At 36.4% G+C, this 94,850-nt stretch carries 79 protein-coding genes, 5 tRNA genes and 2 pseudogenes; 43 read left to right on the top strand and 43 right to left on the bottom strand.

Annotated elements, in window-relative coordinates:
- Positions 1-1,581 (top strand): annotated as a pseudogene (locus ACGH6P_RS08915) (hypothetical protein); the annotation flags it as partial.
- A 351-nt stretch (positions 1,582-1,932) separates the two neighbouring features.
- Here ACGH6P_RS08915 and ACGH6P_RS08910 read toward each other — a convergent pair.
- Entirely contained in the window at positions 1,933-3,147 is a 1,215-nt protein-coding gene (locus ACGH6P_RS08910) for a pyridoxal phosphate-dependent aminotransferase (protein ID WP_411597301.1), read from the bottom strand.
- Positions 3,148-3,292: 145 nt separating this feature from the next.
- Between ACGH6P_RS08910 and ACGH6P_RS08905 the strand changes: the two genes are divergently transcribed.
- The 12 genes from ACGH6P_RS08905 to nusG all read left to right on the top strand — a co-directional run bounded on the left by ACGH6P_RS08905 (position 3,293) and on the right by nusG (position 12,674).
- Positions 3,293-3,562: an ACT domain-containing protein gene (locus ACGH6P_RS08905; protein ID WP_065558707.1), complete on the top strand. Its 270-nt coding sequence runs from the start codon at positions 3,293-3,295 to the stop codon at positions 3,560-3,562.
- 36 nt (positions 3,563-3,598) lie between these two features.
- Positions 3,599-4,954, top strand: coding sequence for a PFL family protein (locus ACGH6P_RS08900; RefSeq protein ID WP_267351228.1), 1,356 nt, complete (start codon positions 3,599-3,601; stop codon positions 4,952-4,954).
- Positions 4,955-5,177: 223 nt separating this feature from the next.
- The gene (locus ACGH6P_RS08895) at positions 5,178-5,753 is read left to right on the top strand and encodes a hypothetical protein (protein WP_411597300.1); all 576 of its coding nucleotides are present in this window, start codon (positions 5,178-5,180) and stop codon (positions 5,751-5,753) included.
- A 111-nt stretch (positions 5,754-5,864) separates the two neighbouring features.
- Positions 5,865-6,668 (top strand): tRNA cyclic N6-threonylcarbamoyladenosine(37) synthase TcdA, encoded by an 804-nt coding sequence (gene tcdA, locus ACGH6P_RS08890; RefSeq protein ID WP_411597298.1) that lies wholly within the window; start codon positions 5,865-5,867, stop codon positions 6,666-6,668.
- Positions 6,669-6,964: 296 nt separating this feature from the next.
- The gene (gene adhE / locus ACGH6P_RS08885; protein WP_267351223.1) at positions 6,965-9,664 is read left to right on the top strand and encodes a bifunctional acetaldehyde-CoA/alcohol dehydrogenase; all 2,700 of its coding nucleotides are present in this window, start codon (positions 6,965-6,967) and stop codon (positions 9,662-9,664) included.
- A gap of 153 nt (positions 9,665-9,817) precedes the next feature.
- A tRNA-Thr gene (locus tag ACGH6P_RS08880) sits at positions 9,818-9,893 on the top strand.
- 33 nt (positions 9,894-9,926) lie between these two features.
- Positions 9,927-10,011, top strand: a tRNA-Tyr gene (locus tag ACGH6P_RS08875).
- A 56-nt stretch (positions 10,012-10,067) separates the two neighbouring features.
- Positions 10,068-10,142 (top strand) — tRNA-Gly (locus ACGH6P_RS08870).
- A gap of 3 nt (positions 10,143-10,145) precedes the next feature.
- Positions 10,146-10,221: transfer RNA gene (locus ACGH6P_RS08865), tRNA-Thr, on the top strand.
- A 183-nt stretch (positions 10,222-10,404) separates the two neighbouring features.
- The gene (tuf, locus tag ACGH6P_RS08860) at positions 10,405-11,589 is read left to right on the top strand and encodes an elongation factor Tu (RefSeq protein WP_065558713.1); all 1,185 of its coding nucleotides are present in this window, start codon (positions 10,405-10,407) and stop codon (positions 11,587-11,589) included.
- 136 nt (positions 11,590-11,725) lie between these two features.
- Positions 11,726-12,127, top strand: a complete 402-nt coding sequence (gene secE / locus ACGH6P_RS08855; protein WP_065559723.1) for a preprotein translocase subunit SecE — start codon at positions 11,726-11,728, stop codon at positions 12,125-12,127.
- 1 nt (position 12,128) lies between these two features.
- A complete protein-coding gene (nusG, locus tag ACGH6P_RS08850) occupies positions 12,129-12,674 on the top strand; it encodes a transcription termination/antitermination protein NusG (RefSeq protein WP_411597297.1) in 546 nt (181 codons plus the stop codon).
- Positions 12,675-12,853: 179 nt separating this feature from the next.
- Here the strand turns inward: nusG and ACGH6P_RS08845 are convergent, their stop codons facing one another.
- The gene (locus tag ACGH6P_RS08845) at positions 12,854-14,776 is read right to left on the bottom strand and encodes an ABC transporter ATP-binding protein (RefSeq protein ID WP_411597296.1); all 1,923 of its coding nucleotides are present in this window, start codon (positions 14,774-14,776) and stop codon (positions 12,854-12,856) included.
- A gap of 294 nt (positions 14,777-15,070) precedes the next feature.
- Positions 15,071-17,083, bottom strand: a complete 2,013-nt coding sequence (locus tag ACGH6P_RS08840) for an OPT family oligopeptide transporter (protein ID WP_267360764.1) — start codon at positions 17,081-17,083, stop codon at positions 15,071-15,073.
- 228 nt (positions 17,084-17,311) lie between these two features.
- Here ACGH6P_RS08840 and mazG point away from each other — a divergent pair, with 228 nt between their 5' ends.
- Positions 17,312-18,109, top strand: a complete 798-nt coding sequence (gene mazG, locus ACGH6P_RS08835) for a nucleoside triphosphate pyrophosphohydrolase (protein WP_267360762.1) — start codon at positions 17,312-17,314, stop codon at positions 18,107-18,109.
- Positions 18,102-18,539 (top strand): hypothetical protein, encoded by a 438-nt coding sequence (locus ACGH6P_RS08830; protein WP_411597295.1) that lies wholly within the window; start codon positions 18,102-18,104, stop codon positions 18,537-18,539. The genes mazG and ACGH6P_RS08830 overlap by 8 nt, the downstream gene beginning before the upstream one ends.
- A gap of 235 nt (positions 18,540-18,774) precedes the next feature.
- Here ACGH6P_RS08830 and ACGH6P_RS08825 read toward each other — a convergent pair whose 3' ends face one another.
- Positions 18,775-20,187, bottom strand: coding sequence for an FAD-dependent oxidoreductase (locus tag ACGH6P_RS08825; RefSeq protein ID WP_411597294.1), 1,413 nt, complete (start codon positions 20,185-20,187; stop codon positions 18,775-18,777).
- 13 nt (positions 20,188-20,200) lie between these two features.
- Positions 20,201-24,658 carry a glutamate synthase large subunit gene (gene gltB, locus ACGH6P_RS08820; protein WP_411597293.1) on the bottom strand — a complete coding sequence of 1,486 codons (4,458 nt, stop codon included), beginning with the start codon at positions 24,656-24,658 and terminating at the stop codon, positions 20,201-20,203.
- Between the two features lie 323 nt (positions 24,659-24,981).
- On the opposite strand from gltB, the gene ACGH6P_RS08815 reads away from it, so the two are divergent.
- On the top strand, positions 24,982-25,431 hold the full coding sequence (locus ACGH6P_RS08815; protein WP_267352025.1) for a DUF2846 domain-containing protein: 450 nt from the start codon (positions 24,982-24,984) through the stop codon (positions 25,429-25,431).
- Between the two features lie 155 nt (positions 25,432-25,586).
- Positions 25,587-26,792: an NAD(P)/FAD-dependent oxidoreductase gene (locus tag ACGH6P_RS08810; RefSeq protein ID WP_267352023.1), complete on the top strand. Its 1,206-nt coding sequence runs from the start codon at positions 25,587-25,589 to the stop codon at positions 26,790-26,792.
- Here the strand turns inward: ACGH6P_RS08810 and ACGH6P_RS08805 are convergent.
- Positions 26,789-28,225, bottom strand: coding sequence for a sigma-54 interaction domain-containing protein (locus ACGH6P_RS08805; protein WP_411597303.1), 1,437 nt, complete (start codon positions 28,223-28,225; stop codon positions 26,789-26,791). The genes ACGH6P_RS08810 and ACGH6P_RS08805 overlap by 4 nt on opposite strands.
- A 258-nt stretch (positions 28,226-28,483) precedes the next feature.
- Here ACGH6P_RS08805 and lysA point away from each other — a divergent pair, with 258 nt between their 5' ends.
- From lysA to ACGH6P_RS08785, 4 genes are read left to right on the top strand one after another with little or no spacing between them, the layout of a single operon-like run.
- Positions 28,484-29,881 carry a diaminopimelate decarboxylase gene (gene lysA, locus ACGH6P_RS08800; protein WP_065559713.1) on the top strand — a complete coding sequence of 466 codons (1,398 nt, stop codon included), beginning with the start codon at positions 28,484-28,486 and terminating at the stop codon, positions 29,879-29,881.
- Between the two features lie 53 nt (positions 29,882-29,934).
- Positions 29,935-31,347 carry an APC family permease gene (locus ACGH6P_RS08795; RefSeq protein ID WP_065559712.1) on the top strand — a complete coding sequence of 471 codons (1,413 nt, stop codon included), beginning with the start codon at positions 29,935-29,937 and terminating at the stop codon, positions 31,345-31,347.
- An 18-nt stretch (positions 31,348-31,365) separates the two neighbouring features.
- Positions 31,366-32,472, top strand: a complete 1,107-nt coding sequence (locus ACGH6P_RS08790; protein WP_267352017.1) for an alanine/ornithine racemase family PLP-dependent enzyme — start codon at positions 31,366-31,368, stop codon at positions 32,470-32,472.
- Positions 32,473-32,525: 53 nt separating this feature from the next.
- Positions 32,526-33,935, top strand: a complete 1,410-nt coding sequence (locus ACGH6P_RS08785; protein ID WP_411597292.1) for an amino acid permease — start codon at positions 32,526-32,528, stop codon at positions 33,933-33,935.
- Positions 33,936-34,047: 112 nt separating this feature from the next.
- Here the strand turns inward: ACGH6P_RS08785 and ACGH6P_RS08780 are convergent, their stop codons facing one another.
- The 13 genes from ACGH6P_RS08780 to aas form a co-directional block, all read right to left on the bottom strand.
- Positions 34,048-34,656 (bottom strand): MarC family protein, encoded by a 609-nt coding sequence (locus tag ACGH6P_RS08780; RefSeq protein WP_267352013.1) that lies wholly within the window; start codon positions 34,654-34,656, stop codon positions 34,048-34,050.
- A gap of 154 nt (positions 34,657-34,810) precedes the next feature.
- Positions 34,811-35,161 (bottom strand): 50S ribosomal protein L19, encoded by a 351-nt coding sequence (gene rplS / locus ACGH6P_RS08775; RefSeq protein WP_034900792.1) that lies wholly within the window; start codon positions 35,159-35,161, stop codon positions 34,811-34,813.
- A 31-nt stretch (positions 35,162-35,192) separates the two neighbouring features.
- Positions 35,193-35,945 (bottom strand): tRNA (guanosine(37)-N1)-methyltransferase TrmD, encoded by a 753-nt coding sequence (gene trmD, locus ACGH6P_RS08770; RefSeq protein ID WP_411597291.1) that lies wholly within the window; start codon positions 35,943-35,945, stop codon positions 35,193-35,195.
- A gap of 16 nt (positions 35,946-35,961) precedes the next feature.
- Entirely contained in the window at positions 35,962-36,489 is a 528-nt protein-coding gene (gene rimM, locus ACGH6P_RS08765; RefSeq protein ID WP_220215871.1) for a ribosome maturation factor RimM, read from the bottom strand.
- A gap of 25 nt (positions 36,490-36,514) precedes the next feature.
- Positions 36,515-36,763 carry a 30S ribosomal protein S16 gene (gene rpsP / locus ACGH6P_RS08760; RefSeq protein WP_065559705.1) on the bottom strand — a complete coding sequence of 83 codons (249 nt, stop codon included), beginning with the start codon at positions 36,761-36,763 and terminating at the stop codon, positions 36,515-36,517.
- Between the two features lie 238 nt (positions 36,764-37,001).
- Entirely contained in the window at positions 37,002-37,376 is a 375-nt protein-coding gene (locus ACGH6P_RS08755; RefSeq protein ID WP_411597290.1) for a DUF956 family protein, read from the bottom strand.
- Positions 37,377-37,540: 164 nt separating this feature from the next.
- Positions 37,541-38,452 (bottom strand): PTS system mannose/fructose/sorbose family transporter subunit IID, encoded by a 912-nt coding sequence (locus ACGH6P_RS08750; protein ID WP_267380138.1) that lies wholly within the window; start codon positions 38,450-38,452, stop codon positions 37,541-37,543.
- Between the two features lie 17 nt (positions 38,453-38,469).
- Complete coding sequence (locus ACGH6P_RS08745) at positions 38,470-39,270, bottom strand: PTS mannose/fructose/sorbose transporter subunit IIC (RefSeq protein WP_065559702.1); 801 nt, start codon at positions 39,268-39,270, stop codon at positions 38,470-38,472.
- Positions 39,271-39,292: 22 nt separating this feature from the next.
- Entirely contained in the window at positions 39,293-40,267 is a 975-nt protein-coding gene (locus ACGH6P_RS08740; RefSeq protein ID WP_220215867.1) for a mannose/fructose/sorbose PTS transporter subunit IIA, read from the bottom strand.
- Between the two features lie 371 nt (positions 40,268-40,638).
- Positions 40,639-42,378 carry a carboxylesterase family protein gene (locus tag ACGH6P_RS08735; protein WP_411597289.1) on the bottom strand — a complete coding sequence of 580 codons (1,740 nt, stop codon included), beginning with the start codon at positions 42,376-42,378 and terminating at the stop codon, positions 40,639-40,641.
- A 286-nt stretch (positions 42,379-42,664) separates the two neighbouring features.
- Positions 42,665-43,570: an N-acetylmuramic acid 6-phosphate etherase gene (murQ, locus tag ACGH6P_RS08730; RefSeq protein ID WP_411597288.1), complete on the bottom strand. Its 906-nt coding sequence runs from the start codon at positions 43,568-43,570 to the stop codon at positions 42,665-42,667.
- On the bottom strand, positions 43,536-44,744 hold the full coding sequence (lplT, locus tag ACGH6P_RS08725; RefSeq protein ID WP_411597287.1) for a lysophospholipid transporter LplT: 1,209 nt from the start codon (positions 44,742-44,744) through the stop codon (positions 43,536-43,538). Before lplT ends, murQ begins: the two co-directional genes overlap by 35 nt.
- 14 nt (positions 44,745-44,758) lie before the next feature.
- Positions 44,759-46,900, bottom strand: coding sequence for a bifunctional acyl-ACP--phospholipid O-acyltransferase/long-chain-fatty-acid--ACP ligase (aas, locus tag ACGH6P_RS08720; protein ID WP_267351999.1), 2,142 nt, complete (start codon positions 46,898-46,900; stop codon positions 44,759-44,761).
- 199 nt (positions 46,901-47,099) lie between these two features.
- Between aas and ACGH6P_RS08715 the strand changes: the two genes are divergently transcribed.
- Positions 47,100-48,074, top strand: a complete 975-nt coding sequence (locus ACGH6P_RS08715; protein WP_267380133.1) for a hypothetical protein — start codon at positions 47,100-47,102, stop codon at positions 48,072-48,074.
- Between the two features lie 86 nt (positions 48,075-48,160).
- Here ACGH6P_RS08715 and gpsA read toward each other — a convergent pair whose 3' ends face one another.
- From gpsA to ACGH6P_RS08700, 3 genes are read right to left on the bottom strand one after another with little or no spacing between them, the layout of a single operon-like run.
- On the bottom strand, positions 48,161-49,177 hold the full coding sequence (gene gpsA / locus ACGH6P_RS08710) for an NAD(P)H-dependent glycerol-3-phosphate dehydrogenase (RefSeq protein ID WP_370632180.1): 1,017 nt from the start codon (positions 49,175-49,177) through the stop codon (positions 48,161-48,163).
- Between the two features lie 39 nt (positions 49,178-49,216).
- On the bottom strand, positions 49,217-49,699 hold the full coding sequence (gene secB / locus ACGH6P_RS08705; protein WP_220215860.1) for a protein-export chaperone SecB: 483 nt from the start codon (positions 49,697-49,699) through the stop codon (positions 49,217-49,219).
- A 25-nt stretch (positions 49,700-49,724) separates the two neighbouring features.
- The gene (locus ACGH6P_RS08700) at positions 49,725-50,165 is read right to left on the bottom strand and encodes a rhodanese-like domain-containing protein (protein ID WP_411597302.1); all 441 of its coding nucleotides are present in this window, start codon (positions 50,163-50,165) and stop codon (positions 49,725-49,727) included.
- 393 nt (positions 50,166-50,558) lie between these two features.
- Here ACGH6P_RS08700 and glnA point away from each other — a divergent pair, with 393 nt between their 5' ends.
- The 11 genes from glnA to fruA all read left to right on the top strand — a co-directional run bounded on the left by glnA (position 50,559) and on the right by fruA (position 63,789).
- Positions 50,559-51,968 carry a glutamate--ammonia ligase gene (gene glnA / locus ACGH6P_RS08695; RefSeq protein WP_267360734.1) on the top strand — a complete coding sequence of 470 codons (1,410 nt, stop codon included), beginning with the start codon at positions 50,559-50,561 and terminating at the stop codon, positions 51,966-51,968.
- Between the two features lie 71 nt (positions 51,969-52,039).
- Entirely contained in the window at positions 52,040-53,089 is a 1,050-nt protein-coding gene (gene glnL / locus ACGH6P_RS08690) for a nitrogen regulation protein NR(II) (protein ID WP_065559691.1), read from the top strand.
- An 11-nt stretch (positions 53,090-53,100) separates the two neighbouring features.
- Positions 53,101-54,567 (top strand): nitrogen regulation protein NR(I), encoded by a 1,467-nt coding sequence (glnG, locus tag ACGH6P_RS08685; protein ID WP_411597286.1) that lies wholly within the window; start codon positions 53,101-53,103, stop codon positions 54,565-54,567.
- Positions 54,568-54,746: 179 nt separating this feature from the next.
- Positions 54,747-55,718, top strand: a complete 972-nt coding sequence (locus ACGH6P_RS08680) for a siderophore ABC transporter substrate-binding protein (RefSeq protein WP_411597285.1) — start codon at positions 54,747-54,749, stop codon at positions 55,716-55,718.
- Positions 55,719-55,726: 8 nt separating this feature from the next.
- Positions 55,727-56,686 (top strand): ABC transporter permease, encoded by a 960-nt coding sequence (locus ACGH6P_RS08675; protein ID WP_220215855.1) that lies wholly within the window; start codon positions 55,727-55,729, stop codon positions 56,684-56,686.
- Positions 56,676-57,647, top strand: coding sequence for an iron chelate uptake ABC transporter family permease subunit (locus tag ACGH6P_RS08670; protein WP_411597284.1), 972 nt, complete (start codon positions 56,676-56,678; stop codon positions 57,645-57,647). The genes ACGH6P_RS08675 and ACGH6P_RS08670 overlap by 11 nt, the downstream gene beginning before the upstream one ends.
- Entirely contained in the window at positions 57,644-58,399 is a 756-nt protein-coding gene (locus ACGH6P_RS08665; RefSeq protein ID WP_411597283.1) for an ABC transporter ATP-binding protein, read from the top strand. The genes ACGH6P_RS08670 and ACGH6P_RS08665 overlap by 4 nt, the downstream gene beginning before the upstream one ends.
- A 128-nt stretch (positions 58,400-58,527) precedes the next feature.
- Positions 58,528-59,556, top strand: a complete 1,029-nt coding sequence (gene cra, locus ACGH6P_RS08660; protein ID WP_267380125.1) for a catabolite repressor/activator — start codon at positions 58,528-58,530, stop codon at positions 59,554-59,556.
- Between the two features lie 389 nt (positions 59,557-59,945).
- On the top strand, positions 59,946-61,148 hold the full coding sequence (fruB, locus tag ACGH6P_RS08655) for a fused PTS fructose transporter subunit IIA/HPr protein (RefSeq protein WP_411597282.1): 1,203 nt from the start codon (positions 59,946-59,948) through the stop codon (positions 61,146-61,148).
- On the top strand, positions 61,148-62,083 hold the full coding sequence (gene fruK, locus ACGH6P_RS08650; protein WP_267351979.1) for a 1-phosphofructokinase: 936 nt from the start codon (positions 61,148-61,150) through the stop codon (positions 62,081-62,083). The genes fruB and fruK overlap by 1 nt, the downstream gene beginning before the upstream one ends.
- Before the next feature lie 8 nt (positions 62,084-62,091).
- Positions 62,092-63,789, top strand: a complete 1,698-nt coding sequence (fruA, locus tag ACGH6P_RS08645) for a PTS fructose transporter subunit IIBC (RefSeq protein WP_411597281.1) — start codon at positions 62,092-62,094, stop codon at positions 63,787-63,789.
- A 51-nt stretch (positions 63,790-63,840) separates the two neighbouring features.
- Here fruA and ACGH6P_RS08640 read toward each other — a convergent pair whose 3' ends face one another.
- Positions 63,841-64,416: a TIGR00730 family Rossman fold protein gene (locus ACGH6P_RS08640; protein WP_294828282.1), complete on the bottom strand. Its 576-nt coding sequence runs from the start codon at positions 64,414-64,416 to the stop codon at positions 63,841-63,843.
- A 148-nt stretch (positions 64,417-64,564) separates the two neighbouring features.
- Here ACGH6P_RS08640 and ACGH6P_RS08635 point away from each other — a divergent pair.
- A tRNA-Asn gene (locus tag ACGH6P_RS08635) sits at positions 64,565-64,640 on the top strand.
- A 338-nt stretch (positions 64,641-64,978) separates the two neighbouring features.
- Here the strand turns inward: ACGH6P_RS08635 and ACGH6P_RS08630 are convergent.
- The 7 genes from ACGH6P_RS08630 to ACGH6P_RS08600 all read right to left on the bottom strand — a co-directional run bounded on the left by ACGH6P_RS08630 (position 64,979) and on the right by ACGH6P_RS08600 (position 73,170).
- Positions 64,979-65,986 carry a hypothetical protein gene (locus tag ACGH6P_RS08630; protein WP_411597280.1) on the bottom strand — a complete coding sequence of 336 codons (1,008 nt, stop codon included), beginning with the start codon at positions 65,984-65,986 and terminating at the stop codon, positions 64,979-64,981.
- Between the two features lie 369 nt (positions 65,987-66,355).
- Positions 66,356-66,946, bottom strand: coding sequence for a hypothetical protein (locus ACGH6P_RS08625; protein WP_267351973.1), 591 nt, complete (start codon positions 66,944-66,946; stop codon positions 66,356-66,358).
- Positions 66,947-67,021: 75 nt separating this feature from the next.
- Positions 67,022-67,696: a hypothetical protein gene (locus tag ACGH6P_RS08620; protein ID WP_411597279.1), complete on the bottom strand. Its 675-nt coding sequence runs from the start codon at positions 67,694-67,696 to the stop codon at positions 67,022-67,024.
- Positions 67,697-68,013: 317 nt separating this feature from the next.
- Positions 68,014-68,316: a hypothetical protein gene (locus tag ACGH6P_RS08615; RefSeq protein ID WP_411597278.1), complete on the bottom strand. Its 303-nt coding sequence runs from the start codon at positions 68,314-68,316 to the stop codon at positions 68,014-68,016.
- Between the two features lie 232 nt (positions 68,317-68,548).
- Positions 68,549-69,931: an MATE family efflux transporter gene (locus ACGH6P_RS08610; RefSeq protein ID WP_411597277.1), complete on the bottom strand. Its 1,383-nt coding sequence runs from the start codon at positions 69,929-69,931 to the stop codon at positions 68,549-68,551.
- Positions 69,932-70,171: 240 nt separating this feature from the next.
- Positions 70,172-71,098, bottom strand: coding sequence for a serine hydrolase domain-containing protein (locus tag ACGH6P_RS08605; protein ID WP_411597276.1), 927 nt, complete (start codon positions 71,096-71,098; stop codon positions 70,172-70,174).
- Between the two features lie 101 nt (positions 71,099-71,199).
- The gene (locus ACGH6P_RS08600) at positions 71,200-73,170 is read right to left on the bottom strand and encodes an excinuclease ABC subunit UvrA (RefSeq protein ID WP_411597275.1); all 1,971 of its coding nucleotides are present in this window, start codon (positions 73,168-73,170) and stop codon (positions 71,200-71,202) included.
- 797 nt (positions 73,171-73,967) lie between these two features.
- Here ACGH6P_RS08600 and ACGH6P_RS08595 point away from each other — a divergent pair.
- Positions 73,968-74,708: a carbonic anhydrase gene (locus ACGH6P_RS08595; protein WP_267360562.1), complete on the top strand. Its 741-nt coding sequence runs from the start codon at positions 73,968-73,970 to the stop codon at positions 74,706-74,708.
- A gap of 269 nt (positions 74,709-74,977) precedes the next feature.
- Here ACGH6P_RS08595 and ACGH6P_RS08590 read toward each other — a convergent pair whose 3' ends face one another.
- The 7 genes from ACGH6P_RS08590 to ACGH6P_RS08560 all read right to left on the bottom strand — a co-directional run bounded on the left by ACGH6P_RS08590 (position 74,978) and on the right by ACGH6P_RS08560 (position 81,267).
- Positions 74,978-75,814, bottom strand: coding sequence for a transporter substrate-binding domain-containing protein (locus ACGH6P_RS08590; RefSeq protein ID WP_411597274.1), 837 nt, complete (start codon positions 75,812-75,814; stop codon positions 74,978-74,980).
- 41 nt (positions 75,815-75,855) lie between these two features.
- The gene (locus ACGH6P_RS08585) at positions 75,856-76,281 is read right to left on the bottom strand and encodes a GNAT family N-acetyltransferase (RefSeq protein ID WP_411597273.1); all 426 of its coding nucleotides are present in this window, start codon (positions 76,279-76,281) and stop codon (positions 75,856-75,858) included.
- A gap of 18 nt (positions 76,282-76,299) precedes the next feature.
- A complete protein-coding gene (locus ACGH6P_RS08580; RefSeq protein ID WP_411597272.1) occupies positions 76,300-77,058 on the bottom strand; it encodes an amino acid ABC transporter ATP-binding protein in 759 nt (252 codons plus the stop codon).
- Positions 77,055-77,795 carry an amino acid ABC transporter permease gene (locus tag ACGH6P_RS08575; RefSeq protein WP_267351956.1) on the bottom strand — a complete coding sequence of 247 codons (741 nt, stop codon included), beginning with the start codon at positions 77,793-77,795 and terminating at the stop codon, positions 77,055-77,057. The genes ACGH6P_RS08580 and ACGH6P_RS08575 overlap by 4 nt, the downstream gene beginning before the upstream one ends.
- A 17-nt stretch (positions 77,796-77,812) precedes the next feature.
- Positions 77,813-78,784, bottom strand: coding sequence for a glutathione S-transferase family protein (locus tag ACGH6P_RS08570; RefSeq protein ID WP_411597271.1), 972 nt, complete (start codon positions 78,782-78,784; stop codon positions 77,813-77,815).
- A gap of 173 nt (positions 78,785-78,957) precedes the next feature.
- Complete coding sequence (locus ACGH6P_RS08565) at positions 78,958-79,659, bottom strand: response regulator (protein WP_411597269.1); 702 nt, start codon at positions 79,657-79,659, stop codon at positions 78,958-78,960.
- A gap of 18 nt (positions 79,660-79,677) precedes the next feature.
- Positions 79,678-81,267: an ATP-binding protein gene (locus ACGH6P_RS08560; RefSeq protein WP_411597268.1), complete on the bottom strand. Its 1,590-nt coding sequence runs from the start codon at positions 81,265-81,267 to the stop codon at positions 79,678-79,680.
- A gap of 279 nt (positions 81,268-81,546) precedes the next feature.
- Between ACGH6P_RS08560 and ACGH6P_RS08555 the strand changes: the two are divergent.
- The 7 genes and pseudogenes from ACGH6P_RS08555 to citX all read left to right on the top strand — a co-directional run.
- Positions 81,547-82,839, top strand: a pseudogene (locus ACGH6P_RS08555) (2-hydroxycarboxylate transporter family protein); the annotation flags it as partial.
- Positions 82,840-82,933: 94 nt separating this feature from the next.
- Complete coding sequence (locus ACGH6P_RS08550) at positions 82,934-83,776, top strand: fumarylacetoacetate hydrolase family protein (protein ID WP_267360551.1); 843 nt, start codon at positions 82,934-82,936, stop codon at positions 83,774-83,776.
- 8 nt (positions 83,777-83,784) lie between these two features.
- Complete coding sequence (citC, locus tag ACGH6P_RS08545) at positions 83,785-84,840, top strand: [citrate (pro-3S)-lyase] ligase (protein WP_220215745.1); 1,056 nt, start codon at positions 83,785-83,787, stop codon at positions 84,838-84,840.
- On the top strand, positions 84,841-85,131 hold the full coding sequence (gene citD, locus ACGH6P_RS08540; protein ID WP_065559668.1) for a citrate lyase acyl carrier protein: 291 nt from the start codon (positions 84,841-84,843) through the stop codon (positions 85,129-85,131).
- Positions 85,128-86,015, top strand: coding sequence for a citrate (pro-3S)-lyase subunit beta (citE, locus tag ACGH6P_RS08535; protein ID WP_411597266.1), 888 nt, complete (start codon positions 85,128-85,130; stop codon positions 86,013-86,015). Before citD ends, citE begins: the two co-directional genes overlap by 4 nt.
- A gap of 12 nt (positions 86,016-86,027) precedes the next feature.
- Entirely contained in the window at positions 86,028-87,557 is a 1,530-nt protein-coding gene (citF, locus tag ACGH6P_RS08530; protein ID WP_267351946.1) for a citrate lyase subunit alpha, read from the top strand.
- Between the two features lie 70 nt (positions 87,558-87,627).
- Positions 87,628-88,164 (top strand): citrate lyase holo-[acyl-carrier protein] synthase, encoded by a 537-nt coding sequence (gene citX / locus ACGH6P_RS08525; RefSeq protein WP_411597264.1) that lies wholly within the window; start codon positions 87,628-87,630, stop codon positions 88,162-88,164.
- Positions 88,165-88,271: 107 nt separating this feature from the next.
- Here citX and metB read toward each other — a convergent pair whose 3' ends face one another.
- Positions 88,272-89,456 carry a cystathionine gamma-synthase gene (gene metB / locus ACGH6P_RS08520; RefSeq protein ID WP_411597263.1) on the bottom strand — a complete coding sequence of 395 codons (1,185 nt, stop codon included), beginning with the start codon at positions 89,454-89,456 and terminating at the stop codon, positions 88,272-88,274.
- A 174-nt stretch (positions 89,457-89,630) separates the two neighbouring features.
- On the opposite strand from metB, the gene metJ reads away from it, so the two are divergent.
- Positions 89,631-89,948 (top strand): met regulon transcriptional regulator MetJ, encoded by a 318-nt coding sequence (gene metJ, locus ACGH6P_RS08515; RefSeq protein WP_065559663.1) that lies wholly within the window; start codon positions 89,631-89,633, stop codon positions 89,946-89,948.
- A 106-nt stretch (positions 89,949-90,054) separates the two neighbouring features.
- On the opposite strand, the gene rpmE is transcribed toward metJ, so the two are convergent.
- The 5 genes from rpmE to ACGH6P_RS08490 form a co-directional block, all read right to left on the bottom strand.
- On the bottom strand, positions 90,055-90,270 hold the full coding sequence (rpmE, locus tag ACGH6P_RS08510; protein ID WP_065559662.1) for a 50S ribosomal protein L31: 216 nt from the start codon (positions 90,268-90,270) through the stop codon (positions 90,055-90,057).
- Positions 90,271-90,413: 143 nt separating this feature from the next.
- The gene (gene degS / locus ACGH6P_RS08505) at positions 90,414-91,466 is read right to left on the bottom strand and encodes an outer membrane-stress sensor serine endopeptidase DegS (protein WP_267351941.1); all 1,053 of its coding nucleotides are present in this window, start codon (positions 91,464-91,466) and stop codon (positions 90,414-90,416) included.
- A 112-nt stretch (positions 91,467-91,578) separates the two neighbouring features.
- A complete protein-coding gene (locus tag ACGH6P_RS08500) occupies positions 91,579-92,952 on the bottom strand; it encodes a Do family serine endopeptidase (RefSeq protein WP_324101220.1) in 1,374 nt (457 codons plus the stop codon).
- Positions 92,953-93,024: 72 nt separating this feature from the next.
- The gene (locus tag ACGH6P_RS08495; RefSeq protein WP_065559659.1) at positions 93,025-93,426 is read right to left on the bottom strand and encodes a ZapG family protein; all 402 of its coding nucleotides are present in this window, start codon (positions 93,424-93,426) and stop codon (positions 93,025-93,027) included.
- A gap of 61 nt (positions 93,427-93,487) precedes the next feature.
- Complete coding sequence (locus ACGH6P_RS08490) at positions 93,488-93,949, bottom strand: DUF721 domain-containing protein (RefSeq protein WP_267360544.1); 462 nt, start codon at positions 93,947-93,949, stop codon at positions 93,488-93,490.
- Positions 93,950-94,850 lie beyond the last annotated feature (901 nt).

The raw sequence follows: 94,850 nt of genomic DNA, 5'->3' as shown, positions 1-94,850 counted from the left end.
TTTGCGTGGAAAGGTAGCACCAGTATTAAAGGTAAAATTTACTTAGACAGTGATGATAACGGAGTGTACAACGCCTCCACGGACAGCAGTGTTAATGCGGACTTGACGGTGAAATTCAGTAATATCAACAATCCGGCATTACAGATAACACAAACAATTGCAGCCGGTGAGACAGTTTATGAACTAGGCGGTATTATTCCGGGCAAATGGCAAATTGAAGTGGAAGGGGTACCGAGCACGTTACGAGCAAGCTTTGACCCGGATGATGCGCACCATGACAGCAAAGGTTACTTAACCTTACCGAAGACAGTCAATCAGGCAATCATTGATATCACGGGTAACCTAACCGATCAGGACTTTGGTTATATCCATGGTGGTATTATTGAGGGTAAACTGGTAGAAGATCGTGAAGGTAAAGGTCTGGTCAGTCTGTCAGAATTAACCGGATTATCGGGTGCAGAGGTTTATCTGTTAGACAATAATCAGAAACATATGATGAACAAAGATGGTAAACCACTGTCGTTTATGACACGCAGTGATGGTAAATTTATATTCCGTAATCTGGTGATAGATCCGAATGCGGTTGATGATTCAAAATATAGTATCCGTTTACTGTTTGGTGAATATCACGACGGTGTGGTTGGCTCAGATAATAGCAATGCATTATATGAAAAAGTGCCATATTTTGAACAATATACTGATAGTAATGGTAAAGTGGTCAAACATGACTTAATTGATATTGCTACACCGCCAGCATCGATTGTTTATAATGGCACAGGTGGTATGCAAACAGTGCCGATTAAGTTAAATGATGGCAGTATCACCTTTAGTGCAACAAGTAACGATATTATATTGGGTTATCGAGTACATAATGCGGATGTAACCGTAATAAAAACGGCACTGAAGGATAATGTCGTGGTGGGTGATATTGTCCCTTATACCATCAAGGTGATTAACAATTCGTCACACAAATCACGTATTAAAGTAAAAGATATTTTACCGTCAGGATTTAAGTTCGTGAAAGGTTCATCGCGTTTAAATGGCAAAAAAGTGGCGGATCCCAAAGGCACTAAAGCGGTGATGTATGATTCACTGGATTTAACGGCGAACAGTGAAGTGGTGATCAGCTATATGTTAGTTGTCGGCTCGGGCGTTACCCAAGGCGAGTATACCAATACGGCGATGGCACTAAACGCCTTGACGGGTAAAGTGTCGTCGAATATAGCGGAAGCGACGGTAACGGTGACAGCCGATCCACTGTTTGACAATGCGTTAATCTTCGGAAAAGTGTTTATCGACCGAAACGGTAATGGCATACAGGATGAAGGTGAAGATGGTCTGGGCGGCGTGAAATTAGTGACCACCCGTGGCGAAATTATCACAACCGATACGCATGGACGTTACCATATAGTTGGTGTATCGGGAGGCCGTTGGGAACGAGGTGCAAACTTCGTTATCAAACTAGACCCACGAAGCTTACCGAAGGAATACAAAGTAAACGGACGTAATCCAAAAGTGGTAAGAGTATCACCGGGGTTACCAAGTAAAGTTGATTTTGGTGTTACGGAGGTAAATCAGTAATTCCCATTAAACATAAAGATAGACAAGTAGGTCTGTTTATTCCTATCCTTTCAGCTCTTTCCCCCGTTTATCGGGGGTTTTTTATATTAAGCATCCTAAATTATTATTTTATATAAATAGATTTTAGTGTTGGAGCACTGAAAATGAGTAGAGTTGTAGAAATATAATTAAAATTGAATGCCGGTTAATAAATTAACATTGTCATATTAATTAGTTAGCATAAATAGAGCAGTATTGATGAATTTAAGCATAACACTGAAAGTGTTTATTATCTTCGTTGAATGAAATCAAAAAATTTTACGAAGCATTGCAGATAGAAAACTCCCAACTGAAATTGGGAGTTGATTCGTTTTATTGTTGATAATTTGATAAAAATTTGGCAAAACGTTCGATAGCGTCTTGTAATTCACCTGTATGTGGAAGCGCAACAATTCTGACATGATCGGGTTTATGCCAGTTGAAACCACTGCCTTGTACTAAAAGAACTTTTTCTTGCAATAGAAAATCTAAAACCAATTTCTGATCATTGTGAATATTAAATTTTTGCTGATCAAGTTTAGGAAATAAGTACAATGCGCCTTGTGGTTTAGTACAACTTACCCCTGGGATATCATTTAACATGCGCCATGCAAGCATACATTGATCATATAAACGACCACCAGGAACAATAAATTCATTAATACTTTGATAACCGCCAAGCGCACCTTGAATGGCATGTTGCAATGGGACATTGGCGCATAATCGCATTGACGCCAACATATTTAGTCCCTCAATATATCCTTTTACATGTTGTTTAGGACCACAAAGTGCCATCCATCCTTGCCTAAAACCTGCAACACGATAAGTTTTAGATAGTCCGCTCATGGTTACGACAAATAGATCGGGCGCTAAAGCGGCTATTGAATGATGAACAGCATCATCATATAAAATTTTGTCGTAAATTTCGTCAGCAAAAATAATAAGGTTGTTTTGACGCGCAATTTCGGCAATATCAAGTAGAAGCTGTTTACTATAGACGGCACCGGTTGGATTATTAGGATTAATGATCACAATTCCTTTGGTTTTAGGGGTGATCTTTCGTTTAATATCCTCTAAATCGGGTGACCAATTAGCATCTTCATCGCAAAGGTAATGAACAGCACTACCACCAGATAAACTAATTGCAGCTGTCCATAATGGATAATCTGGCATAGGAACTAAGATTTCATCACCGCTATTGAGCAATGCTTGCATCGATTGTACGATAAGTTCAGAAACACCATTGCCGATAAAAATGTCTTCGACATCTAAACTGGTTATTCCTCTGGCTTGATAGTGTTGCATAATAGCTTTACGTGCAGAGTAAAGTCCTTTTGAATCGGAATATCCTTGTGAAGAAGGCAAATTACGGATGACATCAACTAATAATTCATCAGGTGCGGCAAAACCAAAAGGGGCAGGATTTCCAATATTGAGTTTAAGTATAGTTTGACCTTCTTCTTCAAGACGCTTTGCGTGCTCAAGAATTGGTCCACGGATGTCGTAACAGACATGATCCAATTTATTTGATTTTTGGAAATTTTTCATAATGTTGCCCTTTTTAATTATTTTAGTGTTTTTTTATTTTTAACAAAAAAAACAATCTACTCCTATTTCGATAATTTTTGAAGATGTTATTATAATCAACCAAGTAAATATCTTTTGATTGTCCAAAATTTGTGCGGAGTATGTGATGAAAACCATTTTAACTGTCATAGGAAAAGACCAGACCGGAATTATTGCTGGTATAAGTCAAAAATTATATGAATTGAATATTAATATTTTAGATGTATCTCAAACTATCATGGGTGAATATTTCACGATGATTATGTTACTCGATTTATCCAAAATCGATGTTTCATTTGATGATGTTAAAAATACTTTAACGCAAACAGGCGAAAATCTTAAAGTTAAAGTAAATATTCAACGCGAAGAGATATTTGATGCAATGCATCGTCTTTAAATTTTATTCAATAATTTTTACTGAAGGATAGTACTAATGGAAACCAAACAGATCCTCGAAACGATTAAAATGATTGAGGAAGAAAAGCTTGATATTCGCACAATAACCATGGGTATTTCTTTGCTTGATTGTATTGATAGCGATGGTGAAAAAGCCCGTCAAAAAATCTATGACAAAATTACTAAATTAGCCAAAAATTTAGTAAAAGTTGGTGATCAAATTACGTCTGAATTTGGTATTCCAATTATTAATAAACGTATCTCTGTTACACCAATATCCTTAATTGCAGGCGCAAGTAATGATAGTGATTATGTCGCGTTCGCAAAAACACTTGATCAAGCTGCTAAAGCGGTGGGGGTGAACTTTATTGGTGGATTTTCGGCGTTAGTGCAGAAAGGTTACCATAAAGGTGATGAAATTTTGATTAAATCCATCCCACAAGCTCTTGCCCAAACAGAACGTGTTTGTTCATCGGTTAATGTAGGTTCTACACAAACCGGTATCAACATGGATGCCGTAAAACAGATGGGGCATATTATTAAAGAGGCGGCCGCATTAACGGCGAATAATAGCAGTATGGCTTGTGCAAAATTAGTTGTGTTTGCTAATGCTGTTGAGGATAATCCGTTTATGGCTGGGGCTTTTCATGGTGTAGGCGAAGCAGATTGTGTCATTAATGTGGGTGTCAGTGGACCAGGTGTGGTTAAGCGAGCGCTCGAAAAAGTAAAAGGTCAACCTTTTGATGTGGTTGCGGAAACAATCAAAAAAACGGCTTTTAAAATTACGCGTATGGGACAACTTGTTGGTAAAGAGGCTTCGGAGCGTTTAGGCGTTAAATTTGGTATTGTTGATTTATCTTTAGCGCCAACGCCTGCAATAGGTGATTCAGTTGCCCATATTTTAGAAGAAATGGGACTGGAAGTGGTTGGAACCCATGGTACAACGGCTGCGTTGGCGATGCTTAATGATGCTGTCAAAAAAGGTGGGGTCATGGCATGTGGTCATGTGGGTGGTTTAAGTGGGGCATTTATTCCTGTGTCAGAAGATGCTGGGATGATTGATGCGGTAAATAAGGGGGCACTCAATTTAGAAAAATTAGAAGCAATGACCTGTGTTTGTTCGGTCGGGCTTGATATGATTGCTATTCCGGGTGATACACCAGCTGAAACAATATCTGCTATTATTGCAGATGAAGCAGCAATCGGCGTCATCAATCATAAGACCACTGCCGTTCGCATCATTCCTGCGGTTGATTTAACAGTGGGTGATAATATTGAATTTGGTGGGTTATTGGGTCATGCGCCTGTGATGCCAGTAAATAAATATAGCTCATTTGATTTTATTAATCGTGGTGGACGTATTCCTGCTCCGATTCACTCCTTCAAAAACTAAGCGATTATTTTGTGATGCCTTGTATATCAAAAAAGACAAGGTATCACATGACTTTCTGTCTATTGATTTCTACCTGATAATCCAAAATGTAATTTTTTTGTCCTTCATTTTACGGTTATCCCTATAATGAGCAATCACACGGATACTATTTGGTAATGAATGAATTAGTCTCATTTTTCTTACTTATCTAAAATTAATTGATAAAAAATAAAAGGAAACAAAAATGAAAAAAGTTATAGTCAGTTTTATCTCAATATTATTGTTAGGTTGTGGGACTTTAGAAAGTAATTATCAACCTGGCAACTATGGTCCAATGTTAACGGTAATTAATCAAAAATTACCCGCTTATGATTTACCTAAAAAATTAGATTTCCACAATAAAACCTATTATATATATAATCAAAGTCGCGATAGTGGTTCAGGTAATCCTAATGATAAGCGTGCAATTATGTACATGCAAGATCCTAAATCAGCAACCTATTATGAAGATTATTTCATCATTATGGATGATATCGTTGCCAATGCTCAAGATGCTCAAAAACTCTTTAAATTGCAAATCGCAATGCGTTCATCTGAGCCGAAAGTCACTCAAGAAGGTAACGTTTCTTATGCCGTAGGAACGGATGAAAAAAATAGTATAGGTTATTTAATCGTCAGTACTTATGATGAATCAACGCATTTGGCTCGTAATCGTTTTTATCTCATTTTACTCAATGAAAAAAATGACCATTTAGTAAAATATATGCAAACCCATACTAAACAAATGGTACAAGAGATATTAAAATTAGGACGTAAATAGTTAATTTATGAGTCTAATACCGATAACCTCAATGACAAGAATAGCAGCGTTAGTTGCGTTAATCCTTATGCACTGCTAGTATTTTAACATTTCGATAAATCAGTGGTAATTATGCATAACACATTTTCTGACAGTTATTTTCAACGTTTTAGTGGCATTGCTCGGTTGTATGGTCAATCCGCATTGTCGTGTTTTGCTCGTGCACATATTTGTGTAATAGGGATTGGCGGTGTTGGTTCTTGGGTTGCTGAATCCCTTGCTCGCAGTGGTATCGGGCAAATTACTTTGATAGATATGGATGATGTCTGTGTGACCAATACCAATCGCCAGATTCATGCTTTAACCACAAATATAGGTAAAGCTAAAACCGCCGTCATGGCTGAGCGAATATTACAAATTAATCCTGAATGTATTGTTAATCAAATTGATGACTTTATAAATATTGATAATGTTTCAGATTATTTAGGTGCTCAAAACTTGCCTCGTTATGATTATATCATTGATGCTATTGATAGTGTGCGTGATAAAGCGGCCGTGCTTAATTATTGTAAGCGACAAAAATTGAAAGTCATTACTATTGGTGGCGCAGGTGGGCAAAAAGATCCAACACAGATTAAAATAGCTGATTTGGCTAAAACCATTCAAGACCCTTTGGCAGCTAAATTACGAGAAAGATTAAAGAACGATTATAAACTCAATAAAGATAGTAAAGGTAAATATTCGATACCTTGTGTTTACTCAACAGAACAACTGACATATCCGGCGCAAAATGGACAAATCTGTTTTACGAAAAGTGAAGCGCATGGCACTAAAAAAATGGATTGTGAATCAGGTTTTGGCGCAGTGACGACTGTTACGGCAAGTTTTGGATTTGTTGCTGTTAGTTATGTACTGGACAAATTATCAAAAATTTAAGTGAACTTTTTATTTCTTCAAAAAAATTTAGCATATTTAAAAAAAGCTATTTTACCTAAGTAAAATAGTTTTTTTTATCAAAAAATCTCAAATATTAATTTTTTCCTATCTATTAGGATGAATCTCACTTACCCATGTTCAATAACATTTATTTTTCTGCAAGATCTTATTGTATAAAGTAAAAAACTGATTTACGATAACGGCAATTTCGTTTTGTTATTATGCATAGGCATTAAAAAGATTCAAGGAAGACGCCAAACGATTCAGATTTATTTTTTAATTTCAAGGAGTAATCTATGGCAGTAACTAATATGAATGAGTTAAATGAGTTAATGGCCCGTGTAAAAAAAGCACAGGAAACTTATTCAACTTATACTCAAGAACAAGTGGATAAAATTTTCACGGAGGCTGCAAAAGCTGCTGCAGCTGCGAGAATTCCACTAGCCCAACAAGCTGTTGCTGAATCGGGTATGGGGATTGTAGAAGATAAAGTGATTAAAAACTTATTTGCTGCAGAATATATTCTAAACAAATATCGTCATGACAAAACTTGTGGCGTAGTGGCAGAAAATGAACCCTTTGGAACTATTACGCTAGCCGAACCTTTAGGGATCATATGTGGAATAGTACCGACGACCAATCCAACTTCCACCGCTATTTTCAAATCCCTTATCAGTCTTAAAACCCGTAACGCAATCGTCTTCTCCCCTCATCCTAGAGCAAAAAAATCAACTATTGAAGCAGCCAGAATTGTTCTAAATGCAGCTATAAAAGCTGGTGCGCCAAAAGATATTATTGGTTGGATTGATGAGCCCTCTATCGAATTATCAAATGCTTTAATGCATCATGATGATGTCGCTGCAATTTTAGCAACCGGTGGCCCAGGTATGGTGAAAGCAGCTTATAGTTCAGGTAAACCTGCATTAGGTGTTGGCGCAGGTAATACGCCTGTCATCATTGACGAAACAGCGGATTTAAAACGAGCAGTGGCTTCCGTTCTGATGTCTAAAACGTTTGATAATGGTATGATTTGTGCTTCTGAACAGGCTATCGTCGTAGTTGATTCTGTTTATGACGAAGTACGTCGCTTGTTAACACAATACGGTGCATACGTTTTAAATGCTAAAGAGACTAAAGCCGTTCAAGGTATCATTTTAAATGACAAGGGTGCTTTAAATGCTAATATCGTTGGTCAACCAGCGACCAAAATTGCTGAATTAGCAGGTTTTAAAGTACCAGCAGGTTCAAAAGTACTGGTAGGTGAAGTGAGCAAAGTTGATCTATCTGAACCGTTTGCGCATGAAAAACTTTCACCGACGTTAGCTATGTTTAAAGCTAAAGATTTTACTGAAGCAGTAGAAAAGGCTGAAAAATTAGTTGAAATGGGTGGTATGGGTCATACTTCTGTTCTTTACACCGATCAAGATAGCAATCGTGAACGTATCGATTATTTTGGCAAAAAAATGAAAACTTGCCGTATTTTGATTAACCAACCTGCTGCGCATGGTGGTATTGGCGATTTATATAATTTTGATTTAGCGCCGTCACTAACATTAGGTTGTGGTTCTTGGGGAGGTAACTCGGTATCTGAAAATGTTGGACCGAAACACTTACTTAACAAGAAAACAATCGCTAAGAGAGCAGAAAACATGTTATGGCACAAATTACCAAGTTCTATCTATTTTAAACGTGGCTCACTTCCTATTGCTTTAAATGAAGTCGTTGAGCAAGGCGCAAAACGCGTCTTTTTAGTCACTGATAAATTCCTATTTAACAATGGTTATTCAAAACAAATCACCGATCAATTAGAGTCACAAGGTGTTCTTTGTGAAACATTCTTTGATGTTGAAGCTGATCCAACCTTAAGTGTTGTTCGTAAAGGGACTGAATCAATGAGAGCATTCCAGCCTGATACTGTTATTGCTTTAGGCGGTGGTTCACCAATGGATGCTGCAAAAATCATGTGGGTTCTTTATGAACACCCAGAAACTAAATTCGATGAATTAGCATTACGTTTTATGGATATTCGTAAACGTGCTTGTCATTTCCCGAATATGGGCAAAAAAGCAAAATTGATCTGTGTTACCACAACATCAGGAACCGGTTCTGAAGTGACGCCATTCGCAGTTGTGACGGATGATGCAACTGGACAAAAATATCCGTTAGCCGATTATGCTGTTACGCCTCATATGGCAATTGTAGATGCTAACTTAGTGATGAATATGCCACGTTCACTTTGTGCTGCTGGTGGTTACGATGCGGTAACTCATGCTTTAGAAGCTTATGTGTCAGTAATGGCAACAGAGTTTTCTGACGGTCAAGCATTACAAGCTTTAAGTATGCTTAAGTCCTATTTACCGGCAAGCTATAAAGAAGGGGCTAAAAATCCTATCGCTCGAGAAAAAGTACACAGTGCAGCGACATTAGCAGGTGTTGCTTTTGCTCAAGCATTTTTAGGTATTTGTCACTCAATGGCGCATAAAATTGGTGCAGCTTTCCATATCCCACATGGTGTGGCTAATGCAATGCTCATCAGCAATGTTGTCCGTTTTAATGCAACAGATAAGCCAACTAAACAAGGTACATTTAGTCAATATGGTTATCCTCAAGCTATTCGTCGATACGCTGAAATTGCTGATCATTTAGGTTTAACGGCTGCTGCGGATAAAGATGAGAAGAAAGTTGAGAAATTAATTGGTTGGTTAGATCAACTTAGAAAAGATCTTGAAATACCTTTCTCTATAAAAGAGTTTGGTGTGGATGAAAAAACGTTCTTAGCACAAGTTGACCAACTTGCTGTAGATGCATTTGATGACCAATGTACGGGCGCAAATCCTCGTTATCCTTTAATTGCTGAACTAAAACAAATCTTGCTTGATACCTATTATGGTCGTCCATATCAAGATAACGGTGATATCAGTGAAGATGTTGCTGTGCATACAGCGGCTAAAGGTGTAGCTTCTACTACTAAGAAAAAAGCGGTAAAAAAGAAATAATCTAAAAAATTATTTTTGATTAAATAAAACCCTGAAATTGTCTATATTTCGGGGTTTTTTTATGTTTTTGATTTTTTTTTAAGCAAACAAAATAAAATTTGTTTTTTTTGCTTGCAAGCTTAAATGTTCTAGTCCATAATGCGCAGCACTTAGGCCGGCTTAGCTCAGTAGGTAGAGCAACTGACTTGTAATCAGTAGGTCGCCAGTTCGATTCCGGCAGCCGGCACCATTTTCCTAAGTAGACAAATTTAAAAAGATTCGGGGTGGGGTTCCCGAGCGGACAAAGGGAGCAGACTGTAAATCTGCCGTGTCACACTTCGAAGGTTCGAATCCTTCCCCCACCACCATATATCTAATATTAGCAATAGCTAATTGAAGCATTTAGGTAGCCGAGTTTGAACATGCGGGCATCGTATAATGGCTATTACCTCAGCCTTCCAAGCTGATGATGCGGGTTCGATTCCCGCTGCCCGCTCCAATTGCTGATATAGCTCAGTTGGTAGAGCGCACCCTTGGTAAGGGTGAGGTCGGCAGTTCAAATCTGCCTATCAGCACCATTCTTGTTACTTTCCTAAACTTCTAAAAATATCGAATTTGACTGCTTAAAAGCTTGTCACTGGACGGCTTTATCTGTTATCATTCAGAGCTAATTTTAAGTTAGTATTATGTTGATATAAAATATAATACTTGGTTAATGTGGTGATTCACCACCGATTTGTATTACATTTGAGGGACAATAAATGTCTAAAGAAAAATTTGAACGTACAAAACCCCACGTTAACGTTGGTACAATCGGCCACGTTGACCATGGTAAAACAACTTTAACTGCTGCAATTACTTCTGTTCTTGCTAAAAAATACGGCGGACAAGCTCGTGCATTCGATCAAATCGATAACGCACCAGAAGAAAAAGCACGTGGTATTACCATCAATACTTCACACGTTGAATACGACACACCAACTCGTCACTACGCACACGTAGACTGCCCAGGCCATGCTGACTATGTTAAAAACATGATCACTGGTGCAGCGCAAATGGACGGTGCTATCTTAGTCGTAGCAGCAACTGATGGTCCAATGCCACAAACTCGTGAGCACATCCTTTTAGGTCGTCAAGTAGGTGTTCCTTACATCATCGTATTCTTAAACAAATGTGATATGGTTGATGATGAAGAGTTATTAGAATTAGTTGAAATGGAAGTACGTGAACTTCTATCTCAATACGACTTCCCGGGTGATGATACACCAGTTATTCGTGGTTCAGCGTTAAAAGCGTTAGAAGGCGATGCAGCATGGGAAGACAAAATTGTTGAATTAGCGGAAGCGTTAGACACTTATATCCCAGAGCCACAACGTGACATCGACAAACCATTCCTATTACCAATTGAAGACGTGTTCTCAATTTCAGGTCGTGGTACAGTGGTAACAGGTCGTGTAGAAAGCGGTATTATCAAAGTTGGTGAAGATGTTGAAATCGTTGGTATCAAACCAACAGCAAAAACAACTTGTACTGGTGTTGAAATGTTCCGTAAATTACTAGACGAAGGTCGTGCTGGTGAAAACGTAGGTGTATTACTTCGTGGTACTAAACGTGAAGAAATCGAACGTGGTCAAGTATTAGCAAAACCAGGTTCAATTACACCACATACTGATTTCGAATCAGAAGTGTATATCTTAAGTAAAGATGAAGGTGGTCGTCACACTCCATTCTTCAAAGGTTACCGTCCACAGTTCTACTTCCGTACAACTGACGTGACTGGTACAATCGAATTACCGGAAGGCGTAGAAATGGTAATGCCAGGCGATAACATCAAAATGTCAGTATCATTAATTCACCCAATCGCGATGGCAGAAGGTTTACGTTTTGCGATTCGTGAAGGTGGTCGTACAGTTGGTGCGGGTGTTGTTGCTAAGGTTATTAAATAATTTATATTTAATAACTGTTGAAAGGGTATCATGCGATGCCCTTTCTTATCTGGTCTGTTTAGCAAAATGTTTTTATTTTAAAAAGAGCATTTTGGAAAATAGATATTATTATAAATAACATACTCATAGGTTTTATATGCAAGTAAGTAACGAAAGTCAAGCTACAAACTCGGTTCTAGATAAACTCAAATGGGGTTTAGTTTTAGTATTGATTGCAATTATTGTTTGGGGAAATTCCTATTTTGCTCAAGCAAATGATATATATCAACCTAATACAATCGTCCGCATTATTACGGTTAGTGTAATTTCACTTTTCACTTTATTTATTGCTCTTACAACCACTAAAGGTAAGTCATTTCTTGCATTTTTACAAGATTCAAGAAAAGAGTTAAGAAAGGTGGTATGGCCTTCTCGTAAAGACGCTACACAGACAACTATGCTCGTTGTGGCTGTTACAGTCGTCGTTGGTTTAGCCCTTTGGGGAATGGATACATTATTCCGTTGGGTCGTCTTTTATTTAACATCAATAGGACGTTAATATGAGTGAAATACAACAAAAACGATGGTATGTTATTCAAGCTTATTCTGGCTATGAAGCACGTGTTGCACAATCACTACGTGAATATATCAAGTTACATAATATGGAAGGTTCTTTTGGTGAAGTGCTTGTGCCTACCGAAGAAGTTGTTGAAATGAAAAGTGGTCAACGTCGTAAAAGTGAGCGTAAATTCTTTCCCGGTTATGTTTTAGTTGAAATGATGATGAATGATGCAACTTGGCACTTAGTTAAAAGTGTACCAAGAACCATGGGATTTATTGGCGGTACTTCTGACAGACCAGCCCCAATAAGCCAACGTGAAGTTGATGCTATTATGAATCGTTTACAACAAGTTGGTGATAAACCTCGTCCTAAAACGTTATTTGAGCCAGGCGAATTGGTACGTGTTAATGATGGTCCATTTGCAGACTTTAATGGTGTGGTTGAAGAAGTCGATTATGAAAAAAGTCGCCTAAAAGTTTCAGTTTCAATTTTTGGACGTTCAACACCTGTTGAGCTTGATTTTAGTCAAGTTGAAAAAAGTTAATTTTAATTGAATAAGTTTAGTTCAATTAAGAATAAAAAAATCACAGCAAAGGCTGTGATTTTTTTTGCACAAAATAAATAGTTAAAATACGATTAACAACCTGAAACTTATTGCGATTGAATTAAGACTCATGCTCTTAATATTTTGTGCGCTTCTCTTTTTATATCTTAAATACAAAGTTAGTTTAATTGAAAATCTTCAAGTTGTTGTTGTAAATCTAACCAGTTCATTTCAGTGTCTTCTTGTTCGCTTTTAATTTTACTTTGTTTAAGTAGTAATTCAGTCAACGCTGTTTTTTTATCGTTTTCATAAATAGCAGGATCTGCTAGTAACTGTTCAATATTTTGTAATTGCTCAGTTAATAGCTCAAGTTTTTGCTCCATTTTTTGTAGCTCTTTTTTAATGGGTTGCATTTGTACTCTTAATTCTGCTTCACGGCGTTTTTGTTCTTTGCGATCGGTGGCGGAAACATTTTGAATGCTATCATTTTTACTGGCTACGTTAACGGTATCTGGTTTATTTTCTGCTTTTTGTTCTTCGGCAAGCCATTTTTGGTAATCATCAAGATCGCCATTAAATGGTTCGACTTTGTGATCATGCACTAAATAAAATTCATCCGTTGTCGAGCGCAATAAATGGCGATCATGCGATACAACGACTAAAGCACCTTCAAAGCCTATAAGTGCTTCAGTTAATGCTTGACGCATATCTAAATCCAAATGGTTAGTGGGTTCATCAAGTAATAATAGATTCGGTTTTTGCCACACAATTAGCGCTAAAACCAATCGAGCTTTTTCACCGCCCGAAAATGTTTTAACTGGTTCATTCACTTTATCACCATGAAAATCAAAACCACCCAGATAGTTACGCAATTCCTGTTCTGTTATTTTTGGATCAGCAAGCTGAGTTAAATGCCAAAGTGGTGATTCATTGGCACGTAAATATTCCAATTGATGTTGAGCAAAATAGCCTAATTGAACACCTTTAGCGAGATTAATATGCCCCTCTTTAGGTTGAAGTTCGCCCGCTAATAATTTTATTAAGGTTGATTTACCGGCACCATTACGACCCAGTAAGCCTATGCGTGAACCCGGAACAAGATTTAATTTAATTTTTTCTAGTACGATTTTATCATCGTAGCCTGCCACAACTTTGTCCATCATCAGTAATGGACTTGGCAAAAATTCAGAAGGTTTGAAATTAAAATGAAAAGGATTGTCTACATGTGCAGGGGCAATGAGTTCCATTTTTTCTAGCATTTTTATTCTGCTTTGAGCTTGTTTGGCTTTGGTTGCTTTTGCTCTAAAGCGGTCTATGTAGCTTTGTAGGTGTGCGACTTTTTGTTGTTGGCTTTCATAAAGTGATTGTTGCTGTGCTAATTTAGTTGCACGTTGAACTTCAAATGATGAATAGTTACCGGTATATTCAAACAAACTTTTTTGTTCAATATGAATAATTTTATTAACTAACGGATCTAAAAAATCACGATCATGTGAGATTAAAATTAATGTACCTTGATAGTTACTCAGCCATTTTTCCAGCCAAATAACGGCATCTAAGTCAAGGTGATTGGTAGGTTCATCAAGAAGGAGTAGATCAGAACGACACATGAGTGCTTGAGCTAGATTTAAACGCATGCGCCAACCACCTGAATAGGATTTAACTGGTAATTGTAGTTGCTCGTTAGAAAAACCTAAACCATGTAATAATGTGGCGGCTCTTGCTCGTATTGTCCATGCGTCAATGTTATCCAGTTTTTCATGAATATTAGCAATTTGCTCACCATTATTGTGTTGGTTGGCGATAGCTAGCTTTTGTTCTAGCTGTCGATATTCACGATCACCATCAATAGCATATTCAATAGCGGGTATATCTAGCGCGGGAGTTTCTTGGTTAACCCAAGCTAATTGCCATTGTGATGGAAAACTTAAGCTGCCTGCATCCGTTTGAATTTCGCCTTTTATTAATGAGAAGAGAGTGGACTTTCCGCAACCATTTTTCCCAACTAACCCTACTTTTTGTTTAGGATTAATGGTAGCAGATGCATTATCTAAAAGTAGATTAATGCCTAAGCGAACTTGAATGGAATCAAATACTATCATGATTTTGCTGTTTAATATGTAAAATAAATTGGGTTATGCTAACAAATATTGAAAGTTATGCAAAATGAAAAAGTTTAATGGGCTAAGTGAAAGTTTCATTATTTTAAACTTTAACTTGTGGCAATAATTGGTTGAGCGTGCTATTGAATATTTCCAGATAGGGAAATGGTTATCATTTAATCTAGTCACAAAAGAAGGATGATAATTAATTTATAGCGGGGTTTAAATTGGAAAAGCGATTTTATCAAGCCCTCTATTTTAAGCAATAAAGGGCTTAATTATAAATATAAATTATTACTGTTTTTTAATTGCGGATAATGCTCGACGAATAATATATAAGCAAATACCCACAAAGACAGCTAAACCTAAATATTGTGGTAAGAAACCTAAATCAGCCTCGATTGCTAATGGAGCTTCACCTTTACCTTGCGTGATACTAATAACAATAACGATCGCTAATAAGACACCAACTAAGCTTTCACCAACTATTAATCCCGAAGAAATTAATGCCGCTTTACGATCCACTTTTTTAAATTGTTCTTCAGGATTTAAATTGTATTTTTGAGCTTTAGCGTAAGCATTACGTTTAATTATCCATGATAGCAATGTACCGACAAAAATTGGGGCAGTAATCGTTGGTGGTAAATAGATACCTAAACCGACAGCCAGTGCGGGTAAGCGAAATTTACATTTTGCTTTTGCCAAAAGAAGATCAATAATAATAATCACGGTTCCAACGACTAATCCAATTAGAATCATTGTCCAATCAAGTTTATGTGAAAAGATTCCTTTTGCAATGGTTGTCATCAGTGTTGCTTGAGGTGCAGCTAAAACTTGTGATTGATCCATATCTGGTCGTGGTAATGCGCCCGTGAAACCATACGCGTTATAAAGAATTTCTAAAATAGGAGCAATAACAATGGCACCAACAACACAACCTATTAGTAATGCAACTTGTTGTTTCCAAGGTGTGGCATTAACCAAATAACCCGTTTTAAGATCTTGCAAGTTATCATTTGAGATACAAGCAACGGCTAATACTGCGCTGGTTGTGAATAGCGCTAAGGCTGTCGCAAAGTTTGTGCCTTCAGCCGTGGAAAGTATATTATTTGCTTCGCCTAATCCAAGTAAGATAAGTGATATCACGATAGCGGCAACAATTGCAATACCTGAAATAGGGCTAGCTGACGATCCGACTAATCCTGCCATATATCCGCAAGCAGCTGCAACAAGAAAACCCATAATAAAAGCAAATAAAACAGCACAAATAACCAGTATCCATGCAACGCCCGTCGATAACCCACTATCTGAAATAAATGAGTAAAACGTAGCGACTAAAATAATAACCATACCTGCCATAATCAAAAAGATTGATTTAGGTGATAGATCACGTTCTGTCGGTGCAATATCATTTACAGATACATCTGAACGTAACGTTTTGAATGATGTTTTTAAACCTTCAATAACTGGTTTGATTAAGGTTAATAATGTCCAAATTGCCGCAATAGCAATCGTTCCTGCGCCAATAAAACGGATATCTTTAGCCCAAAGTCCCATTGCAATATTTGCTAGTGGTTGCGTTGTATCATAATCTGTCATTGCACTTAAAATTGGAATTCCAAATCCCCAGGCAATAATGGTTCCTATTAAAACGGCAATCCCAGATACAATTCCAATCAAGTAACCTGCACTAAGAAGTGCTAATGAAAACCCCATAGGCAATTGAAAAATCGATTTTCCACCGGTAAACCAGTATGAAGCGCTTTCAGATAAAACCCGAAAACCATTGGTCAATAAACTGACAGTAGAAGCGATAACGCCTCCCACTAAAATATCTTTCAATCCTTCGTTGGCAGAAGCATCATTACTGTCTGTTTTTGAGCCTGCTTTTAAAATCTCAGCGGCAGCAACACCTTCAGGATAAGGTAATGTACTTTTGACTACCATCACATGACGTAATGGAATTGAGAATAATACCCCAAGCATTCCCCCAGCGGCACAAATGGCAAAAGTTAACCAAAATGGAAAATCTTGCCAGTAACCAATCATCAATAATCCAGGTAGAACGAATATAATAGATGATAGCGTTCCGGCAGCAGAAGCTTGAGTTTGTACCATGTTATTTTCTAATATGGTTGATCCTGAAAATAGTCTTAAGATTGCCATTGAGATGACAGCGGCAGGAATAGCCGATGAAAAGGTTAATCCGACTTTTAAACCAAGGTACACATTTGATGCAGTAAAAATAATTGTAATAAAAGCACCCAGTATTGTGCCTCGAAGTGTAAGTTCTCGTAAATTATTCATATATTATCGTAAAGTTAATTCAATATGCGGTTATTATATACTTAATTCAGCTTTATGGGCTAGAAGTTATGATAACTCAATTAATTTAATCTTTTTTGTGCGTGTTTCAGGATAAATAATAGACAATTATATTTACAATAGTATAAATTCACTATTGAAAATAAAAACAGTTTAAATTTATGATACACTGATTAGATTAATGTTCCGTTACGATTGGTGAGATAGATTGTGAACCCACTCAAGCGTTTACTTGCAATTACTAAACAATTACGTGACCCTATTGACGGTTGTGAATGGGATCGCATGCAGACTTTTGATTCATTAAAATCTTATACACTAGAAGAAACTTATGAAGTTCTTGATGCGATAGATAAACAGGATATGAATGAACTCAAAAAAGAATTGGGCGATTTATTGTTTCAAATTATTTTTTACGCCGATCTTGCCAGTGAACAAGGTCAGTTTGATTTTGAGGATATCTGTCAAGCTGTTGCTGATAAATTAGTTAGTCGTCATCCGCATATTTTTGATGATAAGACAACTGAAAAACCGAATTGGGAACAATTAAAACAAAAAGAGCGTGACGAGCGCGCACAATACTCATTGTTAGATGACATACCTAACGCCATTCCTGCTTTAATGAAAGCCGAAAAAATCCAAAAACGTTGTGCGTCGGTTGGGTTTGATTGGCAGGAGTTAACGCCAGTTTTAAATAAAGTTAAGGAAGAGCTCGACGAAGTAGAACATGAGCTAAATAAAACGGTACAAGATCAATCAAAAATCGAGGAAGAACTGGGGGATCTGTTTTTTGCGACCGTCAATTTAGCCAGACATCTAAAAGTTAAATCGGAGCTCTGTTTACAACGGGCAAATCATAAATTTGAACGTCGATTTAAACAAGTTGAAGCAATACTGAAACAAAATAATCGTCGTTTAACGGATGCAACACTTGAAGAAATGGAAGCCGCATGGCAACTTGTTAAACAATTGGAAATATCAACTAGCGAAGTAAATAAATATGACTGAAAAAAATGAATTATATCAAGAAATCGAAGCATGGGCACAAAATGCCATTTTACATAGTCCAACGTGGAGTATTAACCAGCTCGATTATTCCGAAAAAAGTATTTCTGTTGTTGAAATAATTATTGGTGAATTAGCTGAGAAAAATTTTAGTATTCCTGAAGAACAGCTTAATATGATTGCTCAAGAGTATGGTTGTTATTTATTACTGACAGCCCAAAAATTATACGGCGGTGAGTTTTATTGGAATGAAGAACTTGAACAACCGATGTTAATTAGTTGTGAACCACAAGCGGCTATCGTGTTATTAACTTGGAATAAAGTCAAAGGGCGCCTTTTAGGGGATGAAGCAGATCATCTTGCCTTTTTCTTAGAAGGGTTTGCTGAGGCGACTAAAAATCCTGAAAATGGTTCTCAGGTTGTCTATTTATAGCCAAGTAATCCAATAACCAAAGGTTATTAGCTGATACAAATTCATGGTATCAGCTAATGGTAATTTAATGCCAATTATCAAAGTAAATATTCATTGGCAATTTCAATCCGATAAATAACGATATTTAGGTTGTAATCAATAAACGTTATGGTTTAGACAGATCAATAAATATTGAGTAGTAAACCTTACTCCCGCTCATTAGGGTATGGGCATAAGGTTAACTTAGTCAATCGCTTTATACTTCTAAATAATCTAAAATCCCTTCTGCCGCTTTGCGACCTTCGCTAATGGCAGTCACCACTAAATCCGATCCTCTTACTGCATCACCACCAGCAAAGATTTTTGGATGGCTGGTTTGGTAGCCTTTAATTTCTGGGGCAACAATACGACCTTGAGTATCAAAATTGACACCATGTTCTGCTAACCAAGGCATGGCATGAGGTCTAAAACCAAATGCCATAATAACAGCATCGGCAGGAAGTATGAATTCAGATCCTTCGATAATCACTGGCGAACGGCGACCATTTGCATCGGGTTGACCGAGTTCTGTTCTAACCATTTTGACACCAGTAACTTGACCTGTATTGTTAATTTCAATACTGAGGGGTTGCACATTAAATTGGAATTGTGCACCTTCTTCTTTCGCATTTTTTACTTCTCGTTTAGAGCCGGGCATATTGGCTTCATCTCGACGATAAGCACAGGTGACTTCAATTGCACCTTGACGAATTGACGTCCGTACACAGTCCATGGCTGTATCACCACCGCCTAAAACTACAACACGTTTATTTTTCATGTCAATGTAAGGTGTATCATCAGTTTGCTTATGCTTCATAATATGTTTGGTATTGGCAATTAAGAATGGAAGGGCATCATAAACACCATCCGCATCTTCATTCATTAGACCGGCTCGCATTGATTGATAAGTACCGGTTCCAACAAAAATAGCATCAAATTCATTGAGTAAGTCCGTTAATTGTACCGTTTTCCCCACTTCGGTATTCAGCCGAAATTCAATACCCATGTCGGTAAAGATACGTCGACGATTAATCAATACTTCTTTATCTAATTTAAAGGCAGGGATACCAAAGGTTAACAGTCCACCAATTTCAGGATGACGGTCAAAAACAACGGGCGTTACGCCATTACGGACTAACACATCAGCACATGCAAGTCCAGCAGGCCCTGCACCAATGATTGCAACTTTTAACCCTGTTTTTTCAACATTAGACAAGTTAGGCTTCCAACCCAGTTTAAAAGCTTCATCGGTAATATAACGTTCAATGTTACCAATAGTTACTGCACCGAACTCAGCATTTAAAGTACATGAGCCTTCACACAGCCGATCTTGAGGGCAAACCCGACCACACACTTCTGGTAGACTGTTTGTTTGATGAGAAAGCTCAACCGCTTCTAAAATTTTGCCTTCATTCAACAGTTTTAGCCAATTAGGTATATAGTTATGAACAGGACAACGCCATTCACAATAAGGATTCCCACACGCTAAGCAGCGATCGGCTTGGGCTTGTGATTGTGAAGCCGAAAATCCCTCATAAATTTCAACAAACTCTATTTTTCGAATATTCAACGATTTTTTAGGTGGATCAACACGTTGTAAATCGATGAACTGATAAACATTTTGACTCATTTCCGTGCTCTCCTTATTGTGCTTGAACATGAAGTTCTGCTGATGATCGGCTTCGGTGACCGAGCAGCGCTTTTACATCACTGGATTTAGGTTTAACTAATACAAATTGTTTAGCGAAATCTTCCCAGTTAGCTAAAATTTCTTCAGCACGTGAAGAGTGGGTTAGTTGAGCATGTTCCATGATTAAGCCTCGTAGATGCTCTTCATGAATCGAATAATCAGCAACGTTTAACATTTCAACAAGTTCTTGGTTAATCCGTTTATGGAAATCACCATCGGCATCTAAAATATAAGCAAATCCACCAGTCATGCCAGCACCAAAGTTAACACCAGTTTTACCTAAGACACAGACAATGCCACCTGTCATATATTCACAGCCGTTATCGCCGATACCTTCAACCACGCTAATTGCACCAGAGTTACGTACGGCAAAACGTTCACCAGCACGTCCTGCTGCAAACAATTTACCGCCTGTTGCACCATATAGACAGGTGTTACCGGCAATGGTTGCTTCATGACTTAAAAATGCCGAGCCTTGAGGTGGTCGAATGACGATGCGACCCCCTACCATGCCTTTACCAACGTAGTCATTGGCATCACCTGTTAGGGTTAAATTTACGCCACCAGCATTCCAAACACCAAAGCTTTGCCCAGCAGTACCGGTGAAATTGAGTGAAATTGGATCGGCAACTAAACCTTGATCGCCATATTTTTTGGCAATATAACCTGATAAGCTAGTTCCCACCGAACGATCAGTATTTTGAATATCAAAGTAGAAACTTTTACTTTGACGATTATCCACAAATTGTTGTGCTTGAGTAATAATTTCTTTATTCAATACACCTTTATCAAACGGTTTATTATCTTCAATACAGTAGACGGGTTTGCCTTCTACTGGTGTCGCAGTTTCAAGTAATCCTGATAAATCCAGTTTTTGTTGTTTAGCCGTAATACCATCAAGCTCTAACAGTAAATCGGTACGTCCAATTAAATCAACAATTCGACTTACGCCAAGTTCTGCCATGACTTCCCTTGTGTTACGTGCAATAAAACGGAAATAGTTCATCGCTTTTTCAGGTAAACCATGATAATGGTCACTACGTAATTTTTCATCTTGTGTCGCAACACCTGTGGCACAGTTATTTAAATGGCAAATACGTAGATATTTACAACCTAAAGCCACCATTGGCCCCGTACCAAAGCCGAAACTTTCAGCACCTAAAATTGCCGCTTTTACAATGTCTGTACCGGTTTTTAACCCACCGTCAACCTGTAAACGAATTTTGTGACGTAAACCATTAGCAACCAATGATTGTTGTGTTTCAACTAAACCCAGTTCCCATGGTGAGCCAGCATATTTGACTGACGTTAATGGGCTAGCACCGGTACCACCATCATATCCCGAAATTGTGATCAAATCGGCATAAGCTTTTGCGACCCCAGTTGCAATAGTTCCTACGCCTGGTTCGGACACTAATTTCACCGAAATCATTGCTTGAGGGTTAATCTGTTTTAGATCAAAGATCAACTGTGCCAAATCTTCGATTGAATAAATATCGTGATGCGGTGGTGGCGAGATTAATGTCACCCCGGGTACGGAAAAACGTAATTTAGCTATGTAAGGGGTTACTTTGTCACCTGGTAATTGACCGCCTTCACCCGGTTTTGCACCTTGCGCTACTTTGATCTGAATCACATCAGCACTCATTAAATAGCCCGGCGTTACACCAAATCGACCTGATGCGACTTGTTTTATGCGTGACACTTTTATACTGTTATACCGAGCAGGATCTTCACCTCCTTCGCCTGAATTAGAATAGCCACCTAATGTGTTCATTGCTTCAGCAAGCGATTCATGAGCTTCAGGACTTAATGCACCAATTGACATCGCCGCCGAATCAAAACGTTTGAATAGTGACTCTTCAGGTTCAACCTGATCTAACGAAATTGCTGCATTTTCAGGGGGATTAAGTTTTAATAAATCCCGTAATGTCGCTGGCGGGCGATTATTAACGATATCGGTATAAAGCTTATAATCTTCGTAACGCCCATTGTTAACCGCTTTTTGTAACGATTGAACTACATCGGGATTATAAGCGTGATATTCGCCGCCATGGACAAATTTGAGTAAACCACCTTGGTCTAATGGTTTACGGCGTAACCATGCTTTTTTCGATAAATTGAACTGATCTTGAGCAAAATCATCAAAATTTGCACCACTAATACGGCTAGTCACACCTTGGAAACAGAGTTCTACCACATCTTTATGCAGACCAACCGCTTCAAAAAGTTTTGAGCAGCGGTACGAGGCGACAGTGGATATCCCCATTTTAGACATGATTTTGTACAAGCCTTTATTAATACCATTGCGGTAGTTGATAATGGCTTCACGGTAAGACTTATTTATCGTGCCATTGTCGACCATTTGGGCTAGGGTTTCGTAAGCTAAATAAGGATAGATAGCCGTTGCACCAAAACCAAGCAGCACGGCAAATTGGTGTGGATCGCGACAGCTTGCGGTTTCAACAATAATATTGGCATCACAGCGTAAGTTTTTTTCAACTAGACGTTGCTGTACTGCACCTACAGCCATTGGGGCAGGAATCGGTAATCGATCGGCTGCGATATTTTTATCAGATAAAATGATTAATACGGTACCATTACGTACTTTGGCTTCGGCATCACCGCATAATTGTTCAATGGCATCACGCAAGCTACCATCGATTTCGTAAGTAATATCTAGTGTTTCAGATTGATAGTAACGTGATTCCAATGCTGTTAATTGTTGGAAATCAGAGTAAACCAAAACAGGGTATTTAAACGCGACTCGATGTGCTTGACCTTCGGCTTCAGCAAAGACATTCATCTCGCGACCAATGCTAGTTGATAGCGACATGACGTGAGCTTCACGTAATGGATCAATAGGCGGATTGGTTACCTGCGCAAATTTTTGACGAAAATAATCATAGATTAATCGAGGTTTACTTGATAAGACAGCAAATGGCGTATCATCGCCCATTGAACCTGTTGCTTCTTGCCCATTTTCACCTAAGACACGAATACATTGATCAATTTCTTCTGCACTATAACCAAACTGTTTTTGGTAAGTAGCTAGTAAAGTGTCATCGTAATCACGTGAGCCAATGTTCTCATCAGGTAGACTTTCAAAAGGGATAAGCTGTTTAACATTTTTTGCCATCCATTCTTTATAAGGATGACGTTTTTGTAAGTCATTGTCCGTTTCAGAAGATTGTAAGATACGACCTTCTTCGGTATCGATTACTAATAACTCACCCGGCCCAACTCGTCCTTTGCTGACGACTTCGTCAGGTTGATAATCCCAAATACCAATTTCAGAAGCACAGGTAATGAGTTTATCGGTGGTAATAACATAACGAGCAGGACGTAAGCCGTTTCTATCTAAATTACATGCGGCATAGCGACCGTCTGACATAACAATACCTGCTGGGCCATCCCACGGTTCCATATGCATCGAATTAAAGTCAAAGAAGGCACGAAGATCTTCATTCATATCGGGATTATTTTGCCATGCCGGTGGTACTAATAAGCGCATCGCCCTGACAATATCCATCCCACCGACAAGGAACAGTTCTAACATGTTATCCAGTGAACTGGAATCAGACCCTGTGACATTCACAAACGGTGCCGCATTTTGTAAATCAGGAATCAGTGGTGTTTTAAATTTGTAGGAACGGGCTTTTGCCCATTGACGATTGCCTTTAATGGTATTGATTTCACCATTATGCGCTAAATGTCTAAACGGTTGAGCAAGTGGCCAACGTGGAACGGTATTGGTTGAAAAACGTTGATGAAATAAACAAATCGCCGTTTCCATTCGAATATCGGCTAAATCTAAATAGAATCGAGGCAAATCTTTAGGCATACATAAGCCTTTGTAGATATTAACCTGATTCGAAAAGCTACAAACATAAAAGGTGTCGTCTTGTACGCGTTTTTCAATGCGACGGCGAACCATATATAAACGGCGTTCTAAATCAATTTTCGTCCATCCTGCTGGCGCATTGACAAAGACTTGTTCAATTTTAGGCAGTGAAGATAATGCAATTTCACCTAAAACACTTTTATCAATAGGCACTTCTCGCCAACCTAATATTGATAGTGTTTCGTCAGCTAATTCCTCTTCTACAATCTGACGGCTTGCTTGTGCTTCTTGCTCATCTTGGCTAAGAAACAGCATGCCTACCGCATAATTAGTTGCTAAACGCCAACCTGCGTCTTGCGCAACTAATCTAAAAAATCGATCTGGTTTTTGTAATAAAAGTCCACAGCCATCGCCGGTTTTACCGTCAGATAAGATTGCGCCTCGATGCTGCATTCTTGCTAATCCGTGAATAGCGGTGCGCACCACTTTATGACTTGGTTGCCCTTCAATATGAGCAATCAGACCAAATCCGCAGTTATCTTTTTCATGATGCTGGTTATATAACATATCATTGCCTCTAATTCATCGCTTTATAATTTGTGAAGGTATAGGCATTAATCCCATATTGGCTAAGAAATTAAAGAAAAATGCTATTTTGGTCAAATAAATATTACTTATAAGTCAATCTTTTAATAAGTTGTACTGGAGTTATTAATGAAGCTAATAATAGAACATTATCTTTTCATTTAACTATTAGCATAACTAAATGATTTAACATGATAAAAATTATTGGGCTTATAAAATTGTTAATGATAATATGCTAATGTAAATTTTAAATAGTGTGATAACAATTTAATTCATTAATCATTATGAAAGGAATGTTTAATTTAATGAAAATTTTTAAAATAGTGTTCATATTAATTGCAAGTATATTATTTGTTGGATGTTCTGCAAGAGTTGATTTAGCCGATCCAAAATTAGATCGTGAAGCTAAAAAATTTGCTGAACCAGATGCAAATTTTTCAGGTATTTATATTTATAGAGATAGTCTAATGGGTAAACCTAGCAAAAAGGCTATTTATATTGATGGGGAATATTTGGGTAAAACGGCTGACAGAACTTATTTTTATAAAATTGTTAAGCCTGGCTATCATACCATTGAAACAGAATCTGAATTTAGTAATAATTCGCTAGAGATTTATGCAGAGGGAGGCAGTAACTATTTTATCAGGCAATATATTAAAATGGGTGTTTTTGTTCCAGGAGCGGGTCTTCAAGAGGTTAATGAACTGTTAGCCAAGAAAAGTATAATAAAAAGTAAATTAATCAAAACAGAATAAAATTATTCTAACTTGATAAGCATTGTTCAAAATTACTATTTTTAATTTACTTAATTCCGTTGGTAAAAACTGACGGAATTGTCATATTTTCAAGTTCTAGTCTATTTACTTAATCCTGCTATAATTCCTTCTATTTATGGTTTCACAAGATTATTATGCAAACTCAAATTACAATTGTTGGAGCAGGGGCTGCGGGTCTATTTTGTGCTGGATTATTAGGGCAAAAAGGGCATCGTGTGACCGTTATTGATAACGGAAAAAAACCGGGACGAAAGATCTTAATGTCGGGTGGCGGAAAATGTAATTTTACTAATCTTGATGTGGATGCGCACCATTACATTTCTGAAAATCGTCATTTTTGTAAATCAGCCTTGAAACGATTTAACCAATGGGATTTTATCCAATTAGTTAATCAATATAATATTGCTTATCATGAAAAAGATCATGGTCAGTTGTTTTGTGATAATTCAGCCAAAGATATTGTCGATATGCTGCTTAACGAGTGTCAAAAAGGAAAAGTTAACCTAATGATGCAAACGCAATTAGATGACGTCGAAGCGGTTGAAGATGGATTTAAATTGCAGACTTCGCAAGGTATGCTGAGTTGTCAAAACCTGATTATTGCTACAGGCGGGTTATCGATGCCAGCACTCGGTATGACTTCAATAGGTTATAAAGTGGCAGAAAAATTTTCCATTCCAATTGTACCGGTCAAAGCTGGGCTGGTGCCTTTTACCTTACATAAACCATTATTAGATGTGTTATCGCAACTATCCGGTATTGCTATTCCGGTTGAAGTGACTTATGAGCAAATGCATTTTAAAGAAAATTTATTATTTACTCATCGAGGGCTTTCAGGCCCCGCCATTTTACAGATATCCAACTATTGGCGAGTGGGTGAACCCATTACGATCAACTTATTACCAGATATGACATTTGAATCATCATTTAAACCGTTATTAGAAAAAAATCGTAACCAGACTTTGAAAAATTGTTTAGCACAAATTTTACCTAAAAGAGTAGTAGAAGCATTGATACAACTGGATATGATTACAGATATTACTGTGAAACAACTCAATTTGCATCAACAACAGCGTCTTTTTGACACATTAACCAAGTGGCATATTGTACCAAACGGAACCGAAGGGTATCGAACGGCTGAAGTCACATTAGGCGGGGTGAGTACCGATGCATTATCATCAAAAACAATGGCGACTAAGTCACAGCCGAATCTTTATTTTATTGGCGAAGTGGTTGATGTAACGGGTTGGTTAGGTGGTTATAATTTTCAGTGGGCTTGGAGCAGTGCCTTTGCATGTGCGAAGGCATTGGATGAAAAAACTGTTAGCCATCAATGTTAATGATTCATTACACCCATTTGAATATGGTACTTTTTGACCTTATATTGTAATGTAGTACGCGAAACATTTAATAATTTAGCGGCATTGATAATTTTTCCGTTAGCTTGATTTAACGCATCGATAATCAATTGTCGCTCATAGTTTTCCACTTGGGTTGTTAAATCCCTAAATCGAGAAAAATTTGTGGCAGAATCCTCGATTTTTGTCATGACATCTGCTTGCTGATGAGGGCTTTCAATTTCAAATAGCTCTTCATCAAGAACGATATGTTGTAATTCTCCGGGTTCATTTTGTAAAACCATACTTCGGACAATTGCATTTTCAAGCATACGTACATTGCCTGGCCATGGTGCTGCCATCAATTGTTTCAAAGCATGCTTACTTATACCACTGATGGTTACTTTTATCTCATCTTGGTGTTTATCAATAAAATAGCGAGCTAAAACAGGAATATCTTCTGTTCGTTCGCGTAGTGCTGGAAGTTTTATTAATCCCACATTTAATCGATAAAACAGATCGCTGCGCATTTTACCGTTTTTTAAAAGATCAGTAGGTGATTCGTTCATGGCGGCCACAATGCGAACATCAGAATGCAGCTCTTTATTGCCGCCTAGTCGCCAGTAGGTTTTTTCTTGTAGAAATCGCAATAACTTGCTTTGCATTTCAAGTGGCATGGCGTTTAGTTCATCAAGAAATAGTGTGCCACTGTTAGCCAGTTCTAGATAACCTTGGCGATTTTCAGCTCCCGTAAAGGCGCCTTTCACAGTACCAAATAGTGTACTTTCAATTAGCGTAGTAGGTAGTGCACTACAATTGAGTGATATAAAGGCTTTATCTCGGCGGTCGCTAGTTTGATGAATTAAATGGGCGAAGAGTTCTTTACCGGTACCTGTCTCACCAACAATGAGTACTGGCACATCATTAGCGCCTAAAATATTCGTTTGATCAATGACCGATTGCATTTTTTGAGATACAAATACGATTTCGGGAAGTGATTGTTCTTTACTGTGATATAAACGGCTGTTGAGTTTAAAAACTTGATCTTGTAATTGTCTTACATTAGATAAATTTCGACCGATTTCGATTGCGCCAATGATCTGTTTGTTATGATTGTAAAGTGGAACCGTGGTATGCAAATAATCGACAACTTTACCAACATGATTATAATAGCATTGATAATTATCCAGATATTCCTTACCTTCTAGCAAGGCTTTTAACATAGTACTATCTTCTTTTTGTAAATTAGGATAAACTTTAAGCAATGGTTTTCCTATAGCTTTATCTTGAGGATAGCCATCGAGTTCTGCACTTTCCTGATTGTAGTAAATATATTTACCTTCTTTATCAATAATGGCCATTGGCTGATGTATTAAATCAAAAAAATGTTTAAATATTTCCAGTGATTGTAATAATTCAGGATCAACTGTCATGATATTAGTACCTTATAAAATTTGGATTATTGCTTAATAGCATACTTTTATTTAAATACCTTTCGACTATCACTAAAAAATGACAAATTTTTGTCATAAAGACATGTTTTTAACTTAATGACAAAAATTGTTGCTAGATTGTTAAGTTTAACTTATTGATTATTTGTATTATTAAGTTGGCATGCTGATTGCATTACAAGAGAAAAGCCATTTTACTTATTTTCTTATGTACTTTTTGAGTACTCATTAACTGGAGGTCATATGTCCGACAAAATTATGTCAAATTATAACAAATTACGTCATGATCTTATAACTAAAGATCGTCGTTTTAGTGCTGAAAACGGTAAATTATGTTTTGATGGCGTTAATTTAGAAGAGTTAGCAAGAAAATATCCAACGCCTTTTTATGTGTTTTCTGAAAAAGAAATTGATCGTAATGTTCAAGAAATTAAACAAGCATTCAAAGCGCATCCAAAAACAAAAATTTTCTATGCTTCTAAAACTTGTTCGGTTATGGGCGTACTCAAAGCCATTAAAGATGCGGGTATTTACGCTGAAGCAAACTCAATGTTTGAAGTACGTAAATGTTTAGAGATTGGTTTTCCGGGTAGCCAAATCGTGTTTAATGGTGTGGTAAAAAAACCAGTTGATCTTGAATATGCCATTAAAAATGATCTGTATATTATTAACGTCGATAGTTTATATGAACTTGATATTATCGATGAAATATCAAAAAAATTGAAAAAAGTGGCGAATGTGTGTGTACGTGTTGAACCGAATGTACCATCTGCAACACACGCTGAATTAGTTACTGCTTATCATGCTAAGTCAGGTATCGATTTAGAACAAGCAGAAGAGACTTGTCGCCGTATTCTTGAAATGCCTTATGTCCATTTACGTGGTCTACATATGCACGTTGGGGATCAGGTACCGGAAGCTGAACCTTTTGCGAAAGCAACCAAAGTACTTGTTGATGAATCTCGCCGTTTAGAAGAGGTGTTAGGAATTAAGTTTGATTTAATTAATGTAGGGGGAGGTATTCCTGTTCCTTATAAATACGATGACGAAAACGGTAACCCATTACAAGACAATATGTATGCCGGTATTACTGCCCAAGATTTTGCTGATGCAGTCATTCGTGAAGTACATAAATGGCGTACCGATGTTGAAATCTGTATTGAACCTGGTCGAAAAGTTACCGGTTCAGCTGGGGTGCTATTAACAGAAGTTGCCTGTGAAAAACGTAAAACGAATTATGATTTAGACGGTAACATTGAAGAACATGTTGAATGGAAATTTGTTGATGCAGGTTATAGCGTGTTATCTGATAGTCAACATTTCGATTGGTTCTTCTATGTTTATAATGCATCTCGAATTAATGAATCACATGATGAATATATTAAATTAGCCGGTCCTTTGTGTGATGGTGGTGACTACTATCATGTTGGTGTTAAAGGTGAAGAGTTCTTATTACCTAAAGATACCGACATTGGCGATATTATTGCTTTCCTTGATGCTGGAGCTTACACCATTGAAAGTCAGACTGTCTATAACAATCGCCCTCGTACGTCGGTTGTGATGATAGACAAAAAAGGCAAAGATCGCTTGATTCGCCGTGAGGACACTTACGAAGATATGGTTGGATACGACATCTATTAATCATGATTTATCTGGGGCACACGTTGCCCTAGATACTACAATGTGAGGTTATTATGAGTGATTCTAAAGATTCAAGTTTGCTCGGTATCAAAGACATTGTATTTATGAATGTCATTGCGATACTGAGTTTACGACAAATTCCTAACGTTGCTCCTTATGGCGCATCAGCAATGGTGCTTTGGCTCATTGCGGCATTTTGTTTGTTTTTTCCATTAGCCATGGTGTGTGGTGAACTTTCAACAGGTTGGCCAAAAGATGGCGGGATATTTGTTTGGGTTAAAGAGGCATTTGGTAAGCGTATCGCTTGGATTGTAGTGGTTTGTTTTTTATTTTCCTGTGTACTCTTCTTCCCATTGATGTTGCAATTTGGTTTTACTGCTATTGGTTATATGTTTAGTCCCGAATTAGCCCAAAATGAAGTATTTATTGGGGTGGGATCCATGGTGGTCTTCTGGATTTTAACACTGATGAATATTCGGGGATTAAAATGGACTAAGATTATTAATAGCGTGAGTGCTTGGCTTGGTGTATTTATCCCCGCAGCGATTATTGTCTTACTCGCGATTGTTTGGTTATTGACTGGTCATCCAATGGCAACCGATTATACGCATTTAAGTGATTGGATTCCTGATTTAGGCAGTTGGGATACGATTGTGTTTTTATCCAGTATGATGTTTGCGTTTGCTGGGCTTGAAGTGGCACCAATGATTGCCGGGCGTACACGTGATCCACAACGTGATTTTCCAAAAGCGATGGCTGTGTCAGCAATTGTTATTGTTGGTATTTATATGATTGGCTCTTGGGCTATCAATACATTATTACCAGCCGAAGATACTGATATTGTTGCTGGCGTTATGCAAGCGATGCAATCTGCTGCCAATGTATTACATATGCCTTGGTTGTTACCTGTTATGGCAATATGTTTATTCTTTGGTGCTTTAGGACAAATTAACTCATGGTTAGTTGGGCCGATCTATATGCTACAAGAAGCCTCTAAAGAGGATAATTTGTTGGGTGAGCGTGTAGGTCGTTTACATCCGGTTTATCAAACACCGACATTTGCACTGGTTGTTCAAGCAATCATCGTTACTGTACTTTGCTTCTCAACATTTGTATCACCAAGTATTGCTGCAGCTTATTGGATGTTGACGGCGTTGACAACAATTTGCTATTTCATTCCTTACTTAGTGATGTTTATCGCTTACTATCGACTACGAGTGACTCAACCTGATGTACCACGTAGCTTTAAAATTCCGGGTAAAGTGTTACCAGTGGTATTACCCGCTTTAGGGTTCTTATCTACACTATTTGCTGTGATTTTAGTCTTTATACCACCAGCTCAAATCGATATGGGTGGATATGTTGAGTATATTGCTAAGATAGTTGGTGGCGCTGTACTTGCGATCGTATTAGCAGAATGGATATATCATCGTGCTCAAAAACGCAATCGTTTGCTCGAACAGTAAGGTATAGAGGAGTAAAGCATGTACAAACCCATATTGGAAATTGATTTACGCAAATTAAAAGAAAATGCCCGTGTTGAGAAAGACATTTTAGCTAAACACGGCATTGAAGTCATGGCCGTCAATAAAGTATTTGATGGCTGCGTCGAAACAGCGAAAGCTGTATTAGAGGGTGGTATTGATGTTATTGCTGAATCAAGAACTTACAATTTAAAAAAACTCAAAGAGGCATTAAATTGTAAAACGTGTTTATTACGTAGTCCTTGTTTAAGTGAAATCAGCGACGTGGTGAAATATGCGGATATTAGCTTAAATAGTGAAAAACAAGTCATAACGGCTTTATCTGATGAGGCCGTTAAACAGCGAAAGATTCACCAAGTGTTGCTCATGGTGGATATGGGGGATTTACGAGAAGGTATCTGGTTTGAGCATCTTGATGAGATTATTGATACCGTCAATCTCATTCTTTCGTTACCGGGTGTTGAGCTTTATGGGCTTGGCACCAACTTTAACTGCTATGGAACCGTTTTGCCTACGGTTAAAAATGGTGTTGATTTTTTACACATAGCACGCAAAGTAGAGGAAACTTGTGGTATTAAAATCAAATACTTATCTGCCGGTAATTGTACCAGTTACCATTTGTTAGATAAAGGTGTTTGGCCTAAAGGATTGAATCACATCAGAATAGGTGGTTTACATGAGTTTGGTATTGAATATGTTGATATGAAATATCTGGATGAATTTCATCATTCCAATAAACCTGTCGATAAAGCATGTAGCGATATCTATAAGCTATACGCACAAATTATTGAACTCAATAGTAAGCCAACCGTGCCTGTAGGGGAGCTTGGAGTCGATGCCTTTTTAAATAGTAAAACCTTTGTCGATCATGGTACTCGTAAACGTGCACTACTTGCTTTTGGTCGTCAAGATGTGCCGGCTGAAAACTGTGTACCTATCGATGATAGTATTACGGTTTTGGGGCAAACCAGTGATCATACCATCGTTGATATTGAAGATGTGTTAGAAACATTGAAAGTAGGTGATATGATTGGTTTTGAACTCGATTACACAGCCTTACTTATGGCATGTCAAACGAATGGTGTAGAAAAACGGTTTATTTATTAATTCGTGTTAGCTGCTGGTTTCCAGCAGCTTTTTTACCTTACTAGGCGGTTTACATGGCAACATCTGAATATCAAGGAAGTTCCTATCCGAGTACCACTAGTTTAAAAAAGAATTTAAAAAATCGGCATCTGTTGATGATCTCTTTGGGTGGTTCGATTGGTACCGGATTATTTATTGGTATTGCAGCACCACTTAGCACGGTTGGTCCGCTGGGGACGATTATTGCTTATTTGATGGCTGGTTGTATTATGCTCTCCACTATGCTCTGTTTAGGTGAGCTTTCATGCGCATTTCCTCATGCCGGTTCTTTCCAGCACTATGCGTTAATGTTTATACCTAATCCCATTTGGAGCTATACTATAGGTTGGTTATATTGGTTAAGTTGGGTGCTGTCGATGGCGGCTGATTTAACGGCGGCATCAATTATTGCTCACCAATTTATCACTTCTATTCCTATTTATCTGTTTAGTCTAATTATTTTAATTATTTTAACCTTTGTACATCTCACATCGGTACGAGCTTACGGCGAAAGTGAATACTGGTTTTCAACAATAAAAGTTCTGGCAATTATTGCTTTTATTGGGACAGGTATTTACTTGCTATATCATCAATATGCTGACACCCATGTGCTACCAACATTGAAAACAGAAAACGGATGGTTTCCTAACGGTTTTTCAGCGATTTTTGTCTGTATGACGATTGTCACTTACTCTTTTCAAGGCGTTGAATTGATAGGAAGTGCAGCAGGGGAAGCCCAATCACCACAAACCGTTTTACCTAAAATAATTACAGGTGTCGCTTTTAGAATCATCCTATTTTATGTTTTAGCAATTGCAGTTTTGGCACTTGTTTATCCCTATGGTAATGCACAAGAAGAGATAAGCCCTTTTGTTTGGGTATTTACGCAAGCAGGCATCAATTTTGCATCTTATGTCATGTTATTTGTCATTTTTTGCGCCGCTATATCGGCAGCTAATTCTGCAATTTATGCCAGTTCTAGAATGTTATGGTCAATGTCTCAGGATAATTTAGCACCAAAATATTTTGCAGAGGTAAATAGGCGGGGTGTGCCAACCAAAGGAATATTGTTTATATCCATTATTGCGCTGGTATCATTATTTTCAAAGTACATTGCTGCGGAAAAACTTTATCTTTATTTGGTTGCAGCGACAGGGCAGGTTGGATGTTTTGCTTGGATTATTATCGCTTGGTGTCAATTTCAGTTTCGTCAAGGGGTCAATAAGGGGAAATATCTGCAAGAGACCATTAAATTTAAATCGCCATTTTATCCATGGCTTGCGATCATTTCGATGGTGATTAATACGATTATCATTATTGGAGTTTGGTTTGGTGAATCCGGTTATTTTATTTTTATATCGGAATTGGTATTAATTATGATTATTATCAGTTCGTATTTTTTCTTCAAAAAAAGAAAATTAATTATGCCCCATGCAAATGACTAAACTATTTGGTTAAATAAGGTTGGTGTAATCACTCACTATCGTAAACGTAGTAGTGATTACCGAGAAGATAACATCTGACCTTTGTCATTATCTAATATATTCAATGATCTGACTAATTAAGATTTAAAATTCCGGCGACGCCAGTAAATACGACTTGGGCAGCAATTGCTGAAATTAATAATCCGGTTAATTTTGATAAAATTGCAATTCCGGTATTTTTTAAAACTTTAGCGATGGTTTTAGAGCATAATAACATGGCATAAATACCACTTGATGCAATGAATAGTGATAACGCACCAATTAAATTTTGAATTAAACCATCTGAACTTGTCCCTAATACGATAATTGTACCAATTGATGCGGGGCCCATACAAAGCGGGATAGCCAAAGGGACAACACTAATATCATCATCGCTATTAATTTTATTTTTGTCAGGCGAATCGTTCATTAATGCCACTGCTGTTACAAAGAGTAATGCCCCCGATCCAATTCGAAATGCATCGAGAGTAAAGCCAAAAATACTAAACATCGCATTACCGAAAAAGAATAGCACAATGCCAATAATAAAAACGGCACAAGACGTTTTACGTGCGGTTTTTCGGCGTGCTTGTTCATCATACTGTTTTGTACCACTCAAAAATGCACTTAATACAGCAGGTGGTGTCATTAATGCAAATAATTTTATTGTTGTGGCAAGAATCTCAACAAGATAGTTAGCCATAATATTACCTTTTATTCGACCAAGATATTGCTTGAATTGTGTCAACGATAGCTGGTGGGAAAAAATATTGGTTACACATAAAAACGGTCACCTTAATGGTGACCATATTTAATTTAATCTATTTTAATCGTTTTTTATTGTTAATCAATAAAAACTAGTTTAGGCGCTCTTTAATACGAGCCGCTTTACCACGAAGTTCGCGTAAGTAGTAAAGTTTAGCTTGACGTACTTGACCACGACGTTTCACAGTAATTGAATCAACAATCGGTGAGTGAGTTTGGAATACTCTTTCAACACCTTCGCCATTCGAAATTTTACGTACTGTAAATGCAGAATGTAAACCACGATTGCGAATTGCAATAACCACACCTTCATATGCTTGAAGACGTTTTTTGTTACCTTCAACAACCCATACTTTTACTTCAACCGTATCACCCGGGCGAAAAGACGGGATGTCTTTTTTCATTTGTTCTTGTTCTAATTGCTGAATAATTGCATTTTTCATAATATTATCTCTTACTAGTTATACTGAAATCTTAATGGCTATGTTTATCCTGATATTCACGTTGAAACTCAGCGAGTAAACATTGCTCTTCATCAGTCAGAGCTAGATTTTCAAGAAGATCTTCTCTTCTTAACCAAGTTCGTCCAAGGGATTGTTTTAATCGCCAACGACGAATCGCTTCATGGTGACCAGACATTAACACGTCAGGCACCGCCATTCCATCTAACACCTCAGGTCTGGTATAGTGAGGACAATCAAGTAAACCGTTAGCAAAAGAGTCTTCTTCTGCTGATGATTCATGATTTAACACGCCGGGAATAAATCTTGCCAGTGCATCAATCATCGTCATTGCCGGTAATTCACCGCCACTCAATACGTAATCTCCAATTGACCATTCTTCGTCAATCTCGGTTTGGATCACGCGTTCATCAATACCTTCGTAACGTCCACAAATCAAAATTAATTTTTGATTTTGTGACAATTCGCAAACGCCTTGTTGGTTCAATTTGCGCCCTTGTGGGGAAAGATAGATTACTTTTGTATTGTCACCTGCTACAGCTTTCGCTGCATGAATTGCATCCCTAAGGGGTTGTACCATCATTAACATACCCGGCCCACCGCCATAAGGTCTGTCATCGACAGTCTTATGCTTATCATGCGCAAAGTCGCGCGGATTCCAATAATTTAATGTTAACAGCCCATTTTTTACAGCTCGACCAGTTACGCCATAACAGGTAATGGCTTGAAACATTTCGGGAAAAAGGCTAATTACGCCAATCCACATAGTGTTACCTTACCAATTAAAAAGCAGGATCCCAATCGACCACAATCATTTTTGTTGTTAAATCAACTTGTTTAATAAATTGTTCTTCAACAAAAGGGATTAAACGTTCTGTTGCTCCAAATGCATCTTTTAGATTTGCTTTTACCACCAATACATCATTAGAGCCGGTCTCCATTAAATCAGTGACCTGACCTAAATCGTAACCGTTGACTGTTTTTACTCGGCACCCAATCAGATCTTTCCAATAAAAATCACCATGATTCAGTTCAGGCAAATTTTCAGCATCGACAAACACTTCAATGTTGGTTAATGCATTGGCTTGATCACGATCGTCAACACCTTTGAGTTTCACAATCATATCTTGATTATGGGGTTTAAAGCTTTCTACGATTACCTCTTGCCATTTTCCAGCTCGCTGGATATACCAAGGTGTGTAATCAAAAATACTATCTGGAAATTCTGTAAACGAAAAAATTCTGAGCCATCCACGAATGCCGTAGCTTGAACCAAGTTTACCAACAACAATGAAATTCTCAGTATTCATTTTACAGTGACTATCTATTACTTAATTAAGCAGCTTTTTGTGCTTGTTTGATCAATGAATTAACACGATCAGAAACAGTTGCACCTAAACCAACCCAATGATTTACGCGATCAAGATCTAAACGTAATTCTTCTGCTTTACCTTGTGCAATTGGATTAAAGAAACCAATGCGTTCGATAAAACGACCATCACGTGGGTTACGGCTATCAGTGACAACTACTTGATAAAAAGGGCGCTTTTTAGAGCCACCACGAGCTAAACGAATAGTTACCATAACATCCTCTTAAATTAAAAAATAATCTTTTTCCTGCCCAACATGGACAGAATCAAAGCCCCAGAATTATACTCCTTCTGGCAAAAAGTGCAATGACTGATTATGATTGATAGAGACAAGATAGTATATAATAGATTCAATTAAAAAATGAATGGACAAAATAGCATTCATTATCCGTTGTCACCCTCACCATGAATAACGCTAGAATAATTTATAATATTTTGGATATTCGCATCGATTATTTTTGACTTGGTTTGCGAGTAAATGCTCGCTTTAAAACACCAAAAAAACCTAATGATTTTATCATTTTGTCACCACCAATATAAACTCTGATTGCTCTTAATACGTCTTTAGGATTTTTTGAGGCAAAGGTAAAGGAGCCATTTTGTTTCGTGTGGATAGTATAACGTGGTATCCATTTTCCCCCAAATAAGACGGATGCAGAAACATATTCGACTTCTTGCCATGGGATTTGGATGTATTTACGTGCATCTCGCTGATGATAAAATTCCAACGCTTTATTTCCAATCATAATTTGTCCATACTCGGTAAAAGCTGTAAATGCGGTAGCTTTAACGGTTAGGTCTATTTTAGAGTTTAATGATTGAACCATTTATATGACTTCCATATTAATACTAAAGTTAATTTATTGTTTTTTTTATGACTTGAACAGCCAAAACCTTTGGACTCAATTATTCAAATATTTGTTGATAAAAGATAAAAAAGCATAATTTAAACAGTAAATTATGCTTTTTATCGATTACTTAAAGTTTGAACTTATAGAAGACCAATCACGTGTCCAGCAATCCCGACAACAAAGAGTCCGAGGATTATTAAGATAGGTGATACTTTTTTACGTAATAACCACATGCATAAAAAGGTTAAAAGTAACGGAACCAGTCCTGGTATCAGTTGGTCTAAGTTATTTTGTAGGGTGGTGACCTTTTCTTGAGTAAGGGATAACCCCGCTTGCATTTGTTGTAATGCGGTTTGAATGCCTTCTGAACCAGCTGGTAAGTGATTCCAATCAATAAAAGCACCGTCGCCTAATTTAACTTTTGAAACAACAGGTTGAAAATTAATTGATACCCACCTTTGCACCAAGGCCGCCAGAATAAACATCCCTAAAATGGAAGCACCTTTGGTAATTTTTTGCAATAAGCCACCCGATAAATTATCGGTGATTTTAGAACCTGTACGGTAACCAAACTCTTGGGTGTACCACATAAAACTCCAACGGATAATATTCCAAAGTAGAAAGAATAAAATTGGTCCCATAACATTGCCACTAAGTGCAAGTGATGCGCCAAGCGCACCAAGCATTGGTCTTACCGTAAACCAGAACACGGGATCACCAACTCCGGCTAAAGGTCCCATCATCCCAACTTTTACACCTTGGATGGCAACATCATCAACTGCAGCGCCATTAGCACGTTCTTCTTCGAGAGCAAGCGTTACACCAAGAACCGGTGAAGCTAAATAAGGGTGAGTGTTAAAGAATTCTAAATGGCGTTTAAGTGCTGCTGAACGATCTTCTTTGGTGGTATAAAGTTTTTTTATTGCAGGGATCATTGAATAGACCCAACCACCATTTTGCATACGTTCATAATTCCAAGAACCTTGGAGAAAGGTTGAGCGCCAAGCAACCGCTAAACGATCTTTTTTGCTTAATTGAATTTTATCAGTCATTTTTTTACTCCAAGTACTTAGTAATCATTTAAAATATCGTCAAGTGGATCACCTTTGCTTCCACCATTTGATGAATTGCCACGTTCTGAAAGGCTAAGATAAATCATTGCTAATGCAATACCTAATGCACCTAACGCAATAAGGGTTAATTGTGAGATAGCTGCAACCACAAAACCAATGATGAAGAATGGCCAAACTTCACGATTTGCCATCATATTAATTACCATGGCATAACCCACAGCAACGACCATACCACCACCAATTGCCATACCTGTTGTTAACCATTCAGGCATAGATTCTAATGCGCCTTTTACTGTTTCGGCTGGAATAAATAATAGCGCTGCTGCCGGAATGGCGATTCTTAAACCTTGTAAGCAGATACCTAATATTTGTAATAGTTCAATTTTACGGATATTACCTTCTTCTGCTGCTGCATCCATCATATGTACTAATGGTACAGCAATCGTTCGGACAATCATTGTTAAAAATAATCCTGCAACTGCTAAAGGAATGGCAATAGCAATAGCTGTTGATACGCCTGCAGCACCTTGTCCTCCTAAAACCAAAATAATGGACGAAGCAACAGAGGCTAAAGCCGCATCGGGTGCAACAGCTGCACCGATGTTAGCCCAACCTAGGGCTATCATTTGTAATGATCCACCCAGAACAACACCCGCTTCAAGATTACCGGTCACCAAACCAATTAATGAACAGGCAACTAACGGTTGATGAAATTGAAACTGATCTAAAATACCTTCCATTCCTGCCAGAAAGGCAATAACTATCACTAAAATGATAGCAACAATTGATAATGTCATAATATAACCTCTTGTATAAGTCCTAATTCTTTTGTGCTGCTAATTCTTCTTTCGCTTTTTTCAACAATTCATCCATATTACTATTAGAATCATTAGGTACTTTGCGAACATCAAATTTAACGTGTTTTTCTTTTAATTTTTCAAATGTTTCTACATCATCCGCATTCATTGAAAGCACTTTATTTACCATTACTTTACCGACAGAGTGCGCCATTGAGCCAATATTAAGGGTATCAATGTCGACCCCGCCTTCAATAGTTCGTAATACATCTTGTGGGTTTTCGAATAGTAACAATGCTTTAGTATTGCCAAATCGTGGATCGCGCGAAACTTCGATGATTTTTTTAATCGGCACGACATTTGCTTTTACCCCCGGAGGAGCGGCTTCTTCGATCAGTTTTTTTCTTAATTCATCTTTCGATACTGAATCCGATACCACGATGATACGATTAGGATTGGTTGATTTTGTCCAAGCGGTGGCGACTTGACCATGTAATAAACGAGAGTCAACCCGAGCCAAGACAATTTTCATTTTACCATCACCTAGAACGGTGCCTTCAGGTATGGTATTTGTTTGTTGAGTAGCAGTGGTGCTTGCAGCAGGTGCTTCAACTGTTGCTTTAATTCCTTCTTTTGCTGATTCTAAGATTGCAACGGCAATTTCTTTAGCTGTTTCCATTGAAAAACGAGATGAATAAGCTTCAATAAGCATCGGTAGATTTAAACCTGCAACAATTGCCCAATTGGGGTGCTCACCACATAGATTATTTGCTTGATTAAATGGCGTGCCACCCCATAAATCAACTAAAAAAAGTACTTCATTTTGATCGTCGAAAGTTGCTATTGCGGCTAACATCCGTTCTTTTAAACTTTCAGGGCTATCACTCGGATGCAAGGTTACGGCTTGCACGTTTTCTTGCTCTCCAAAAATCATTGACCCAGATTGTAGAATCCCTTCTGCAAACTCACCATGAGTTGCTAGAATAATTCCTACCATACAACTACCTCCCAATTTTTATATTATATTCATAATATAAATGTCATAAATTTTTATCAAAAATTGATATTAAAAATTAACTATAAATAATATAGTCTGTAACTTTAAACAGGGCTGAAATTCGTGATATTAACGAACCAATATAAGTTTTATTTCGAATAGAATTATTGAAATAAATCCCCATTTTGTAAATAGCTTTTTGTATAAATAATCTGTTGTCCTTCATAAAATACAAAATGTTTAATCATAAAAAAGTTAAAGTCTTTTATCTGATAATTGAGTTGTGTCATTGGATGTTAAAGTTTACTCATTGACAAATTTCAACTTCTTGACAGAACAATAAGATCGATAATCTTATTCATTAAGATTAGTTATTTTAACCATAATGACTTATTATGATATCTAAGATCAAGTTCATGACTAAACCACCGACCATTTAATACCTCAGAAATAAGCGTTTTTTTTATTTCTGGTGGAATAGATTGATCTTTATCCATTTCATCAAGCACATCACGGTAAGAAAAATGTTGTCTTCCCATATAAACTATAGCTTTTTCTTTGTCGGCATTGATATAGAGTAGTCCCTTATTTGCGTTATTATTTGTTGTAGACCAATTATTCCAATAGACTAAATCGTCGCCATTAGGATCGCCGTTATAGATAAAATTATGAATATATTTTTTATAAATCTTGCTGAGTTGTTTAGCGCCTTGAGTTTTATAGGCATTTGCTATTAACCCGTTATAATTTTCTGAATACGGATCCATCAGTGGTAAAAAAACACCATGAAAAGCACCATATAATCCCATTGGTAAGCCTACAACATTTTGATCTTCGCCATATTGTATTTCCATACCATAAATTTTTGCTTTATAAAAAGGTGCCATTTTTTGGGCTGAGTCTGAAACGTTAAATAAATCATATAATTTTCCGCCATATTTATTGGCGAATTGAAATGCTGTTAGTGTTTGTCCACTTGGTATACCATGATTGAAGGATGAGCTAAAATAAGCTGAAGATTTTGCGAATAATGAAAATTCACCCGTACCGGTCAGCATGATCAATGGCACAGAATGATATTGATGCGTATTAAAACCTTCTTTGGGGATCACATAGCCGTCGTTATATAAATGCGGAAAGACACTCATTCTGATTCCAGCATTATTCATCAGTGATACCAATCTTTCGGAAGATAGGCTATACAAATATGCTTTGACATCGGGATGATCGGTTAACAGCCAATAATAAGCTTGTTCTTCGGTCGGCTTTATTTTATCTTCAACAGCAAGTGGGGCAATAGCTTTGGCAAAGACTTTAATGCTATCTTCCTTATTTGCTATGGTCATACCGCCACTAAAAGAGATCGCTTTTTGAAATTTATCTTTAAAAATAGGTGAGATTAACATCGCCATCACATCTCGCCCACCCGCTGAAAAGCCAGAGACAGTGATATTGTGAGGATTTCCACCAAAATAGGTAATATTGTCTTTAATCCAATCTAATGATTTTGCCATATCCAATAACGCATAGTTACCCGAATCTTCGAGTCTATCACCCGTTTGCAAGGCAGGAAGCGGATTAAATCCGAGTGGCCCCAAACGATAATTGATTGAGATAAAAATTGCATCCAGATCGGTTACCATGCCGTTGCCAGTCATCTCTTCTGCTTTTCCGATTTGGTTGTTTCCACCGTGAATATAAACGAGAACTGGTAAATTTTTTTTATTATTATTCGGTCGATAGATATTGAGATTTAAACTATTATCTGAACCAATGATGTTATTTTCATTGAGCTGAAATGCGATAGGACTTGCTTGAGTTGCATCAAATATACCTTCCCATGGTTCAGGGTCAATCGGTTTTTTCCATCTTAGCTCCCCTGAGGGTGCTTTCGCATAAGGTATGCCTGTCCACACGAGAACGTTGTTGATGTTGTCGAGTTGACCTTTAACTAATCCAAATTGGGTTTTTATCAAAGTAGGATCCGAGATAGTGGATATCGTTGATAAATTGGAATTTGTTAAAAGCTGATGATTTTGACTATAGACAACCATTGGCGTTGATAGGATGAAAATACCAAGTATAGCGATATGAAATAGTGATTTCCTCATACAATGTCCTTGTGTCTTTCAAAAATTGAATAAAAAATTAATATCAGAAATTAGCGAGAAGTGTATACATCCATGAAAGAAGTGATGAATTTACGCTTAATCTTACTAAATCATATTATTATAATTATTTCAGTGCACTGTTATGCCTGTAATATTCTGTTTAAATAAATGGTACAGTTTTTATATTTCTCTATTATGTAATAGATTGTCAATAATCCTAATTTGAAAATTAGACATAGATCATAAAAACAGACCATTTATGTTTATTTTTTCTATAATTATCTTATCAACTCGCCGATAGTGCTTTTTTGATAAAACCATTATTTTCTGATAATAATTTTTTTGCTTGATCAACATCAAGATGACCGAGAATCATTAAAATAGCTGTTTTACAGTGTCTATCACTCTGTTTAAGCGCTAACATTGCCGTTTGGCGGTCACATTCAGTTGCTTGCATGACAATGGATATTTGTCGCTCAATTAATTTAGCATTAGTGGCTTCGACATCGACCATTAAATTACCGTAAACTTTACCAATTTTGATCATGCTAGCGGTGGTTAACATATTAAGGACAAGTTTTTGTGCTGTTCCGGCTTTCATTCTTGATGAACCCGTTATCACTTCAGCTCCTACAATTGGTGTGATGGCGACGTCTGCCAGATCAATCATAGGGGCATTGGGGTTACAGCATAAACTTATCACTGTTGCGCCAATTGATTTAGCAAATTGCATACCACCTATAACGTAGGGAGTGCGACCACTTGCGGCAATACCAACTAAAATATCATTGGCTGAAAAGTGAATATTTTTCAAATCAGTTATTGCTAATTCAGGATTATCTTCGGCATTTTCAACTGCTTTAAAAATTGCCGTTTGACCACCAGCAATCAATCCGATGACTTGTTGAGGAGGGGTGCCATAGGTGGGTGGGCATTCACTTGCATCTAAAATACCAAGCCGACCTGAAGTGCCGGCACCGAGATAAATTAAACGACCGTGATTTAAAAAAGTTTGACTAATCACATCCACTGCTTTAGCGATATTTGCTAACTCTTTTTCAACAGCAACGGCAACATGCTTATCTTCATTATTGATGATTTTGAGTATATCGATCGTCGAACAGCTATCAATTTTTTCGCTGTATGGATTACGACTTTCAGTTAACATTTTTGATAGATTTATTGGTTGCATACTTTTTTAATCCTAGCCACAGTAAAAAGATGACAATTGCAAATAAAGCGCCGAAACTAACGCCAATTGTTATTATCGAGATCTTAAAAGATACAGCAACAGTATAAAGACCCAACATAACCATCATTGTAGTATATTCACTTAAATTTTGTACGGAAATGACACTGCCTGCACCAACGAGATCTTTACCCGTTTTTTGAATTAATGCATTTAAGGGTACTAAAAAGAATCCGCCTAACGCACCAATAACAATTAATAATACATAACAAGCAATAAGGTTGCTTTGTAAAGTGAATGCGATAACGGCAATGCCCATCATAATACCTGCCGGAATGCAACGTAACGTATTATTGATTGAGACCAGTAAGCTGGCTAATCCTGCTCCAATAACAATGCCGATAGCAACGACTGCATTTAGATTTGTTGGTGTTGCGATATCAGTAATGTTTAAAACAGCTGGTACCCAAAGGATTAATAAAAATCGTAAGGTAACTCCCGCCCCCCAGAATAGACTTGTGCCTAATAAAGTATATAAAACAAGTTTATTATTGAGAATAATGTGAACGGTTTTACTAAAATCTTTTATCATACCCTTTATATTCCATTGAATATCTTTTCTGGCAGCAGGGAGTTTAGGAATAAAAATATTAGCAATAACAGCAAAACCATACATTAATACACATGCAAGTAAGGACGCACTGACATTCATATCGGCAAGATGTCCACCAGCAAGTGAACCCAGTAAAATAGCCGCAATAGTGGATGCTTCTATCAATCCATTCGCTTTGACTAAATTATTACCTGAAGTCAGTTCGCCTAAAATGCCATATTTAGCAGGCGAATAACCCGCTGCACCAACACCTACTAAAAAATAGCCAATAAAAGGGTTGAAATTAAGACAGATACAGGCTGCGCCTAATAGCTTCATACCATTTGAAATCATCATGACTTTTCCTTTAGACATACAGTCTGCAAATTGACCAACAAAAGGAGAAAGGATGATAAAAGGAATCACAAAACCGATTTGTAGTGCTGACTCACTCCATTCTGGGTACTGAAGTTTTCTGATATAGGCAAGAATAGCAAAGAATATTGCATTATCTGCAAATGCCGAAAAGAATTGCGCCAGCATGGTTGCCACCATGCCTTTGCTTAATAGTGAATTGTGGTTCATGTGATATCCTTATGCTATTCGTCAGCCATTTTTCGAAGGGTGATAAAGTCTATTTTTCCTGTTCCAAGAAGTGGAAGTTCTTTAACAACACGAATATCACGAGGAACGGCTAAAGCAGGAATACCAAGTTCTTGTGCTGTTTGACTTAGTTGTTCACGATCTAACTTGGTTGAAGTTGTGAAAAGTACAATTGCTTCCCCTTTTGCTGCATCAGCTTTTACTGTTGCACCATGCATTGCATCGGGATCCACTTTTTTAGCGAGTGCCTCTACACTCTCTAAAGAGACCATTTCACCTGCTATTTTGGCAAATCGTTTTAGTCGTCCTTTAATGGTGATAAAACCTTCATCATCAATTGAAACGATATCACCGGTATCGTACCAACCCTGTTCAGCTTCACCGTTTTCATCTATGGCGACAGGTGGTTCAAGGGTGCCTGGATTTTCAACGCGCAAATAACCTTTCATCACGTTTGGCCCTTTAACTTGTAACTCTCCTCCCTCACTAATGCCAGGTATATGAATTAACCGTGAAGTCATCCCCGGCAATAAACGACCAACTGTGCCATTTTTAAATGCCATAGGTACATTGAGGGCAACGACCGGTGCACATTCGGTGACGCCATAACCTTCTAAAATACGAATGCCATATTTATCTTTCCATAGTTCTCGTACTGGTTCTGATAATTTTTCAGCGCCAGCTACCACATAGCGTAAACGCATAAAATCAAATGGGTGGGCATAGCGAGCATAGTTAGCTAAAAAAGTTGGTGTACCAAATAGAACGGTACAATTTTGGTCATAAATAATTTCTGGTACCATTCGATAGTGTAAAGGGTTTGGATATAAAAATGTACGACTTCCTGAAAAAAGCGGTAAAAACAAACCAGCTGTGATACCAAAAGCATGGAACAACGGTAACGCAGACATAAATCGATCGGCTGGAGTAGGATCAATGACCGATCGAATTTGTTCAACATTAGCAAGTAGACTACCATGCGTATGCACAACCCCTTTAGGGTTACCCTCAGAGCCTGATGTAAAAAGAACAAGTGCTTCATCATCACTCGTTTGATTACATTCAACAAAACGTGGAATATATTGATTCACTGCCACATAGAGCTTATCTTTTAAAGTCAAACTACTGCGTAAATCTTCCAGAAAATACCACTTAATGCCTTTGATCTCATCTAAGAGATAATCGAGTTTACCTTTTTGAATAAATTTACGCGATGTGACAATGGATTTAATTTCGGCGGCAGTAATTGCACAGGTTAATCCCTTTGTACCAGCAGTATAATTAAGCATGGCAGGTACTCGGTTTTTCACTAATAAACCGAAAATAGTCGCAACGGTGATTGTGGCATTGGGGAGTAAAACACCCACTCGTTCTTTTTTTTCGGTAATTTTTTCGATAATGCAACTTACACCAATAATTTGCTTAAGTAAATTACGATAAGATAATTCGGACGTTGTCGGGTCTTGTACTGTTCTTGATTTTGTCCCGTAGCGAACTTGTGCTTCAAGTAATGCTTCAAATAGTGTTAATTTAGGACGGCTTGCCAAACGAGCATTCATCATGATTTGATGCAATTTTTCACCCGCTATATAGCGTTTGTCTTTTGCTTTAGGCACATTTGGCATTGGAATTGTGGTCGGTTCAAGTACATGAATCGTTATTTTAGGAAATAAGCGACGTTTAAACAGTCCTTTTAGGCGGCTAGTTAATGTGAACTCTGCTCCTTCAATCCAGACTGGTACAATTGTTGCTTTCGATCGAGCCGCTACAAAAGCCGCTCCATCATAAATTTTCATTAATGACCCTGTTACGGTGATTCTTCCTTCAGGGAATATGACTATCGGACGTCCTTTTTCAATTTCGCGTACTAAGCGTTTAATTGCCATAGGATTAATCGGATCCATCGGCACAAAATCCACGTACCGTTTTGCTAAACGAACTAACCAGTGATCAATATAACCTGAATAAATGGCAAACACGGGTCTAACAGGTAAGAAAACACCGATTAGAAGACCATCAAGAAAGGAAACATGGTTAGGAGTGATAAGCAATCTTTCTTGCTTTAAGTTTTTTAGGTTACCATAAATTTTGACATGAAAAAGAAACTTTAAAATAACCCTTAATATATTGAATAACATCTTAATTCTCAATTTCCGTGCAAAATTGCACCTTGTCATAATAGTGAAAATAGAGGAAATACACAAGATATGTTGTTTATTTTGAATTTATTATGAATAATCTAACATGATTAATGATTTTCTTTGGTTAGTTATCTAAAAGTTAGACAATGCCTATAAAAAACGTAAAATAAATCATAAAAAAAGGTCTGGAGTGAAAATGTTAATTTTATCCGCAAATGATATTCAACATGTTTATAGTATGAAAGATGCCATTGAGGCAGATAAACAAGCTTTAAAAATCTATACCCAAGGAGATAGTGAAGTGCCTTTACGTATCAATTTTGATATGCAGAAAGGGCAAAGTTTATTTATGCCCGCGCATATAAAAGGTAAGGATATTGTTGGCATTAAAATTGTGTCTGTATTTCCGGATAATCCTAAATTGGGTAAACCCTCCGTACCAGCGCAAGTGATGATGTTAGATCCTTTAACTGGGGAAGTTTGTGCCATTTTAGATGGTACTTTTGTAACTCAACTTCGTACAGGGGCGGTACAAGGTGCGGCAACCGATCTTTTAGCAAGAAAAAATGCTCGACGAGCAGTATTAATTGGAACAGGAGGTCAGGCAGTATCACAATTAGAAGCCATGTTAACCGTTCGGGATCTGACTGATATAGCTATTTACGATATCGATGAACAAAAAGCGAAACAATTTACGGAAGCGATGAAAAAACACTTTTCACATTTTTCAGCCAATCTCTATTTTTCGCAAAATTTTGATGAAGACATTGGTCAAGCAGATATTATCACCTCAGTGACAACATCTAAAGTGGTCACATTTAATGGTGATATCGTTAAGCCTGGTACTCATATTAATGGTGTGGGTGCATATACCCCTGAAATGCATGAAATACCAAGTAATATTGTTGAAAAAGCGGACATTCGTGTACTTGATACTAAAGAGGGCGTTTTTGCCGAAGCAGGGGATATTATTGATCCAATTAACCAGAAACGTGTATCAAAAAATGATTTTTTTGAGTTGGGTGAATTAGTTACTGATTCGCAAAAATGTCGCCAAAACGATGAGCAAATCACATTATTTAAAACGGTGGGAACAGCCGTTCTCGATGTTTATGTTGGATATGATATTTATCTAAAAGCAAAAGAAAAGGGTATTGGAACAAATATATAAGCTAAAGATTAGAAAGAATAGCTCATTTTAATTACAACGTTATTTAATAGCGTTAATACAAAGTGATGATATAACGGTATTAAAAATTAACTTTTTAGTTCTTCTTTCTGTGATCGTCCGAGTAAGGTCATTGCCGCTTGTTTAGGATCTTTATGCTCGTATAGTACTTTATAAATTTGTTCAGTGATTGGCATATCCACATGATATTGTTTTGCAAGTGTCCAAACTTCTTTAGTATTTTTAAATCCTTCGACAACTTGTGCGATAATATCTTGTGCTTCTTGAATAGATTTATTTTGTCCCAGCAAAATACCGAAACGTCGATTTCGTGATTGATTATCCGTACAGGTTAATACAAGATCACCAAGTCCAGCCATGCCCATAAACGTTGCAGGATCTGCACCAAGCGCTTCGCCCAATCGCATCATTTCAGCCAGTCCACGTGTGATTAACGCTGTTCTTGCATTCGCACCAAAACCCAGCCCATCAGACAATCCTGCTCCTATCGCAATCACATTTTTAATGGCGCCACCAAGTTGCACCCCAATAAAATCTTTACTGCTATAGACCCGAAAACTTTTACTACAATGAAATAAATTTTGTAACTCAGTTAAAAAATCATCATCCGTTGAAGCAACTGTTACCGCCGTTGGCAAACCTGAGGCAACTTCTTTAGCAAAAGTAGGGCCTGAAATGACAGCTAGGGGGATTTGATTGCCTAAAATTTCTCTGGCGACATCTTGCAATAAACGTCCGGTATTGACCTCAAGTCCTTTGGTTGCCCAAACAATTTTACTATCTTTGCGTAAATAGGGTTTTATTTGCTTTAAAATAGTACCAAAAGCATGGCTAGGTACCACTATGAGTAAGATTGGTGACGCTGAAACAGCTGTTTGCAGATCACTTTCAATGTGCAGTAATTCAGGAAAAGGAATATCAGGCAAAAATTGTTTATTTTGCCTGTCATGCTGTAAAGCCATCATTTTGTGTGAATTATGTCCCCACAATAATGTTTGATGACCATTACGTGCAAGTAAAATAGCTAAAGAGGTTCCGTAAGAACCTGCACCGATTACTGTGACAACAGCATGTTTTTCCATAATTAACCGTTAGATTTATCGTTCTAGATTAAATCACAATGATTATTGTAATGTTTCTGTTGATTCTTCTTCAACTGATTGTTGTTGCTGTTGAAGATAGTTCATAAATAACACGTCAAAGTTAACCGGTTCTAAATTAACTGGTGGGAAAGAACCTTTAATGACTAAGTTAGAAATTGTTTCTCGTGCATACGGGAATAAAATATTCGGACAGTAAGCACCTAAACAGTGTTGTAACTGTGCATCATTGAATCCAACGAGTGAAAAAATACCTGCTTGCGTTACTTCACAAATATAGGCAACTTCGTCTTGTGACTTCATTGTTACTGTAATGCGTAATGCGACTTCATAAACATCATCATTTAAGGATTGAGATGATGTATTCAATTCAACATTCATGGCTGGTTGAAATTGTTTGGTAAAAACTTCAGGTACATTATTGGTTTCAAATGAAACATCTTTTGTATAAATACGTTGAATTGCAAATTGTGTTTCTGGTTGTTGTGTATTGTTTTGTTCTGTCATGATCTAACCTTATTTTAATATAGTTTTATTTTCTAACTAATGGTAAATTTTCGCCATTCCATCCTGCAATGCCATCTTTTAATGCAAAAACATTCAAGAAACCTTGTTTAACTAGTATTTCACCGATACCGGCTGATGATAGACCATTATCATCAACTAAAATAACAAAATTTTCTTTATGTTTTTCAATAGAATTTGCACTCGCATTTTTGATATCAATGGGGAGTATATTCAGGGAATCGGTAATATGCCCCTTTTTGAAACTATCAGCTGATCGCAAATCAATGATTTTAGCATTTTGTTTATTAATCAGATTGATTGCTTGAGCATTATTAATGATTTTAACTTTTGATAACTTACTTTTGATGGTTAATACAATGATTGCAATAAAAAGTACAATCCAACCTAAAGAAAGTAAAATATGATTTTTAACAAAAGGTATAATTTCGAGTGTAATAAAGTCCATACTTTTATAATTACCTAGTTTTTCAATATAAGAAGAGATTATAGCGATATTATGCACTGAAATACAGTACCTATAAGAAAATCTTGTTGTTCCCCAAATTATCGAGCGTTAAATTGAGAAGATTCTTATTGAGTTTTTGATTATTACAAGGATGATTGAATGCGTGAACGACATCTTTTTAGCAAAATAAATGTGCAACGCCTTTTATTGGTGCATTCTAAGTGTTTTTATGCATTATTTTGGTGCATCAATGCTATTTGTGTTACTATTTAACCCGTAAATTCACTAGAAAAACGTGACTTAAAACTTGGCATCATATTTGCATAAAAGAAAATAACTTGGCAAGAATGCCTTACGAACTGAACAATTATTTGTCCTCAACGGAGAAGATACATGTCTATACAAAAAGTATTAACACTAATTAAAGAAAATGATGTTAAATTTGTCGATTTGCGTTTTACTGATACCAAAGGTAAAGAGCAACACGTTACGATACCCGTTAGTCAAATTGATGCTGACTTTTTTGAAGACGGTAAAATGTTTGACGGTTCTTCAATTGCTGGTTGGAAAGGGATTAATGAATCGGATATGGTATTAATGCCTGATGCTTCAAGTGCCGTTATTGATCCATTTTTTGAAGATGTAACATTAAATCTCCGTTGTGATGTACTCGAACCTGCAACATTACAAGGTTATGATCGTGATCCACGTTCAATCGCAAAACGTGCTGAAGAGTTTTTAAAATCTTCAGGTATTGCTGATACCGTTATTTTTGGACCAGAACCCGAATTCTTTTTATTTGATGATGTTCGTTTTGGTTCACCGATGTCAGGTAGTTTTGTTCACATTGATGATATTGAAGCCGCTTGGAATTCAGGCACAAAATATGAAGAAGGTAACAAAGGTCATCGCCCAGGCGTAAAAGGCGGTTACTTCCCACTTCCTCCGGTTGATTCATCGCAAGATATCCGCTCAGAGATGTGTTTAATTATGGAACAACTTGGTTTAGTTGTTGAAGCTCATCACCATGAAGTGGCAACTGCAGGACAAAATGAAATTGCTTGTCGTTTCAATACATTAACTAAAAAAGCGGATGAAGTTCAAATTTATAAATATGTTGTGCAAAATGTAGCGCATATTTATGGTAAAACAGCGACATTTATGCCGAAACCGATGTTTGGCGATAATGGTTCAGGCATGCACTGCCATCAATCTTTAGCTAAAGATGGAGTTAACTTATTTGCCGGTGATAAATATGCTGGGCTTTCTGAAATGGCATTATTCTATATTGGCGGTATTATTAAACATGCTAAAGCTATCAATGCATTTACTAACCCTGCAACAAACTCATATAAACGTTTAGTACCGGGTTATGAAGCGCCTGTTATGCTTGCGTATTCTGCTCGTAACCGTTCTGCTTCAATTCGTATTCCGGTTGTAACTAGCCCGAAAGCACGCCGTATTGAAGTTCGTTTCCCTGATCCAGCTGGTAATCCATATTTATCTTTTGCTGCTCAGTTAATGGCTGGTTTAGACGGTATTATCAACAAAATTCATCCTGGCGATGCAATGGATAAAAACTTATATGATTTACCACCGGAAGAATCTAAATTAATTCCACAAGTGGCAGGTTCACTTGAAGAAGCGCTTAATGCATTAGATGCTGATCGTGACTTCTTAACGCGTGGGAATGTCTTCACTAATGATACGATTGATGCGTATATTGATTTAAAACGTCAAGATGTTGATCGTGTACGTATGACACCACATCCAGTTGAATTTGAACTTTACTATAGTTTATAAATTTATCTAAAATTTAAACAGTTAATCCACCGTCTAAAGCGGTGGATTTTAATGAGGACGGAATACCGACGATGACATTTGATAGTGAATCTGATGCTGATCTTGTTCTCAACTCGATGATTACAAGTATTTTATTACTTGATAAAAATCTCAATATTGTTTACGCCAATACCGCTGCCCAACAGCTATTAGCACAAAGTCCCAAAAAGTTATTAGATAGTTATCTTCCTGATTTATTGAGTTACCATTCTTTAGATTTCGAGTTAATGCAAAGTTCATTATCCAAAAATCAAGGTTTTACGGATACTGAAGTGAATTTGGTAGTGAATAATGAATTGCATATCTTATCGTTAACGGCACAACCCTTAAGTAATGAACAGATCTTAATTGAAATGGCGCCTTTAAATAATCATAAACGGTTAAGCCAAGAACAGTTACAACAAGCTCAACAAAGTGCTGCTCGTGAACTTGTGCGAGGGCTAGCACATGAAATTAAAAACCCATTAGGTGGGCTTCGAGGTGCTGCACAATTATTATCACGAGAATTACCAAAAAATGAGTTGCAAGATTATACGCAGATTATTATTGAACAAGCAGATAGATTAAGAAATCTAGTAGATAGGTTATTGGGACCACAGCAACGCTTGCACCAAAAAGTACAAAATATTCATCAAGCGATTGAGCGAACCTATGCGTTATTGTGCATCGAAAAACCATTAAATGTGACTATTTTACGGGATTATGATCCAAGTTTGCCAGAATTTATCCATGATTCAGAGCAGATCGAACAAGTTATTTTAAATATTGTGCGAAATGCTTTACAGGCTATTGGTACGAAAACAGGTACGATAACAATCAGAACGAGAACTGCCTTTCAAGTTACATTGCATGGACAACGTTATCGACTATGTGCACGTATTGATATTGAAGATAATGGACCGGGGGTACCTGTTCATATTCAAGATACACTTTTTTATCCTATGGTAAGCGGTTATGAAGGTGGGACAGGAATCGGTCTTTCTATTGCACATAATATTGTTGATCAACATCATGGTAAAATTGAATTCAATAGTTGGCCTGGACACACTGAATTTTCTGTCTATTTGCCAATCAAACAATGAGGTAATTTAAAATGAATGTTTGGGTTGTTGATGATGATAGTTCAATTCGTTGGGTATTAGAAAAAGCACTTACCAATGCGCATTTTAATTGTATTAGTTTTGCAAACGGTCAAGATGTGATCGAAGCTTTGACTAATCAACTATCCAAACCAGCTGTACTAATTTCTGATATTAAAATGCCTGGCATCGATGGTCTATCATTACTTAATTATATCAAAGCACAATTCCCCCATTTGCCTGTCATTATTATGACAGCGCATTCTGATCTAGATGCTGCTGTCAATGCTTACCAAAAAGGCGCTTTTGATTATATTCCCAAACCCTTTGATGTGGATGAAATGATTCAACTTGTTGAACGTGCTATTGCACAGTCTCAACATTTACAAGTACCAAATCATCAGCGTACTCATGTTACGGCAAAAGCATCAACAGGCATTATAGGTGAAGCACCTTCAATGCAAGAGGTATTTCGGATTATTGGACGCTTATCAAAATCTTCTATTAGTGTGCTGATTAATGGTGAATCAGGTACAGGTAAAGAGTTAGTCGCAAAAGCGTTGCATACTCATAGCCCTCGATCACATTCACCTTTTATCGCACTTAATATGGCAGCGATTCCCAAAGATCTGATTGAATCGGAACTGTTTGGACACGAAAAAGGGGCGTTTACTGGGGCTGCACAAATCAGGCATGGACGATTTGAACAGGCTAATGGTGGAACTTTATTTTTAGATGAAATCGGTGATATGCCTCTTGATGTTCAAACACGGTTACTTCGAGTCCTTGCCGAAGGACAATTTTATCGTATTGGTGGTTATTCCCCTGTAAAAGTTGATGTCAGAATTATTGCCGCAACGCATCAAGATTTAGAAGCAAGAGTGCGCGAAGGCAAATTTCGGGATGATTTGTTTCATCGCTTAAATGTAATCCGTATTTTATTGCCTCCATTACGTGATCGTGCTCAAGATATTCCGAAAATTGCAGAGCATTTTTTATATACCACGGCTAAAGAGTTAGGCGTTGAAAGTAAAGTTTTTAGTCCCGAAGCGATGAGTGTTCTATGTAAATTTAATTGGCCGGGCAATGTAAGACAGCTTGAAAATACCTGTCGTTGGGTGACAGTCATGTCTTCTAGTAAAGAAATTTTAGTGCAAGATCTACCACCAGAGCTATTACAATTTCCGATGCCTAAAATTTTGGTTGGTCGTAATGATATAAGTTTGACATTAAACGACTCTCAAGTTGCAATGGATTGGCAATTTTTACTGGAACAATGGGCTAAACAATCGCTTGTCGCAGGAAAATCGAGCATTTTAACTGAGGCAGTGACAGAAGTAGAGCGTATTTTATTAAATTGCGCACTTAATTTTACCCGAGGACATAAACAAGAAGCAGCAAATTTATTAGGGTGGGGGCGTAATACTTTAACCAGAAAGTTAAAAGAGTTTTCAAATAAAAATGACAGTGATATTGGCTAATTAATCTATAAAATTTTGACATAACGCTATGTAAAAAAACGTTTTCTAATCATTTAACACTGACTTTAGATATTCTTTAAAGTTTATTGAACACTGAGTTGTTTTTAGATACAATTTAATGCAAATGAGAATTATTTATATTTGTGTTATTTTTATCTAAACAATAATCAGGAGTTCATATGTATTCATTTATCAAAGTTAAAATTACAGTACTGTTTGCTGTATTGCTGTTAGTTGTTGGGTGTGATAATAAGAATAACCAAAAACCAGATTATTCCGATATTAAGAAAGATGCTCTGGTAATTAAACACGCTCAAGGCGAAGCACTTTTTGAGTCTGTTCCCAAAAAAGTAGCTGTTTTTAACGTTGCAACTCTTGATATTATTGATGCATTGAATATTCCAGTCTCAGCAGTACCACAATCAAATGTCCATTTACCTGATTTCTTATCTAAATATAGTGATAAGTCCTATACTAACATTGGGACTTTGTTTGAGCCAAATTACGAAGTACTTAGCTCTATCAATCCTGACTTAATTATAGCAGGTGGACGAGCAACAGATGCCTATCCAAAGTTGGAAAAATTAGCAGAAACAATCTCCTTAGATATTGATTCCAATAACTTCTTAGCGAGTTTAACTGAGCGAACTCGTCAATTAGGTTGGATTTTTGAAAAAGAGAAAGAAGCATCTAAATTGATTGAAGACTTTAATCAAAAAATAGATCAACTTAAACCTAAAACCAGTACAGCCGGTTCAGCATTAGTGATTATGATTAACGGTGGGAAAATGTCTGCATATGGCCCTAAATCACGTTTTGGATTTGTTTTTGATGTGTTAGGTTTCCAGCCAGCAACCACTTTCCAAGAAGCCGGTCGTCATGGGAATAGTGTTACTTCTGAATTCATTTTAAGTACTAATCCCGAATGGATATTTGTGTTAGATAGAGATAATGCCATTGGTAATAAAGAAGCCCAATCAGCACAACAAGTATTAAATAATGAATTAATTCAAAAAACGGCAGCATGGCAGCACAATCATATTGTTTATCTTGATTCAACATCGATGTATATCGCAGGCGGGATTCAAACGTATAGTCGTTTAATGGATCAAATAGCAGAAGCACTACAAGAATCATCGACTAATCAATAAAAAAAAACATGAAGTTGTCGTTATATTTTATTGCAGGCATCATTATTTTATTAATTTTGACTGCAATAAGTTTGTTTATTGGTGCAGGGCATGTCAATTTACATGAACTTTTCACCAATACAAATATGCAGCAGATCTTTTTTGTCAGTCGTTTGCCAAGAACGTTAGCGTTATTGTTAGCCGGTAGTGCAATGAGTGTCGCTGGCTTAGTGATGCAGTTATTAACACAAAACCGCTTTGTGGAGCCTACCCTTGTTGGCACCACCCAATCAGCCAGTCTTGGTTTACTCATCATGATGGTATTCGCGCCCGAACAAAGTGTCATGATCAAAATGGTGGTTGCAAGTTTATTTGCGATGATGGGTACGATTCTTTTTATGATAATATCCCATAAAATTGTTCTCAAATCAGCACTAATGGTTCCACTTATTGGGATTATGCTAGGCGCGATAATCAGTGCTGTAACCACATTTTTTGCCATGTATTATGATCTATTGCAATCGCTTTATGGATGGCAATCAGGTGATTTTTCTGGGATTTTACAAGGTCGTTATGAACTATTGTGGCTAGTTTGTGGTTTGACATTGGTAGCATGCTGGAGTGCAGATCAGTTTACAGTCGTGGGGTTAGGTCGAGATTTTTCGGTTAATGTGGGACTTAATTATCGTCGAGTCATGATAATTGGACTAATTGTCATAGCATTGATTGGCGGTATTGTAGTTGTGGTGGTTGGTGTATTACCGTTTTTAGGATTAATCGTCCCCAACATTGTCAGCTTGTTATTCGGTGATAATGTGCGTAAAACCATTCCTTGGGTCTGTTTATTTGGTGGGGGATTGGTATTAATTTGCGATATTATTGGACGTTTAATTCGCTATCCATTTGAAATCCCTGTCAGTGTAATTCTTGGTATTGTCGGTGCCGTAATCTTTTTAATATTATTAAGTCGAAAAAAACATGCTAGTTAGTTCAAAACACTATCGTTCCAGTCAAAAAAGAATTTTGCTATTATTGAGTATAGCGCTTATTTGTATCATCTTTTTTATGACCTTTAATCTAAAAGGGAATATTAGGTATATTTTGACTCATCGTATGTGGATAGTGTTGACGATGATATTAGTTGCTTTTTCGGCTGCAACATCCACACTCCTTTTTCAAACCGTGACCCATAATCGCATATTAACGCCGTCGATAATGGGGTTTGAATCTTTATTTGTCTTAATTCAAACAATTGTCATTTTCTTTATCGATGTGCAAGGTATTCCTTACATCGGTATTATGGGCAAATTTATCGTTGAATCGCTTTTACTGATCTTATTTTCTCTATTGTTATATAAAGGTTTATTCACAAAATTTAAGCAAAATCTTCATTTAGTATTATTAATTGGGATTATTCTGGGCACACTTTTCCGCAGTTTTGCAAACTTATTACAACGGTTAATGACACCAACTGAATTTGCTGTTCTGCAAAGTCGAATTTTTGCTACGTTCACTCGGGCTGATCCCATCTTAATTATTTTTTCATTCATTATTGCAATATGTATCGGACTATTTTTATGGAGAATGCGTTTTCAATTTGATGTTTTGGCTTTAGGACGTGATAACGCTATTAATCTGGGCGTTAATTATCATCAAAGCGTGACAATTATTTTACTTTTAGTCTCGATATTAGTTGCAATTTCAACCGCATTGGTGGGACCATTTACCTTCTTTGGTCTACTGATAGCAAATTCAGCTTATAGCATAAGTCGCTCAAGCCAACATCGATTTTTACTTCCCACGACCTTTTTACTTGGCGTGATTTTTCTGGTGGGTGGACAAATGTTTTTAGAGCATGTTTTGAATATGGTTGGCGCCATTACGGTCGTCATAGAGTTTATTGGTGGTAGTCTGTTTATCTTCTTATTATTGAAAAAGGTACCGATGTGATACAAATTGATAATATTAATAAAAAATACCAAACCCTTTCGGTTTTAAAAAATGTTACCGCCACCATTCCACAAGGGGGAGTAACAGCAATCATTGGGCCTAATGGCGCTGGAAAATCAACTTTACTTTCGATTATAAGTCGACTTTTGAACGCTGATGAAGGAAACGTTAAAATTCAAGACATGGATGTGTTTGAAACGCCGAGTGATAAATTAGCTACTCATCTTTCGGTATTAAGACAAGAAAATCGCTTTACCAGTAGGCTTACCGTATTTGAACTGGTCGGATTCGGGCGTTATCCTCATACAAAAGGGCGTTTAAATGCTGATGATTATCAGCATATTCATCGAGCATTGGATTTTTTAAATTTAACTGAGTTTAAAGATCGTTTTTTAGATGAGTTATCTGGCGGACAGCGACAACGAGCATATGTCGCGATGGTGCTTTGTCAAAATACTGAATATGTGTTACTTGATGAACCGTTAAATAATTTGGATATGAAGCATGCAGTTTCGATGATGAAACAGTTACGACGTGCTGCGAATGAACTTGGTAAAACCATTGTCATTGTTATTCACGATATCAATTTTGCATCAGTCTATTCGGACTATATTTTAGCGATGAAAAATGGGGAACTGGTCTATCAAGGAACTCCAACACAGATTATGAATTCAGCTATTTTAGAAGATATTTTTGATACGCCGGTTAGCATTGAAACCATCCAAGGACAACATATCGCTGTATATTATTAATGTAGATTGTCGTATGTTATTTAAGCGTAAAATATTGCAAATAATAAACAAGTTAAAGTAAATTAATATTTGCTAATTCCTTCTTTCCATGCTAAAAAAAAGACACGCCATTTGCCGAGATAACAGTGATGAAGTTAGAGGAAATTGCACTTTTAGCTGGTGTGTCAAGAACGACTGCAAGCTACGTAATAAACGGAAAAGCGAAAAAATATCGAGTAAGTGATCAAACTATTGCTAAAGTGATGGCAATTGTTAAAAAGCACAAATATCAGCCTAATGCTGTTGCTGCAGGACTTCGAGCAGGTAAAACAAGAACTATTGGTATTATTATCCCCGATTTAGAAAACAGTAGTTATACCCGCATTGCCAGTTATTTAGAGCAACTCGTCAGAAAAGAAGGATATCAACTACTTTTATCCTGTTCTGACGATAATCCAGAAATTGAAAAAGAATGCATTGCACATTTAAAACAAAGAAGGGTGGACGCTTTAATTCTGTCATCGTCTTTTGTTACGGATTCAGACTATGCGTTTTATGATGATTGGGAAAATTTTAAGATTCCTCTATTTGCATTAGACAGAACATTATCGAGTAAAAAATTTAGAAATATTGTTGGTGCAGATAAACAAGATGCGAAAGCACTTGCCCAAACATTTAACCATTTTGTTCAAGGCAAAGTCATTTATATTGGTGCTCTACCTAATTTATCGGTAAGTCAGCATCGTCTTGAAGGGTTTAACGCGGTAACATTAAAAAATTGTAACGATGTTGATTTTTTATATGCTAATAATTATAGCCGACAAGATGCTGATACGGCTTTTAGTCATTGGTTAAACAATCATGAATTACCAAATGGTATTTTTGCAACTTCATTTTCACTTCTTCAAGGTACAATTGATGCCATATTAAGAAAATTTGGTCATTTACCTGAATCATTAACTATTGCAACGTTTGGCGATAATGAATTACTCGATTTTTTGCCCTGTAAAGTGATTTCACTTTCTCAGGATCATAAAGAAATAGTGGAGTTGACTATCACATTACTCCAAAATTGTTTGAATCAGCAAAGTTATCAATCAGGTACTACTATGATCCCAAGACAATTAATTTACCGTGGCAGTTTGAGCCGTCAACGTATGAGTAAATACGAAAAATAAAAAAACTTGGAAGCTTGTCACTGGCTCGGTTGTTGCATGATGTATTATTAAAAACGCTATAATATTATTGCTTGGACATGTTTAACGTTTTATGAAGGCTGAAATACTTGACTTAGAAATTAATGAAAAATACCTTACACTAAAGGTAGCAAAATGATGTAACTAAATAACAAAAAATGTCTAAAATCTATTTTGCATTTATAATAAATAAATTAAGATCAAAAAATTAGATCTCGATCACATATTTGTTATTGATAGTTATAATTTATTGGATAAATAATTTTAATTTATTCATTATTGCTGAAACGATTCAATAAAAATCATTAAATGGATTTATAGATGAGTCATTTTAGTCGACCCAATATTTTTAACCCAGAGGTATTTATTCTATGTTTCATTTAGTTAAAGAAGATATACATTTAAATGAACACGCTACTAATAAAACAGAAGCGATAAAAAAAGTAGCGGCAGCATTAACTAGTGCCGGTTTTGTCGAAGAAGGATATGTAAATGGAATGCTTGAACGTGAAGCGCAAGCTGCCACTTATCTGGGTATTGGCCTTGCTATTCCACATGGCACTACCACCACTCGTCATTTAGTTAAAAAGACGGGGGTTCAAGTTTTTTGTTTTCCTGAAGGTGTTGAATGGGGTGATGATGGTGAAAAAGCTTATGTCGCTATTGGTATCGCCGCTAGTTCTGATGAACATTTAGAGTTACTTCGTCAATTGACGCATGTTTTAGGTGCTGACGGTGTTGAAGAACGAATCAAAAATATTAAAACAGCAGATGAAGCACTTGCTATTTTAACCGGAAAAACAGAACAAGAAGACAGCCAATTTTCAATGAATGAATCATCACTTTTATTGGATATCAATGCTGATAGTTTAGCCATTTTACAAGCGTTAAATGCATCACGCTTAAAACAACAAAATGCTGTAAATACGGCTTTTATCACTCATGTGCTGGATAATAAACCAACTTATCTAGGTAGTGGGGTTTGGTTGAACGATAGCAAAGAAGGCAATCTAAAAAATGCGATTGTGATTAGTCGTACAATAAGCAACGTAAATGAAGATAATAAACCGGTAAAATTACTTATCACGATGTCGGTTGTTGATAATGCAATGTCTGAGGTTATTGATCGTATTGCACGTTTAGCATTTTATGAAAAGTTAGATTTAATGTTATCGGCAAGCACGGATAAATTAATCAATTTACTGATGACAGATGACTTGCCTTCAACTATCGATAATTCTCAAACTGAACAAGCTAACTCAGCAACGTCATCAGCATCGGATTCAAACCAAGCTTTAACTCGTGAATTTATCGTGCCTAACGAAAATGGTTTACATACTCGTCCATCTTCAGTATTAGTTAAATTGGTTAAAGAGTTTAATAGCAAAGTAACTGTTGCGAATCTTGATGGAAAAGGGGAGCCAGTAAGTGCTACCAGCTTAATGAAAATCGTTGCACTTGGAGCCAAAAAAGGCAGCCGTTTGCAATTTACTGCGGTCGGTGATGATGCTGAGCAAGCACTTGATGCTATCGGTAAAGCAATTGAAAGCGGACTTGGTGAGGGAACAGAATAATGAATTATCGTGTTGCAACAATCACCTTAAATCCTGCTTATGATTTATTAGGATTTTGTCCAAAAGTCGAGTTGGGTGATGTAAATTTAGTTCAAACAAATGCTTTACTTGCCGCTGGCAAAGGGATTAATGTTGCTAAAGTATTGTCTGATCTAGATATAAAATTAACTGTTGGTGGTTTTTTAGGTCAAGAAAACCGAGATGGTTTTAATCTATTATTTAATTCATTAAATGTAGTCGACAAATTCCAAACTGTAGAAGGCCGTACACGCATTAATGTCAAATTGACTGAAGAAAATAGCGAAGTGACGGATCTAAACTTTTCAGGCTTTACAATTACTGAGCATGATTGGCAACGTTTTGTGACAAGTTCTCTTGAATGGTTAAAAGATATTGATATGGTCGCAATAAGTGGCAGTTTACCTGCCGGCGTATCACTTGATAAATTTACACAATGGATGGAGCGAGTTAAACAGATCTGCCCAAAAGTAGTGTTTGACAGTAGCCGAGATGCGTTAGTCGCTGGATTGAAAGCTAAGCCATGGTTAATCAAACCAAATGATAAAGAGCTTGAAATGTGGGTCGGACGTAAATTAACGACATTAGATGAAATTAAAACAGCGGCGATGGAATTAGTAAAAGGTGGCGTTGAAAATGTTGTGATTTCACTAGGAAGTAAAGGCGCTTTGTGGGTGACTCAACATGAAGCATGGTTGGCTAAACCACCAAAATGTCAAGTAGTGAGTACGGTCGGTGCTGGTGACTCAATGGTTGCTGGAATCATGTATGGATTAATAACAAATCAATCGATTAAAGATACCCTGGTATTTGCATCAAGTGTTGCTGCTTTGTCTGTTGGACAAGCGGGTGTGGGGATTTCGGATCGCCAAGCTGTAACTGATATGCTAGGCAAAATTGAAATAAATGCTGGTTAGGAGTTTGCATGAATATTTATATTGTTGAAGGTAGTAATACTGGTCCTGTAAATGGACGTTTAGCCAGAGCGGAACTCGCATTGGCTGCTAATTCGATGAATTTTAATGTAATCGATAATTCAGAGTCTGCAGATGCGATTATTGCTATCGGGACTGGTGAAATTAATGATAAATCTGTCATTGGTAAAAAAGTTTATGTGGTAGAAGATATTAATGCGTTATATGCAAACCCAAAACAAATTCTAACAGAAGCACAAAGTAAAGCGGTTGTTTTTGAAAAATCAGCTCAACGTGATTCAGCGCCTACCTCTAATACAGCTGTAAAACGTATTGTTGCAGTAACAGCGTGTCCAACTGGAGTGGCACATACTTTTATGGCTGCCGAAGCGATTGAAGAAGAAGCTAAAAAACGTGGTTGGTGGTGTAAAGTTGAAACGCGAGGATCAGTTGGGGTTGGTAACGAACTCACACCAGAAGAAGTCGCCTCAGCAGATATTGTGATTGCTGCTTGCGATATCGATGTGGATTTAAGTAAATTTGCGGGTAAAAAATTGTATCGAACAAAAACTGGCCCAGCGCTCAAAAAGACTGCGCAAGAGTTTGATAAAGCATTCGAAGAGGCAACGGTTTATCAACCTTCATCAACTTCAGCATCGGCTAAATCAAGCAATGAGAAGAAAAGTTTTTATAAACATCTTCTAACTGGTGTTTCTTATATGTTACCAATGGTTGTTGCCGGTGGATTGATCATCGCACTTTCTTTTGCTTTGGGTTCATTTGAAAACATTGACGGTGTACAAAAATTAGTTGGTGAACCACATTTAGCGCAAATTGGAGGCTTGGCATTTTCGCTTATGGTGCCATTACTGGCTGGCTATATCGCTTATTCAATTGCGGATAGACCTGGACTTGCGCCTGGTCTGGTCGGAGGATTGCTTGCGGTCTCAACAGGTGCAGGATTTTTAGGTGGTATTATCATTGGTTACTTTGCTGGATATTTTGCATTATTAATCGCTAAATACCTTCCCCTACCAAAAAGTATGGAAGCCTTAAAACCCATTTTAATTGTGCCACTATTGGCAACATTAGCGACAGGGCTTGTCATGCAGTTTATTGTTGGTACACCTATTGCTTGGTTAATGGGTGAGGTAACAGACTGGTTAAATTCAATGGGCACGGCTAATGCTGTTATTTTAGGTGCAGTGTTAGGCGGTATGATGTGTACAGATATGGGCGGACCAATTAATAAAGTTGCTTATGCTTTTGGTACGGGATTAATTTCTGCGCATGTTTATGCACCAATGGCTGCTGTGATGGCTGGTGGTATGGTACCTCCATTGGCAATGGGTATTGCAACGCTAATCGCTCGCAAAAAGTTTGCTAAAGCTGAGCAAGAAAGTGGTAAGGCGTCATTAGTATTAGGCTTATGCTTTATCTCTGAAGGGGCAATTCCTTTCGCTGCGCGTGATCCGTTACGTGTTATTCCATGTTGTATTCTAGGTGGCGCAATTACTGGTGGTATGGCATTAGCATTTGGTTCAACATTAATGACACCACACGGTGGATTATTTGCTCTAGCAATTCCAGGTGTCGTTAAACCTGTGGGTGGTTATCTGTTATCCATTGTTGTTGGATCGGTTATTGCAGGGCTTGCTTATGCAGCTATTAAAGCACCAGAAAAAGAAGCTGTAGCGACGACAGCTTAAAAAGCATAAATTAAAACGTCATCTGATGATGGCGTTTTTTCTTATATTCACTTATTTCTTTACCCAGCGTTGTAAATCTTTCGGAACGAAATCGTCCATTTGTTTCAACACAAATTCGGCGTTATCACTAACAATTAATGTGTTATAAAAATTTTCCCGAATAAACCCTTCTTGCACAGCATGCTTTAAAAAACTCAACATAGGTTGCCAAAAGTTTGCAATATCAAATAATGCCACCGGTTTTTCATGATAACCAATTTGCATACCGGTCCAAACCTCAAAAATTTCTTCTAATGTGCCGGTACCGCCTGGCATAGCGATAAAACCGTCAGCCAGTTCTGCAAGCCTTGCTTTACGTTGATGCATATTGTCGACCACTTCTAATCGGGTAATGCCATGGTGAGCAGTTTCAGCTTTAACTAAACGTTCAGGGATGATGCCGATGACTTCACCGCCATGAGCTAAAACAGCATTAGCAATCATTCCCATCAGCCCTTTATTACCTCCGCCATAAATTAATCGCCGATTTTGTTTTGCTATAATTTTACCGAGTTGCTCTGCAGCTGTTCGATATTCCAAACGATTGCCTTCACTGGCACCACAAAATACACAAATATTTTTTTTCATAAATCATACTCTAGCTATTCTTACCGTAGCCCTTTATTTTAGCATAGGCGATGTATTATTTGTTTACTCACTGAGCAGTTAGTTTTATTTCGTGTTTTAACGATTGACATAATCGTTATAGATCGTTAATATTCTGACAGTCAAGTGTTCCTCCATAGTTCAGTCGGTAGAACGGCGGACTGTTAATCCGTATGTCACTGGTTCAAGTCCAGTTGGAGGAGCCAACTTTCCACTTCATCTCATATCTATACGTCTCTATTTGATTATAAATCAATATGTTATATTTTTTTAGTATACCGCTTATCCATATACATCTATCAATTTTTCTATCAATTTACTATTTTTTCGGGTTCAAATGAGGGTTAGCAAAAATGCTCATTTTTTTCAAATAAAAAGTAAAGCTATATTTTGCGGATCTCTTTCGGTTGCAGCATGATAAGCAGTTGCTTCAACTACAAAAAAACTTTGGGCTGAAGCTTTGGCAACCTGTTCGGCATCAAAACCAGCTGGCAGATAATAGCATTAACTTCATAAATTTTTCTATTTCTGCAAAATTTTGTAATTATTTCACCATTAACAATGGTCCCACAAATTTACGTTCGATAAGTTCACCGTCTTTATAGGTTTCTGTGTACAAAAGTTTGCCTTTTTTGCGGGTGGATAAGATAGGTTCATTCAGTTCATTATAATGCTGTTCTAATTGATAAAATTTCCAAATATTAACGGGCAAACCATTTTTATATTCAGCTTCTAAGTAAGTATTGTTATGAGTATAACCGTTTGGCTTCATTTCAATCCATAAACCTTCGCGGGTATGGTTTTGAACTAAGCCTTGCTCTTCTTGGTTTTGAAATGGACCATTTTCGTCATAATAGCGGATAAATTTGCCTTGGGAGGAGAGTTGATATGTTGTTATTTCAGAAGCAAAACTATTTATCTCATCACGTTCAAGTTCCCTAATAATTATTTTTTCCTTGTTATAATAGAAAAAACGATAACTTCTGCCTATATCACTTCCATATTTGTAAGCTACTACCAACTTATCTATAATTTTATCGGCAGAAATAGAAATAATGGTTTGTAGGGTAAATTTAGATTCGTATTCACAAGGATTACATTTTAAATCAAGGGATTCAGTGGTAAGTAGAAACAGATCAAAATGAGGCGAACTAGCTAATTTCTCTACATGAACTTTAATCTCTTGTTTTGTAATATCATCAATAATATCAGAATAGATATCATATGGGATATTAAAAACCTGTTTTAAATTTTCAATAGTTAAAGTGATCTTATAGGATTGTTCTGATTGGGACTGCTTATTTAAATTTCTGAGCAATTCATAAAAAGCTTTTTCACTCCCCGAACGTTCATTTTCTGTTTCTGCATGTTGCCAATGTGTAGCAAAAGGATATAAAACATGTTTATCACCAATTGGCGGGCTGGCAAGCGGAGCTTGCATAATTTGGGTAATAAGATCGTCTTTTTTATTTTTATTAATCGGTTGGCTATTCGCCATTTGCTTACAACCTATCATAAATAGGATGGTGAAACATACTATTATCAATCTCATTGCCAATATTCCTTGTTTATTTTTTACAATGTTTCCCCGTACTTTAAAAAACGCTTGTATAGAATAACGAGTGCAGTATATGAGTGCGGTTTTCAGAATTTATGGAGAGTATATACCTGATTTCAGATAATAGTGAATTTATTTCTTCTTTATTTTAGGTGGATTTTTAATTGATAAGTTACTATGAATATTAACAATTTTTGCCAGAATATTTTTTTATTATCACGCATATTATGCACGGCAATCCATAGTAAAAAAATCCTGAATAATTATATATCATTTAGTCGCAATAAATTGGTATATCATTATTCAGGATTTTTATGTTGATTTTCTATAAAACTATTTAAAACTAATTCTTTTTTAAAACTATTATTTTCTATTGCGTAATACGCCATATTTGAAGTAATCTTCCATTCCTACAATATCCTCAGTATTGTAATCAGCAGGTATAGGACAGTCCAATATTTTGGTTTCAATTGATAAAGGTTTTAATTTTATTTCCTTAGTGACTTCATAAATTTTTTCAATCTCAAAAAAATCATTTTCTTTATCAAATGTCCCCAAACAAATTCCATTTTTATTATTTTCTAATCGAACATCAATAGAATATACATATTTATTAGCAACGGGGAGCACATCTCTTAAAATGTCATTTTTATCATATAAAAGAATATAATTATCTTTAAGATTACCTTTAATACATATCGGTCGAACATAATAAAACTCTGCATCAAGACCAAAAGTATCTGGTAGGTAGTAGTCTTCATTATTAAGATTAAAAAGCATGTCTAACTCTTTTGATTTAAAATAATCATTATTTCGATCATATTGTGCTTCATAGACGAATTTTGTATCTATATATTGATTTTCGTAGGCATTACAACTGAATGGTAAAAAAATTGCTAAAAATAAACTAATCAAATAGTTTTTAATTTTTATGGTAGTGCGGTTTATTTTCATTTTCATCATCTCCATCTTTGGTATTATAGGAATTTAGTCTAATTTTTGCCGATATATTTTTTATTACCACGCATTTTATGCACTGCAATCCATAGTATAAAAATCTAGAATGGATAAATACCATTTATTATCTAATTGGGTTAGATAAAATATAAAAATATTTTTTTCATGATTCGGTATTATACCTGGAAAGTTTTCTATATAGACAACTTTAACTGTTTTAGGGGCTATTTTATCGGCAATGGATTGATATTCCTCCCAAACAGGGTTTTTTTCAAATTGATAGTGTTTTAGTTCCCAATGATAATAACCAAGCGCTATTTTTAAAGCCTCAATATTTTTTTCTTTTGAATTGGCATACAGACCTAGTTTAGTGACTTTTTCACTACATGGATCAAATGTAGGATATTGTTCATATTGTATTTTAGGATTGCCAGATATTGAAAACCCTAGCAATTCATCGTCTACCCAAGACGGTATTGTATTTTCAATTATTTTATTATTCGATTTAAATTGTTCAATTCTTCTCATTGTTGGGCTGGTACTTCCATTATATACAATGAAAAGACCTATATCTTTATTAATATATTGGTTAATTTCTTTAAAATTCTTTTTATTAAAAAGGTCAATAAGTTGATAAACCGTAGCATCAAAATGTGGGATTGTTTGAGTCACTGCTGATTGATTTTCTATTTTTTGACTACATGCTATATTAGCCAAAGACAATAGAATCAGTAATAATATTCTCATTTTAAAATTGTTTCCTTTTACTATTAAATCAACCTGTTAAGACTATTTATAACTCATTTTTCCGCTTTATCAAATACTCAGTGATTATTTTTGAAATGGTATAAATAATAATAAGCATCCAGTTTAAACTTAAAATCATCATCAGAATAAATTTCTTTAATGTCTTTTTTATAAGTTACGATAGCTGTTATATCATAATTATCTAATCCTCTTTCTAGTAAATGTTTCTCTATTTCATTACTTAATAATTGTGGTTCATTAACCTCTTTATAAAAAGCAAAAAAATATCAAGAAAGTAATAGGTGGCAAAAATTGCTTTATAGGGTTTTCTCTTTTGTATTTTTATGTTTTAAAAAAAATAATATAAGCAAAACTGAAATATAAAGAATTAAAGGAATCTTATAAATCATATCAATGATATTTTGTCCTATCATTTCATTTTCATCAGAAAACAAAACATAATAACTATTGTGACTTAAATAATTAATATAATTATAATTTTCAGAAAGAGGATTGAATTTTAGCGCCAAAAAGACAGTAGGATCATCTTTACAAATAAGAATTTGGGTAAAACCTTTAATTAATAGCAATAGTATTATTAAAATCTTTAATAATTTCATATTGTCATCCATTTATAATCTTATTGGATAGATTGAATTTCGACTTTAATTCGGGGATGTGCTTCATAGATATTAATTTTTCCCTATTCTTTTCTTCCAATAATATAATGATATTCAATATCTACCCAATTATTTTTTACAATATATCTTTCTTCTCCTTGATTAACTTTTGTACTTAGCTTATTTGCTTAATATTGTTTGTGATAATAGCGTAGCAATAGACGAGAATAACTTATTCCAAAATTGATTTGAATTTTAATGATTTCAGACTTTTCTTCACCCACAAAAATGACAATAAACATGAAAGTAGGTTTCCGATTGCCATAGAGATAAAAATGCCATTCATTCCCATTTTTTGAGCATAGACTAAATATAGTCCTATAGAAAAAATAATGATCATTCTAATATAAAGGATAATTACCGCAGGTAGGGGTTTTCCTGTCGCTTGAAAGAATGATGCGATTATCCATGATATTGCCATAAAGCAAAATGTAAATGATACGATTAGCACTTGTTTTGTGGCAAGATCAATCACTTCGGGTATTGAAGTAAATATTGAAAATAACCAAGGAGAAAGTAATACATAAAGTGCTGCAATGATGCTACATAGTATCATTATTGCCCTTAAGCCTAGATTAAAAGCTTCTTTAATCCGATCAAGTTGATTACGTCCATAATTTTGCGAAATAAAGACCGTCATTGCACCAGCAATAGCAATCATCGGAATAACTAAAATCTGATCAATTCTCCCAACCAATGTCCATGCATTCATTGCATTTTCATCAAAGGTATTGGTGATCATTTTGTTATATGCAACGATAATGATATAAGTTGAGGCTGTCATTAAAAACTGAGGCAATCCAATCCGTATGATTTCTCTGGCAATTTTTCCGTTAAAGTGAGCAAAGTTAAATGTTAACGGAATTCTTGATTTTCCCTTGTGTATAAAGCGGATTAAATAGATAAAAGCCATAAATAACGATATTGTTGTGGCTAAACCTGCACCAGCCACCCCCATATCGAGTACAAATATCAATATCGGATCAAGTACGATATTGAGCGTTACCATAATCATAAATGATATTGCAGTAACATATGTCAGGCCTTCGCCAATAAGAATACCGCCATAAACCTGTAATAATATTATGAACAGTAAACCTGGGGCTAATGAATATAAAAACTGTAGACTATAGACTGTTGCTTCTAGGCTTAATTTATCACCTGATAATAAATTAATAATTTGTGGGCCAAAAGCATAACACATAATCATAAATGGCACGGTTAGCAGTAAAGCGATGACGACACCTGTAACACCTAGATTTTGATAATGATTAAATCTTTTTTCGCCGATCAATCGCCCCGTTGTGGTACTGAGTCCAACGGCTAAACCTGAGGCGATAGCTTCAAAGACAAAAAATAATGGAAATAAAAGACCGGTTCCCGCCAACGGGGCTGAAGAAGTAGGATTGATCAATGAAATAAAATAGGTATTTATGATTAAGTAAGCATAATTTAATAAGTGACCAATGAGAATGGGAATCCCTATTTTTATAATTATTGGCATGATTGGACCTTCAAACATGCCTTTTTGCAATTTTTCTTGAAAATTTGACATAGATTTCTCTTTAAGTTTATTTTTTAAATAGTGATGTTATTTTTTCTCTAGCGCAAAAAAGCGTCTAATCGACATGTTATCGAGAGCAAAATATCCATTATATTTTTCACTTTATAGTACCTGCCCGAACAGCACCTATCCCAACCTAAAACGTTTTGTTAGACAGTTCATGGCGGTAAAACCTTCTTGCCTTTTGGTGGAATGAATCGCAGAAGGGATATTTTATTTACGACGAAAATATTAACTGTCTGTAATTGATGGAATAATATAATCCGCCATGAGTTCCCACCTGTCGATTATCATCTTGTCGACTTTCGATACGATTGCCACTATCAGATCCTTTTCGGGAACACAATAGAGATAAGTTCCGCCTATGCCTGCCGCAAGAAAAGTGTTAATCCCCTTATCTTCTCTAAGCCACCACATATAGCCACAATCTTCCGTATGCTGTTTTAGCGATTCAGTTATCCAGTTTTCTGAAATGATCGGCTTATCATTGCATTGGCCTTTATTCAAATACAAATATCCCAAACGAAGCATATCCCGCAGAGTTAAACACAGCCCCCAGCCTCCGGTATTGATATTTTGAGGATCTTTTATCCAACCGGTAATATTTTCACCATAGACCTCTTCTTTAGAAAAGGATTTCATCTGCTGGTCAACGATCTCTTTCACCCCTAAATGACTAAATAATGATTTATTGGCAAATTCTCGGGTTGATAGTCCCGTACTCCGCGTAATAATCGCTGAAAGAAGGTGGGCATTAGACATATTGAATTGAAACTCCCCAAGCTGACCTTTTTGTCCCAACATTTCAAGCATAAACATCGTCCAATTCTTTTGCCTTCTCAACCTATCTAATGGCTCACTCTTTTTCCAAGAATAGGGTGCAGTCATGGTAAGTAAGTGTTTGATTGTCAGATGTCGCTTTAACATATCACTGGCTTTGGATTCCGCTTCTGGAAAAAAATCCAGTATTGGTTGATCGACGCTTTTTATATATCCTTTATCAATGGCTATTCCCACTAAAGCGGAAGTAACGCTTTGTGTTACTGAAGTGAGATGATGAGTATTTTCAGCATGGTAACCTTTGAAATATTTTTCAAACACAATGCCACCTTTTCGCAAAATCGCGATTCCTTTAATAATACCTAGTTGAAAATTCAAGGCGACATCCAGCTCTCTCAATTTATCTGGATTCATATCCACCGATTCTGCATCAATGGTTTCTAATTCTTTTATATTAGCCATAATCAAGTATTCACTTTTTAAGTCGTAGGAGTTAAATATTTTCCGATTAGTGATTTTGGATTTTTCACCAAGTCTTTAGGGGTTCCTTCGGCAATGATTTCACCGCCTTTTAATCCTCCTTCAGGGCCAAGCTCCACGATCCAATCGCACGATTCAAGAACTACATGATTATGTTCAATAACAATCACAGAGTTTCCGCTTTTGATTAATTCATCCAACAGTTTTATCAGCTGAGCTGTATCATAAAGGCTTAAACCGGTAGTGGGTTCATCCATGATATACAAGATATGACCTTTTCGTTGCCGTCCTAATTCCTTCGCGAGTTTTAGTCTTTGGGTTTCCCCTCCGCTCATTGTTGAAGTGGGTTGCCCAAGTTTTATATATCCCATACCAATCCGTTCCATTATCTGTAACGGACGAACAATGAAATCATTATCACTAAATAGGGCTATCGCTTCGGAAATCTGCATATCAAGAATGTCTGAAATATTTTTCCCTTTATACGTGACCGTTAAAGCTTCGTTGTTATATCTTTTACCTTTACATTTTTCGCATGTTGCGTACATCTTTAAACTACCTTCAGGAAAAATAGCTTTACGTCCACTACCATGACACTCTCGACAAGCGCCCTCGGAATTGAAGGAAAAGTGTCCTGCCGTTAAATTTAACCGTTTTGCTTCGGGTTGTTCTGCAAATAATCTTCGTATCTTGTCCCATATTTTGGTAAAAGTAACAGGATTCGAATTTATATTTCTTCCTATTGGTGCCTGCGATACTTCAGCAAAGCCAGAAATATTTTCTGCGCCATCAAGCCTTTCGGCTATTGTTTCGATTAACAGTGATTCTTCTTCAAGATCTACTTCTTCTCCATTGCTATTGTTCTTATTGGCGTCTAAGCGAAAATAACTTTTTAACAGGGGCGTAAGTGTGTTCGATATCAAGGAGCTTTTTCCACTTCCGGAAACGCCCGAAACCCCAATAAGAACGCCTAATGGAAATGCGACTGAAATATCTTTTAAATTGTTGGTTTTGGCGTGTCGAATGACTAAACGAGGAATAGCAGAATCATCGATATTTTGTTTTAACATCCTTACCGGCATTTTTGCTTTGCCGGAAAGATATTGTCCTGTCAATGATTTATCGCATTTTAACAGACCAGCATAATTACCTTCATAAATCACTTCCCCGCCTTCAATTCCCGCTTTTGGGCCAATATCAATGATATGTTCAGCTATTTCTATCGTACTTTTGTCATGTTCCACAACAATAACCGTGTTGCCCAAATCTTTAAGCGCTTTTATAGATTGTAAAAGTTCAAGTTTTTCTGATTCATGTAGACCTACTGTGGGTTCATCAAGAATATAGATAAGTGATTCAAGTTTCGACTCCAAATGCGAGTTAAGGAAGAGTCGTTGTATTTCCCCACCACTTAGTGAGGACATTTCTCTATAAAGTGACAAATGACCTAAACGAGAAGCAATTAATGAGTTTGTTTTACCCAAAATATCGTTAAGAAGATTTTTCCCAAATTGCGTTATTTCGTTTAGTTCTAATGCCGATTCAAAAAACGTTTTAGCCTCGTCTAAAGTCATTTTACCGACTTGACCAATATTTTTATGATTAATTAATATGTTGCGAGCTTCTTCACCAATGCGATATCCGTGACATTCTGAGCAAAGTGTTATTTCATACAGACCATTTAAATATTCGCCTCTTTTGTGTTTAGCTTGCAAAATTCTTGATAAGCAGAAGCTTTGATTTGCACTGTTATTGCTGACATAATGCCCGTTTACCACGTCTTCTTTTATTTCATCCGGTATTTCTAAATAAGGCTGATCCATATAGCCTTTGAAATTCCTTTCCAAGACGCGAAGTATACCCGGAGTTACCCCGATAAAATTAAATAACTCTCGAACGGTGGGATTTTTATTTGCAATAAGCTTTTCCATATTAACGTGATAATATGCGCCTCTGCCAGCGCATTTCATACACATTCCGTTAGGGTTATTATAGGAAAAATAGCCTAATTCAAGGCGCTCTTCCTCATGTCCACACTTAGCGCAGATCCTATCTTGTCCAATAGTTTCGTTGCACTCTGAACATTTAACCTGCCCTTCACTTGAATACAGTAGGGCGAGAAGGTTAAATATGTTTGTTTTTGAACCGACTGTTGATCTTGGGTTATTCTGACGTACAACGCTTTGCTTAACTGCAATTGTCGGGCCGATACCCTCTATGCTTGCAAATTTTCTCTCATTTTCAAGTCCCGGAAATATTCCTAATGATTGAAGATATCCTTTACGTCCTTCTTCAAACACAATATCAAACATCAGACTAGACTTTCCTGATCCACTTATACCAGTGGCAACGGTTAATTTGTTTTTGGGAATAGTAATATCAACATCTTTAAGATTGTGAATCCGAGCTCCTGTTATTTTTATACTTTTCATCTAATCACACCTTGTCTTTTTAATTAAGAAATTTCAACTAATTTATTTATCGTTAAGATCAAACTATTGAGGAAATATAGAGCATTATTTTTTATTAGTGAAATGAAATATCTATATTTTTTAAAATTTATTGACAAAATTGCAATTTTGTGCATTGGTTGTATTTTACCGACATTTGGTTAAATATATTGTTTATTTAAAAAACAGTTCAAATTTTTTAAGAGGCCTTAATGAGGTTTTTGAGAGAATTGTTTTAATTAACTAATTTTAGATAGTCAGGCTTGTTTAATAAGTCTATAATTTCGCCACAAATCACATTATTAAATTGAGAAATTATGAAATTGAACATAAGGATTGTTGCTTTAATTGCAACATTTAGCTTCCCCTGTTTTGCAAATGAACATACCACTCATTGGGGATATGATGGGCAAGAAAAGCCTGAAAACTGGGGAAAGCTTTCACCGGAATATTCAACTTGTGAAAATGGCAAGAATCAATCACCAATCAATATTGAACATGCGTTTAAAACAAATCATCCTGAGCTTAGTCTTATTTTCAATTCTGCTAAGCAAGAAATGATTAATAATGGTCATACTATACAAATCAATGTATCGGGTGAAAATAGTTTAACGTTGGATGATGAAGTTTTTACATTGCAGCAATTCCACTTTCATACGCCTAGCGAAAATGAAATTAACGGTAAGCATTATCCGATGGAGGCGCATTTTGTTTATAAAAATCAAAATGGCGATTTAGCGGTAATGGCGTTAATGTTTAAAGAAGGTAAAACTAATTTAGAATTAGAAAAAGCATGGCATCAAATGCCAACAGCGGTGAATAAAAGCCTGATATTAGATAATGCCATTAATATAAAAGCGTTATTACCCAATGTATTGGACTACTACCGCTTTAGTGGTTCACTGACTACGCCACCTTGTACAGAAGGGGTAAGGTGGATTGTGTTAGAACATGAAAGTTATGCATCAAAAGCACAAATCGAAAAATTTCATTCAATTATGCAGCATGATAATAACCGACCAATTCAACCGTTAAATGGACGAATCATTGTTGATTAATTAGTTTGGCTCTGGAATCATCTTTCCAAGAGCCATTAATTATCAATAAGAAAATCTTCTAGTCTTACATTTTATAGCTTAAAAATACTTGTAAAAGTAAAGACCTTGATACCATTTGAGTATAAATCCATACTAAGCCTTCCCCATAATATTCAGCATTTTAAAGCATTGTGAATAAGTGCTTTATATATCTATTTCATTATGGTAGGCAACGCTATTTAACCCAATGTTTTAGCTATAAACCAATTGGTTATTTTGATTATGTTAGTTCACTGTTTGGGTGAATAATCAGCACCAAAATAATGAATACTAATTTCTGATAATTTTCCATTATTGATGATCTTTTGGATGCCTTGATTGATATCTTTGGTTAATTGTTCACCTTTCTTTCCTTTGCTGATCAATAAGTAACTATAGGGGGAAGCAATACGTTCAGCATCTTCGTTGCTTAAATCGATACTTTTGAGTTTCAAGTTATGTTCGCTGATATATTGCGACAACATGACTTTATCAATTAACTGAAAATCATATTGTCCTGTTTCAACATGCTGTAACACTGGCAGTAAGTCTGCTTCACTGTAAATGATGTTGACGGGGTTATCGGGATGTTGTTCATTGTATAACTCTAACGCTGTAGCATAATTAAGCCCTGGTGAAACTTCAGTCGATTTGCCTTTTAAATCACTAAAACGGTTAATATTGTCATTATTTTCAGCTACTGCTATCACATATTGGTTCATGAAAATTGGCGAAGAATAAAAATATTTTTCTTTGCGTTTTTCATTCATCGCATAATTATTGGCTCCGACTTGATAACGTTGAGAGTCAAGTCCTGCTAAAACCGAAGGAAACTCGGTAACTTCAAAATTGATTTCATATTGTGGTAATTGGGCAAATACCGCTTTGACTACCTCAATATCGTAGCCAATTAATTCTCCTTTATCATTTACCGTCGTAAAAGGGCTAGGTGCGCCAGAGGTAGCAATAGTAATTTTTTCCTTTTGGGTTGTTGGTGAGTTTTCTTTTGCGTTATCACAGCCAGATAATAAAACAGTTAAAGTTAGTACGCTTAAAGCTGAAATAAAATAATTTGTGGGGATATTCATAATGCTACTCTCCTTTTTTACGGAATAAAGCTAAAACAGTTTTAGATAAAACCCATATTTTTCATTTCTGTTTGATGATCGACCTGATAACGAGCCATTCCCGTTTTCATTAAATCGAACCCCATATTTTTATAAAATTCGATGGTTTGGGGATGAGTATAAAGAATGATATTGCAGTGTTTGACCTGTTCTACCAGTTTTTCCACAATTAACCGTCCAAATTGCTGACCATGTAAATGGTTTGCCAGCGCAATGTTATAAATGGCTGCCTGACAAATACCATCTGATAATGTGCGTCCCACACCCACTACTCGTTTTTTTTCCAGTAAAAAAACGACGCCATAACTCTGTTTAAAGACTTGTTCTTGGGTTTTGGCATCAAGCGAACTGAGTCCATAAAAGGCAAGTAAGTCAGCGACATCTTGCCAGTTAATATTTTGACAATGTTGTTGTAAAACAATACTCATTACGACCTCTTTTATTCATTAGATTTCATACTCCATTTGCATGGTATTGTAATAGCGCGTTAAAAAATCACGAGTTCTTTGCTGAGTTGGATTGGTAAACACTTGTTTTGGTGTGCCGTCTTCTATTATTTGCCCTTTATCCAAGAAAAAGACTCGAGTTGCGATTTCGTGTACAAAACTCATTTCGTGAGAGACAAGGAGCATCGTTATACCTGACTTTGCTGCTAATTTTATCGTAGCTAACACTTCTCCGACTAATTCAGGATCTAAGGCGGAAGTGGGTTCATCAAGTAATAATACTTTAGGATCCATGGCTAACGCTCTGGCAATGGCTACTCGTTGCTGTTGTCCTCCCGATAGCTGTTTGGGGTAATGATAGATTCTTTCACCTAGTCCAACTTCAACTAATTTGTCATAAGCTATTTGTTGTGCTTTATCTTTGGGATATTTTTTTACAACAACTAATCCTTCCATTACATTTTCTAATGCATTTTTTTGTTGGAATAAATTAAATTGTTGAAATACCATTGCAGTTTGTTGGCGAAATCTGACTAATTGTGATCGCTTTACACGGCTGACATCCAACTCAATATCATCAATAGTAATTTTACCGAATTGCGGTCTTTCTAATAAATTTAAGCATCGTAGTAGTGTTGATTTGCCTGCTCCTGACGCACCGATAATTGCCACAATATCATGAGGTTTAATGTGAAAATTAAGATTATTAAGTATTGAATTATCTTGAAAAGATAAAGTTAAATTTTGCACATTTATCATAATAGTTTCCCTCGGCGATAACTTGGTGTATTCACCGTGTCAGATATCGTAAGGCGCTTTTCCAAATATCTAACGATCAATTCAATAATAATGGTTAATGCCCAGTAGATGAGTGCCAATGAAATATAGACTTCAAAATAGCGATAACTATGTCCAGCTAAGGTTTTACCTCTGCCCGTCATTTCAGTTACAGAACAAACGAAGGCGAGGGAGGTTCCCTTAAGTAAGCCTATTAGTGCGTTACCAAGGTTGGGTAAGGCGACAATAAAGGCTTCCGGAATAATGATTCGACGTAATAACTGGCTATAGGTCATCCCAAGGGACTGTGCTGCTTCAATTTGTCCTTTATTTACCGATTGTAATGCGGCACGTATTGTTTCTGAATTATATGCCGCTTCATTAAAAGAAAACGCAATCAAAACAAACAGCATTGGCGGAACACTGTTAACATTAAAATCGGTATGATAATAATAATTGATATAACGTAATATAATAGGAATACCATAGAAGCTTAAATAGAGTTGCACTAGCAATGGCGTGCCTCTAATAAATGAAACAAATATCATCGCTATCTGGGAAAGAACAGGTATCTTGTTCATTTTAATAATAGCGATGATGAGTCCTAACATTACTCCCAGTAACATTGAAAAAAGAGTAATAAACAATGTGACCGGCAAATAAGCAAGTAATGTCGGAATTTGGCTGAAAATTAATCCAATATCTACTATATTTGGCATTCGTATTATCCCAATAATTAGTGATTTGTACTAAAACGTTTATCTCGATTATGGGGAGCATGCCAATTGCTAACATCAGGGCCTAAAGGCAAAATATCATAAGGATTATGCGCATTATTACTCAAAAAATAGCCCTTTTTTATCGCTTCAAAATCGGTGGTTTCACCAAAAGCCGGGATTTGATACAGATCTCTGGCATAAGCCCATAAATTAGGGTAATCAATAATTCGATTACGGTTAGTTTTGAATGCAGAATAATAGGCAACATCAAAGCGTGCTAATGTAACATACAGACGAATATCGGAATCAGTAATATTATCACCAAATAGATAGCGTGATTTGTCTAAACGTTGCTCCAGTTTATCTAATTGATTGAATACAAGATGATAAGCTTCTTCGTAAGCTTTTTGTGAGCGTGCAAACCCTGCCTTATAAACGCCATTATTCACTTCATGAAAAATCACATGGTTAAGTTCATCAATTTCCTTACGTAAATGTAGAGGATAAAGATCGGGCGCACCTGATTTATGAAAGGGTTTAAAAACGGTTTCCCAGTAGTAGGTTAAATTAAAATAGTCATTGTTAACCACTTTGCCGGTTTTCACATCCACTATGGTTGGTACGGTTGCTCGACCATGGTAATTGGGATCTGTCGAGGCATAAATTTCAGGTAAGTAGCGAATACCGAGCACCGGATCGACGCCTTTAGGATCCAGCGAAAACTCCCAACCATGGCTGGTACGGACGGGTGATACTTTACCAACACTGATCACATGCTCTAACCCCAATAACTTAATCGCTATCATCTGGCGGTGTGCCCAAGGACAAATTGCCGCCCAAATTAAACGATAACGACCCGATTCAACCGGCAGCATGCCTGGCTCGTTGCCGAAGGGAGTATCAAATCGATTAGATTGACGAACAAAAGCGCCATCTTGGTTAATTTCATTATTTTCGGTAGTGACTACCTTTCCTATCGCTATAGACATATGCTTACTCCTCTTATTTGATACGGCAGAATCAATCCTGTTTCAGGATTGGATAAATTCAATCTAGCATCAAATATTTAGAGGATAAAATAATAAATAAGCATATTTATATAATTATCAATTATATGGATAGCTGGTTTTAGTGGTACTTAACTCGTGTTTGGTAATTGGAACTATTTACCTAATCGTTTATATAGTCTTTCTGGACGCCCGATTTTTCCATGGTTAAGTTCAACGGTTAATAATTTTGTTTGAACACAGTGTTCTAAATATCGTCTGGCGGTCGTTTTACTGATTTGGGCATTTTCGACTATATCATCTACCGTTAACGGTTTGTCTGTTTTCATAAATAGATCTTTAACTTTTTGTAGAGTGATTTCCTCGATACCTTTTGAATGACGATTAATGCCGACAAAATCTTTCGTTTGCAAATTAAAAAGTTCATCAATTCTTCGTTGATTGACATGCTTTTGTAGGCTTTGCCGATATAAGAACAGCTCAAAGCGCTCTAACGAATGTTTTAAACGTTGATAGGACAGTGGTTTTATTAAATAATCAAATGCACCCAAGCGTATTGCTTTGCTACACGTATCCATATCACTGGCTGCAGTAATGAAGATAACATAACAATCTAGATGATTATTAATGATATATTCAAAAAGATCAATACCTTTTCCATCTGGTAAATAGTTGTCTAATAAAATTAAAGTTGGTTTTAATTTATCGATCATTATTTTTGCTTCAGCTAAATTGGAGGCAATACCGATAACGTTTACTTTGGTATCACGTTGAATAAAATCAGCATTTAGCTCAGCTAAAATTGGCTCATCTTCAACTATAAGTAATTTAATTATATCATCTTTTGATTGATTCATACTTTCTTATCCCTCATGTTATTTGGGTATGAAAACGGAAAAAATTGCACCGTAAGGTTCATTATCTTCAAATGTAATATAGCCATTAGCTTTTTTAATGTAAGTCAAAACGAGATGCAAACCAATCCCATGTTCTTTAGTATCTTGTGATGTGACGCCGGGTTTAAAAATTGAATCACGAATTTTCTCATCTATACCACAACCTTGATCACTAATTTCTAATACAATTTCATCGGTTGCATCACTAAGATATAAATAGATCGTTTTATCGCCACGATCGTTTTTCAAACTAGCATTGAATGCGTTATCAAGTAAATTACCTAAAATAGACATAAATTCTGTTTCGGTAATTGAATCGGGCAATGTATTTAACTGGCATGCAGGATCGAACATCAGTTTTAAACCAATTTCATGTGATTTAGAATATTTACCTATTAACAGACCACATACAGCAGGTACTTTAAAATGTTCAGTTATAAAATCTAAACTAGCTTGATTATCGGCAGAGTGCAACGCAATAAAAGATTCTGCTTCTTGGTAACGCCTCATATAAATTAAGCCAGATAGTGTTGCCATCCAATTAAGATGCTCGTGTCTTAATGTGCGCAAATTATCCACATATTGATTTACCTGAGTTAATTGCATGCTTAATAAGTTAATATCATTGTAATTACGGAACGTAATAACCCAACCTTTAATCTTATTATCAACCATAATTCGAATTCGATTAGCAATGACAATAATATTATTAAAATAACAAATATGATCATGTATATCTTGGATCTTGTTATCATTTCCACATATAAATTCTGTTGATTCAATAAAATCCCATAAGGTATGATGAATCAATTCATTATCTTTGACTTTAATTTTTAACATCGATCTTGCTGATTGATTGATATTCATAATTTTGTAATCAAGATCAATGGCAATGACACCCTCAAAAATGGATTCCATAATTGATTTTTGACTTTTTACCAGTAATGCAATTTCTTTCGGCTCCAAATTAAACATCTGTCTTTTGATTGCCTTAGAAAAACAAAAAGAAAAGATAAACAATGCTAAAAATAGTAATGAACAAAAAAAGATAAAAGGGATGACTTGTTTGATATGTAGTGCATAAATATCATCAATCATATAACCAATTGAAACAATGCCAACAATTTTACCTTGATCAATTATTGGTGCTTTGCCTCTTAATGCTAACCCAAGTGAACCTTTACTAATGGTAACACTGCTATTGCCATTGAGTACTTGCTGATTATCGTCACCAATCATGGGTGAAAATAGGGCATTATTGGCAGTATGAAAAAGGCGATGGGCATTTTCATCACCAATAACAATATAACTTGCGTCACTTTGTTGAAAAATATCAATTACTAATTCAGCTATTTTATTAGTATCTTTTTCTCTAACATATTTTATTAAACTGGGTATTACTGCTAATTCTCTTGCTTGAATTTGCGCTTTTTCACCTAAACTTCGGTATAAATTTGTTTCTGTCGCATTCCAAATATAACTTTGTAATAGAGCTAAAATAATCAATGAAAAGATCAAAAGAGATAAAAATAATTTCGTAGTAAATGATAATTGTACTTTCTTTCGCATTTTTACATTTACTTTTCAAATTAAAGTAGAGGTGAGTGTAACACAGCATAAAAAAACTTTGAGCCATTAAAACCATAAAAACCACAGTTAAAATATGATTTATATCACAAAAATGAGATTCATATTTTGTCACTATACGCGCCAATTAATTCGAACAAATCAAATCATTTTGGAGAAAAAATACATATGGTGGATTTCAATTCAATTGGAAAAACGCATAATCAAAAAGAATCAACGAGTAAGCCCGTTGAGCAAAATTTAAAAGGGTGGCCTTATAATTGGTGGCGACTCATGGACAATTATAAAATTGGTGTAATTCCACTTCCATTATTTATTATTGCTGGTATTCTTATTTTCACCGAAGTGTTAGTAACAGGTAAGTTACCGAGTGAAATCGTTGTTATGGTTGTCACTTGTGCATTTTTTGGCTTTTTGTGTGGTGAAATTGGTAAACGTTTACCGATCGTTGGTAAAATGGGTGCAGCAGCAATCTGTGCAACCTTCATTCCATCTGCTTTAGTTTATTATGGAATTCTTCCTACGCCAGTTGTTGAAGCAACAACTAAGTTCTATAAAGATACGCATATTCTTTATTTATACATTTGTTGTATCATCGTTGGTAGTATTATGAACATGGATAAGAAAACACTTATTCAAGGTTTCTTAAAAATCTTTGGACCGATGGTATGTGGTGAGATTGTCGGGATGCTTGTTGGTGTCGGTGTCGGTTATCTACTAGGTTTAACACCGTTTGAAACATTCTTCTTCTTGGTATTACCTATCATGGCTGGTGGTGTTGGTGAAGGTGCAATTCCACTTTCAATTGGCTATGCTGCAATTTTAGGTATGGAACAAGGTGAAGCCCTAGGTCGTGTATTACCGATCGTTATGTTAGGTGGATTAACGGGTATTATTTGTGGTGGTGTCCTTAACCGTATTGGTAAAGCTTATCCACATTTAACGGGTAATGGACGATTATTACCAGCGTCAGAAGAAGACGAAATTACAGATAAAAAAGCAACTAAAGCAGATTCTGTTATCGATGTGACAACATTTGCTTCAGGTGTATTATTAGCCGCTATCCTTTATATGGTTGGTATGATTGGTCATAAAGTGACAGGTATTCCAGCGCCAGTAGGAATGTTATTTGCAGCTGTATTTGTTAAATTAATATCAGGTGTTTCACCAAAAGTATTGAGTGGTTCACAAGTCGTTTACAAATTCTTCCAAACGTCTGTCACTTATCCAATTTTATTTGCGGTAGGTGTGGCAATCACTCCATGGGATAAAATTGTTTCTGCATTTACGTTAACTAACTTAGCAGTTATTGTTTGTACCGTGGTTAGCTTAGTAACAACAGGCTTCTTTGTAGCGAAAAAATTAGGTATGTATCCAGTAGATGCGGCTGTTATTTCATGTTGTCAAAGTGGTCAAGGCGGAACAGGTGACGTTGCAATATTAACCGCAGCGGAACGAATGGAGTTAATGCCATTTGCACAAATTGCAACCCGTATTGGTGGTGCGATTAATGTATCGGTATCGTTACTTATTCTCGGCAATTTCTTAGTATAGTTAAATTTTTTTAACAACAACCTTAGCCTAGACTAGGGTTGTTTGTTTTTATTTTATAGTAATAATTAATACAAACAGCTTTTAAGGAGTACTCATGAAGCTTGTCAGTTATCTTGTCTCTGGTAGAGCAAGTTTTGGTCTTCTCACTAATCATGGTATTGTTGATTTAAAACAAAAATTTGGTGATAAATATGCTGATTTGAAATCATTACTTGCTGATGAAGAAGGCTTGTCGCTAGCGAAAACCTATGTTAATGCTCCAAGTGACATTAATGAGCAAGATATCACTTATTTACCGGTTATACCGAATCCAAATAAAATTTTATGTGTTGGCATGAACTATGCTGAAAAAAGAGCAGAATTTAATGAAACCAGTTCAGCACCAACATTATTTGTTCGTTTCCCTGATTCACAAACAGGGCATAAAACAAATATTCTCAAACCAGCTATTACCAATGAACTAGATTATGAAGGTGAACTTGCCATTATCATTGGTAAAGGTGGTTTTCGTATTAAGCAAGAAGATGCATTATCACATGTAGCAGGTTACAGCTGTTATATGGACGGTTCAATCCGCGATTGGCAATATACTTGGTTTACGGCAGGTAAAAACTGGCCAAGTACAGGTGCATTTGGCCCTTGTTTAACCACGACTGATGAGATTCCTGATCCTACCGTATTATCTTTAACGACCTATTTAAACGGTCAGGAAATGCAACACGATTATGTCAAAAACTTAGTTCATACTGTGCCTGAACTTATTTCTTATATCAGTACTTTTACCCGTTTATCTCCTGGCGATGTTATTCTTACTGGTTCACCGGGTGGTGTAGGTAAAAAACGCAATCCTCCAGTATTTATGAAAGATGGTGACAAAATTGAAGTTGAAATCTCTGGAATTGGTCGTTTAACGAACTATGTGGTAGCAGAAAAATAGGTGATATTATGTATAGTTTAGTCGATTTTTCAGTGGTAGATATCTCAAAATCATTAACTGAACGAGAACAAATTATTCGTTTGTTAACGCTATCGGATCTAAACTTAGACCCTCAAGTCCATATATTTATCGTTGCTTACATGGACGGTAAAATGGTGGCTTGTGCTGGCATTGATGACAATATTATTAAATGTGTTGCGATTGACCCCGATTATCGTGGAAATCAGCTTAATTTGACTTTGTTGGATAATGTTATCAAATATGCTAATGAGCAGGGGCATTTTCATCTCTTTTTATATACTAAACCTGAAAATATCGACTTTTTCAAAGGGTGTGGATTTTATCCTATCGTCGAGGTAAATAATCTTGTCGTATTAATGGAAAATACCCCCGTTGGAATTAAGCAATACTGTAAATATTTAAGTGAACACCGTAAAGAAGGGAACAAGATTGGCAGTGTAGTGATGAATGCTAATCCATTTACAAAAGGTCACCAACATCTTTTACAGTATGCTGCCAGTCAATGTGATTGGCTTCATGTTTTTGTCGTCAATGAAAATGTTTCACTGTTCCCATTTGATGTACGTTTACAACTGGTGAAAGAGGGATCGAAACACTTAAAAAATGTCACGGTACATGCCAGTTCTGCCTATATTATATCTAGAGCAACATTTCCTACTTATTTTTTAAAGGATAATGATAAAATTGATTACGCTTACATGGGGATCGATTTATTAATTTTCCGTAATTATATTGCCCCAGCACTGAATATTACCTATCGTTTTGTTGGAACCGAGCCCTACAGTCAAATAACTAATGCTTATAATACTTCAATGCGTTATTGGTTACAGGATAAAGACGTTAGTCCTTTCCCGGTTGTGACGTTAGTTGAAATTCAACGTATTCTTGAAGGGGAAGATATCATATCCGCTTCGTTGGTTAGAAAATTACTGGCTGATGAGCAATATGAAGAGGTAAAACGATTAGTTCCTGAAACAACATGGAACTATCTAGAGGCTAATTTAGATTCAGTCAAAAATTTAATTCGTTCAAAAGGTAACTAAATGAAAATCAAGAAAGAAGCCATGGCTGGCACTCTCGAATCAAGCGATTTGTTAGTGAAAGTCACTCCTAATACAGGAATTGAAATTGTTATTAATAGTGATGTTAATAAGCAATTTGGCGATCAAATACGCGCCGTTGTTGAGCAAACCTTAACAAGTCTTAATGTGACTGACGGTTTAATTATTATTGATGATAAAGGCGCTTTAGATTGTGCGATTAAAGCTCGAGTACAATGTGCAGTATTGCGTGGCGCAGAAGAAGAGAACTTAGATTGGAGTAAATTACTATGAAAAAATTGCGTCGAAGTATGTTATTTCTGCCGGGTGCGAATGCAGCGATGTTATCCACTTCGTTTGTCTATAAGCCTGATTCAATCATGTTCGATCTTGAAGATGCAGTATCATTAAAAGAAAAAGATTCTGCTCGTTTATTGGTTGCACAAACATTACGTCTTCCGGTTTATAAAGAACATGGAATTGAAACTGTTGTTCGAATCAATGCGCTCAATACTCCATTTGGCTTAAAAGATCTTGAAGCTGTTGTGAGAGCAGGTGTTGACGTTGTACGTCTACCGATGACAAATAGTGCTGAAGATATCCATGAACTTGAAGTTCATGTTGAACGAATTGAAAAAGAGTGTGGTCGTGAGGTTGGTAGTACTAAATTAATGGCAGCTATTGAATCTGCGTTAGGTGTAGTAAATGCTGTTTCAATCGCAAAATCTTCACCACGTTTAATTGGTATAGCGTTAGCTGCGTTCGATTATTTAGTTGATATGCAAACTGAGCGTGGAGACGGTACCGAACTATTTTATGCACGTTGTGCTGTTTTACATGCAGCGCGAGTGGCGGGTATTGATGCATTTGACGTGGTTTATTCTAACGTTAATGATGATGAAGGCTTCTTGAAAGAAGTTAGCTTAATCAAAAAATTAGGTTATAACGGTAAATCACTGATTAATCCAAGACAAATTGAATTACTACATAATGCTTATGCGCCAACAGCTGCAGAAGTTGAAAACGCACAAAAAGTGGTTGAAGCTGCTGAAGAAGGTGAAAGAAAAGGGCTTGGTGTGGTTTCATTAAATGGCAAAATGATTGATGCACCGATTATTGCACGTGCTCAAAAAATTATTGAGCTAGCCAAATATTCTGGTGTACGTAAAGAAATTTGATAGGATTATAAAATGACGACTTCTATAGACAAAAAAATTGATGATTTGCTAAAACAGCATCCCGATCTAAAAAATATTGCACCGTTTGTTGATGCTAATGCAACAACGCCTTATTTAAAAGATGAGTCAAAATACACACGTAAATTATGTGATTCTATCGAACAAGCAATTCATAAATGTGAATTACGTGATGGAATGACGATCTCTTTCCACCATGCTTTTCGTGAAGGTGATAAGGTCATTAACAAAGTTGTTGAAACGATCAGCAAACTTGGTATTAAAAACTTAACGTTAGCATCAAGCTCATTGTTAAGTTGTAACTCTGCCTTGATTCCACATATTGAAGCAGGTGTGATTACCAAAATTTATACCTCTGGTTTACGAGGTAAATTGGCTGATGCTATTTCACATGGATTAATGGATAATCCTGTTCATATTCACTCACACGGTGGACGAGTAAAACTTATTCAAAGTGGTGAAATTAACATTGATATCGCATTTTTAGCTGTTTCAACAGCGGATGAGCAAGGTAATGCCAATGGTGTATCGGGTAAATCTCAATGTGGTGCATTGGGTTATGCGATGGTTGATGCGCAATTTGCGAAAAAAGTAGTCTTGTTGACTGAAGATATCGTTGGTTATCCAAATCATCCGGCAAGTATTCGTCAGGATCAAGTCGATTATATTGTAAAAGTCGATGAAGTTGGTGACCCGACTAAAATCAGTGTCGGTGCAGCACGAATTACCAGCAATCCGCGTGAGCTAATGATTGCTCGCTATGCTGCGGATGTCATCGAGTATTCTGGCTATTTTAAAGACGGTTTCTCAATTCAAACCGGTTCAGGTGCGTCTTCAACGGCAGCCACCCGATTCTTAGAAAATCGTATGCGAGCTAAAAATATTACTGCCTCATTTGCATTAGGTGGTATTACAGCAAGTATTGTTGATTTACATGAAAAAGGGTTAGTTAAACGTTTACTTGATACGCAAAGTTTTGATGGTACCGCAGGACAATCTTTAGGTAAAAACCGAGATCATATCGAAGTTTCAACCAATGTCTATGCAAACCCTGCATCGAAAGGGGCGAGTGTGGATGAGTTAGATATTGTTATCCTTAGTGCATTAGAAATCGATCTTGATTATAACGTTAATGTATTAACAGGATCGGATGGTGTTATGCGGGGTGCGTCTGGCGGTCACTGTGATACCGCGGCCGGTGCAAACTTAACCATTATTGTTGCGCCATTAATTCGTAGCCGTATTCCAACTGTGATCAAGAAAGTGACAACCGTTGTAACACCAGGTGAGAGCGTTGATGTGCTTGTAACTGATCATGGTATTGCTGTTAACCCTAATCGTCCAGAAATCGCTGAACGTTTAAAAGCAGCAAACTTACCGGTAATGAGCATTGAAGAGCTTTACCAACGTGCGGTGTCATTGACTGGTGAACCAAAACCAATTGAATTTAAGGATAAAATTGTTGGTATTGTTCATTACCGAGATGGTTCGGTGATTGATGTCGTACGCGAAGTTAAAGACTAACTAACTTGCAATAGCATGACATGATGACATGCTATTGCCTTCTTTTATCTAAATAGCAGACAAGATCACAATGATAGTAAAATTTGATGATGGTACACCAATCACGCTTGAACAGATGTTACTTGCGAAAGAAAAACGAGTTGCCAATCAACTTTTTGCAATCACACACTATCAACAACCAATCATCTCACTTTGTTTGGTTATTCCAGGGGCTATTAAAAATAGTAGTGGAGCACACTATCTATTTAATCAAGCGATCCAAGCATTACATCACTGTTTGAGTACAAACAATATTACTATCGTGAATGAACAGCATTATCATCAAATCACAGGGTTTGAAGCGATTATTTCGGTAGCTTGTCAAACAAAAAAGTTAAAACAATTTTGTATTGATATTGAAGATAATCATCCTTTAGGACGATTATGGGATATTGATGTTATTGATCCCACTACCCAACAGAGCCTTTCTCGAGCTCAATTTGAACAACGTCCAAGGCAATGTCTAGTGTGTGATGAAGTAGCAAAAATTTGCGGACGAGCCAAACGACACTCACTTGATGAGATATTTACCGCAATTCAAAATAAAATTATCCATTACGGCAAATAAGATTTAAAATTCATTATCAAAATCAATTAATTAAATCTTAAAAGGATTGATGAAAAAGATTATAATAGTGGAAATCATCAACCCATAATTTAATTGAATAATTAAAGCTAAATAGCCGCTAATGCTTGTTTTAAATCACCGATTAAATCATCGATATCTTCTAATCCAACTGAAATGCGTAATAGTTGATCGGAAATGCCAGCCGTCTTACGAGCTTCGGCACTAATTCCTGAATGGGTCATCGTTGCAGGGTGACAGACTAAGCTTTCAACTCCACCTAATGATTGTGCCAAGGTAAATATATTCAGCGCTTTTAAAAATTTAGGCATAACATCAGCATTGCCGACCAATTCAAAACTTAAAAGAGAGCCAAATCCTTTTTGCTGTTTTTTAGCAATATCGTGACCAAGATTAGACGGTAAAGATGGATGGAAAACTTTAGCAATTTTAGGATGATTCACTAAAAACTCAACTACCTGTTTAGCATTGTCTTGTTGTAGTTTGACTCGAGCAGCTAAAGTACGTAATCCACGCAATAATAAGTAGCTATCAAACGATGATGTTAACGTTCCAATGTTGTTTGCCCACCATAAGACATCTGTTGCTAATTTTTGATCTTTGAAGACCAGAATGCCAGCCAATAAATCGGAATGACCATTTAAAAATTTGGTACAAGAATGGGTGACAATATCGGCTCCAAGTTCTAATGGCTTTTGTAGAATAGGTGTCATAAAAGTATTATCCACTAATACAATTGCACCCACTTCATGCGCTTGTTGAGTGATCGCTTGAATATCGACAACACGCAAAAGAGGATTACTTGGTGATTCAATTAAGACTAATTTAGGACGCAGATTTAACGCTTCTTTCAATGCAACAGGATCGGACTGATCAACAAATTTTGCTTTAAAATGACCTCGTTCACTTAAGCTGTTAAATAACCGATAACTGCCACCATAGCAATCATGAGGCGCAACCACTAAATCATTAGGGGATAATAATGCAACGCTAACTAAATGAATGGCTGACATTCCACAATTCGTTAATATAGCATCGGATCCACCTTCCAATTTTGCGACGGTTTGTTCAACTAATCGTCGGCTAGGATTTGATTTTCGACCATAATCGAATTCTCTGGGTTTTGCAAATTCTTCATAGCGGTAACAAGTTGAAGGTGTAATCACTGGAACGACACTACCGTATTGATCATCGGTATTTAGACCACCCCGGACAGCAATCGTCCCTTGATTTAAATTAGCACATTGGCTTTGATTGTTAGATTGATTAGCCATAATAACCTTCCTAAACCTCTTGATTTATTCTTAGATATCAGTTGTATAAGAATAACACAATTAATAAAGACGTCAACATGTCTAGACGTCTAAGTATCTTGGTGTGTAGATTGCAGTAAAACAAAAAAAACGTTAAAATTATCCACATTATTTGTGATGTAATTTGGTGGAAAAATGATGAAATGGAATGGCGACTATATCAGCCCTTATGCAGAGCACGGTAAAAAAAGTGAGCAAGTAAAAAAAATTACTGTTTCAATTCCGTTAAAAGTCTTAAAGATATTGACTGATGAACGTACTCGTCGACAAGTGAATAATTTGCGTCATGCAACCAATAGTGAACTTCTTTGTGAAGCTTTTTTGCATGCTTATACAGGGCAGCCTTTACCATGTGATGAAGACTTACAAAAGGATCGAGAAGATGGTATTCCACAGCAAGCTCAAAAAATGATGAGGGATTTAGGTATTGATCCTGATCTGATTGATGAATAAAAATTAAATGGTTATCATCGTTCAGTATCATTAGAGAAGGGATATAAAAAAGGCGCATAAAGCGCCTTTTTTTATGATAATAACGAAAAAATCGTTACAACAAAAACTATTTTTTACCGCCAACCATTGAAAAACGTTGTTTGAATTTATCCACACGTCCACCAGTTGCAACATCACGTTGTTTACCAGTATAGAATGGGTGACACTCACCACATACGTCAAGATGAATATCATGACCAATAGTTGAATGAGTTTTGATAACATTACCGCAAGAACACGTTGCTGTAATTGCTTTATATTCTGGGTGAATACCTTCTTTCATAATAAGCCTCTAGAGTTGGTTCGTATCGCTATATAAACGGCTGTGAAAGCAAAGTCTATACACCATACGAGTGTTAAAAAACATGATTAAGGTTGCGAATTATACGCTTTAAACTGCTGGTAATCAAGCAATAAAAGCCTTGTTTAAACAGGTAACTGACCAATAGTTACTTGTAACTCAACCTTTTCACCGTTTCGCAATACTACTATGGGGACGGTTGTGCCTGGTTTCAACTCGGCTATTTGATCCATTGTTTGAATAATGGATTTTACAGGCTTGTTATCAACCATAATTAAAATATCATCTGTTTGTACCCCAGCTTGTAAAGAGGGGCCTTCGGCATTAGTAACCAAAATACCTAAAACAACCGGCATATCGCTTGGATTTCGAGTAGGCGTAAATTCTAATCCATCAATACCAATATAACCGCGTATTATTTTGCCATCTTGAATCAATTTATTCATTATCTTTACCGCTAAGGCCGTTGGAATGGCAAAACCGATACCTTCGGGTACTTCATTTCCTAAATTTTTAGCAAAGGTTAGGGTGTTAATTCCGACTAATTCACCTTTAGTATTGACGAGTGCCCCTCCAGAATTACCATGGTTAATTGATGCATCAGTTTGAATAAAGTTTTGTCGACGATAAGGACTTAAACCATCACGTCCTGTTGCACTGATAATACCTTGCGTAATGGTTTGCCCAATATTATATGGATTACCAATAGCTAAAACAACGTCTCCAATCTTTGGTTCTCGGTTAGGATTGATGTGAATTGTTGGTATATTGGTAGCTTCAATTTTAAGAACTGCAATATCAACCAGTTTATCAGAACCAACAGTTAGCGCTTCAAAAATTCGTCCGTCTTGTAAAGCAACGATAATTTGTTCTGCACCATCAACAACATGATAATTAGTAATAATGTAACCCTGCTTACTCATAATTACCCCAGAACCTAGTGGTGTAATTGGGTTATCTGTCGATTGTTGAGACATTGCATTCACTGAACGGCTGTAGATATTCACAACCGCGGGTGCAGCAATTTTGACAGCATCAGAATAACTTATGGGTTCGTTATCAAAGATTGATCTTGAAAAGTTTGATTGTGTTCCATTGCGCAAGGTCGGAAATATAATCAATAGCACTATCGCTAAAACAGTACCAATCAATATAGGCCATAAAATTTTCTTAAGCATAATGATTTGATTGTAAAGGGTGATAAGAAGATTTTAGCACATCTGACTAGATGTTGAAATTAATGATTTTCGTCGATACAAAAGCATCGACGAAAAAAAATTTATTCAGGAATTAGCGTAAAATTAAATATAAACGGCTATCACCCCGAACAATATTTAGCGCAATTGCAGATGGTTTGCTGTCAATAATTTTGCGAAGATCCGCAATATTGTTGACACGTGTTTTATTTACACCCGTGATAAGGTCGCCTTCTTGCAGGCTTAAACTTGATGCAGGTGAATTTTTAGCAATGCTCTCAATAATTACACCTTTTTGTCCTTTAATTTCACCATTAGTTAATATAGCGCCGTCAAGGGAAGCGTGTAAAGATTTTGCTTCGGTCGTCGATTCGTCGCTATTTTTTAATTTTACACTAACGGTTAGATTTTTGCCGTCACGAATTAAACCTAATTCAACAGTTCGTCCAACACCAGCGGTAGCAATTTTAGCTCGTAATTCGGCAAAACTATCAACGGGTTTTCCATCCATTGACACAATCACATCGCCAGATTTAATACCGGCTTCCTTTGCGGCCGAGTCATCGATAACTTCACTAACAAATGCGCCTTTTTGAATTTCGAGATCAAACGCCTTTGCAATATCAGAAGTTAATTCATTCCCTTTTATACCTAATACACCCCGTTTGACTTCGCCAAATTCAATTAATTGCGAAGTTAAATTTTTCACCATATTACTTGGAATCGCAAAACCGATACCTACATTTCCACCACTAGGTGCAATAATGGCGGTATTAATTCCAACTAATTCACCATTTAAATTGACCAAGGCTCCACCTGAATTGCCTCGATTAATTGACGCATCTGTTTGAATAAAATTCTCAAAACCATTCATACTAAGTCCACTACGAGCAAGCGCGGAAATAATACCCGAAGTAACCGTTTGACCAATTCCAAAAGGATTACCAATTGCCACAACATAATCACCAACACGTAATTTATCCGAATCAGCGAGTTTCAGTGCGGTTAATTTTTTACCATCTTGAATTTGCAGTAATGCAATATCACTTTGTTGATCTTTACCAATTAATTTGGCTTGATACTCATGACCATCATTTAAAGAAATAATGATTTTATCTGCATTTTCAATAACATGATTATTGGTTACTACGTAGCCTTTTTCAGCATCAATAATGACACCAGAACCTTGACCAGTAAACGCTCTCGATTGACTGTCAGGATAACCAAAGAAACGTCTAAATTCCTCTGGCATGTTATTTTGCATCTGAGCAACACCTTCAACTTTAATGCTAACAACAGACGGTAATACTGTTTCTAGCATTGGAGCCAAACTCGGTTTTTCAGTATTATTATCGGTAGGTATCGATGGAAAAGCAGCATAAGCATTTGAAAACATCGATAAACTTATACTTATACTTAAAGCAATAACACTTAATAGTTTTTTTTGTTTTTTTACTGAATTGTTCATTTTACAACTCTCGCTTTTCGAATAATTTAAAAATAATAGAAACTTATACTAGCGTTTACTAGTGAATTCGTATTAAGACCGTTGATCATCCGTTTTAAATAAATTTGAAGGATTATCAGAATAATCTTTAGGTTGCTTTTCTAAAACTAATTTTGGGCTACTGTCAGAATTATTTTCATCAAGACTAAGATTAGGCATATTTTCGCTACCAATAATCTGTTGCGAATTTTCTGCCATATGTTGATAAAGACGTCTAAACTCTTTAGCCATATTATCTAAGATTTCAGCACTGTGGGAAAAATGTTGTGCAATCATTTGTTTTTGAGTTTTCAATTCTTCTTGTGCTTTATCAAGCTCTCGTTTGGTATTTGCATATTGACGAGCTTTAGGACTAACCACATTCATTAAAATAGCGCCTACAATCAAGCCTATCACTAATCCAATTAAAATATAGATGATAATGTCTTTTTCCATAAATTACTCCTTGTACATTATATAGTCTGATTATATAAAATTAATCTAAACTTACTCGTTATCATTTTGCATGGTTAGCAAGTTTAATCAATTGTTTTTTTAGTTTATTTGGTGCATTTTCTGCTAATGCATATAAATAAGTTGCACTAATTTGTGTCATTGTACTGTTCATTGTAGCATCATTTGACGAATGATTAACCCTTTGGGATGAAGGTGCAGCAATATCAGGATTAATACGATATTGAATAGAAGCTAAAGATGGCAATAAGTTTTTGCGAATACCGGTTAATAAATTGCTTTGTTCATATTTTAGTCGAGTAAGCCAACTTGCTGAACTGACTTCAAGAATGAGAATGCCTTGCCTAAAATTAGATACCCGACATTGAACATTTAACGGAGGAGGTAGTAGATCAAATACAACATCAGATAATTTCTTTAACGCATATATTCTTTCTTGAATATGCAATAAAGACGAATCTTGCGTCAAAATTGACGAAAGTATTTGTGGTTCATTATCACGCATAGGCTAACCTCATGCTCTCCATTATGATCTTTTGCTCTGTAAAAAACATACGCAATATATGACTAAAATAATTTAGCGCATCTAATAAAAAATATCTTACTAAAAAAAACCATTTACAGATAGTTAAAAAAACTTTTTCATATTGTTAATCTAGCATACTGAAAATAAACAACTTGTTTTGGAAGTCGATCCTTTATAGGAATAGCACCGCTTAAAAACGTTTATTTCAAGTAATAGCATAATTATCGTTTTATAAAAAAGGAAATCATCATTTATTACTATTATTTTAACAAAGATATCCAAGCAGTAAATGATTAAAAGCAATAATTGATACAGATTAGTTATATCGCTAATTTAATTTGATATATTTCAAATTAAAACATAAAAAAATGTTGCAAAGTGTAAATAAATGACGTAGTTTGTAAACTAAATTAGGTTATCATTTCCGATAATAAAAATTAGTAACAAAACTTAAATAAAATTAATCAAACAGGAATAGGCTAAATATTATGGAGCAATTAGGTTATCGTATTTTATCACCGTTTTTTATTTTATTGTGTCTTGGCGGTGCTCGTTTAAACATACGCTTTAATTTATGTTTCGAACGACCCTCATCATTTTATTTAAACACTAATTCTTTTTTGACTATTGATCCCCCCCATTATTCCAACTTAATCAACCAAAATCATTATTACCCAAATAACGTTGGAAAGCTGACTAACCAGTCCGACACATCAGCAAAGGAGTAACCCATGGCGAACAAAATAACTACCCTTATCAATCAAGTCGGTGAAAGTTTACTGAATGAATTAACGGGCGAGGTCAGCCACAACCGCTACACCTTAACGGTTGATAATCTGATTTCGCCGGTTTCTGTTTTACACGTACAAGGTGATGAACA

Origin of the sequence: Gilliamella sp. CG25 (assembly GCF_046635705.1) — a bacterium.
GTDB lineage: Bacteria > Pseudomonadota > Gammaproteobacteria > Enterobacterales > Orbaceae > Gilliamella > Gilliamella apicola_I.
The sequence above is the reverse complement of the archived record's forward strand: the minus strand, read 5'-3'. Positions and strand labels throughout refer to the sequence as shown.

Excerpts from the sequence above, each read along its gene's own strand:
- ACGH6P_RS08550 (WP_267360551.1), top strand. The coding sequence starts at position 82,934 with ATGAAGCTTGTCAGTTATCTTGTCTCTGGTAGAGCAAGTTTTGGTCTT.
- citC (WP_220215745.1), top strand. The coding sequence starts at position 83,785 with ATGTATAGTTTAGTCGATTTTTCAGTGGTAGATATCTCAAAATCATTA.
- ACGH6P_RS08640 (WP_294828282.1), bottom strand. The coding sequence starts at position 64,416 with ATGAAAAAAAATATTTGTGTATTTTGTGGTGCCAGTGAAGGCAATCGT.
- nusG (WP_411597297.1), top strand. The coding sequence starts at position 12,129 with ATGAGTGAAATACAACAAAAACGATGGTATGTTATTCAAGCTTATTCT.
- rpmE (WP_065559662.1), bottom strand. The coding sequence starts at position 90,270 with ATGAAAGAAGGTATTCACCCAGAATATAAAGCAATTACAGCAACGTGT.
- ACGH6P_RS08615 (WP_411597278.1), bottom strand. The coding sequence starts at position 68,316 with ATGAAATTATTAAAGATTTTAATAATACTATTGCTATTAATTAAAGGT.
- ACGH6P_RS08735 (WP_411597289.1), bottom strand. The coding sequence starts at position 42,378 with ATGAGGAAATCACTATTTCATATCGCTATACTTGGTATTTTCATCCTA.
- ACGH6P_RS08845 (WP_411597296.1), bottom strand. The coding sequence starts at position 14,776 with ATGATAGTATTTGATTCCATTCAAGTTCGCTTAGGCATTAATCTACTT.
- citD (WP_065559668.1), top strand. The coding sequence starts at position 84,841 with ATGAAAATCAAGAAAGAAGCCATGGCTGGCACTCTCGAATCAAGCGAT.
- ACGH6P_RS08745 (WP_065559702.1), bottom strand. The coding sequence starts at position 39,270 with ATGACATTATCAATTGTTGCTATCATTTTAGTGATAGTTATTGCCTTT.
- trmD (WP_411597291.1), bottom strand. The coding sequence starts at position 35,945 with ATGTGGATTGGCGTAATTAGCCTTTTTCCCGAAATGTTTCAAGCCATT.
- lysA (WP_065559713.1), top strand. The coding sequence starts at position 28,484 with ATGTCCGACAAAATTATGTCAAATTATAACAAATTACGTCATGATCTT.
- ACGH6P_RS08715 (WP_267380133.1), top strand. The coding sequence starts at position 47,100 with ATGTTAATTTTATCCGCAAATGATATTCAACATGTTTATAGTATGAAA.
- tuf (WP_065558713.1), top strand. The coding sequence starts at position 10,405 with ATGTCTAAAGAAAAATTTGAACGTACAAAACCCCACGTTAACGTTGGT.
- metJ (WP_065559663.1), top strand. The coding sequence starts at position 89,631 with ATGATGAAATGGAATGGCGACTATATCAGCCCTTATGCAGAGCACGGT.
- ACGH6P_RS08825 (WP_411597294.1), bottom strand. The coding sequence starts at position 20,187 with ATGAGTCAAAATGTTTATCAGTTCATCGATTTACAACGTGTTGATCCA.
- ACGH6P_RS08580 (WP_411597272.1), bottom strand. The coding sequence starts at position 77,058 with ATGATAAATGTGCAAAATTTAACTTTATCTTTTCAAGATAATTCAATA.
- ACGH6P_RS08830 (WP_411597295.1), top strand. The coding sequence starts at position 18,102 with ATGACTGAAAAAAATGAATTATATCAAGAAATCGAAGCATGGGCACAA.
- ACGH6P_RS08560 (WP_411597268.1), bottom strand. The coding sequence starts at position 81,267 with ATGCGAAAGAAAGTACAATTATCATTTACTACGAAATTATTTTTATCT.
- ACGH6P_RS08785 (WP_411597292.1), top strand. The coding sequence starts at position 32,526 with ATGGCAACATCTGAATATCAAGGAAGTTCCTATCCGAGTACCACTAGT.
- tcdA (WP_411597298.1), top strand. The coding sequence starts at position 5,865 with ATGCATAACACATTTTCTGACAGTTATTTTCAACGTTTTAGTGGCATT.
- ACGH6P_RS08895 (WP_411597300.1), top strand. The coding sequence starts at position 5,178 with ATGAAAAAAGTTATAGTCAGTTTTATCTCAATATTATTGTTAGGTTGT.
- ACGH6P_RS08700 (WP_411597302.1), bottom strand. The coding sequence starts at position 50,165 with ATGGACTTTATTACACTCGAAATTATACCTTTTGTTAAAAATCATATT.
- ACGH6P_RS08740 (WP_220215867.1), bottom strand. The coding sequence starts at position 40,267 with ATGGTAGGAATTATTCTAGCAACTCATGGTGAGTTTGCAGAAGGGATT.
- citF (WP_267351946.1), top strand. The coding sequence starts at position 86,028 with ATGACGACTTCTATAGACAAAAAAATTGATGATTTGCTAAAACAGCAT.
- ACGH6P_RS08675 (WP_220215855.1), top strand. The coding sequence starts at position 55,727 with ATGAAGTTGTCGTTATATTTTATTGCAGGCATCATTATTTTATTAATT.
- ACGH6P_RS08840 (WP_267360764.1), bottom strand. The coding sequence starts at position 17,083 with ATGAATAATTTACGAGAACTTACACTTCGAGGCACAATACTGGGTGCT.
- degS (WP_267351941.1), bottom strand. The coding sequence starts at position 91,466 with ATGCTTAAGAAAATTTTATGGCCTATATTGATTGGTACTGTTTTAGCG.
- ACGH6P_RS08565 (WP_411597269.1), bottom strand. The coding sequence starts at position 79,659 with ATGAATCAATCAAAAGATGATATAATTAAATTACTTATAGTTGAAGAT.
- ACGH6P_RS08630 (WP_411597280.1), bottom strand. The coding sequence starts at position 65,986 with ATGAGATTGATAATAGTATGTTTCACCATCCTATTTATGATAGGTTGT.
- fruK (WP_267351979.1), top strand. The coding sequence starts at position 61,148 with ATGAATTATCGTGTTGCAACAATCACCTTAAATCCTGCTTATGATTTA.
- gltB (WP_411597293.1), bottom strand. The coding sequence starts at position 24,658 with ATGTTATATAACCAGCATCATGAAAAAGATAACTGCGGATTTGGTCTG.
- ACGH6P_RS08750 (WP_267380138.1), bottom strand. The coding sequence starts at position 38,452 with ATGACTGATAAAATTCAATTAAGCAAAAAAGATCGTTTAGCGGTTGCT.
- ACGH6P_RS08670 (WP_411597284.1), top strand. The coding sequence starts at position 56,676 with ATGCTAGTTAGTTCAAAACACTATCGTTCCAGTCAAAAAAGAATTTTG.
- ACGH6P_RS08500 (WP_324101220.1), bottom strand. The coding sequence starts at position 92,952 with ATGAACAATTCAGTAAAAAAACAAAAAAAACTATTAAGTGTTATTGCT.
- ACGH6P_RS08495 (WP_065559659.1), bottom strand. The coding sequence starts at position 93,426 with ATGGAAAAAGACATTATCATCTATATTTTAATTGGATTAGTGATAGGC.
- cra (WP_267380125.1), top strand. The coding sequence starts at position 58,528 with ATGAAGTTAGAGGAAATTGCACTTTTAGCTGGTGTGTCAAGAACGACT.
- ACGH6P_RS08625 (WP_267351973.1), bottom strand. The coding sequence starts at position 66,946 with ATGAAAATAAACCGCACTACCATAAAAATTAAAAACTATTTGATTAGT.
- glnA (WP_267360734.1), top strand. The coding sequence starts at position 50,559 with ATGTCTATACAAAAAGTATTAACACTAATTAAAGAAAATGATGTTAAA.
- aas (WP_267351999.1), bottom strand. The coding sequence starts at position 46,900 with ATGTTATTCAATATATTAAGGGTTATTTTAAAGTTTCTTTTTCATGTC.
- metB (WP_411597263.1), bottom strand. The coding sequence starts at position 89,456 with ATGGCTAATCAATCTAACAATCAAAGCCAATGTGCTAATTTAAATCAA.
- ACGH6P_RS08575 (WP_267351956.1), bottom strand. The coding sequence starts at position 77,795 with ATGCCAAATATAGTAGATATTGGATTAATTTTCAGCCAAATTCCGACA.
- ACGH6P_RS08910 (WP_411597301.1), bottom strand. The coding sequence starts at position 3,147 with ATGAAAAATTTCCAAAAATCAAATAAATTGGATCATGTCTGTTACGAC.
- secB (WP_220215860.1), bottom strand. The coding sequence starts at position 49,699 with ATGACAGAACAAAACAATACACAACAACCAGAAACACAATTTGCAATT.
- ACGH6P_RS08680 (WP_411597285.1), top strand. The coding sequence starts at position 54,747 with ATGTATTCATTTATCAAAGTTAAAATTACAGTACTGTTTGCTGTATTG.
- ACGH6P_RS08900 (WP_267351228.1), top strand. The coding sequence starts at position 3,599 with ATGGAAACCAAACAGATCCTCGAAACGATTAAAATGATTGAGGAAGAA.
- rpsP (WP_065559705.1), bottom strand. The coding sequence starts at position 36,763 with ATGGTAACTATTCGTTTAGCTCGTGGTGGCTCTAAAAAGCGCCCTTTT.
- ACGH6P_RS08595 (WP_267360562.1), top strand. The coding sequence starts at position 73,968 with ATGAAATTGAACATAAGGATTGTTGCTTTAATTGCAACATTTAGCTTC.
- ACGH6P_RS08610 (WP_411597277.1), bottom strand. The coding sequence starts at position 69,931 with ATGTCAAATTTTCAAGAAAAATTGCAAAAAGGCATGTTTGAAGGTCCA.
- ACGH6P_RS08620 (WP_411597279.1), bottom strand. The coding sequence starts at position 67,696 with ATGAGAATATTATTACTGATTCTATTGTCTTTGGCTAATATAGCATGT.
- lplT (WP_411597287.1), bottom strand. The coding sequence starts at position 44,744 with ATGAACCACAATTCACTATTAAGCAAAGGCATGGTGGCAACCATGCTG.
- ACGH6P_RS08815 (WP_267352025.1), top strand. The coding sequence starts at position 24,982 with ATGAAAATTTTTAAAATAGTGTTCATATTAATTGCAAGTATATTATTT.
- glnG (WP_411597286.1), top strand. The coding sequence starts at position 53,101 with ATGAATGTTTGGGTTGTTGATGATGATAGTTCAATTCGTTGGGTATTA.
- ACGH6P_RS08490 (WP_267360544.1), bottom strand. The coding sequence starts at position 93,949 with ATGCGTGATAATGAACCACAAATACTTTCGTCAATTTTGACGCAAGAT.
- glnL (WP_065559691.1), top strand. The coding sequence starts at position 52,040 with ATGACATTTGATAGTGAATCTGATGCTGATCTTGTTCTCAACTCGATG.
- ACGH6P_RS08585 (WP_411597273.1), bottom strand. The coding sequence starts at position 76,281 with ATGAGTATTGTTTTACAACAACATTGTCAAAATATTAACTGGCAAGAT.
- secE (WP_065559723.1), top strand. The coding sequence starts at position 11,726 with ATGCAAGTAAGTAACGAAAGTCAAGCTACAAACTCGGTTCTAGATAAA.
- ACGH6P_RS08905 (WP_065558707.1), top strand. The coding sequence starts at position 3,293 with ATGAAAACCATTTTAACTGTCATAGGAAAAGACCAGACCGGAATTATT.
- adhE (WP_267351223.1), top strand. The coding sequence starts at position 6,965 with ATGGCAGTAACTAATATGAATGAGTTAAATGAGTTAATGGCCCGTGTA.
- ACGH6P_RS08795 (WP_065559712.1), top strand. The coding sequence starts at position 29,935 with ATGAGTGATTCTAAAGATTCAAGTTTGCTCGGTATCAAAGACATTGTA.
- rimM (WP_220215871.1), bottom strand. The coding sequence starts at position 36,489 with ATGAATACTGAGAATTTCATTGTTGTTGGTAAACTTGGTTCAAGCTAC.
- fruB (WP_411597282.1), top strand. The coding sequence starts at position 59,946 with ATGTTTCATTTAGTTAAAGAAGATATACATTTAAATGAACACGCTACT.
- ACGH6P_RS08790 (WP_267352017.1), top strand. The coding sequence starts at position 31,366 with ATGTACAAACCCATATTGGAAATTGATTTACGCAAATTAAAAGAAAAT.
- ACGH6P_RS08600 (WP_411597275.1), bottom strand. The coding sequence starts at position 73,170 with ATGAAATGCGCTGGCAGAGGCGCATATTATCACGTTAATATGGAAAAG.
- ACGH6P_RS08590 (WP_411597274.1), bottom strand. The coding sequence starts at position 75,814 with ATGAATATCCCCACAAATTATTTTATTTCAGCTTTAAGCGTACTAACT.
- ACGH6P_RS08780 (WP_267352013.1), bottom strand. The coding sequence starts at position 34,656 with ATGGCTAACTATCTTGTTGAGATTCTTGCCACAACAATAAAATTATTT.
- ACGH6P_RS08755 (WP_411597290.1), bottom strand. The coding sequence starts at position 37,376 with ATGGTTCAATCATTAAACTCTAAAATAGACCTAACCGTTAAAGCTACC.
- ACGH6P_RS08570 (WP_411597271.1), bottom strand. The coding sequence starts at position 78,784 with ATGTCTATAGCGATAGGAAAGGTAGTCACTACCGAAAATAATGAAATT.
- citX (WP_411597264.1), top strand. The coding sequence starts at position 87,628 with ATGATAGTAAAATTTGATGATGGTACACCAATCACGCTTGAACAGATG.
- rplS (WP_034900792.1), bottom strand. The coding sequence starts at position 35,161 with ATGAAAAATGCAATTATTCAGCAATTAGAACAAGAACAAATGAAAAAA.
- ACGH6P_RS08810 (WP_267352023.1), top strand. The coding sequence starts at position 25,587 with ATGCAAACTCAAATTACAATTGTTGGAGCAGGGGCTGCGGGTCTATTT.
- citE (WP_411597266.1), top strand. The coding sequence starts at position 85,128 with ATGAAAAAATTGCGTCGAAGTATGTTATTTCTGCCGGGTGCGAATGCA.
- fruA (WP_411597281.1), top strand. The coding sequence starts at position 62,092 with ATGAATATTTATATTGTTGAAGGTAGTAATACTGGTCCTGTAAATGGA.
- murQ (WP_411597288.1), bottom strand. The coding sequence starts at position 43,570 with ATGCAACCAATAAATCTATCAAAAATGTTAACTGAAAGTCGTAATCCA.